Below are 112,236 nucleotides of genomic sequence, written 5' to 3' on the forward strand. Positions count from 1 at the left end.
GCACGGTGACCGCGGGCATCATCTCCGCCCGGGGACGCGATATCGGTTCCGGTCCCTATGACGACTATCTGCAGGTCGACGCAGCGGTGAACCGCGGCAACTCCGGCGGCCCGACCTTCAACCTCGCAGGCGAAGTGGTCGGCATCAATACGGCCATCTTCTCGCCCTCCGGCGGCAATGTCGGCATCGCCTTCGCGATTCCCGCAACGGTCGCGAAAGACGTCGTCGACTCCTTGATGAAGGACGGCACGGTTTCGCGCGGCTGGCTGGGTGTCCAGATACAGCCGGTGACGAAGGACATCGCCGAGTCGCTCGGCCTGTCCGAAGCGAAGGGCGCCCTCGTCGTCGAACCTCAGGCAGGCTCGCCGGGTGAAAAGGCGGGCATCAAGAACGGTGACATCGTGACGGCCCTGAATGGCGAACCGGTCAAGGATCCGCGCGATCTTGCCCGTCGGGTTGCGGCATTGCGCCCCGGCTCCACCGCCGAGGTCACGCTGTGGCGTAGCGGCAAGTCGGAGACGGTCAAGCTCGAGATCGGCACGCTGCCGAGCGATTCCAAGGAAACGCCGGCGACCAGCGAAGCGCAGCCCGATGAAGGTCAGGCAGGCGAGGAGGCGCTGGCAGACCTCGGCCTGACGGTAACCCCGTCGGACGACGACAGTGGCGTCACGATCACGTCCGTCGATCCGGACTCCGCCGCTAGCGATCGCGGCCTGAAGGAAGGCGAGAAGATCGTCTCCGTCAACAATCAGGACGTGAAATCGGCGGACGACGTTCTCAAGGTCATCAACAACGCCAAGAAGGATGGGCGGACCAAGGCTCTGTTCCAGATCGAGGCTCAGGAAGGCAGCCGCTTCGTCGCACTCCCCATCGCTCAGGGCTGAGACGCCGCAGGAAGGGGCGCGGACTTTCCGAACCCCGCTCCGACTTGGAAGGCGCCGCGACATCGAAAACATGTCGCGGCGCTTGGTGTTTCAAATCCCGTCAGCCGCAGCGGGCTGAAACCGGTTGAGACGAACGGAGGTCCGGGACTATGGTCACCCGTATGAAGATTCTGATTGTTGAAGACGATCTGGAGGCCGCCGCCTATCTGGCCAAGGCATTCCGTGAGGCAGGCATCGTCTGCGATCACGCGAGCGACGGCGAGGCCGGTTTGTTCATGGCGAGCGAGAATGCCTATGACGTTCTCGTCGTGGACCGCATGCTCCCCCGCCGCGACGGTCTTTCGCTGATCACCGAACTGAGGCGCAAGGACATCCACACGCCCGTGCTCATTCTCTCCGCACTTGGGCAGGTGGACGACCGCGTCACCGGTCTGCGTGCCGGCGGCGACGATTACCTGCCGAAGCCCTACGCCTTCAGCGAGCTCCTCGCGCGTGTCGAGGTGCTCGGCCGCCGAAAGGGCGCACCCGAGCAGGACATGGTCTATCGCGTCGGCGATCTCGAACTCGACCGCCTGTCCCATTCGGTCCGGCGGCAGGGCAAGGAGATATCCTTGCAGCCGCGCGAATTCCGGCTGCTCGAATACCTCATGAAAAATGCCGGGCAGGTGGTGACGAGAACCATGCTGCTCGAAAACGTGTGGGACTACCACTTCGACCCCCAGACCAATGTGATCGACGTGCACGTCTCGCGCCTGCGCTCGAAGATCGAGAAGGATTTCGATCCTCCCCTGCTGCGGACGATCCGGGGCGCCGGATACATGATCAAGGACGACCGGACCACGGACACATGAGCAGGGTAAGCGTGCTGTTCAGGACGACCGCAGTCCGGCTTTCTGCGCTCTATCTGGTCCTCTTCTCCCTGTGTGCGGCCTTCCTCGTCTTCTACGTGACCGGCATGTCGGAGCGCCTCCTTCAGCAGCAGACGCGGGAAGCGATCGCCGCCGAAGTGGCGCAGATCGCCGGCGTATACGACCGGGCCGGCATCAACGGGCTGCTTCGCTCGCTCGAGCGCCGGGCACGTCAGCCCGGAGCCAATCTCTACGTCATTGCGGGTCCGAACGGAGAGATTCTCGCCGGAAACGTGGCCGCGCTGGAGCCGGGGCTGCTCGATGACGAAGGATGGAAATCCGAGCCGTTCCGTTATCGGCGCTTCACCGACGAGAGCCGCGCCGACAGGCATGTCGCCCTTGCCCAGGTCCTGATGCTCGACAACGGGTTGAGAGTCCTCGTCGGCCGCGACTTGCAGGAACCCGAAAAATTCCGTGCGCTCGTCCGTCAGGCGCTGATGGTCGCGCTCGGCATCATGGGGCTCGGTGCGCTGGTGATCTGGTTCGGCATCGGCCGCAATGCCCTGCGCCGGATCGACCGCATGTCGGAGGCGAGCACCAAGATCATGGCCGGTGACCTCTCGCAACGCTTGCCGACGAGCGGTTCCGGCGACGAGTTCGACCGTCTTTCGGAATCGCTGAACGCGATGCTCGAGCGCATCGAAAAGCTGAACGAAGGACTGAAGCAGGTCTCGGACAACATAGCGCACGATCTCAAGACACCGCTGACGCGCTTGCGCAACAAGGCAGAGGCGGCGCTCGCCGATACCGAAGGGGGTAACCAGAGCGGTGCGCTCGAACAGATCATCGCCGAGTCCGATCAACTGATTCGTACCTTCAACGCGCTTCTGATGATTTCCCGCGTCGAAGCCGGCTCCGCCGTCGCCGAGATGAACGAGGTCGACCTGGCGCAGATCGTGGCGGATTGCGTCGAACTCTACGAGCCGCTGGCGGAAGACAAGGAAATGCGCATCGAAGCGGAGGCGGCGGCGGGGGCGGCGATCTCCGGCAACCGCGAACTGATCAGCCAGGCGCTGGGCAACCTGATCGACAATGCGATCAAATATGCGGAAGGTGCCGAAAATCCGCTGATACGGGTTGAATTGAAGAGGAGCGCTCGTCACGTCGTGTTGACCGTCGCCGACCACGGGCCCGGCGTTCCGGAGAATATGCGCGGGGAGGTCGTCAAGCGTTTCGTTCGCCTGGACGAAAGCCGGTCGAAGCCGGGGACAGGCCTCGGCCTCTCGCTCGTCGAGGCCGTCATGGAGATGCACCGCGGCTCGCTGGAACTGTCGGCGACGGAGGAGGAAGGTCGGGGCCTGGCGGTGCGCATGGTTTTCCCGGCGGTTGCGACCTGATAAACCCATGACGGGAACCGAAGGGGGATTGTGCATGGCGGAAGCGATCGAGCGGTCTTTGTCCGATATCGATGTGGTGGCGATTCGCCCGGCGAGCCAGGCGGACGCCAAAGCCGCCCTTTCCGTACTCAAGGATGCGGCGAAAGGCAGCGAGCAGATTGCCAAGCTCATTGCCTCGGACGCGCCGCTCAAGGATTTTCTCGTTGCCGCCTTCGCGCTTTCGCCATTCCTGCGGGACACGGCGCGTAGCCACCCGGCGATCCTCGAAGCATTGCTATCCGAGGCGCTGCCGGCGTTTTTGAAGCGCAGGATCGAGGCCGCAAGGGTGTCCTGGCGGGGCGATGCGCCCGGGGCGGCGCTGCCGGATGCCGAGATCATGACGCGATTGAGACGGGCGAAGCGCGAGGTCGCCTTCGCCGTCGCGCTTGCGGACCTTTCGCGGCTTTTCGGTGGACGTGAGACGACACGGTGGCTCAGCGATTTTGCAGAGGCGGCCGTTTCGGCGGCGATCGATCATCTGCTGCTCGGTGCGCATGAAAGCGGCAAGTTCGTGTTGAAGGACAGTTCCGCGCCGTCCACCGCTTCCGGCGTCGTCGTGCTTGGAATGGGTAAGCTCGGCTCCGGAGAGCTCAACTATTCTTCCGATATCGATCTTGTCGTCTTCTACGATCCGCAGTCGGGCATCATCACCAATCGCGACGATGCTCCGGAAACCTTCGCCCGGCTGTTGCGGCGCCTGATTCGCATCCTGCAGGAGAGAACTGGCGACGGCTATGTCTTCCGCACGGATCTGCGGCTCAGGCCAGACCCAGGCTCCACGCCGCTTGCCATCCCGGTCGAGGCGGCAATGCTCTATTACGAGAGCAGGGGGCAGAACTGGGAACGCGCCGCCTTCATCAAGGCGCGGCCGATCGCGGGCGATCTGGAGGCGGGCGAACGCTTCCTCAAGGAACTGACGCCCTTCGTCTTCCGCAAGTACCTCGACTATGCGGCAATTGCCGACATTCACTCGATCAAGCGGCAGATCCATGCCCATAAGGGGCACGGAGAAATCGCCGTGAAGGGACACAACATCAAGCTTGGGCGCGGCGGCATCCGGGAGATCGAGTTCTTCGTTCAGACCCAGCAGCTGATCGCCGGCGGCCGCACGCCCGCGCTGCGTCTGCGCGAAACGGAAGCGATGCTGCGGATGCTCGCCGAGAGCGGCTGGATCGACGCGGCGACGGCCGAGGAGCTTACCGATGCCTATTGGTTCCTGCGCGACGTCGAGCACCGCATCCAGATGGTGCATGACGAGCAAACCCACCTCCTTCCGGAAACCGAGCCGGAGCTCAGGCGGATCGCCTATATGCTGGGCTTCGAGGATACGGCTTCCTTTTCGGATGCGCTGTCGCGCGTGCTGCGCGCGGTCGAGCGGCGCTATGCGCAGCTTTTCGAGCAGGAGGCGAAGCTATCCACCGAAACCGGAAACCTGGTCTTCACCGGTCAGCAGGACGATCCGGATACGCTCGAAACGCTGAAGAAGATCGGTTTCCAGCGGCCGTCCGACATAGCGAATATCATTCGCACCTGGCACTACGGGCGCTATCGGGCAACGCAATCGGTCGAGGCGCGCGAGCGGCTGACGGAACTGACGCCGGAGCTCCTGCGCGTCTTCGGCGAAAGCAGGCGGGCCGACGAAGCGTTTCTGCGTTTTGACCACTTCCTCTCCGGTCTGCCCGCGGGGATCCAGCTCTTCTCGCTGCTCGGCAACAATCCCGGCCTCCTGTCGCTGATCGTCAATATCATGTCGTCGGCACCGCGCCTGGCGGACATCATCGCCGCCAAACCGCATGTCTTCGACGGCATGCTGGAGCCGGGGCTGCTTGCCGAACTGCCCACCAGGGATTATCTGGCGCCGCGCATCGCGACCTTCGTCGGCGCCGGCCGGCACTATGAGGAGGTGCTGGACCGCCTGCGCATCATCGCCGCCGAGCAGCGCTTCCTGATCGGTATCCGGCTGCTCACAGGCGCGATCACCGGCCTTCAGGCGGGGCGCGCTCTCACCGACCTTGCCGATCTGATCATTGCCGCCGCGCTCGATGCGGTTCTGGAGGAGGTCCGGTCGGCGCATGGACGTTTCCCCGGCGGGCGGGTCGCAATCGTCGGAATGGGCAAGCTCGGCAGTCACGAATTGACCGCCGGCTCCGATATCGACCTCATCCTGCTCTACGATTACGACGACGAAGTGCTCGAGTCCGACGGCGCCAAGCCGCTCGATCCGGTGCGTTATTTTACGCGGGTCACGCAGCGGCTGATCGCCGCGCTTTCCGCCCCGACCGCCGAGGGCATCCTCTACGACGTGGACATGAGGCTGCGACCCTCCGGGAACAAGGGGCCGGTTGCCACCCGCATAACCGCCTTCGCCAAGTACCAGCGAACGGAAGCCTGGACCTGGGAGCATCTGGCGCTGACGCGGGCGCGCTGCATCTGCGGCGACGAGAGCCTCGTCGGCGAAGCGGAGGCGATCTTTGCCGAGATACTCACTGAAAAGCGCGACATCGCGAAGATCCGCAAGGACGTCGAGGAGATGCGCGGCCTGATCGACAAGGAGAAGCCGCCGAAGGACATCTGGGATTTCAAACTCATTCCCGGCGGATTGGTCGACATCGAGTTCATCGCCCAGTACCTCGCCCTGATCGCGCCGGCGAGGGGAGTGACGTCCCCTCCTGCCGGCACGCATACGCTCGAGGCGCTGAAGGCGCTCGGTACCGGGATGATGAATGCGAACGATCTCGATACGGCCGCCGAAGCGCTCGTACTCTTCACCGAGCTGTCGCAGCTCGTGCGCCTCTGCATCGATGGCGACTTCGATCCGAACGAAGCGCCGGCCGGTCTCGTGGATCTCGTCTGCCGTGCCGGAGACTATCCGGATCTGACGCATCTCGAAGCCGACATTCGCCGTTACTCGAAGGCCGTGCGCCGGATCTTCCAGGGGATCGTCGCTGCAGCGTAAGCGGGCGTAGTCAGCCGCGGTCGGGAATCCTGACCGATATGATGGTGCCGACATTCTCTGCCGAATGGATCTTCATCGTCCCGCCGTGAAGCCGCGTCAGCGAACGAGATATGGCGAGCCCGAGCCCGGAGCCGCCCTTGCTCTTGGCATATTGGCTCTGCACCTGCTCGAAGGGCTGGCCGATCTTCTGCAACGCGCCCTTGGGAATGCCGATGCCGGAATCGGCGATCGTCAGCGTGACGGCGCCCCTCACCTTGCGCGCCCGCAAGGAGATGCGGCCGCCTTCATTGGTGAACTTGACCGCATTGGAGAGGAGATTGAGCAGGACCTGCTTCATCGCCCGGCGGTCGGCGAACATCGTCAGGCCGGAGGATATTTGCTGGACCACGCGGATGTTCTTTCGCTCTGCCGGAATCGCCGTGAAACGAAGGGTCTCCTCGATGAGTGGCGCGAGATCGATCCGCTCGCGCGTGATGCGCATATGGCCTGCCTCGATCTTCGACATGTCTAGTATGTCGTTGATGACGTTGAGCAGATGCTTGCCGCTCTCGAATATGTCGCGCGAATACTCGTGGTATTTCTCCGAGCCGAGGGGGCCGAACATCTGGTCCTGCAGGATTTCCGAGAAGCCGAGAATGGCGTTCAGCGGGGTGCGCAGCTCGTGCGACATGTTGGCGAGGAATTCGGACTTTGCCCGGTTCGCGGCCTCGGCGCGCTCTTTCTCCGCCTGATAGTTCGCGTTGGCGACGGAAAGTTCGGCCTTCTGCTGCTCGAGCGTTACGCGGGAGGCGGAGAGATCGCCGATGGTTGCCATCAGCCGCCGCTCGGATTCGCGCAGGCGAACTTGATGCCGCTTGAGGAGCGTGATGTCCGTGCCCACCGAGACGAGCCCGCCGTCGCGCGTGCGCCGCTCATTGATCTGCAGCCAGCGTTCGTCGGCAAGCTGAACCTCGCTCGTCTGCGAGTGATTGCTCCGGTCCGGATCGGCGACGCGCCTTTCGACAACGGGCCTTGCCGCCGCCGCATGGACGATCGTGCGTTCGGTGCCGGGCACCAGCACGTGGTCGGGCAACTGCCAGGCTTGCTGGTAATGGGTGTTGCACATCACCAGGCGATCGTGCTTGTCCCAGAGCACGAAGGCCTCCGAGGTGCACTCGATCGCGTCCGCCAGGCGCTGATCGGCCTCGGCGTAACGCTGCGCAAGCCTGTGTTGCTCGGTCACGTCCATCGCAATGCCGATCAGATGCGTCCGGCCCGACACGGTGCGGATCACCTGGGCACGCGCTCGAAGCCATACATAGTGGCCATCCGCATGGCGCATCCGGAACACCTGATCGATCTGGCGTTCGTTGCCTTTCGCGATCGCCCGAGCGACCCGGTATATGCCCCGGTCTTCGACATGCATGAGACGGGCGGCATCGCCGAACGACAGCACGCTCGCGTCGCCCGGCATTCCGAGCATCTCGTACATCGAGCGGGACCAGAAGAGGCGCCGGTTGTCCAGATCGAAGTCCCAGAGGCCGCAGCGTCCGCGGGAGAGCGCCGTTTCGACGCGCAGGTTCGATTCGGCAAAGACCGCATCGGCATCTCGGGCGCGCTTTGCCTGGATGTAATAGGCATAGAGGACGACCATCAGGATCGCCGAAACGCCGGCAAACAGCGTGACGTTGAGTGAAATTTCGTCGCGCCAGGCCGCTTCGAATCTGGCGATCGACGTTGCCGCCAGAACCGCGCCGCCGGAATCCGGCAATTGCCGGAGCGCGATGAAATGCTCGATGCCGTCGATCGACGCTCTTACGACACCGGCACCCTCGCCATAATATTGCAGCGTCGCGACCTCGGGAGCGATTGCGGAGAGCGTGCGCCCGATGAGATGGACGCCATCCTGCGTCCCGGCAAAGACGCGTCCGTCCCTGCGGACCGTCAGCAGGAAAATTCCGGCGTCCAGGATTTCGGCAGGCAGAAGTTCGGCGAGCCGCCGTTCGACCTCCCAGCGGCGGCCATCGGCGAAGAGTTCCGATCCGCCGGTCTGGAAAACACCGGCTGCCGCTGCGGCCGCGAGGCTGACCGTCCGGCGGGAAGAGGCTTCCATGCGGGCATGCTCGTCCATGATGCCCGACATCCGTGAGATCGCCACGATGAGAAGAAAAGCGATAATGAGGACCGGGATGGACCGCTTGAGCATCGGCTCGGCCATTGCGAGCTTCTGCGAGGCCGGTTCGGCAAATATCTTTGCCTGCTCGATGAACTCCCGTTCGAGGCTCGAAAAGCCCGGAAACTTGAGTCGCAACCGCCCTTCGGCTGCGCTTCCCCGTCGCGCGTCCGCCATCTTATCCAATTTGTCGTCCTCGAAAAGCGATCCGCCCGCGACCATGCCGCAAGGAACGCTTGATTCTTATCAGTCCGAAACGTCGATCCCGTCTTTATCGGTTTCCCGGAAGCGGGCGTTTCAGTGATTCGGCGCGCCGCTCGCCCGAATCTGACTCAATGAATCACAGGGCGATTCGCCTTGTCCAGAGGCAACGGTAAAGATTTGTTAACCATATTTCATCGTTGGGAAATGATAGCCGGACTGCCAGAGCCGATTTCAGGCCAGATCCACGACGGTTTCAGGTCGATCCGAACTGAAACCGTCGTGTTCGGCGGTCTGGTCAGCGCTTGTCTTTGAGCATGCGGTCGACGATGTCGCTGACATCGGCGGAAAGATTGGAGGCACGCGCGATATCCTCGAGCGCGCTGCGGGCGTGGCCGGCCCGGATCTTTTCGAGCGACCACCAGGAGCGCATCGACGTCAGAATACGCGCCGCAAGTTGCGGGTTGCGCGCATCGATGTCCAGAATCTGCCGGGCAAGGAAACGATAGCCTTCACCGTCGATGCGGTTGAAGCCGGTGGCATTCGCGAAGGCGAATGTGCCGACCAGTGAGCGAACGCGGTTCGGATTGCTGGCATTGAAGAGCGGATCCGACATCAGCGCCCGAACGCGGTCGAGCGTCGATGCTCCGGGAATCGTCGCCTGAATGGCGAACCACTTGTCGATGACCAGTGCGTTGTCGGCAAAGCGCTTCTTGAACGCGGCCAGGGCGTCCGCCGTCTCTTCGGCGCCCGGAAACCGATGCGCAAGAAGCGTCAGCGCCTGGCTGAGGTCGGTCATGTTGTTGGCGGATCGAAACGCATCAGCGGCTTTCTCAGGTCTTCCGTCGGCATAGACGAGATAGGTGAGCCCGGAATTGCGCAGCGCCCGCCGCCCGGCGCTCTCGGCATCGGGACGGAACGGGCCGGACAGAGACATTTCGTTCACCAGTCGCGCAAAGGTGTCTTTGCCGGCCGTGGCGATGGCGCCCAGAATAGCCTGGCGGCCGGCGTGAATGGCATCCGGGTCGTTATTGCCGCCGATTTCGCGGCCTATGTCGGTTTCGCTCGGCAGGGACAGCACTTGCGATCGGAACGCCGGCTCCAGTCGGTCGTCGCCGGCTGCTGCGAGCAGGGCGTCGACGAGCGCATCGTCACAGGCAACCGGCTGGCCGGCACGCGCTTCCGCTGCCGCCTTGACGAGATTGTCGAGGGCCATCGCGTTCAGCGCCTGCCAGCGTGCGAAGAGGTCGGTCTCGTGGCGTGCGATCAGCGCACGCTGCTCGGCGCTTTGCGCCAGGTGCAGATTGACGGGCGCGGAGAAGCCGCGATTGAAGGAGGGGACCGGCTCGGATGGGATGCCGGAAAAGGTGATCGTCTGTTTGCGCTCGGTCAGGTGCAGTACGTCGTCGGTGATCTCGGCGCCGGAGACGGCCGAGGGCCTTGCCTCGCTTCCGTCCGGAAGCAGCAATCCGAAGCGGAGCGGGATATGCATCGGTGCCTTGCTGCTCTGCCCGGGCGTCGGCGGAACGGTCTGCTCCAACGATAGCGTGTATGTCTGGCTGGAGGCGTCATAGGTGCCCGAAGCGGTGACGAGCGGCGTTCCGGCCTGATGGTACCATAGCGAGAACTGCTTGAGGTCGCGGCCGCTCGCAGCCTCGAAGCAGGCGACGAAATCCTCGATCGTTACCGCCTGGCCGTCGTGACGCTCGAAGTAGAGGTCCATTCCCCTCTTGAAGTGGTCGCGGCCGAGGATCGTCGCGATCATCCGCGTGACCTCGGATCCCTTCTCGTAAACCGTCGTCGTGTAGAAATTATTGATTTCGCGGTATTGCGTCGGGCGCACCGGATGCGCGAGGGGGCCGGCATCCTCTGGGAACTGCTCGGATTTCAAGTGCCGCACTTCGGCGATCCGCTTCACGGCGCGCGAACGCATGTCGGCGGAAAACTCGTGGTCGCGATAGACGGTCAGGCCTTCCTTCAGGCAGAGCTGAAACCAGTCGCGGCAGGTGATGCGGTTGCCGGTCCAGTTGTGGAAATATTCGTGGGCGATGATCGCCTCGATATTGGCATAGTCCGCATCGGTCGCCGTCTCGGGATCGGCGAGCACGTATTTGTCGTTGAAGATGTTGAGCCCCTTGTTCTCCATGGCGCCCATGTTGAAATCGGAAACGGCAACGATCATGAAGATGTCGAGATCGTATTCGCGGCCGAAGACTTCCTCATCCCATTTCATCGACCGCTTCAGCGCATCCATGGCGTAGGCGGCACGCGGCTCCTTGCCGTGCTCGACATAGATCTTGAGCGCGACGTCGCGGCCGGAAGCGGTGGTGAAGGTGCCCTCGACGACGCCCAGATCGCCGGCGACGAGCGCGAACAGATAGCTCGGCTTCGGATGCGGATCGAACCAGGAGGCAAAATGACGGCCGTCGCCCATGTCGGCGCCGCCGAGATAGTTGCCGTTCGAAAGCAGGAGCGGTGCGGAAGCCTTGTCCGCGATGATGTTGACGGTATAGACCGCCAGCACGTCGGGGCGATCCGGGAAGTAGGTGATGCGGCGGAAGCCTTCGGCTTCGCACTGGGTGCAATAGACGTCGCTCGTGCGGTAGAGGCCCATCAGCTTGGTGTTCGTCTCAGGCGACAAAGCCGTCGTGACGGTGATCTCGAAGGGCGCCGCTTCCGGCAGGCCACGAATGGTAAGCGTGTCGTCCGTCGCTTCATAGAGCGTGCCGGGAATCGCTTCCTGATCGAGCAGCAGGCCGGTCATGGTGAGCTCGTCGCCGTCGAGAACGAGCGGTGCAGAGGGGCTGACGCCTTCGCGGCGATGGAAGATCATGCGCGCCTCGACCTTCGTTTCCCTCGGGTCGAGTTCGAAAGTCAGGTCCACCCTCTCGAGTACGAAATCGGTCGGCCGGTAGTTTTCCAGATGAACGATCTGGCCAGTGTTTGTCCGCATGGTCAGTCCTGCTTGCGCCTTCTTGCTCTTTTGATTTGTAGAGGGCGCTCGTGATGGTGAAAAGCCAAGATCCGAGATTTACGCACGAATGTGGTGCCGGCGACAGTACATTCGGCAGCAAAAACGCAGGGCCACTCCCGCCTCTTATTGACCGAAGGTTTATCGGAGCGGCACTAACAAGAACTAAATCCGTGACGATTTTTTCGGGCTTGCTAAATAACCTGCAGACCCATCTTTCTTGGCAACAAGCTTTGCATATGCGGGCGAATTCATCACGAAAAAACCAGCTCCATCACGAAATTTGATCCAACATGCTGCGCAAGCACGGCTAAGGTGGCGTGGTCCTTTCGCGGCCTTGCCGCCGCGTCCTCCCGTTTCTGTTGGCCTTCCGACCGGTTCGCCGATGTCAGTTTGAAAAGTTGCGTTTCATGGATGCGGACGATGTGAGCCCGATGAAGGGGATTGTGCTCAAGGTGCTCTCCGTCGTCGTCTTCGTGTGCATGTCGACCTGCATCAAGGCTGCGGGCGACGATATCCCCACCGGCCAGATCACCTTCTATCGCTCGGCTTTTGCGATGGTGCCGATCCTTGGATTTCTGGCATGCCGTGGCGCATTGCGGGACGCGTTCAGGACCACTGATATCACCGGACACCTAGTGCGCGGCTTTGTCGGCATTCTCGCCATGAGTTGCGGCTTTTACGGCCTCGTCCATCTGCCGCTGCCGGAGGCGATTGCGATCGGCTATGCCATGCCGCTGCTCGCTGTCGCTTTCGCGGCAATTTTTCTGGGCGAGATCGTGCGGCTCTATCGCTGGTCTGCGGTGTTTGTCGGGCTCGTCGGGGTGTTTATCATCTCCTGGCCGCGGCTTACGCTGTTCAACGAAGGCGGCTTCGGGTCGGCCGAGGCCAAGGGTGCGGTCGCCGTACTGCTTTCGGCAGCGCTCGGGGCAACGGCGATGGTGCTCGTGCGCAAGCTCGTGCAGAAGGAGCGCACGCACACCATCGTCCTCTACTTCTCCCTTTCGGCCGCGGTGTTCTCGCTCGCGACGCTGCCTTTCGGCTGGTCCGAGCTTTCCTGGCAGGCCTTCGTTCTCCTGACGATCGCCGGCTTTTGCGGCGGCGTCGGGCAGATCCTGCTGACGGAGAGCTATCGCCACGCCGATATGTCGACGATCGCTCCCTTCGAATACACGTCGATCGTGCTCGGCATAGTCATCGGCTACTTCCTCTTCGGCGACGTGCCGACCTTGACCATGCTTGCCGGGACGGCAATCGTCGTCGGCGCGGGCATCTTCATCATCTACCGGGAACATCGGCTGGGACTGGAACGCAAGGGCGCGCGCAAGCACGTGACGCCGCAGGGATAAAGGGATGGGCTACTCGGCGCGTTGCTCCCAGACAGGAACGGTGTCGTCCTCGATGAGGTCGCCTGCGTCCTGCTGTGCGAGCGGACCGGTGACGTCGGGACCGGGGGTCGGCAGCACCGTGGTCGCCTGAAAATCGGTCTTCGCGACGAGGCCGTCATGCTGCTCGCGCTGAAGGATGCGCCATGCGGCATAGCCGCTGTAGAGTGCAAAATACACGGCAAGCGCGATGAACAGTGCGACGGGGCCAAACCGGTCCATGACCGGACCGACCATCAGCGGACCGGAGATCGTGCCGAGGCCGTAGGTGATCATCAGCCCGGATGAAATCTCCACATATTCGTCGGGGCGGGCAAGGTCGTTGGCATGCGCGACGTTCAGCGCGTAGATCGGGAAGAGGACCGTGCCGATGCAGGCGGCGAGCGCATAGAGAACCGGGGGACTGCTCGCAATCGAAACGGACATGGCAAGGCACGACACGACGCCGGCGATGCCGCAGGCAACCATGACGATGCGCCGGTCCATCCGGTCCGAGGCGCGGCCGATCGGGACCTGAGAGATCGCGCTGCCGGCCAGAAGCGACGCGAGTAGCGTCGCTCCCTCGCCGGTCGAAAGGCCGATCTTCTGGGTGAAGACGCCGCCGAGATTGAGCCACGCGCCCGAGAGCGCACCGGCGAGAAAGCCGCCGACGACAGCGACCGGCGAGCGGCGATAGAGTGCGGGGATATCGAAATTTGCCCGTGCCGGGGGGGCCGGCATCGGCGAGGAGGAAAGGGCGGTCGGCAGCAGGGCGAGCGAGAACAGCACGCCGCAAAGGATGAAAAGGGAGGTGTTGCTCGGATCGCCGAGCGGCACTAGGTACTGTCCGCCGATCGTGCCGACCATGCTGGTGATGAGATAGAGCGAGAAGAGCAGGCCGCGATTGTCGTTCGTCACCCGCTCGTTCAGCCAACTCTCGATGACGAGATAGCTTCCGGCAATCGCAAAGCCCGACACGGCACGGAAGCCGATCCAGGCGCGCCAATCGACGACGAGCCCGCACATCAGGATCGCGATGGAAAGGAGCGTTATCAGGGCGGTGAAGACGCGGACATGGCCGACGCGCAGGACGAATTTAGGCGTGACGATGCAGGAAAGGGTGAACCCCAGCGTGTAGCCGGTCGCGAATATCGAGATGGTGAGGGTCGACCAGCTCTCCGCCACGGAGCGTACAGGGATGACATAGCTCTGCAGCCCGAAGGCGACCATCATCAGGAAGGTCGAGAGCATCAGGCTGAAAACGGAAGCGAAGTTCGCCAGCATCGGCGCTCCTGGAGAGGGGATTAAGGAGCGGCTTCGTTTCGGCTCGGCCGATGAACTTCGTCACTCCGTCAAAACGAATCGAGAGTGGCTGTAACGAAGTTCCGGGGCGCTGTCGATTGCGACAGGGAATGGCGAAATGGCGCAGCCGGAAAGGCAGGAGCGTGATGAGGAAAGTGTGTGCGGATTTCCGCCCGCATCCCGCGTTCGACCAATGGGAAGCGATCACGTTGGTTTTCAGGTCGGTCCGGACCCAAACGTGACCTATCTCGGCAGCAACTGGCTCGCCGCGCCGTGATCGGCGCGCCGTCCGTCGCTGGCGAGGCTCAGGCGGCTGTACTCGCGAGATGCGCGGACGGCGGTGCGAATGTCGGAGATCGTGTCGACGAGACCGCGAATGCTGTCGAGCGGCTTGGACATGATCGTTCTCTCCTGCAGTCTTTCCGGCACAGAGCGTTCAGCGCTGGATGAATTCGGCGAAGATCTGAGCCGGGCGGGTCGTCCGCGCGAGACCGATTGCTGTCAGCTGCTCGTTGGCAGCCGACCCGAAGCTGTTGGACGGCGCGCGCGAGGAGGCACCGGCGTAGCGGAGCGTCTCGAAGCTGCTGTGAATCGGGCGATAGCGGGCAGTCATGGTTCAAATCCTTATCCATTCCTCCCGTCGTGCTATATTGCGGTGCAGCATTGGTTTTGCAATGCGCTAAAACGCCGCTCAGACATGCGCAAATCGCATGGCTTTTTTCACACCTTGTTCATAAATCGAGCAGTTGTATCAGCCGAGGCGCGACTTGAACGCCAGCAGGTCCAGCCAGGCGAAGCGCTTGTTGACGGGAGCGGCGACAAGGTCCTGCGGATGCAAGGTGGCGAGCGTTGGAATGCGGGTGCCGCCAAAGGTGAGCTCTCGCCATTCGCCGCGCAGTTGATGGATCGTTTCGCCGCCGAAGAAGAAGCGGGCGGTGAAGTTGCCGAGCAGAAGCAACTGCTTGGGTTCGGCCAGCGCGATCTGACGCTCGATGAACGGTCGGCAGATATCCGCCTCGCGAGCGCTCGGAACGCGGTTTCCCGGTGGCCGCCAGGGCACGGCATTGGCAAGAAGTACGTCCTCGCGCGAAAGGCCGATGCCGGACAGCATGCGTTCGAGCATCTCGCCGTGCCGTCCCGCAAAGGGGCGGCCGTCGCGGTCGTCATCCGCATAGGGCATCGGACCGATGATCATGACTCCCGAAGCAGCACTGCCTTCGGCAAAGACGAGGTTGCGTGCGCTGTTCCTGAGGTTGCAGCCGGCAAAGGCCTCCATGGCCGTACGCAGCTCTCCCAGCGATCGCGCGGCATCGGCGACGAACTGCGCCTCCTTGATGGCCTGCTCGTCCGGTATCGCAACCGCCGGAGGGGATGCCGGAGGCGCGGGGCGACGCTCGCGCGAGGGGGCGGCAAGGGGAGCAGGCTGCTGCGGTTCGACTGCGGTCGCGCTGGTTTGCGGCACGGCGCGGCTTTGCGCGCGCCTGATTCTCATCGCCTCGAATTCAGCGAGCCGATCGACCGGTTCGTCTTCGAGGAGCCACTCGACACCCGCCTCCGCATGGAAGGCGAGAAGGGCAGCGAGTTCGGAGCGGGAGAGGTCGTTGGCCGAGATCATGGGGCGAATGTAACAGATCGGTGGGCGTGGTCCACTGCACGTTCCTCAAATCTGTGGTGGCAGGGACTGCCTTCAGGCCGCTGCTGTCCAGGCCGCGATGTCGTCGCGCTCGCCGATGAGCGCCAGGCCATGGGCGATCGACAGGAGCTCGCCGCCGCTCTCGATGCGCTCTTTGCCGAAGCGGTTCTCGAAGAGACGGCGAACCGCCGGCACGAAGGACGTCCCGCCGGTGAGAAACACCTTGTCGATCCCGTCCGGTTTTGTCGCAGACGTTGAAAGGACCACGTCAAGCGCCTCCTCGATGCGGGCAAGGTCAGGCGCAATCCAGGCTTCGAACTCGTCCCGGTGAACGGTACGGCGTGCGCGCTCGCCCAGCGGCGCAAAGGCGAATTCGGTCTCCTCAGCCTGCGAGAGCCGCATCTTGGTGGCCGAGACCGCCTGATAGAGTGGATAGCCTTCGTCATGCTCGATGAGCTCCACGAAGGACTCCAGCTTCTCCGGCTCCAGGCTTGCGCGCACCAGCTTTTTCAATTCGGTGAAATCTCTCAACGTCTTGAAGATCGAAAGCTGGTTCCAGCGGCCGAAATTCGCGTAGTAGCTCGACGGCACCTCAAGCAGCTTGTCGAAGCTCTTGAACAGACTCCCCTTTCCGATGAGCGGCGAGACGATGTTGTCGATAATCCGGAAGTCGAAATGGTCTCCCGCGATGCCGACGCCGGAATGTCCGATCGGCGTTGCCGTCAGTCGACCGGCCTGGCTCTCGAACCGGATGATCGAGTAGTCGGTAGTGCCGCCGCCGAAGTCGGCGACGAGCACCGTCGCGTCCCGATCGAGGTTGCGCGCGAAATAGAAGGCGGCCGCGACCGGTTCGTACACGTAATGGACTTCGGGAAAACCCATGCGGGTAAGCGCGCGATTGTAGCGTTCGAGGGCCAGTTTCTCGTTCGGATTGGCGCCCGCAAACTGCACGGGACGGCCGATGACGACACGCCTGAAGGTGGGTTCCCAGTTACTGCCGGCATAGTCCCTGAGCCGCGTCAGGAAACGCTGCATCAGGTCCTCGAACTCGTAGCGCTTCCCGAAGATCAGCGTGCCCTGGAAGAGCGCGCTCGCGGCAAAGGTTTTGATCGACTGAAGGAAGCGGCATTCGCCCGGATTGTCGATGAATTCGCGGATTGCCGCCTGTCCTGCTTCGACTTTCAGGGGCGAGGGACCGGCATCCTTCAGGAAAGAGAGCGCCGTGCGCGTCGTGTCCGATCTCCCGACCGGGCTTTCCACGACGATGGAGCGCGTCGAGGCGCCTTCGGCCTGAGCCAGTACCGAATTGGTCGTGCCGAAGTCGAGGCCTAGGGCGAACGCCATGATCGTCTCCGTCTTGTCGGTGATGCGGCTTGCGGGGTGGGGCGGGCCTCCTCGCATGCGAGCGCTGCAAAAGCAAGCTGTCGATCGGCCAGATCCGCCCAAATGCATTTACGTTTACGTTCAAGTAACATAGTAATCTCATGAACTCATGCGCAAATGCAGAGACAGTCTGTCGCATCCCGGCTCGACAAGGTTTACGGCATTTGTCATGACGGGATGATTTGGCCGGGAACGGAGCCGGCAGAAGACCGGCAGAACTGGAGAGTGTAATGACCGAGCAACAAGAACTCCCCGAACGCGAGAGCATGGAATTCGACGTCGTGATCGTCGGGGCGGGACCGGCTGGTCTTGCGGCGGCGATCCGGCTGAAGCAGGTCAATCCGGAACTCTCGGTCGTGGTTCTGGAGAAGGGCGCCGAAGTGGGCGCGCATATCCTCTCCGGCGCCGTGGTCGACCCGATCGGCATCGACCGGCTCTTGCCCGGCTGGCGCGACGAACCGGACCACCCGTTCAAGACGGAAGTCACCGACGACCAGTTTCTCTTTCTCGGCCCCGCCGGCTCGGTCCGCCTTCCCAATTTCCTGATGCCGCCGCTGATGAACAATCACGGCAACTACGTCGTCTCCCTCGGCAATGTCTGTCGCTGGCTCGCCACCCAGGCGGAAGCGCTCGGCGTCGAAATCTATCCGGGCTTTGCCGCGACCGAGGTCCTCTACAATGACGAGGGCGCGGTGATCGGCGTTGCCACCGGCGACATGGGCATCGAGCGCAACGGCGAGCCGGGGCCGAACTTCGCCCGCGGCATGGAGCTGCTCGGAAAGTACACCCTCATCGGCGAGGGCGTGCGCGGCTCGCTCGCCAAGCAGCTGATCGCCAGATACAAGCTCGACGAGGGGCGCGACGTGCCGAAATTCGGCATCGGCCTAAAGGAACTCTGGGAGGTGAAGCCGGAAAATCACAGGCCCGGCCTCGTGCAGCATTCCTTCGGTTGGCCGCTCGGCATGAAGACCGGCGGCGGATCCTTCCTCTATCACCTCGAGGACAATCTGGTCGCCGTCGGTTTCGTCGTCCATCTCAACTACAAGAACCCGTATCTCTATCCGTTCGAGGAGTTCCAGCGCTTCAAGACGCATCCGGCGATCCGCGGCACCTTCGAGGGCGGCAAGCGGCTCTCCTATGGCGCGCGCGCCATTACCGAGGGCGGCTACCAGTCGGTGCCGAAGCTTTCCTTCCCCGGCGGGGCTCTGATCGGCTGCTCGGCCGGTTTCGTCAACGTGCCGCGCATCAAGGGCAGCCACAATGCGGTGCTGTCGGGCATTCTCGCGGCGGAGAAACTCGCCGAGGCGATCGCCCACGGCCGCGCCAATGACGAGCCGATCGAGATCGAGCGCGGCTGGCGCGAGAGCGCCATCGGCCAGGACCTGAAACGGGTCCGCAACGTCAAGCCGCTGTGGTCGAAGTTCGGCACCGCTGTCGGCGTGGCGCTCGGCGGTCTCGACATGTGGACCAACCAGCTCTTCGGCTTTTCCTTCTTCGGGACGCTGAAGCACGGCAAGACCGATGCGCAATCGCTCGAGCCGGCCGCCAAGCACGAGAAGATCGACTATCCGAAGCCGGATGGCGTGCTGACCTTCGACCGGCTCTCCTCGGTGTTCCTGTCGAACACCAATCACGAGGAGGACCAGCCGGTGCATCTTCAGGTGAAGGATTGGGATCTGCAGAAACGCTCGGAATACGAGGTCTATGCCGGCCCATCTTCGCGCTACTGTCCGGCCGGCGTCTATGAATGGGTGGAGAAGGACGGCGAGCCCACCTTCGTCATCAACGCCCAGAACTGCGTCCACTGCAAGACCTGCGATATCAAGGACCCGAACCAGAACATCAACTGGGTGCCGCCACAAGGGGGCGAAGGGCCGGTCTATCCGAACATGTGATGTTCGGAGAAGGCGGGCCCGCACGGACTCCCGTGGGGAGAAGGGGGCGAAGGGCCGGTCTATCCGAACATGTGATGTTCGGAGACGCAGGTCGAACGCCCCCTGTCCGAACACGCAATTGCACTTCCCGAAAGGCCGGCGAGCGTTCGCCGGCCTTTTCGCATGTCCTTATAAGTCGTCCAGCTTCCGACGTGGATGATGGGGGTCGCCGGCAAATGAATTTAAAAAAGGGGGTTAAACCCATCAATTATTTGTGTAGTTTGACAAACGGCAGGAATGTCAGCCGCTGACGCAAATGGGAAAGTGTTCGCCGGAAAGACACGATAGCAATGTGGGCGGTACCGGTCCGAACAGGTATCGGTTGACCCGCGAGTTGTCGCGCCCCGGCATCGGATCGGGGCGAGTGCTTGTTCCGTTCACTGTCAGCAGCTGCGGTGAGGCTGGCAGTCCGCCATAGAGACACCGCCAAAACAGAGGGAGCCGAAATGAAAAAACTTCTTGCAACGACATGCCTGGCCGCCGGTCTTTTGGGACTCGGCAGCGCGGCATCGGCGGCGGAATGCGGCGATGTGACGATTGCCAACATGAACTGGCAGAGCGCCGAAGTCCTGGCGAGTGTGGACAAGTTCATTCTGACCGAAGGCTACGGCTGCAGTGCGGAGCTCGTCGTCGGCGACACGGTGCCGACCATCACGTCGATGATCGAGAAGGGCGAGCCGGACATCGCGCCGGAGGGCTGGGTCGACCTGCTGCCGGACGTGGTGAACCGCGGCCTCGAAGAAGGCAAGCTCGTAGGCGCCGCAGTCGCGCTTTCGGATGGCGCCGTACAGGGCTGGTGGGTTCCGAAATACATCGTCGATGCCAACCCGGACATCAAGACGATCGACGACGTCCTGAAGCATAAGGAACTCTTCCCCGATCCGGAGGATCCGAGCAAGGGCGCGATTTTCAACGGTCCTCAAGGGTGGGGCGGCACGGTCGTGACGACGCAGCTTTACAAGGCCTATGGTGCCGAGGCGGCGGGCTTCACGCTGGTCGATACCGGCTCGGCGGCCGGCCTCGACGGCTCGATTGCCAAGGCCTATGAGCGCAAGCAGGGCTGGGTCGGCTACTACTGGGCTCCGACGGCGCTGCTCGGCAAGTACGAGATGGTCAAGCTCGAGCATGGCGTCCCCAACGACATGGCCGAATGGAAGCGCTGCAATACGGTTGCGGATTGCCCGGATCCGAAGAAGAACGATTGGCCGAAGGACAAGGTCCAGACACTGGTAACCAAGGAATTCGCCGACCGCGCCGGCCCGGCCATGGAGTATCTCAACACCCGCGCCTGGACGAACGACACGGTCAACAAGCTCATGGCCTGGATGACCGACAATCAGGCGAGCGGCGAGGAAGGCGCGAAGCACTTCCTCGAGGAAAACCCGGACCTCTGGACCAAGTGGGTCTCGCCCGAAGTCGCCGAGAAGATCAAGGCTGCCCTCTGATCGACTCGCCTCGAATGAACGGCGCGCGTAAAAGCGCGCCGTTTTTTGTTTTCTGCTGCGTAGTTTTCGAAGGAAGGCGCAAGATTTCGTTCACCGCATGTCGGTTTGAGAATAAGATTGCGCGGCTTCATCGTTTACACCGCGCGTTAGCGTTAAAAGGCAGGCGGCAAAGCAATAACAACCATAAGCCGCCCAAAAGAGTGCGAAGGGGAATCGACACATGGAATGGCTGACCAAATTTCCGCACATGGACGACGATCGGCTTCGGCAGTTGAAGAAGATAATCGACGAAGGGTTCCGTAGCTTCACACGCGCCTATGGCGACGCGATCGAATCGTTCTTCGACCCGCTCCAGTTCTTCCTGATCCACGCCGAACGGTTCATGACACGAACGCCGTGGCCGATCATTCTCATACTGATTGCCGTGATCGCCTGGTTTGCCAGCCGCAACTGGAAGATCGTTGCCGGCGCCGTCGGCACCCTGCTCCTCATCGGCTATCTCGACATGTGGGACGACACGATGAAGACGATCTCGATGATCTTCGTCTGTACGGTCCTGTCGATAGCGATCGGCATACCGATGGGCATCATCATGTCACGTTCCGATCGTTTCCAGAACATCGTCAATCCGGTGCTCGACGTGATGCAGACGATGCCGAGCTTCGTCTATCTCATTCCCGTCGTGATGCTTCTCGGCATCGGCAAGGTTCCGGGGCTTATAGCCGTCGTCATCTATGCGATCCCGCCGATGATCCGCCTCACCAATCTCGGAATTCGGCTGGTCGACAAGGATGTGCTGGAGGCGGCGGACGCCTTCGGCTCGTCGAATTGGCAGAAGCTGAAGAACGTCCAGATGCCGCTCGCGCTGCCGACGATCATGGCCGGGATCAACCAGACCATCATGATGGCGCTCGCCATGGTCGTCATCGCCTCGATGATCGGCGTTCAGGGGCTGGGTCAGCCGGTCTTGAAGGCGATCGCCAACCAGTATTTCACGCTCGGCATCTTCAACGGCCTCGCCATCGTCGGAATCGCGATCATTTTCGACCGGGTGAGCCAGGCTTACGGGCGCCGGCTCCAGCGCCACCGCGAAATCATTCACGGATAGAAGCTCCAAAACTTCCCCTCCCCAACCCCTCCCACTGTGGCACTTGTGGGGGGGTGGGGAGGGCCTTGCAGACGGCCCACGAAGCCGTTCGAGTCACGCTCGCTTGATCGCTTCGTTGAAACTTCCGTACGCCGAAGCGGCCGGCGATAAGGCCGCCTGCACTTTTCGTCGCACAGCTCTGGAAACCCCCGCTGCCGCTCTTATCTGAGAAGCTGAACGCACTCGCATGACGGAGGCAGCAGCCCTTGAAAGTCAAAGCCATCTTCAATCGAGATGGGGGAACTTTCCGTACGACGGACATGGATGCCTACAGCAGGAAGGTCGAGGAGGACTTTCGGGCGGCCGGCCACGAGATCGAGATCGCAGTGGTCGCAGCGGATGAGATGCGGGACGCGTTGGAGACGGCTTGCGGACGGGACGATCTCGACGCGATCGTCGCCGGCGGCGGCGACGGCACGATTTCGGCGGCGGCAGGCGTGGCCTGGAAAACCGGCATGCCGCTGGGCATCGTTCCCGCAGGGACGATGAATCTCGTCGCGCGCTCCCTGAAGCTGCCGCTCGATATCTGGAAGGTCCCGGAGGTGCTGGCCAATGGCCGAATCATCGATGCCGACATAGGCAGCGCTGACGGCCGCGCATTCGTGCATCAGTTCTCGATGGGGCTTCACGCCCGCATGGTGCGCTACCGTCAGTCCTATCGGTTCGCGTCGCGACTCGGGAAGATCAGCGCCAGCGTACGTGCCGCCATCGGGGTAATCTTCAACCCGCCGGATTTCGAGATTGAATTCGACGCGGACGGGCACCGCGAGCGCCGGCATGTTTCGGCGATTTCCGTTTCGAACAACCATTTCGGCCACGACACGCTGATGTATGCGGAAGACCTGACGAGCGGCCACCTTGGCTTCTACACGGCGCCGCCGCTAAGCCCTGCGGGCGTGGCGAAGCTCTCTTTCGATATCCTGCGCGGAAAGTTCAGGAGCAGCACGCTGATCAGCGAGATGAGCGCTCTGACGGTCGACCTGCACTTTCCGAAGGTGGATCGGAAGATCAACTGCGTCATCGACGGCGAGCTTATCCCGATCAGAAGCGGCAAGGTCGCTTTGCGCGTTCACCCCGGTGAATTGAAGCTGCTGGTCGGCTCGCAGGAGAGCAATTTCGGGAACTCCGTGTAGCGGCTTTCCGCGCGTCTATTCCGCGACCCAGATATAGCTGAAGCTGTAGCGGTCCTCGCCGGTCCCGTAGAGATAGGGCAGCGCGAGGTGGCGCGGTGCCGCGGCCGCGTCGGGAATGCCAAGTACGGAGAGAGCGTTCCGCAACAGGTCGGGAACGGGTGCTTCCGGCTGTGCGTCGTCATGCCAGACCGCGAGAAGGGGCCTTTTCGACATATCGACCGGAAGCGCATTCGAGGGGCTCGGCATCGTGACCTGTGCTCCGCTGAACTGCATTCGGAGATTTCCCGCGATCTGCTTGTCATTGGCCAGGATAAGCGCCGGCTGGCCTTCTGCCTGTGCCACCGCTTCGGCCAATGCGGCGTAGGGTATGTTCAGCCTCGAATAGTCACCAAACCACGGCCGCACGACGGCTCGCGCCGACACGAGCACGAGTGCGCCCAGCGCGATGACTAAGACCAGCAGCAAGAAGCGCCTGAGGCTGTCTGTAAGGTCGATATTCGCCGCCTCGATCTTCAGACAGAGATAAAGCGGAATGAGAACGAGGAAGAGGACCAGCCATTTTTCGCGCACATGCGTGGCGGCCACACCGAGTACGACCAGCAGGACCGCGATCAGGCAAAGGGCGAGCATCCGCCCTACGATCCTGCTCCACTGGCTTTCCGCCTGCCAGATCGCGCGGAACTTGCCGCGGAAGACGAGGCCGAATACGAGCAGCGGCACCAGGCTGCCGCCGATGATGGCGGAGCCGAGCGAGTAGACACCGTAAAAGGCCTGAAGCAGAAATCCCTCCGCCTCGCGCTCCCGCATCTCGTTCAAGGTTCCACCCGAGGCGAAACCGAAATTCTGCAGCATCCAGTAGGCGTGGGGCAGAACGATGAGCGTTGCTACCGCAATCGACGGCAGAATGCGCCAGTCGAGTATCCGCGCGCGCAGCTCCCGTTCCGGCAGAACGGCGACGATCGCCGCGACCGGCACGAGGACGAAGTTGTACTTCGACATCAGGCCGATACCCACCGCAATGCCGGTGAGAATATAGGAAAAAAGGCTGGGCCGCTTCAGCGTCTTCAGGAAGCTGTAGAGAAACAGCGAGACGGCGAAGAGGGCTGCGACCGTGTGGGAAAGATCGCGCTGTGCGAGTAGAAAGATCGGGGGCAGCGTAAGAACGCCGAGCATTGCGATCGGGGGCAGACGGCGGTCGGCCAGTACCAGCCGTGCCGCAAGGCCGTAGAACAGACAGCAGAGAAATAGGAGCCCGTTCTTGAGGATGGTCATCGTCGCCAGCGAGGTCCCGATCACCTCTGCCAGTCCATATTGCAGCCAGTTGTAGAAGGGCGGCTGCGGTCCGTATCCGAGGGCGAGGAACTGAGACAGAAATGCCTGTTCCGCCTCGTCGATTTCCAGTGAGCTCGAGACGGAGACCCGCAGGATGATGCACAGCAGGAAATAGCCGGCAACCGCCAGGACGACCGCTCCAGGCCGTCGATTGACCGCTTCAAGCATGCGGCTGCTCCCGCTCGAAAGTCTGGCGCACGATGTAACTCGTCATTTCATCGTCGCGGAAATAGGCGCGCGCCATCATCTCCGAGAGAATGCCGGTGGTGATCAGCTGGACCGAAGAGAGGAACAGCATGACGCCGACGATCAGCATCGGACGGGTGCCGATGTCGTTGCCGAAGATGAACTTGTCTATTGCAAGATAGAGAAGGATCAGCACACTGAGACCGCCGGCGGCCAGGCCGATGGAGCCGAAAAAGTGCCCCGGCCGCGCCTTGTAGCGCATGAAGAACAAGACCGCGAGCAGATCGAGAATAACCCGGAACGTGCGCGAGATCCCGTATTTCGAGCTGCCGTAATGCCGCGGGTGATGGGTCACCGGCATCTCGCCGATCCGACTGCTCGGCACGACACCCGCCACCCAGGCCGGAATGAAGCGGTGCATTTCCCCCATCAGCTTCACCTGCTTGATGATGGAACCGCGGTAGATCTTCAGGCTGCAGCCATAGTCGTGCAATCTCACGCCCGTGATCTTGCCGATCAGAACGTTGGCGCACCAGGAAGGAATCTTCCTCAGAATCAGTGCATCGCGTCGGTTTTGCCGCCAGCCGACAAGGAGATCGAGCCCGCGCTCTTCTATCGCCGCGACCATGTTGGGAATGTCCGCCGGATCGTTCTGAAGGTCGCCGTCGAGCGTCGCGATCAGCCGGCCGGAGGCCGCGTCGATCCCCGCCTGCATTGCGGCCGTCTGGCCGAAATTCTTCTGGAGCTCGATGATCTTCAGCTGCAGGTCGGGGTGTGAAAGCTCCTTGCGCGCGTTCGGCAGGGTTCGGTCCGTGCTGCCGTCATCGACGAGGATGAGCTCCCATGACTTCAGGAACCCGGCCATTGCCGCCCGGATGCGCGTGACGAGCGGTCCGACGCTCTCCTCCTCGTTGAACACCGGCACGACTATGGAGAGCTCGACACCCTCCAGGACTTCGGTCATCGGCTTCACGGGTTCTTCGATGCGATTCAAGAGGGCAGTCTCCGGTGGGCTGGCAGGTTTTCTTGCATACTTCTGAGGTTATAACCAATGTCGAATCGCATTGCTGATACAGGAAAACGGTCTCGATGAATACGAACTGGGAGCGCAGCCGGCAGTCGTGGCTCGCGCGCAACCGTCTGGCACTGATTTCCGCTGCGGCAATCGCGGCTTATGCCGTCTTCGTGGAGTGGGTCTGGGGCTGGCCGGTATTGCTGCGGCAATGGGCCGAAATCGGCGTCGTGCCGGTGCTCTCGGCGCTAGCGCTTCTCGTCGCCACCTATTTCATCCGTTGCTATCGGATCCACGACTACTTCCCGGGCGAAACCAGGGGCCGGTTTCTGTCTCTCTTCCGGGTGACCCAGGTTCACAATCTGCTCAACATCATGCTGCCGTTCAGAGCCGGCGAAACGAGCTTTCCCTTGCTCATGCGCAGCGAATTCGGTGTGCCGCTGGTGCGTGGTACCGCGGCGCTCTTCGTCATGCGGCTTCTGGACCTGCACGCCCTGCTGACCGTCGCTGCGGTGGGTCTGGTGGTGGGGCGGGGCCCAGGGGCGATCGGCTGGGTTCTCTGGCTTATCGCTTTTCTGTCGCCTCTCGCCTTCTTTCTCATGAAGGAGAGAGCTCTCACCACGGTGCGCCGTTTCGCGCCGGCGAAGGTCGGTCCGCATCTGGACGAGATGGAGGCGGGCCTGCCGATCGGCATTCCCGCTTTCCTGCGGGCCTGGGCGATGACGATGCTGAACTGGGCGGTAAAAGTCGTCGTTCTCGCCTGGGTGCTCGCGATCATGGGGGTCGCTCCGCTCGCCGCCTCCTTCGGCGGGGCGCTCGGTGGCGAACTGTCTTCCGTCCTGCCGGTGCACGCGCCGGCGGGTGTGGGAACCTACGCAGCGGCGATCGTCGCCGGTGCGGTTTCCTTCGGAGCGCCGGCGGATCAGGCGACGCTCGAGACGCTCGGCCGCGCCAGTGTCAATGCCCACCTCATGGTCATCGTGTCGGCGGTGGTCGGCACGCTGCTGTCGCTCCTCCTGCGGCCGAAAGCGTGAAACGCTTCTGAGCGACAGGATGCGGGCTCTACTGGAACGAGGTCTCGTAGAAGCTTCTGAGCTTGCGTGAATGGAGCTTCTCGGAAGGCATCGCCGCCAGCTTCTGCAGGGCCAGAATACCGATTTTCAGGTGCTGGCTCACCTGGGTTCGGTAAAAGGCGCTCGCCATGCCGGGCAGCTTCAGTTCGCCGTGCAACGGCTTGTCGGACACGCAGAGCAACGTCCCGTAGGGAACGCGGAAGCGGAACCCGTTGGCGGCGATGGTAGCCGATTCCATGTCGAGCGCGATGGCTCGGGCCTGCGAGAGTCGTTTGACCGGCCCGCGCTGGTCGCGCAGTTCCCAGTTGCGGTTGTCGATCGTCGCGACCGTACCCGTGCGCATGATCTGTTTGAGGTCGTAGCCCTTGTAGCCCGTCACTTCGGCGACGGCGTCCTGCAGGGCAACCTGCACCTCGGCCAGTGCGGGTAAGGGAATCCAGACCGGCAGATCGTCATCGAGCACGTGATCCTCGCGCATATAGGCATGCGCCAGCACGTAATCGCCGAGCCGCTGGCTGTTGCGCAGGCCCGCGCAATGGCCGAGCATCAGCCAGACATGCGGCCTCAACACGGCGATATGGTCGGTGATCGTCTTGGCATTGGATGGGCCGACCCCGATATTGACGAGAGTGATGCCGCCGTGCCCCTTCTTCTTCAGATGATAGGCGGGCATCTGCGGCAGGCGGGCGAGCGAATAATCGGCATCCGGCCGGTCGGCACCCGCGGGGGTGGTGATGTTGCCGGGTTCGATGAAGGCGGTGTAACCGTTGCCGCCCTCCGCCATCTGCTGGCGCGCCCAGGCGCAGAACTCGTCGACATAGAACTGATAGTTCGTGAAAAGCACGAAGTTCTGGAAGTGCCTGGCGCTGGTCGCGGTATAGTGGCTGAGGCGCGCGAGCGAATAGTCGATGCGCTGCGCCGTGAAGGGCGCGAGCGGCGACGGCTCTCCCGGACCTGGCTCGTAGGAGCCGTTGGCGATCTCGTCGTCGGTGGTCGTAAGATCCGGCGCGTCGAAAAGGTCGCGCAGCGGAATGTCGATGCTGTCGGCCGCAGACGCTTCGACATGCGCCCCTTCGCCAAAGGCGAAATGGAGGGGGATCGGTGTCGAGGATTCCGACACCGTGACGCCGACGCCGTGGTTGCGCATGAGATGGCCGAGCTGTTCTTTCAAATAGTGCCGGAACAGTTTGGGCCGGGTGATGGTCGTCGTGTAGACGCCGGGCGCGCTGACATAGCCGAAGGAAAGCCTCGAATCGACATGTCCGAAGCTGCTCGTCTCGATGCTGACCTGCGGATAGCAGGCGCGGAAACGAGTGAGGGGCCTGCCGCTTTTCCCGAGACCTTCGAAGGCTTCGCAGAGGAAGCGGGTGTTGCGTTCGTAGAGCGCTTCCAGACAATCGACGGCCTCGGTCGCATCGTCGAAGAGCTGCGGCTCGAAGGGTTCAGGGGTGGCGACGGAGAGGACGGAGTGTGAAGAGATTCGCTTGTTCATGTCGCATTATATGCAGCACCTTCCGACAAGCAAACGACAAGAGTGCTGTTTTTTGTTCTACAGCGCCGCACTTTGTACTTCAGCGAGGCCCCGCGAGAATGATCGCGCTGCCGGCGAGCGCCACGGCGGCGCCCGTCATGTCCCAGTGATCCGGCCGGACGCCTTCGGCAAGCCAGAGCCAAGAGAGCGACGCGACGATGTAGACGCCGCCATAGGCGGCATAGGTACGGCCCGCCGCTGCCGCGTCCACCATCGTCAGCAGCCAGGCGAAAAGCGCAAGCGAAGCCATGCCGGGAATGAGCCACAGGGTGGATTTGCCAAGTCTCAGCCAGGACCAGAAGGCAAAGCATCCGGCGATTTCGGCAAGAGCTGCAGCAAAATAGATAGCGTATGCGGGCATGGTTTGCAGGTCCTCCCGATCAGGAGAGGAGCGCACTTTCAACCGATATGCAAGGACCGAAGGCGGCGTCTCGAAATCAGCTCATTGCCTGGCGCTGGAGGGTGACGAAAAGAACGAAGCCGGCACCGTTCTTGCCGATGCCGTAGCCGGCGGCTTTGCTGTAAGCGACCGCTCCGATGGGAGCGATCAGCAGGCCCGCGAGTATCAGGAGCCTGAGCGAGAGAATGGCAGAGGAGACGAGCGCGGCCATTCCACAGTTTCCTTCAGAGTTTGGCTTGGCAGTATTGCGCCGTGTGAGCGGTGCAATCCGTGAGCGAACCGATATAGGTGTTCTGGCGGCGGCGTTCCGTGTCGGCGCCGACTGCGGCGGCAAGCGTCATCGCGAAGACGACCATGAGCAGGCTGATAATGGTGAGGCGGCGAGCGAGAATGTCCATGGTTCCGTCCGTTGAAGCGAGACACGTTCAAATCGATTGATCGTCTTTTCGCACAACCAAACTGAACTCTGGCTGAGACGTCCGTTCATCTGGCGTTCATCTAAGCAGCGCCGAAGATGTGCAGCGGTTTAGGGAGAACGATCATGCACTTAAACAAATGCGCGCCGGACTGCGGCCTTGCCGTTGAGCCGTCGTGTTCCTAAGTCTGTCCTTCCGACAAATCAGGAGAGACGCGATGACCGCTCCGATCGAGCTTTATTATTGGCCCACGCCGAACGGCTGGAAGATCACCATAATGCTGGAGGAGCTCGGCGTTCCCTACGTCGTCAAGTATATAAATATCGGCCGGGGCGATCAGTTCCAGCCGGACTTCCTGAAGATCTCGCCGAACAACCGGATGCCGGCGATCGTCGATCCGGACGGTCCGGGCGGCGAGCCCATCTCCGTATTCGAATCAGGAGCGATCCTGCAGTATCTCGGCCGCAAATACGGCAAGTTCTATCCGTCCGACGAGCGCGCCCGCGTCGAGGTAGAGGAGTGGCTTTTCTGGCAGGTGGGCGGCCTCGGCCCGATGGCGGGGCAGGCACATCATTTCCGCCAATATGCCCCGGAAAGAATCGCCTACGGCATCGACCGCTATACCAATGAAGTGAACCGCCTCTACGGCGTGATGAACAAGAGGCTCGCCGACCGGCCGTTCCTCGCCGGCGACTACTCGATCGCAGACATGGCCGCGATCGGCTGGGTGATTCCGCACGAGAACCAGGGCCAGGACCTCAACGAATTCCCTAACCTGAAGCGCTGGTTCGACGCCGTGCTTGCGCGCCCGGCGGTGAAGAAGGCCATCGAAGTGGGCAAGGAAGAGCGGGCTCGCCAGAAAAGCCTCGCCGAGGACGAAGAGGCGCAGAAGGTTCTGTTCGGCCAACGCGCCCGCTAAGACGGGGCGGGGGAGGGGCGAACAATGCCCCTCCATAGGCGTATCTGGTGCAGCGCCGCCCGTGTTCTTGCTGCGGAGGCTTAAAGACGCGTCCAGGTTTGCGACTTGCAAAGCACCTTCAGCACGCAGCCCCGCATCTTCAGCAGATTGCCGTCCACCGACCCCGTTCCGCTATAGGTTTTGTCGCTTTCGGGATCGGTGACCACGCCGCTATAGCTGCCGCCGGTTCCGGACAGCGAACCGACACGCTTGCCCGCGTGCTTGCCCGTCTTCAGCGTGACGCAGAAAGCTGTGCCGCAAGCGGCGATTTCCGCGGTGGAGCCGCTCGCCGTCTTCCACTTGCCGAGGATCGGTTCGGCAGCGTGGACCGGGGCGGCTGCGGCAAAGCCAAGCGCTGCTGCGACGAGCAATGTGCGAATCATGCAATTTCCTCCGAAGTCGGCAGGCTCTTCGGTCCTGCCGCGTGCTTGTTCCCTGTGGAGCGCGATCGCCTGCTGCGACGGACGGGTCAGGCGGATGAAGATCACTCCGGCACAGACAGTATATTACGCGTACGTAAAGGTAAATATTCGGGCGTTGCCTTTCAGGGGCATGCTGCGTGCCTTGCAGGGGGCATGCTGCGCGCGGCGCCCCCCGTCCTTGAAAGAGCAGTTGTTCTCATGGTTAGCGTTCAGTTGAAATCCGAACGTGAAATTTTCGTAAAATTCGAGGCGAATGCGTGCCTTTGCAGGGCCTGCGATGCTTAACGAAAACCCAAGTTTACCAAGCATTTGGACTTTGTTTGCGTCAAATTAAGCATGGATTTTAAGCGGCCATTGAAGGCCGTCGGGCATATTCACATCCATAAGACGAGCGGCGAAACAAGCCGCCGACCAACCGGAAAGCGACGCTGCAGAAGACGGCGCGATTTCCCGGAAAGCCCGCCAAGAGGCTCGATGAAACAGGGACCAGGAATACCAGCTGAAGCCGGGCTCGCCCCTACGGGCGGGCCGCTTCGCTCAAACGAAGAAAAGACAGGGACAAGAAAAATGGCACTCTTTAACATTGAGATCGTTTCGGATGACGCCATCGGCGGCGGCAACCGCCCCGACGTTCTGTGCGAGATGGGCCTCGCCTATGCGACGGGCCGCGGCAGGCCCGTGGATCTGGTAGCCGCGCACAAGTGGCTGAACATCGCCGCGATCAGGGGCTCGGACCGTGCGGCCGACCTGCGAGCCGACCTCGCGGCGACGATGAGCAAGGCGGATCTCGCCGCTGCGCTGCGCGCAGCACGCGAATGGATGACGATGCACTGATGCGTGGCGGTTGCCGCCGGTTCAGGTGGCAGCCAAACTCCTGATCACCTCCGGAAGCGCGGCCGCAAGGAGATCGAGTTCGGTTTCGGGCGCAGTGCTGATGCGGATGCAGCGGTTGAGTGGCGCGACCCCGGGCATGCGGATGAAAATGCCATGATTGCTCATCAGCCGATCGACGATCGCCCGCGCATAGGCCGCATCCTTTCCACAGTCGACAGCCACGAAATTCGTGGCTGAGGGAAGAGGGACGAGGCCATTGTCGGTAGCGATCCGGCCGATCCTCTCCCGTGACTTCGCGATCTTGCGCGTGACTTCCTTCAAGTATTCCTTGTCGGCCAGTGCGGCAATTGCTGCCGACACGCTGATTCGGCTCATTCCGAAATGATTGCGGATCTTGTCGAAGGCCTGAGCCGTCCCGGGCGTCGACAGCGCGTAACCGACGCGGGCCCCGGCCAGTCCGTAGGCCTTCGAAAAGGTTCGCGTGCGTATGACGTTAGGCCTGTCGATCAGGCTCTCGATCGAAGGAATTGCCTCCCGCGGCGCCGTTTCACAATAGGCTTCGTCCAGCACGAGGAGTGTCGTTTCCGGCAGAGCGTCCGCAAAGGCGATCACGCGTTCGGCGGGCCACCAGCTGCCCATCGGATTATCGGGATTGGCGAGATAGACGAGCGCCGCATTCTCGCGCTTCGCGGCGGCGAGCAATCCATCGATATCTTCCCGATCGCCGGCATAGGGGACCGTGACCAGCCGTCCGCCATGTCCTGCGACATGATAGTTGAAGGTTGGATAGCCTCCGAGTGAGGTCACGACCGGCATGCCCGGTTCCACGACGAGGCGCACGATCTGCCCGAGCAGGCCGTCGACTCCCTCTCCGATCGCGATATTGGCGGCCGGGACACGAAGATGGCCGGCGAGCGCCTGCTTCAGATCGTGATTCTCGGGATCGGAATATTTCCAGGTCTCATCGGCCGCCTGACGAATGGCCAGCAACACGGATGGTGCCGGGCCGAACCCGCTCTCATTGGCGCCGATGCGCGCCGCGACCTCGCGGCCGTGCTGACGCTCGAGCGCCTCAGGGCCAACGAAGGGGACGGTAGCCGGCAGGGATTGGACGAGTGGCGTGAAGCGTGAGAATGCGGACATGTTGGTAAAACGTACTCCGTTCGGAAATGCCGGCGGAACTTATCGCATAAGAAGGCGAAGCGGAATCGATGCGATGAAGAATCGGCAGAAGAACAGCCGCCGCGAAGGGGCTTCTCCCAACGCTTAGTCCCAGGCAACACGATTTCACTATATTCCGATCGGGTGTAACCGCGCCGAAGCGGATGAAAATGGGATGATTTCCCGAAATTCGACAAAAAAATCTTGCATTGGAAACGCGGTGACACTAGTCAGGCGCTAACGGAGAGGTGGCCGAGTGGTCGAAGGCGCTCCCCTGCTAAGGGAGTATACCGGAAACGGTATCGAGGGTTCGAATCCCTTCTTCTCCGCCATACACCGCCGATTGCCCGCTATAGCGCGACATTGCCGCCGATCACCACACACCCGCCAATTGGCACGCAAGACCGCCGCTTCTACGCTACAACTCGATATACTTTGAAGCCGTGACGACAGCTTCCGTCTGCCGGTCGCAGCAATCGGCTCGGAACTTGTGCAAGCATCGGGACCGGGAACGTTCCCGCTCATGCCGGTATCTTCAGGAAATCCAGCGCGGAGACAGTGCGCTTCGGGTCGATCTCGTAGGTTTCAGCAGTCACGATCCCCTCAATGACGAAGGGGTCAGCGGCAATACGCGCATCGTGATCGGCCCGGCTTTCCCCATTGGCGAGGATCGCGCCCCCGGCGGCGGGCCGGATCGAGCCGACGCAGAGGAACGCGCCATCGGCAAAACCCTGCGCGATCCATTCGTTATGCGCTACCATGAAGGTGGGCGCGGCGGCGCGGTTCTCAGCAAACTTGAGGAAGGTGATAAACATCGGTGCTCCTTGGTCAATTGGCTCGGGATATGTCCGGCAATGTCGCCAGCCAGTGTTCGATGCTGGCAACCTCGCTGCGGATGAACGTTTCGTCGCGGAACGCCGTCGCCATCACCGCCACCCCTTGCGACCATGACAGGAGATGCAGCGCCAGCGGCTCATCGCGGTCGCCTGCGCCAAGCTCCCGGAACTGCCCGGCGAGCCAATCGCGGAACAGCCCTAAGATTTCGGCCGCACGGCCTTGGGCGACATGATCGAGCTTGGCGAGTTCGGAACAAAGCGTGCCGACCGGGCAGCCGAAGGCCATGATCTTCGCCTGGTTGCCAATCAGCATTTGAATGAAGGACAGGATGCGCTCGCGCGGGCCGTCGCCTTCCGCCTGCCAGCCGTCGAGCATCGCGCTGGTCCGTTCCATGCGGCGCGCGATCACGGCATCCAGAATGTCATCCTTGGTTTTGAAGTGGTGGTAGAAATTGCCGCGCGAGATGCCGACGGCCGCCGCGATCTCGGCAAAGGACGTGGCCTCATATCCCCCTTCGTAAAAGAGGATATCAGCCTTTTCGACAATCAGTTCACGAGTGGATGATACCGGCATGTTTGGTCATTTGTCCTAGTATTGGGAAATCACTAGGACATATGACCTAATCTGTCAAAACCATACTCTCTCTGCGCCCCGGCGTCGGGGATGCGACATGCAGCGCTCGGCGGGCACTCACCGTCATGGCCAATCAGCTCATTTTTAAACACCGGGTAAAGAGTGGAGCCGGCGCAGCCATTCCGACTGCGCTCGTGAGTGCTTCTCGATTCGCGAATCCCCGTGCGCTGATTCTTCCGTGAATCGGCCGGGAGGCGACCCGATTTCGATGCGCGGGACCGGGATCGACGCGTCAATGGCTCCGGAAAGGATAGGACTTGGGCAGGGCGTTTGCCCGGTTTCGACCCCCTTTCCGGCTATTTTTTGCCCCTTTCCGACACAGATCACAGTCCGACATCCTGCGCTAACCCCTCGTCGCTAAAGGATTTTCTTAACGCTCTGTTAATTTCCTCGGGCCGTCTGGGGCGATTTTGTGTCGTTTCAGCAACAGGGATCAGGGAAGGGCAGGGCAAAGGAGTCGATCTGGTAAGTTGGTCGTTGCGCGCCCCACCCGGTTTTGTATTTTCAACTCCGGAAGCAAGGGCGGTTGATCGTCCGACTTCTTGAACATTGGGGATGGGGCAGGGAACGCTGTCCTTCAGCAAAAAACCCAGACCCGTTTTAAACTTTTGACTGGAGGTCAGAAATGAACATCAAGAGCCTTCTTCTCGGCTCCGCTGCTGCTCTCGCAGCAGTCTCCGGCGCCCAGGCTGCCGACGCGATCGTCGCTGCCGAGCCGGAGCCCATGGAATACGTTCGCGTCTGCGACGCTTTCGGCACCGGCTACTTCTACATCCCCGGCACGGAAACCTGCCTCAAGATCAGCGGCTTCATCCGCGTTCAGGGCGAATTCGGTCGTGACGAAGTCAACGATCGTCAGGGTTGGGGCGATGCAGGTACGTCGGACTGGGATATGTTCTCCCGCGCTTACATCGCGTTCGACGCGAAGAGCGACACCGAATACGGCACGCTCACCGGCTTCTTCGCCGCTGAATTCAACGCCGACAACGACACCGACGACGGCGACAGCCTGATCGACGTCGACGAAGCCTACATCCAGCTCGGCGGCTTCAAGGCCGGCTTCTTCTACAGCTGGTGGGATAAGGGTCTGAACGGCGAAACCGACTCGCTCGGCAACTTCACCGAGTTCAACTCGCTCGCCTACATCTATGACGGCGGCACCTTCCAGGCCGGTATCTCGGTCGACGAACTCGAAGGCGCGAGCACCAAGCCGAACGGCGTTGGTATCACCGGTATCGTCTCCGCTACGCTCGGCGGCGTTGCTTTCGACTTGCTCGGCAGCTACGACACCGAATGGGAAGAAGGCGCTGTCCGCGGCTTGCTCTCGGCAGACCTCGGTCCGGGCACTTTCCAGATCGCCGGCATCTGGGCGTCCAACCCGAACGCTTACTGGGAAGACTCCGAGTGGACCGTTGCTGCGTCTTACCGCTTCAACGCTACCGACAAGTTCGCGATCACCCCGGCTGCTCAGTACTGGGGTAGCCTGCAAGACTCGAACACCAGCTTCGGCAACGACGATCAGTGGCGCGTTGGTATCACGACCGACTACGACATCACGGAAGGTCTCGCTACCCGCTTCACGATCAACTACACCGATGCGGACAACGACGAGGACTACGTCAGCGGCTTCCTCCGCCTGCAGCGTGACTTCTAATCTGACCTGACCTCGGTCAGTGGAAGGAAAGCCCGGCTCAAAGCCGGGCTTTCTCTTTTAAGGAATAGTATTGTGAGTGCCGCGCTACTGCGGCGCGTCCCGCGATTTACTTGAGGTGCCGTTCCAGGACGGGCACGCACATATCGAGGTCGTGGGAGGCGAGATGGGCGTAGCGCATCGTCATCTCGAGCGTCTGGTGGCCAAGCCACATCTGAACCCGTCTAAGGTCGATCCCGCCTCTGACCAAGCGTGAGGCGCAGGTATGCCGCAGGATGTGCGGAACGACGTCTTCTTCGTCGCCGAGGCGCGCATCCACCTTTGCAGCGTTCCAGACGGCGCGATACTTTTGCTGATCAATTCTCGAAAAGGGCCCCGGAGCCCTGTCGGCGCATTTCTTCAGGGCGTCCTTTGCCCTCAAGGTGAGCGGGACCGTGCGGCTGCGGCCCGATTTGGTGACCCAGAATGTCGCCCGGCCCTCGTGGATGTCGTTCCATTTGAGAGCAATGGCCTCGCCCAGGCGCGCACCCGTATCCACCAGGAATATCGAGAGATAAAGGTACAGTTCAGACCGGCTCGCAATCTCCCGGAAGAGCAGTTCCTCCTCGTCGGCTTCCAGAAAGCGTAGGCGCCCCGCCTTCTCCTTCTGGCGCTTGAACTCCGGTAGATTGTGTACATCCCCCATCTTGTACGCTTTCCGCAGCAGCTTTCGCAGCGCCGCCATCTTCCGGTTGATGGTCGCGTTGCTGTTGCCGCGCTTGCGCAGCGCACCGATGAGGCCGTCGAGCATCTCCTGCGAGAAGACGGAGAAACGCTTGCCGAGCAGAATCTCGTCCAGCTCTCCGACGAAAGCCTTCACATTGTATTTGTGCTTGCCTTCGTCCCACAGGATGTCGGCATAGCGCTGAAGCAATTCGGCGAGCGTGGCTTCCTTCACCACTCCCATGGGACCTTGCCGGCCGAAGCTATAATTGACCTCGTATCCGGACCCCATTCCAGGGAATCCGAGGTCACTCGCTCGTTTTTCAGCGTCCGACGTCACGTTTGCCGTTTCCTCCCCATTCTCCGTGAACGAGCCAAGAAACCACTGACCATCAAGTCAGTGCTTATAGTCAAACAATCTCAACGCCTTGGCGGCGCACATTCGTTGCAGAACAGCAACAGCCCGCAACTCAATGTTGGGTTGCGGGCTTTTTTGAACCTGACTAGGTCAGATTAGAAGTCCCGCTGCAGGCGGAGGAAGCCGCTGACAGCGTCGGGCTTGTTGCTTGCATCCGTGTAGTTGATGGCAAAGCGCGAGGCGAGACCATCGGTGATCTGATAGTCGGCAGTGACACCGACGCGCCACTGTTCTTCGCTCGAGTCGAAGCCACCGGCACCGTTGTTCAGAGCGTCCCAATATTGCGCGCCGGGGGTGATTGCGAGCTTTTCGGAAGCGTTGAAGCGGTACGACGCAGCAACGGTCCACTCGGAAGCTTTCCAATAGGCATTCGGGTCGGATGCCCATACGCCCGCGAGCTGGAAGGTGCCCGGACCAGCATCTGCGGACAGCAATGCGCGAACCGCGCCCTCTTCAGCCTCGGTGTCGAAGCCGCCGAGCAGATCGAAGCTTACGCCGCCGAGCGAAGCCGAAACGATACCTTCAACACCGATGCCGTTGGCCTTGGTGGTCGTTGCCTCGAGTTCATCGACTGCAATGCCAGCCTGGAAGGTGCCGCCGTCATACATGTAGGCGAGCGAGTTGAATTCCGTGTTCTCGCCGATCGAGTCGGTTTCGCCGTTCAGGCCCTTATCCCACCAGCTGTAGAAGAAGCCGGCCTTCAAGCCGCCGAGCTGGATGTAGGCTTCATCGACGTCGATCAGGCTGTCGCCGTCGTCGGAGTCGTTGTCGGCGTTGAATTCAGCGGCGAAGAAGCCGGTGAGCGTGCCGTATTCCGTGTCGCTCTTTGCGTCAAAGGAGATGTAGGCGCGGGAGAACATGTCCCAATCCGACGTGGACTGTTTCGGGTTCTTCCAGCGGTCGTTGGCTTCGTCACGGCCGAATTCACCCTGAACGCGGATGAAGCCGCCGATCTTGAGGCAGGTTTCCGTGCCGGGAATGTAGAAGTAGCCGGTGCCGAAAGCGTCGCAGACGCGAACGTATTCCATGGGCTCCGGCTCGGCAGCGACGATCGCGTCGGCAGCCTGGGCGCCGGAGACTGCTGCGAGAGCAGCAGCGGAGCCGAGAAGAAGGCTCTTGATGTTCATTTCTGACCTCCAGTCAGTCGTGGGAAAGAAATCCTATCGCTGGGCGGTCGGCGAGGCTTCGTACAGGCCGCCGAAGATCGTTTCGAACGCGTGGGAGCGGTCGCCAGGGCGCATGGGCTAGACCGCGGCGCTGACGAGTAGGAGGGAAGCGCCAGCACTGCCTTCCCTCAAATAGGGAGAAGGTGAGGGGAGGCGCGTCGCGTTCAAATAGAACTTCATGCCACGCGCTTTCGGGCCTGTTGAGATTTCGCCCTGTGCTCATTACAGGGATGAGAGCAGCGCCGCGTCTGCGGCGCGGAAGAGCCTTCCAGCCCAAGGACTTGGTTTGGCTGTATTCCTGTGACAAGCACAGGAATGAGGGACCGAGATGAAAGGTTACGCCTACATTCTCGCGTCGAAGCGAAGCGGGATGCTGTATACGGGCGTGAACCGCGACCTTCCGCCTCGCTTCACGGTTTATCAAACGCGCCGGGGCGTCACACCCTCTCTACCTTCATCCCTGTGACGAGCACAGGAATGAGGCGATCAAACAAGCCGCAGCGAGCGGCCCGAATCACAACAGGCCTTAATTTGTCCGCGCAGTGACGTCACCTATAGGGTGAATAGCACTGGCGCCGCGGACCGTTATAGGGCTGGAATGTATTATCCCAGGCTCTATACGAGCGATAGCGCGAGTAGCACCATTCCACATGTGCATTGCCGCCGCCGTAATACCTCGGAGCCGCATATCTCGGCTGGCTCAACACGCCACCGACGATCGCGCCGGCGGCCAGGCCGCCAAAGAAAGCTCCGAGATCATCATCGTCGTCGCGGTAGTAGCGGCGATGATGGTAGCGGTTGCTGTAATGGCGGTTTCCGCGATAACCGCGCCAGTTGCCCATCCGCCGGCAGTCCCGGTCGCGGCAGCGGCCCTTGCGCGCTTCCCCGCGCTCGTACGGAAACTGCGCCAACTGCACGTCGGCAGCCTGCGGCTTCGGTGCCGGAACGATCGGAAATGCCTCTGCGGGCGGAACGCTGCTGATGGCCGTGGCCAGCGACAGGGCAACAATTGCTAAGGTCTTCATTGGCCTCACCATTTCCTCTCAGGAGAAAGTAATCCCTTCAAAGGGAAAATGGCCGAAATCGTATTTTGTGCCGGACGCCGCCAAAGGATCACGATGATGTGATCCTCTCTCGGCAGAGCTGCCGCGGGACCGTTGCAGTCGGGCGCGACCGTCCGGTTCGCCCCCGCAGCTCCGGCTCAAGGCAAACGGCGTCCCAACCTCAAATCCGCAACGATGTCCGTATCCTGTCCCAGCCGCGACTTATAAACCTGGTAGTTCTCCATCACCCGCTGGACATAGTTGCGCGTCTCCTCGAAGGGGATGCGCTCGATCCAGTCCACGACCTCGTCGATGGGCTTTCCGCGTGGATCGCCATAGCGGGCGAGCCACTCAGGAACACGACGCGGGCCGGCATTATAGGCGATGAAGGTGAGGATGTAGGAACCGCCGAAGCTGTCGATCTGTTCGCCGAGGTAATGGGCCCCAAGCGTCGCATTATAGCCGGCGTCGCTCGTCAGGCGGTCCTTCGAATAGGCGAGGCCATAGCGGCTGGCGACTGCCTTGGCCGTGCCGGGAAGGAGTTGCAGGAGCCCCCGGGCATTCGCCACAGAAACAGCGGCCGGGTTGAAAGCGCTTTCCTGCCGGGCGATGGCATAGGCGAGCGCCTTGCCGGCCCCGTCGATATCGGCGCTCGGCGGAATGACTCCGATAGGAAAGGCAAGGGCAGCCACCTCGATGCCGCGGCCGAAGGCGATTTTGCCGATCTGTAACGAGAGTTGGTGATTGCCCGACTTCTCGGCCCGCTCCGCCAGGATCGCAAGTTCGCCGGGGCTGGTCAGTTCCTCGGCAAGCGCCCGATAAAGACTGTCGGCGCGCCAGCCGTGGCCGGCTGCTTCGAGCCGGCCGATCGCCGTAACGGCTTCGCGCCCCTCCAGCCGGATGCGGTCTTGCTCCGTCGGCGAGGGATAGCTCATATCGAGTTTCGCCTGGCCGAGGCGTGCGGCGGCGAGTTGCCCGTAGAAGGTGGCCGGGTAGCGCGCGGCATTGGTGAAATACGCGCGCGCGTCGCCGGGGGCGCCCGCTTCGGCGGCGCGGCCCAGCCAATACCAGGCGCGCGAGGCGGAGATCGGCCGGCTCGATGCCTCGAGGATCCTGCGAAAGTGACGCGCCGCCGTCTCGGGTTCCTCGAGGCCGCGAAGCGCATACCAGCCCGCATGGAATTCCGCGTCGACGCGGTCCGTGGCGCGCCTTGCCGCATGGTTGGCGGCGATGCGATAGGCGCCGCGGAAGTCGCCGGCGTCGAGCAAGCCGCGGCTGACGATACGTTGCTCGACCCACCATTCTCCGGGATTGACGAGGGCGCCGTCGTCCTTCGGCATCTGGTCGAGAAGCCGGGCCGCCTCGGCGTATTTCTGCTGCTTGCGTAAATGCTCGATGCGGATGAAGAGGTAGGAAGGCCTGCTGCGCCAGGAAGCGTCCACCGCTTCGATGAGCGAGGCAGCGTTGCTGCCGCCGCGGGTCACTGCGGCCCAGGCGCGGAACAGCGATTGCGCCTTGCCGAGATCGCTGAACCGCTCGGCCTGGTCTATGCGGGCGCGGTAGAGAAGCATTTCCATCCGCTGCCTGTGGTCTTCCGTCGTCAACAGACCGGAAAACTCGGAAAGGATCTTCGTTTCAGTGTCCTTGTCCAGGGCTTCGCTGAGCCAGAATGCGCGCAGGTGCGTGGCGGCCGCCGAGCTCTGCCCTTGCGCTGCAAGTGCGCGTGCAAGGATGATCGCCCCTTCAGCGGTCTCGGGCCGGGTGGTGCCGAAGGCGGCGACCACATCGGCGGCGGGAGCGTTCTCGCGGTAAAGCGCCCGTTCCGAATGCGAGCGCAGCGACTTCAGGCCCGGCCAGCCCTGGAGTTCCCGCTGCGCCTCGGCAATGTCATAGGAGGGAATGCCCCTCTGTCCGGACACCGCGATCGCCCAGGCCAGGATATGGCGGTCGAGCGTTCCTGCCGGCATGCGGTCGCGAACGGCGATCGCCTTTTCCGGCTGCCGATCGGAGAGGGCATCGAGACCGCTTTTCAGATTGGCGCCGAGGATAGTCGAGAGTTCGCCGGTTGCGCGGCTGCCGATCTTGCCGGCAGCATCCGGCTTGCTCGTCGGTACCGGGATCCGGCCCTCGGCTGCCTCGGCCGAAAAAGCCAGCATCCCCGCACCGATCATGGCGGCGGCCGGCAGAAAAATTGTTCGCCGCATCACGAGCCCCGTGGTCCCCCATCCCTCGACTTCATTGCCGCTCCATTACAGCCGATCGGTCGGCGAAAACCCAGCCACATCTGTCGGACTGCTGACCGGCCGGCGCATGCGTGTTCCCCGAAACCCGGCGCCCCATTGCGGTCCCGCCTACGGGCGGCGTTTGCGCGGAAACGAAAGCGAAATGCATCCTCTCAGCGCTTGCCGCAGACACGTCACATGATTATGGTGCGGCAGTTTTTTAACCGTCGATTGCGGCCAAAGCGTGAGCGTATTCTGCGCCCTCGGTCGTCAGGAGTTGTGCATGTTCAAGGGTTCCATTCCCGCACTCGTAACGCCGTTCACCGCCGCCGGCTCGGTTGATGCGGATAGTTTCGTCGCGCATGTGGAGTGGCAGATAAAAGAGGGCAGCCACGGCCTCGTGCCGGTGGGCACCACGGGTGAATCTCCGACGCTTTCCCACGACGAGCATAAGAAGGTCGTGGAACTGTGCGTAGAGGCGTCGGCGCGGCGGGTACCGGTCATCGCCGGTGCTGGGTCCAACAACACGATCGAAGCGATCGAGCTTGCGCAGCATGCGGAAAAGGCCGGCGCGGACGCGATCCTCGTTGTCACGCCCTATTACAACAAGCCGACGCAGAAGGGCCTTTTCGCCCACTACGCGGCGATCGCCGAAAGCGTGAAGCTGCCGATCGTGATTTATAACATTCCCGGCCGTTCCGTCGTGGACATGAGCGTCGAGACCATGGCGGCGCTGGCGAAGGCCCATCCCACGATCATCGGCGTGAAGGATGCGACTGGAAAGATCGAGAGGGTTTCCGAGCAGCGCATAGGCTGCGGCAAGGCTTTCGTGCAGCTTTCGGGAGAGGATGCGACCGCCCTCGGCTTCAATGCGCATGGCGGCGTCGGCTGCATCTCCGTCACCGCCAATGTCGCTCCGCGCCTGTGCGCCGAATTCCAGGAGGCAACCCTTGCCGGCAACTATGCCAAGGCCTTGGAACTTCAAGACAAATTGATGCCGCTGCACAAGGCCATCTTCCTTGAGCCGGGCGTCTGCGGCGCCAAATACGCGTTGAACCGTCTCGGGCGGATGAGCTTTACTGTCCGCTCGCCGCTGCTGTCGGCGCTTGAGCCGGCCACGGCGTCGGCCATCGACGCGGCGCTCAGGCATGCAGGGCTGATGAACTGATGGCACCGAAAGGCAGCGAACGCACGGTCAAGAAGGTTGTCGCGGAAAATCGCAAGGCCCGCTTCAACTACGAGATCGTCGACACCTACGAGGCCGGTCTGGTTCTGACCGGCACGGAGGTCAAGTCGTTGCGCGAGGGAAAGGCCAATATCGCGGAATCATACGCGACCGACGAAGGCGGCGAGATCTGGCTCATCAACTCCTACCTGCCCGAATATCTGCAGGCCAACCGCTTCAATCACGAGACGCGCCGCCGCCGCAAATTGCTCCTGTCGAAGAGGGAAGTGAACCGTCTGCAGGGTGCGGTCAACCGCGAGGGGATGTCGCTGATACCGCTCCGAATATACTTCAATGAGCGAGGCAGGGCGAAGCTGGAACTGGCGCTCGGCAAGGGCAAGAAGCTGCACGACAAGCGAGAGACCTCCAAGGAACGCGACTGGAACCGGCAGAAGAACAGGCTCCTCAAGGAGCGGGGCTGAGTCCCGTCGATCTCTGGGGTATTGTTTTTCATCGGCAGACGAGATCACAATGATCTCAGGTCGGGTCGACCTGAACCACGAAGGCGATCGATTCCAATGCGTTGGAGCGGGATGCGGGCGGAAACCGCGTCTGCGGCGCGGAAAAGCCATTTTCAGCCAAGGCTTGGTCTGGCCTCCGTCCCTGTGACAAGCACAGGGACGAGGAAAAATCCCGACAGGCTTTAAAGCTCGACGTCGTCGGCGACCGGCTCGACAGGGCGCTGAACGCGTTCGGACGGTTCGCGGCCGATCTCTCCTCTGAGCGTCGCGAGATCGATGAAGTGGTCGGCCTGACGGCGCAGGTCGTCGGCAATCATCGGCGGCTGCGTCGACATGGTCGAAACCACGGAAACCTTTCGGCCCTTGCGCTGTAACGCTTCGACCAGGGTCGTGAAATCACCGTCTCCGGAGAAGATCACCAGGTGGTCGACCGATTCGGACTGCTCCATGGCGTCTATCGCCAGCTCGATGTCCATATTCCCTTTGATCTTGCGGCGTCCAAGGGAATCGGTGAATTCTTTGGCGGGCTTCGTCACGACCTTATAGCCGTTATAGTCCAGCCAATCGATCAGCGGACGGATCGACGAATATTCCTGGTCCTCGATGAGTGCGGTGTAGTAGTAGGCCCTGAGCAGGTAGCCGCGCTTCTGGAAGGCCTTGAGCAGCTTGCGGTAATCGATGTCGAAGCCGAGGCTCTTCGACGCGGCGTAGAGGTTGGCGCCATCGATGAAAAGAGCGATTTTCTCGCGAGGATCGAACATCGTTACTTCCTTTTTCCGTACCCTGCACAGTGACCGGACCAACCCCGCGGAGCGTCACGCTTACAATTGGCGGATTAAATTAAAGCTCACTTATCTGCAAATAATGTGGTCATGCCAACGCATTATTCCAACTAGGGCGCGGCGCCTATAGCTAGTTTTAGCAGTTGCTGCAGTTCGTCCACATTTTCAATCTATAATTGTTGCTGGATACGTACTCGAAATTATCACGAAATACAGGCAATGTCTGTGACCCTCTGGAGCGTTCCGCAGACGCGGCATTTTATCATGCTCCGGGCCATGACGTGAGCCGGATGCAGGAAAAACTTGAACTTATGCCGTTTTGATTGTATCGGACGCCTAATTCCAGAAATCGGAGCTGATGGAGCCGCATGTCAGCGGACGTTCCGGTTTCGCGTCGTTAAACCTGCCGCGGCAATGCCGCCGCATCTCTTGAGTCGTAAAGGACAGGCTATGGCCCGCGTCACCGTCGAAGACTGCATCGACAAGGTCGAAAACCGTTTCGAACTCGTCCTTCTTGCCAGCCACCGCGCACGCCTGGTTTCCCAGGGTGCTCCGATTACGGTCGACCGCGACAACGACAAGAATCCGGTCGTTGCACTGCGCGAGATCGCCGATGAAACCCTGTCGCCCGGCGACCTGAAGGAGGACTTGATCCACTCGCTGCAGAAGCATGTGGAAGTGGACGAGCCGGAACCCGATCCGGCATCGCTCGCCCAGACGGAAGCAGCGCCTGCCTTCGCTGAGGCAGCCGAAGAGGAAGACCAGCCGGAAGCGCTGACCTTCGACCGCATGTCCGAAGAGGAACTGCTGGCCGGCATCGAAGGCCTCGTTCCTCCGGAAAAGAGCGACGACTACTGAGATTCGTTCCGGAACAACGTTCCGACGTGTTATCGAAGCAGTGCGCCACTCATATGATTGGCGCACTTTTTTATTTGCCTGATTTCACGGAGCCGCTAGCGGATGATGCGCCAATACGAGCTCGTTGAGCGCGTGCAAAAATACAAGCCCGACGTCAACGAGGCGCTGCTGAACAAGGCCTATGTCTACGCCATGCAGAAGCACGGGCAGCAGAAGCGGGCAAGCGGCGATCCTTACATCTCCCATCCCCTGGAAGTGGCGGCGATCCTGACCGAGATGCATCTGGACGAATCCACGATCGCCGTCGCGCTGCTGCACGACACGATCGAGGATACGACCGCGACGCGGCAGGAGATCGACGATCTCTTCGGCGAGGATATCGGCGCCTTGGTCGAAGGCCTCACCAAGATCAAGAAGCTCGACCTCGTGACCAAGAAGGCCAAGCAGGCGGAAAATCTTCGGAAGCTGCTGCTCGCCATTTCGGACGACGTTCGCGTGCTCCTGGTCAAGCTTGCCGATCGCCTCCACAATATGCGCACCCTCGACCACATGTCGGCCGAAAAGCGCGCGCGCATCTCCGAGGAGACGATGGACATCTATGCGCCCCTGGCAGGGCGCATGGGCATGCAGGACATGCGCGAGGAGCTCGAGAACCTGTCCTTCCGCCACATCAATCCGGAGGCTTACGAGACCGTTACCAGGCGCCTCCAGGAGCTCTCCGAGCGCAATGAGGGGCTGATCAAGAAGATCGAGGAGGAACTGAGCGAGCTCCTTCAGGCCGAGGGGCTTACGGAATCACAGGTCAGGGGACGCCAGAAGAAGCCCTATTCGGTTTTCCGCAAGATGCAGTCGAAATCGCTTTCCTTCGAGCAGCTCTCGGATGTCTGGGGCTTCCGCATCATCGTCAACGACATTCCGTCCTGCTATCGCGCGCTCGGTATCGTGCACACCCGCTGGCGTGTCGTGCCGGGACGCTTCAAGGACTACATCTCGACCCCGAAACAGAACGACTATCAATCGATTCACACGACGATCATCGGCCCGTCGCGCCAGCGCATCGAACTGCAGATCCGCACGAAGCGCATGCATGAGATTGCCGAATACGGTATCGCGGCCCACGCACTCTACAAGGATCGCGACACCGTTTCCGGCGACCTGACGCGCACTCCGACATCGAATGCCTATTCCTGGCTGCGCCGCACGATCGAATCGCTCGCCGAGGGCGACAATCCGGAGGAGTTTCTCGAGCACACCAAGCTCGAACTCTTCCAGGATCAGGTCTTCTGCTTCACACCGAAGGGGCAATTGATAGCGCTGCCGCGCGGCGCTACCCCGATCGACTTTGCCTATGCCGTGCATACGAATATCGGCGACACCTGCGTCGGGGCCAAGATCAACGGTCGCATCATGCCGCTGGTGACGCGGCTCAACAACGGTGACGAGGTGGAGATCATCCGCTCGGGTATTCAGGTGCCGCCGCCGGCCTGGGAAGAGATCGTCGTCACGGGCAAGGCGCGGGCCGCCATCCGCCGCGCGACCCGCGCCGCCATCCGCAAGCAATATGCCGGCCTCGGTTATCGCATCCTCGAGCGCACCTTCGAACGGGCGGGCAAGACCTTCTCGCGCGAGGCTTTGAAGCCGGTGCTGCATCGGCTCGGGCAGAAGGACGTCGAGGACGCCATCGCAGCGGTCGGGCGCGGCGAACTCTCCTCGCTCGACGTGCTGCGCGCGGTGTTTCCCGATCATCAGGACGAGCGCGTGACCGTGAAGCCCAGCGCCGACGACGGCTGGTTCAACATGCGCAGCGCCGCGGGCATGATCTTCAAGCTGCCGGAGCGGTCGAAGGAAATGGCCGCCGCCGAGCAGGCGGAGGGGCCGGAAGCCCTGCCGATCCGTGGCCTCTCCGGCAATGCCGAGGTCCATTTCAGTCCTGCCGGCGCCGTTCCCGGCGATCGCATCGTCGGCATCATGGACAAGGACAAAGGCATCACCATCTATCCGATCCAGTCGCCGATCCTGCAGAAGTTCGATGAAGAGCCCGAGCGCTGGATCGACGTTCGTTGGGATCTCGACGAGGCGAACAACAGCCGTTTCATGGCGAGGATCGCGGTCAGCGCCCTGAACGAGCCCGGCACGCTGGCAGAGGTCGCACAGGCCATCGCGACCACCGACGTCAATATCCGTTCGCTTTCCATGGGGCGCGTCGCCGCGGACTTCAGCGAATTGCAGTTCGATCTCGAGGTCTGGGATTTGCGTCAGCTCAACCATCTGATGGCGCAGCTTAAGGAGCTGCCGAGCATATCCATGGTCAAGCGCCTCTTCGAGTAGCCGGTTTCCGTGCAATCTGCCTCAGAAATAAGCATCTCGTAACAATGATGAGCCGCGCCATGCATTCATTGCATGGCTGCCGACGCTTCGCGGGACTGGTGATGGTTCGGCTGGTGAACTATCTTTCGCATCGGGAGGTGAACGAAAGGGGTTTGCCATGTTCAAGCAGTTGAAGAAAATCACCCGTGCCCTGCACATTCCGAGCATCGAAGAGCGTGAGACCGCCTATCTGAATGGCTCCGTCGACCGGATCGACCTGGAATACCGTCAGCGTCAGATCGACCGCGGCCTTTTCCGGAAGGGCTTCTGATCGCGAATGCGGCGCGCCCGAAAGGCGCGCCACGGCTGCTGCGCCCGGCGGTAGCCTGAGCTATGCGTTTTACGAATGGCTCTCTTGCCTTATCTGTCAGTCTGACGCCTTACGACGCTGCGTGTCCTGCGGCTGTAACGCTTTGATCTGCCGCACGCCTCGGTCTTCAAGGATTGAAGGAAACAGGCAGCAGCTTGCACATGGCGTGTGCGGCGCCTATCTTGCGCCCATCGTAAGGCGGGCGGTCCGTCTTGCGCCGGCGGCGGTTTCGAATGCGATCATGACGGCATAATGTTATTCAGGCGCAGAAAACCGGTCACACTATCCGAGAGGCTTCGCGCTTTCTTCTGGCCGCGCAAGGGGCTGACGCGCGCTCCGCGCTACATTGCCCTTCGAATTCTCCGGCTTAACTCGTCTCCGCACTCGATCGCCGTCGGGGTGGCGGTGGGTGTCGCGTCGTCCTTGACGCCGTTCTTCGGCCTGCATATCGTTCTCGCCGTCCTTCTGGCGTCGGCGTTTTCCGGAAATCTCATCGCGGCCGCGATCACGACGCTGCTCGCCAATCCCATCACGATACCCGTCATCCTGACGGCTTCCTACGAGGTCGGCACGATGCTCACGCAGCCGCAAGCCGCTCAGGTGATCGGCGGCCAAGAGATCATGCGGATGATCGAACATCTCGATTTTGCAAGCCTGTGGGGCCCGGTCTTCAAGCCGATGCTCATTGGCTCGCTCCCTCTTTCAGCGGCGGGCGCCTTGATATTCTACCCGTTTGCCTTTCAGACGGCCCGCCTCTTTCAGAAGCGGCGCCGGCAGGCCCGCGCGCACAAATTCGGACATCCGACATGATCATCGGCATCGGCAGCGATCTCATCGATATCAGGCGCATCGAAAACTCGCTCCAACGCTTCGGCGAGCGTTTCGTCAACCGGTGCTTCACCGATATCGAGATCGCCAAATCCGAAGGCCGCAAAAACCGTGCGGCCTCCTATGCCAAGCGATTCGCCGCAAAGGAGGCCTGTTCCAAGGCACTGGGCACCGGCCTGGCTCAAGGCGTGTTCTGGAAAGATATGGGCGTCGTGAACCTGCCCGGCGGGAAGCCGACGATGCAGCTGACCGGCGGCGCGGCCGCGCGCCTTCAGGAATTGCTGCCGGTCGGCCACCGCGCCGCAATCCATCTGACCATCACCGACGACTTCCCGCTTGCTCAAGCTTTCGTGATTATCGAAGCGCTCCCGGTTGCCCCCGCCGAGGGAACGGTTTAGAGCACTTGCCGAAGACCGGCCCGCGGTCGCTTGAAGCACGGCATTCCCGCGACATATAGCATCGAGTTGCGGGGCGGCGTGCGCTTGAGTTCGGGCGCAGACGAACGTTGAAGCGTTAGGCCCGGTGCCCCGGGCAGGATGACAAGGAAGACTGAGCGTGGCAGAAAAGACAGAAGCGAAGCAGAGCGGTCTCTGGGAGAACGTCAAGGTCATCATCCAGGCGCTGCTCCTCGCCGTGGTCATCCGCACCGTCTTCTTTCAGCCCTTTACGATCCCTTCCGGCTCGATGATGCCGACGCTCCTTGTCGGCGACTATATCTTCGTCAACAAGTTCGCCTACGGCTATTCGAAATACTCGCTGCCCTTTTCGCCGGATCTGTTCAGCGGCAGGATCTTTGCGAGCGAACCGAACCGGGGCGACATCGTGGTCTTCCGGTTCCCGCCCAATCCCGACATCGACTATATCAAGCGCCTCGTCGGCCTGCCGGGCGACCGCATCCAAGTCAGGAACAGCATTCTCTACGTCAACGACAAGCCGGTCGAAAGGGTGCCGGACGGCACGTTCCGCGCTGACGATCAGTACGACACGGGCGGCGATGTTCCTGTCTATCGCGAGACGATGGACAACGGCATGACCTACGACACGCTCGACCAGTTCCCCGATTCGCGCGGCGACAACACCCGTGAATTCATCGTCCCGGCAGGTCATTATTTCATGATGGGCGACAACCGGGATAACTCCGCCGACAGCCGTTTCGACGTCGGCTTCGTGCCGGCCGAAAACCTTGTCGGCCGGGCCAGCCTGATCTTCTTCTCGCTCGGCAACGACACCTCGTTCCGGCAGATCTGGAAATGGCCGGCGAACCTGCGTTACGATCGTTTATTCAAGGTCGTCCACTGATGAAGGGCCGCTCGTTGAACGGGGAGGACCGGGCGCGGCTCGAGGCCGCGATCGGTTACCGGTTCGCCGAGAAGGAACGTCTCGACCGGGCGCTGACGCATTCGAGCGCTCGCAGCGGCCGCGCGATCAACTATCAGCGGCTCGAATTCCTGGGTGACCGGGTGCTTGGGCTCTGCGTCGCGGAACTCCTGTTCCAGACCTTCACCGATGCCAACGAAGGCGAGCTCTCGGTGCGTCTGAACCAGCTCGTCAGCGCGGAGAGCTGCGCGAAGGTGGCGGATGAGCTCTCGCTGCACGAATTCATCCGGACCGGCTCGGATGTGAAGAAAATCACGGGCAAGCACATGATGAATGTGCGCGCCGATGTGGTAGAGTCGCTGATCGCCGCGATTTATCTCGATGGCGGCCTCGACGCGGCGCGACGTTTCGTGCTCGAGCATTGGACGCATAGGGCCGCAAGCGCAGACGGCGCCAGGCGGGACGCCAAGACGGAACTGCAGGAATGGGCGCATGCCAGATTCGGTGTCGCGCCGAAATACAGGACGGATGACCGTTCCGGGCCTGATCACGATCCGCGCTTTACCGTGACGGTGGAGGTCGACGGGATCGCGCCGGAGACGGGGGTCGATCGTTCCAAGCGCGGGGCCGAGCAGGTCGCCGCGATGAAATTGCTGGAACGCGAAGGTGTGTGGCAGAAGCGCTCTGCCGGAAATTGACGGATATCATGACGGATACTCAAAAGGATACGGCCGCCGGCGCAGTGCCGACGCGCTCGGGCTTCGTGGCGCTGATCGGGGCGACGAATGCCGGCAAGTCGACATTGGTCAATCGCCTGGTCGGCGCGAAAGTGTCGATCGTCAGCCACAAGGTGCAGACGACGCGGGCCATCATCCGCGGCATTGCGATCCACGGCAGCGCGCAGATCGTCTTCATGGACACGCCCGGCATCTTCAAGCCGCGGCGTCGGCTCGACCGCGCCATGGTGACCACGGCCTGGGGCGGAGCCAAGGACGCCGATCTGATCATGCTGCTGATCGACAGCGAGCGCGGGATCAAGGGTGACGCGGAGGCGATCCTCGAGGGCCTGAAGGAGGTACATCAGCCGAAGGTCCTCGTCCTCAACAAGGTCGATCAGGTTCGCCGCGAGGATTTGCTGAAGCTTGCGGCCGCTGCGAACGAAGTGGTCGCATTCGAGCGCACCTTCATGATCTCCGCGCTGACGGGTTCCGGCTGCGAAGACGTGATGGATTATCTCGCCGAGACGCTGCCGGAAGGTCCGTGGTACTATCCCGAGGATCAGATCTCCGATCTGCCGATGCGCCAGCTGGCCGCCGAGATCACCCGCGAGAAGCTCTTCCTTCGTCTGCATCAGGAGCTTCCCTATGCATCTCACGTGGAAACGGAGAAATGGGAGGAGCGCAAGGACGGTTCCGTGCGCATCGAACAGGTGATCTACGTGGAGCGGGACAGCCAGAAGAAGATCGCCCTCGGCAAGGGCGGCGAGGCGATCAAAGCGATCTCGACCGCCGCACGCAAGGAAATCTCCGAAATTCTCGAGCAGCCGGTGCACCTCTTCCTGTTCGTCAAGGTGCGCGAGAACTGGGGCGACGATCCGGAACGCTTCCGCGAAATGGGGCTCGACTTTCCGAAATAGCGGGAAGGACCGTCAGACGCTCTTCAACCTCATGCGGCGTTCGAGCTCCGCAGCCGGTTCACCAGCCTTCCTGGAACGCCTTGGCGACGGATGACTGACGCGGAACCGTGATCATGCGCCGCGAATGTAGCGAGAGCAGCAAAGGCGGCGGCCGCGAGAATCCATATGTCGACATAGTTTGACCCTTTGCACGAGGAAGGTTGCGCGGTTCGGCTACTGTCGATTGGCCTGGTCGGTCGCTGCGCCGGGGCGCTTTCCGAGAAGGGGAGCGATCGTTTCCGCCCTGTTGGTCCAGACGTAGCCGGAGAAGCGCTCGGGAACGAAAGCGAGATCATCGGTGCTGTCGATGCCGGAGGTGAAATCTCCTCCGCTGTAAGGGCCAAGCAGGATGATTTCGCTGCCGGCGGCCTGCATGCGGGCCGCGAACCGGTGGGGCCAGCCCCACAAAAAAGGTGCATAATTACTCGGCACGATGATCAGCGTATCGCGACAGGCATCCGGTACGATGCCGGTCCAGCCATAGGCGGCATAGCGGCCAAGGCAGGCGATCGTGGATTGTCGATCATAGCCTCTGAGCCCCGGAACCAGCCGGAGCGTTTCCTGCGTCGGAGCGGTGCCGCCATAGACGCCGAACACCTGTTTGCGCCACTCCGGGTGGAACCGGAGGAGGACCGCGAGGGTCGCTCCTTCCTCCCGCCGCTCGCTCTTGAAATTGATAAGGAAGCGGCCCTCGGGCAGGGCCTTGAAAACTTCCGTCAGCGTCGGCATCTGGCCGGCCCCCTGGCCGCGGAAGGGGAAGGACTTGCCGCCGTCGGCCGTATAGCCGTAGCCGATGTCCAGTGTCTTCAGCTCGGACATCGGAGTGTCCTGGGTGACGCCGCTCCCATCCGTCCGACAATCGAGCGTCCAGTCGTGAAACACGGCAAACTGGCGATCCGGTGTCAGGTGGACGTCGAGTTCGACGACGTCGGCGCCGCTCTCCATCGCCGCGCGCATCGAGGCAATCGTGTTTTCGAGATAGCTGTGGCGCGGCGTTTCGATGCGCTCGGCGGTGCAGGTGTCGTTGTCGAGACCTTCCGAGGAAAAAACCTGGTGGATGCCGCGATGAGCGAGGATCTTTGCATTGCCGGAGGGGGGCGGCGCCAGAAGCGACGTGTTGAGAAGCCAGACGATGGCGACGACGACGAGCGCAACCGCGGCGATCTTCTTCATCGTGTATCCTCCTCTCGCGACGGGCTTGCCGCGACAATGTGGCGTGACGATGTTACCGGTTGGTATACGCGTGTTACAAGGACCGGCACCACTCTGTTACCGGGTCCATGACGGGTCGGCCACCACTAAGCGCAGGTAGGCGCTCGGAAGCGGCCCCGCAACATCCGAGGAGAGCCCGTTTCCAGTGCTTTCGAATTTGCTAAGCAAACAAATCTTTGAGGGGCCACAAAAAAGCCCCATTGAATAACCGCCGAACACAGCTAAGTTAATGGAAGTTCTGATGGATAGGAGCCCGATGGGCTGGCCTGACGAATTCCCGCAGCTGGTCCTTGCCTTGCTTCGCGAGGACTCGCCGGAAACCGTGAGGTCGCGCTCGAGCCGGTTTCTCGCCGCTTCCGGATGTGGCCGCCCGCTTCCAAGCTGCCGCATGTCTGCCCTGAAGCCGACCAGCCGCTCACCCGCTCCCCCTGTGAAGGAACCGATGGTCCGTTTAGGTCTGAGCTGAGGTAGGATATGAATGCGGGATTGTTGAATCTACTTCGCCGGCTTGTCGAGAAAGGCAAGCTGACGGTCGTTTTCTCGTCGGGTGAAAAGGTGGTTCTGGGCGATGGTACGGGCAAGCCGGCGGCCATCCGTTTCGCTGATGCCGGAGCGGAAAAAGCCGTTCTTCACGATCCAGGGCTGAAATTCGGCGAAATGTACATGGACGGTCGCGTTCTCGTGGAGGAGGGCGATATTTTCGACGTGCTGGCCATCGTCAAGAGCAATGATCTCGACAAGGCGGCAACCTTCACCAATTCGATCGTCGCGCTGGGACACATCTTTCGCCAGCAGATGAAGAGCCGGCTGCCGGTAAACCGCAACCGCTACAACGTCGCCCACCATTACGATCTGGACGGCAAGCTCTTCAACCTCTTCCTCGACGAGGACTGGCAATATTCCTGTGCCTATTTCCATCCGCCGGGCATCTCGCTCGACGAGGCGCAACGCGCCAAGAAGCGGCACATAGCGGCAAAGCTGCTGCTAGAGCCTGGCCAGAAGGTACTGGAAGTGGGTTCCGGCTGGGGCGGCATGGCGATGTACCTCGCCGAGTCGTCGGGGGTCGAAGTCACGGGCATCACGCTCAGCGAAGAGCAGTTGAAGGTCTCGCGCGAGCGCGCCGCAAGGCGCGGGCTTTCGGACCGGGTGCGCTTCGAACTGCAGGACTATCGCACCATGCAGGGAAGGCAATTCGACCGCATCGTCTCCGTCGGCATGTTCGAACATGTGGGCATCGGAAATTACGGCAATTTCTTCCGCAAGATGAAAGAACTGCTGAAGCCGGACGGCGTGATGCTGCTGCATTCGATCGGTCAGATCTACAAACCCTGGGCGACCAACCCGTGGATCGAGAAGTATATCTTCCCCGGCGGCTACATTCCCGCCCTGTCGGAGGTATTGCCACGGGTCGAAAGCAACCGCCTGCTCGTCAAAGACATCGAGATTCTGCCGCTGCATTACGCCTGGACGCTCAGGGCCTGGCGCGAGCGTTTCCTGGCGCAGCGGGAGGAGGCGGTCAGGCTCTATGACGAGCGCTTTTTCCGGATGTGGGAGTTCTATCTCGCCGCCTCGGAAACGGCCTTCCTCTACGACAAGCATTTCGTCTTCCAGCTCCAGCTCTCGCCGTCACTCGCGACGGTGCCGGTGTCGCGCGACTACATCGCCATCAAGGAGCGCGAATTGCTGGAATTCGAGAAGACCCGCGAACGGCTGGAACTCGTCGCGGTCTGAGGGGGCGGGCGAATGCCCCCTCATCCGCCCACGCGACGGCACCGTCTCCTGATCTTCTGTGGAGTTCGCCCGGGCGGCCATCGGCCTTCACTTGGCCTTGATGGTCTGCGCCGGTATGGTCCGGCCGAAACAGGAAACGGAACGAGAGAATGGTCACGACCGCAAAGCCCATCGCCGCCATCATCGCCAGCGAAATCAAGGCGACCGCCGCCCAGGTCACAGCGGCAGTCGAATTGCTGGACGGCGGAGCGACGGTGCCTTTCATCGCCCGCTATCGCAAGGAGGTCACCGGCGGTCTCGACGACACGCAACTGCGCGTCCTGTCGGAGCGGCTTACCTATCTGCGCGAGCTTGAAGCGCGGCGGGCGTCGATTGTCGATTCGATCCGCGGCCAGGGCAAGATGACCGACGAGCTCGAAGGCAAAATCGCCGGCGCGGTTACCAAGGCGGAACTCGAAGACATTTACCTGCCCTATAAGCCGAAGCGCCGCACCAAGGCGGAAATCGCGCGCGAACGTGGGCTGGGCGCACTGGCCGAAGCAATTCTTTCCGACCGCTCGATCGCGCCGGCCGAACGCGCGGCCGCCTTCCTCACCGCCGATGTGCCGGACGTCAAGACCGCACTCGACGGCGCCCGCGATATCATCGCCGAGGCCATGACCGAGAACGCCGACCTTCTCGGGCGGTTGCGGAACTATATGCGGGAGGCAGCCTTCCTGCGCGCTCGGGTCGTGGACGGCAAGCAGGAGTCCGGCGCCAAATTCTCGGACTATTTCGACCACTCCGAGCGCTGGGCGACGGTGGCCGGGCACCGCGCATTGGCGATGTTGCGCGGCTGGAACGAAGAGGTTCTCTCGGTCGATATCGTGGTCGATCAGGAGGCCGCGCCTTCGCACAGGCCGACCGAGCGGATGATCGCGGCGGCCTACGGTGTCGGCGATCGGTTGCCCGGCGACAGATGGCTGCTGGAGGTCATCGGCTGGACATGGCGCGTCAAGCTTTCGCTTTCGCTGTCGCTGGACCTGATGCGCGAGCTGCGCGAGCGGGCCGAAGAAGAGGCAATCCGCGTCTTCGCACGCAATCTCAAGGACCTGCTGCTCGCGGCACCCGCGGGCTCGCGCGCGACCATGGGCCTCGATCCCGGGATCCGCACCGGCGTCAAGGTCGCGGTGGTCGACGGCACAGGCAAGCTGCTCGACACCGCCACGGTCTATCCCTTTCCGCCGAAGAACGACATTCGCGGCGCCCAGGCAGAGCTTGCGGCGCTCGTGCGCAAGCATAAGGTGGAACTGATTGCGATCGGCAACGGCACCGGTAGCCGTGAAACGGAGAAACTCGTCGCAGACATGCTCGCTGCCACGCCGGCGCCGAAGCCTACCAAGGTGATCGTGTCCGAAGCGGGTGCATCGGTCTATTCCGCTTCGGAGACGGCGGCTGCCGAGTTTCCGGGCCTCGACGTTTCCCTGCGGGGCGCCGTCTCGATCGCCCGCAGGCTGCAGGATCCGCTGGCCGAGCTCGTCAAGATCGAACCGAAATCGATCGGCGTCGGCCAGTACCAGCACGACGTCGATCAGTCGAAGCTGAGCCGCTCGCTCGACGCCGTCGTCGAGGATGCGGTAAACGCCGTCGGGGTCGATCTCAACACCGCCTCGGCGCCGCTCCTGGCGCGTGTCTCCGGACTGGGCAAGTCCTCGGCCGAGGCAATCGTCGCGCACCGCGATGCGATGGGGGCCTTCGCCAGCCGCCAGGAGCTTTTGAAAGTGCCGCGTCTCGGCGCCCGCACCTTCGAGCAGTGCGCCGGCTTTCTGCGGATACCGAACGGTTCCGAGCCGCTCGACGCGTCTGCGGTGCATCCGGAGGCCTATGGCGTTGCCAAGAAGATCGTTGCAGCCTGCGGGCGGGACGTGCGCTCGCTGATGGCAGACAGCGCCGAGCTGAAAAAACTCGATCCGCGCATTTTCGTCGACGAGCGCTTCGGCCTGCCGACGGTCAAGGACATCCTGGCCGAACTCGAGAAACCGGGTCGCGATCCGCGCCCGAGCTTCAAGACGGCCACCTTCGCGGAAGGCGTGGACGACATCAAGGATCTGAAAGTCGGGATGCGGCTCGAGGGCACAGTGACCAATGTCGCAGCGTTCGGCGCCTTCGTCGATATCGGCGTGCACCAGGATGGCCTCGTCCACGTGTCGCAATTGGCCGACCGCTTCGTCAAGGATCCGCATGAGGTCGTCAAGGCGGGTGACGTCGTGCAGGTCCGCGTCACGGAGGTCGACGTCGCCCGCAAGCGCATCGGGCTCTCCATGCGCAAGGAAGGTAGCGCCGACACGCCCCGTGAGTCGAGGGGGGCGACACCGAAGGGCGCGAACCGGGGCGGGTCGGCTCGGTCGCAAACACCGCAGGAGCCGGCGCAGGGCGCGTTCGGCGCGGCGCTGATGGCGGCGATGAAGAAAAAATGAGAGCGTTTGATGGAACGGCACGCATGGAAGGATCGTTACCCGGGCATCGATGCTCGTGTGATGGCTCAGGTTGCGCTCTATAATTCAGCCAACTGAGATGTAACCCGCCTCAGTCACACTTTTCGGATGGCGACATCGCTCCGTCTCGTGAATGTGTCGACCATCGAATGCCGGTATACGGCGGAACAGGTCAGCGGAAATCCTCTTCCGCCGGGACTTCCCGGCTAAAGGAGGTGCGTCATGGTACGCAATGTGGTCCGCGGCTTCTCTCTTGCCGTCCTTCTGACGGCCGCAGTGACGGCCTACCCCAATTCGGCAGATTCACAGGCCGTTGTGAATTGCGCCGAGCGTTCGCAGGTTGTCGAGCTGCTTGCTCGACAATATCAAGAAAAGCAGGCCGCGTTCGGGCAGATCAATCCGCAAGCGGTCATGGAACTCTATGCGGCCGACGGCGGCAGTTGGACTTTGATCGTAACCGATGTTTCCGGCCGAAGCTGCGTCTTCCTTGCCGGAAAAAGCTGGGAACAGGTCATCCAGGTCGGCCCGAGGGCCTGACCTTCAGCCCTTCTGCGCGAGGCGCGCAGAGGGAAGCCCGTGCAGCTTCCCTCCGCTTACCATTGAATGCGACGGTGCGTTGCCGGTCAGTCCGGCCTGCCGATGCTCGCATAGCGGAAGCCGTGCCTTGCGACCTCGTCCTTGCGATAGATGTTGCGCAAGTCGACGAGCAGGGGCGTCTTCATGGCGGATTTCAAACGGTCGAAATCCAGCGCCCGGAATTCGTTCCATTCCGTTATGATCACCAGAGCATCCGCCTCGGCCGCCGCTTCATAGGGGTCGCTCGCGCAGTCCAGGCCCTCTATCAGCTTGCGCGCGTTTTCCATTCCTTCGGGGTCGTAACCGGTAACGCGGGCGCCTGCGTCCTGCAACGCCTGAACCACCGCGATTGCAGGGCTGTCGCGCATGTCGTCGGTGTTCGGCTTGAAGGTCAGGCCGAGGACTGCGATCTTGGAGCCGCGGATATCGCCGCCGGCCGCCGCAATCACCTTGCGTCCCATTGCCCGCTTGCGGTTGTCGTTGACGGCGACCGTGGTTTCGACGAGCCGCACGGGGGTGTCGTGGTCCTGGGCGGTTTTAACCAGCGCCAATGTGTCCTTGGGGAAGCAGGAGCCGCCATATCCCGGCCCGGCATGCAGGAACTTCGACCCGATGCGGCCGTCCAGCCCGATGCCGCGGGCGACGTCCTGCACATTGGCACCGACTTTCTCGCAGAGATCGGCAATCTCGTTGATGAAGGTAATCTTCATCGCCAGGAAGGCGTTGCCGGCATATTTGATCAGTTCCGACGTGCGGCGTGTCGTGAATACCAGCGGCGACTGGTTGAGATAGAGCGGCCGATAGACCTCCGTCATCACCTCTCGCGCGCGACCGTCACTGCCGTCGACCCCGATGACGATCCTGTCGGGCCGTTTGAAATCCTCGATCGCGGCGCCTTCCCGCAGGAATTCCGGGTTGGAGACGACGGTGACGTCAGCCGCAGGGTTGGTTTCGCGGATGATGCGCTCGACCTCGTCTCCGGTGCCGACCGGAACCGTGGACTTGGTCACCACGACGGTAAAGCCCTGAAGGTTGGCAGCGATTTCGCGTGCAGCTGCGTAAACATAGGAAAGATCCGCATGTCCGTCACCGCGCCGCGACGGCGTTCCGACGGCAATGAAAACGACGTCGCTGGCGGCCACGGCGGTCTTGAGATCATCGGTGAAATTCAGGCGCCCGGACGCGACGTTGCTGGCGACGAGATGGTCCAGCCCGGGTTCGAAGATGGGAATCTGCCCCTTCTTCAGCGCCGAGATCTTGCCTTCGTCCTTGTCGACGCAGACGACGTCATGGCCGAAATCCGCAAAGCAAACACCCGAAACAAGGCCGACATAGCCGGCACCGATCATCGTGATTTTCATCCGCTTTTCCTTTGATTGTTCTTGAGAACGCTGATCAATTAAGTTTTATCTAATAAAAGGATGTCATCGATAAAAAAGTAAAGAAAAACCAAATTGCAACTGCGTGCGGAAGCACGCGCTTCGCACAAATATCGCTTGTTTTACCATCAGACGGTCGTGGGTGCACGGCGATAATTCTGTTCATACCACTCGACGAAGCGCGCAACGCCTTCCTCGACCGAAACGGACGGCTTGAATCCGGTCAGGGCTTCGAGCAGGTCCGGCGAAGCGAAGGTGCGCGGTACGTCGCCCTGCTGCATCGGCAGCATGTTGCGGATCGCCGGACGCCCCATCGCCTTCTCGACCGTTTCGACGAAGGTCATCAATTCTACCGGCTGGCCACCGCCGGTATTGACGACGCGGAACGGCGCATGGCGCGAAAGCGTATCCGTGGCCTTTTCCGGTGCCACCCGGTTCTCCTCGGAGGGCGCAATATGCGACAGCCGCACGATGCTTTCGACGAGATCGTCGATATAGGTGAAGTCCCGGCTCATCCGACCCTCGCCATAAATGTCGATCGGGCGGCCGTTGTCTATGGCGTCGACGAATTTGAAGAGCGCCATGTCCGGCCGCCCCCAGGGGCCGTAAACGGTGAAGAAGCGGAAGGCGGTGGTCGGCACCTTGTAGAGATGCGCATAGCTGTGCGCCATCAACTCCATCGACTTCTTCGTCGCGGCATAGAGCGTCATGGGTTCGTCGGCCCGGTCCGCTTCGGCGAACGGGATCTTCTCGTTGGCGCCGTAGATCGAGGAGGTGGAGGCGAGCATCAGGTGCTTCGGTGCGATCGCCTTGGCGAGCTCGAGCATGTTCCACGACCCGACGAGATTTGCGTCCACATAGGCTTTCGGGTTTTCGAGGCTGTAGCGGACGCCTGCCTGGGCGGCGAGGTGGATAATGACTTCCGGCTCGGCAAGCTCCGCCGCCCGGTCCAGCGCGGCCTTGTCCTCGAGCATGGCCGTCACCGCCTTGAAGCCGTTGGAGCGCTGAAGGATCGCGTGTCGGCGCTCTTTCAGCGTCACGTCGTAATAGGGCGTCATGCCGTCGAATCCGACGACGAAATGCCCCTCGTCGATCAGTCGTTTTGCAACATGAAAACCGATGAACCCTGCAGTGCCGGTGATGAGGTAACGCATGACGATTTCCCCCAGTTTGCCCCACTCCACAGTTCATACGCAGAAAGGCGGCCGATGAAAAGTCAATTCCGTCACTCGCGGGGCTCGTCGAGCTCACGTTGGAGGGCTGTCAGAACGGACATTGCGTGGCCGGCATACTGACTGATCCAACGATCGTGGATGGCACGGATGGGCAAGGCGTTCAGGTGGTTCCACCGCTCCCGGCCCTCGCGCCTGGCGAGAACGAGATCGGCCTCCTCAAGAACCTTCAGGTGCTGCATCACCGTGCAGCGATCCAGGTTCGGGAAGAGCTCGCAGAGCATGCCCGTCGTTTGCGGTTTCTCCTTCAGCGCGTCGAGCATCCGTCGCCGCAGGCCGTTCGCCAGCGCTTTGAAAACCGCATCGTCTTTCGAATCGTTTGACATGTTATGTTTTTATAACATATTATCCACCGATACAATCGTGAGGAGGACGTCATGGCATTCGAATTTCGTGTGAATGGACGTATTGCCCGTCCCGTCGAGCAGGTCTTCGACGCGGTGGTAAACCCGGATCAGCTCAGCCGCTATTTCGTAACGCTCGGCGGCATCAGCGGACCGCTGGTTGCCGGCACCACCGTGACGTGGTGGGGCGAAGTTCCCATCAAGGTCGAGGCCGTGGAGCCCAACGAGCGGATCGTCTTTTGCTGGGATGCCATGACCGGTGAGGGCGAGTCCCCCTACCAGACGCGGGTTGAGATGCGCTTTCAGTCGCTCGACGACGGCGCCACCATGGTGACGATCGCCGAGAGCGGCTGGCGGGAAAACGAACAGGGGCAGAAGAGCTCCTATCTCAATTGCGAGGGCTGGTCGCAGATGCTCGCCTGCATGAAGGCCTGGGTCGAATACGGCATCAATTTGCGGGAGGGCTATTATGTGAGCGAACTCTCCGGCAAGCCGGCGCTCGAACCGCAACTGTAGGAGGGGGCGATGTCCACCGAAATCAAGGGCGGTATCAACATCGCCATGAAAGTTCCGAGCCATCAATACGAAGCGGTGATCGCCTTCTACCGCGACGTCGTCGGTCTCGCGCCTTTCGACGAAAAGGCACCGGCGAAAGGCTTCATTCTCGGCCCCAATCGTTTGTGGATAGACGAAGCGCCGCATTACAGCCAGGCGGAAATATGGCTGGAACTCTTTACCGAAGATCACGAGGCAGCCCTCGATCGTCTCGCAGCGCACCAGGTCGTGCGCTGCGATCAGATCGAGAAACTGGGCGAGGGCTTCCGCGGCGGATGGATCATGAACCCCGCCAATATCGTGCACCTCGTGCGCGAGCCGGATGCCTGGTAAGGGAGCGAGAGCATTTCAAGGTTTCATAGAAACACTGAAATGCTCTAACCATTTAATCCAACGCAATTCCGGGCGGAAAACCGTTTACACACTTTCCCTGGATGTACTCTAGAACGAAAGCGTTCCGCTGCCATCGGCGGCGGTCGACATCGGTGCATCCATCGGCTGGCTCATCGGCGGTTCCGCCTGGAGCACGACAACGCGCGAGCCTTCCGGCACGCGGCTGTAAAGGTCGATGATATCCGGGTTGAACAGGCGGATGCAGCCGCTCGAGACCGCCTTGCCGATCGACCAGGCCTCCGTGGTGCCGTGGATGCGGAACAGCGTGTCGCGGTTTCCCTGGTAGAGATAGAGCGCGCGCGGTCCGAGGGGATTGCGCAGGCCGGGGTCCATGCCTCCCGCGAGCGGTCCGTAGCGCTCGGGTTCGCGCGCGACCATGTCGGATGTCGGCGTCCAGCGCGGCCATTCCGCCTTGCGGCCGACGCGCGCCTCGCCCTCGAATTCCAGCCCGGCCTTGCCGACGCCGATGCCGTAACGAAGCGCCATGCCTCCGCCCTGCACGAGATAGAGAAAGCGGTTTTCCGTGTCGATCACGACAGTACCCGGCGGCTCATGCGTGACGTAAGGCACCTGTTGCCGCAGAAAACGCGGTTCGACCTTGCTGATGTCGGTGGCCGGAAGCGGAAACTTCTCATCCGGCTTCGCCCCATACATTGCTACGAAATAGGGATCCGGCCCCTTCGGCCGGACCGGCTGGTTGCTGCTCACGCAACCCGCCAGCGCGGCGGAGAGGGCCAAAGCGGCGCAAAGCTGCATCAGACGGCTGGCGCGATTCCCGGACACACACATAGTCGAATTGTTCCTGCTGACTGTCATTCTTGAGGAGGCACGTCTAAGGCCTCGCAACCCGCATTGAAAGGCGTCGCAATGCGGCAAAAACGACAATAGATTTGCGGCGCACGGCAAGTGTAGCGGAAAGGCTACAGTTTGTTTCCGCCGCACCGGACAAGGCTCGAAACCGGGCGCGTTTCTTCGCTTGCTCCGGTTTCGGCGGCGGGTGTATGCCTTTTTCATGCAATGGAGCGATGAAGCCATAATTCTCGGCATCCGGCGGCATGGCGAGAGCTCTGTCATCGCGGAGGTGATGACGCCCGGGCACGGGCGGCATCTCGGGCTCGTGCGCTCGGGCCGCTCGCGTGCGATGCAGCCGGTGCTGCAGCCGGGCAATTCCGTGGAGGTGAACTGGCGGGCGAGGCTGGACGAGCATCTCGGCGAATTCCGCGTCGAGCCGCTGCAATTGCGCGCCGCGAGGCTGATCGAGACGGCGACTTCCGTCTACGGAATTCAGGCGATCGGCGCACTCTTGCGGCTCCTGCCGGAGCGCGACCCGCATCCCCATCTCTACGAGGCGCTCGCCGTCATAGTCGATCACCTCCAGGACCCGGCAGACGCCGGCGAATTGTTCGTGCGCTTCGAACTCGCGGTGCTGAACGATCTCGGCTTCGGTCTGGATCTTTCCCGATGTGGTGCGACGGGTGCGCGCAGCGACCTTGTCTTCGTATCGCCGAAATCGGGCCGCGCGATCTGCCGCGAAGCGGGTGCCCCTTACGCCGATCGCATGCTCGCCCTCCCGGACTTCCTATCGGGAGGAACCAGAGCTGCCGATCACGAAAGCCTTGCCGCCGCCTTCCGCCTTACCGCCTATTTCCTCAACCGCCATGTTTACGAGCCGCGGGGCGTCGACGCCGCGTCGGCGCGGGACGGGTTCGTCCATGCGACGCTGAAGGCGCTGAAGGCCGCATCGTCGGAGGCTTAAGCGTTTCTGAGAAGGCGACCGCGGTGGCGACGGGTGGCGGATGGCTTTTCTCCCACCCCTGTGACGGACACAGGGATGGGAGGTCGCAGAGGGTGTGGCGCTCCGAAACGCTTCAGCCGATCTTGCCGCCACCCTGCTTGGTGACGGCGACGACGGCCGGGCGCACCGGCATGTCGTCGCGGAAATCCGGCCAGCGCGTCGCCGGCTTCTCGTAGGTTGCGAGACCGGCATCGCCCGGGTGCTGAACCGCGAGGAAGAAGGTGTCGCTCGTCGGGTTGAAGCTCGGCCCGCACATTTCGGCACCGACCGGCACCCGGAAGAACAGCTTCGAGGTGCCGCGGCCTTCGCCTTCCGTCTCCACGGCCCAGACACCGTCCGTGCGCCCCGTGTCCTTTTCGTTGTTGCCATCGGTCGACACCCAAAGACGGCCATCGGCGTCGATGGCGCAATTGTCCGGCATGCCGAACCAGCCGTTCCTGGTCGTCGCGGTGGAGAAGGAGGCACCGACCTCGGCGACGCTCGGATCGCCGCACTTCAGGAGGACGTCCCAGCGGGATTTCGTCGAGGCGAAATCGCCGTCGGTTTCCGAAATTTCGACGATGTGGCCGAAGGCATTCTTGGCGCGCGGATTGGCGGCGTCGATCTCGTCCTCCTTGCGCTTCGTGTTGTTGGTCAGCATCACATAGACCTTGCCGGTCTTCGGATTGGGCTGAACGTCTTCCGGCCGGTCCATCTTGGTCGCGCCGAGCGCATCGGCGGCAAAACGGGTGTCGATCAGCACGTCGGCCTGGGAGGCGAAGCCGTTCTCGGCCGTCAGCGGCCCTTCGCCGTGGACGAGAGGCATCCAGGTGACCGTGCCGTCCTCGTCGAACTTCGCCACGTAGAGCGTGCCTTCGTCGAAGAGATCCATATTCGCCGCCCGGTCGTCCGGGTTGTAAGTGCCTTTCGTCACGAACTTGTAGACATAATCGTAGCGTTCGTCGTCGCCGCTATAGAGGACGACGCGGCCATCCCTGTTGACGATCGACTCGCAGCCCTCGTGCTTGAAGCGTCCGATCGCGGTGCGCTTCTTCGGGACGGAGGTGGGGTCCAGCGGGTCGACCTCGACCACCCAGCCGAAGCGGTTGGCTTCGTTCGGCTCCTTGGATACGTCGAAGCGGTCGTAGAATTTCGACCATTCATACTGCCCGCCCGGCGCGCCGACACGCTTCATCTGCTTGAATTCCGGATGATCCTCGGCGAGTTCGCCGCCGAAATAGCCGTTGAAGTTTTCTTCGGCCATCATGTAGGTGCCCCAGGCGGTGACGCCGCCGGCACAATTGTTGAGGGTACCGAAGACCTTCCTGCCGGTCGGATCCGACGGGGTCTTGACCCGCTCGTGGCCGGCAACAGGGCCGGAAAGCTGCATCTCGGTCGTGGCCGTGATGCGGCGGTTGTACTTGCCGTCGAGGACCGGCTGCCATTTCCCGTCGATCTTGCGGATTTCGATGACGGTGCCGCCATGGGCGGCCATTTCGATATCGACGAGGTCCTTGGTGTACTCGCCGAGCACGACCTTGTCCTCCTCCTTGCCGTCCTCCGTCACCTTTTCGACGCGGGCGAAGTTCGGGAACATGATCTCCGCATTAGTGTATTCGTGGTTGACGACCAGCAGGCCGTGGTCCGGATTGCCTTCGAGCGGAATGAAGCCGACATAGTCGTTGTTGTAGCCGAACTGCCGGCTCTGGGCCTCGGCTGTCTGGTTCAGCGGGTCGAATTCCGGGCTATCGGCAAAGACCTTGTCGCCCCAGCGCAGCAGGATGTCGGCGTCGTAACCCTCGGCTACATGATGGGTCTCGTCGACACCGGCTTCGATCTCCTTGAAGGCGAATCGCGACGCTTCGCCGTTTGCCCGTGCTTCGTCAGCCGTCAGCAGGGCGAGGGGGCTGACCGTCGTGGATATGGCAGCCACGGCCAGAGAACCGCCGATGAACGACCGGCGCGAGAAGCGGCGATTGATGATGTCGCCCATGGTCGGGTTGGTGGAACAGTTATGGCCGACGTCTTCCAGTTCTTCCCTGCGCTCCGTCAGCGTCTTGAATTCGGTTTCTTCGGTAAGGCCGAGATACTTGTCCATGGCAATTCTCCCCATTGAGACGGTAGACGCGCCCGATCTCCCGGGCGTCCCGGTCTCGCTTTACCAGTGAGTTCATGACAGTCCTGCGACAATTGGATGAAGAGATTACTGCAGAGGGTCGCGATGCCGCGATGCTCCTCACGGCTCCACAAATCCGCGGATATCTGCCGCAGGATATTTTCGGCGCCCGTTTCGCGCTAACGTTGTCCGAATCGATCCTGATCGTGGTGATGCCGGGGGAACTGATGCTCGAGGCCATAGCTCTTCTAGCCTTCGTGATGGCGCTCGTTGCTTTCCTCGGCGGCCGGAGGACGGCCGAGCGCCTCGACCGTGAAATCGAGAGCCTGAAGGCGGAGATCGCGCGGCTCGGGAGAGAGTCGACGGAACAGCGCTCCCCGGATATCGAAGCTGCGAGGACGGAGGCTGACGTTGCGAAGGCTGCCGAGCCCGAGGCGATGGCCGACGGTCCATGGGCGCGGGCGCGGCAGGACGCTCACGCCGTTGCTGACGAAACCAGGGGTGCTGCCGAAAGCCTCGACGAGGAGGCCGCGCCACCGGCGATACCCTCGGCTGCGGCAGCGCGGACCGAGAGCCTGGAGAGCCGGATCGGCGGGAGGTGGCCGGTCTGGGTCGGGGGGCTCGCCTTGGCGCTCGGCGGCTATTTCCTCGTGCAGTATTCGATCGATGCCGGCTTGCTGAGCCCCCCGGTCCGCTTGACCCTCGCCGCCCTCTTCGGGCTCGCGCTCGGAGCAGCCGGCGAGGTGATCCGCCGGCGCGCCGTGCCTGCTGTCGCGGACCGCTTCCGCAACGCGATGATACCGGGCGTTCTGACCGCTGCCGGTGCCGTCACCCTGTTTGGCGTCGTCTATGCCGCCTATGGCATCTACGGCTTCATCGGCACTGCAGCCGCTTTCATTCTGCTGGCGGTGATTTCGCTTGCGACGGTGGGGCTGTCACTGCTGCACGGTCAGGCGTTTGCCGGCCTCGGTCTTCTCGCATCGCTTCTGACGCCCCTGTTCGTCTCCAGCGGAGAGCCGCGCCCCTGGGTGTTGTTCGGCTTCCTTGCGGCCGCATGGCTCGCCACGCTTGCCGCGTCGCGTCTGCGCCGCTGGTCGGTCGTTCCGACGCTTGCCAATGCCGGCCTCGGGCTCTGGGGCCTTGCCTATGTAGCGCTCGCGACGCCTTTCGAGGCGCCTCCGGTGACCTTCGCGCTCCTGGTGATGATCGCCGGTGTCGCACTGATCTGGCCGGGCCTCGGCGAGCGGGACGCGGAGCCGAGCGGAGCGCCGGCGGCGGGCGCCTGGGAGCGGCTCTTCAAGCCGCCCCGACTTGCCATCTCCATCTCGGCGGCGATCGTCGCAGCCGTTCTCGCGCTGCTGTTCATCAGCCCGACCGTCGACGCCCAGCGTTTCCCGGTGACCGAATTCGTGGTCGTCGTCGCGGCGCTTGCCGCTGCAGGCTCCTTGCGTCCAAATGCGGTCTATGGGGCACTGCTCGCCGCCTTCGGTGCCATCGCAGGTACCTGGAGCTTGACTGCGCTCAGTGGTGTTCTGTCCTATCTCGATCCGTCTTTGGCCGATTTGCCGCCCGAGATCGTCGTCCCTGGCCGCACGGCCATGCTGAGCGCCATGATACTTTCGGCGCTCTTCGTCCTCTTCGGCGCCCTCGTGCTTGCCCGGCGCCCGGCGGGGAATCGGCCATTCGTCGTTCTTTGGGCAGGTCTCGCCGCCGCAGTGCCAAATGCGCTTCTGGCCATGTCGTTCCTGATGACGGGCAATTTCACCTTCGACCTGCCGCATGGCCTCGTCGCCTTGGCCGGCGGGCTGTTCCTTCTCGGGCTAGTCGAATGGCTCTATCGCCGGGGCACAGAGGCGGGGGAAGTCGACGTTCCCGGCGGTCTGCTGGCGCTCGGCTCCTTCGGTCTTCTCGTCATCGGGCTTCACGCCTGGACCGACGGCCTGGTGACGACACTGGCGATCGCTTTCCTCGGGGCCGCATACAGCTTCGCGACGCGTCTTCGCTCCTGGCCGGTTCTTCCCTGGGTGACGGTCGCCGGCGCGGTCGTCGTTCTCGCGCGGATTGCCTGGGAGCCGACGATCGTCGGGCCGGGCAGCCTCGGAACGGTGCCGGTCTTCAATGCGCTGCTCCCGGGCTACGGCATCCCGGCGTTGTTGCTCGTCGCCTCCGCCTATTTCCTGAGGACCTTGCCGGATGTGCGGGTGCGCAACCTGCTGCAGGCGCTGGCGAGCCTTTTCGTGCTTCTGACGGTCGCGATCCTCGTTCGCCACGCGATGAACCGCGGCGTGCTCGACAGTTCCGTCCCGACACTCGGTGAGCAGGCGATCTACACGCTTCTCGCGATCGGCGCCTCCGGGATATTCATGACACTAGACGGGAGGTCGCCGAGTCCGGTGTTCCGGTATGGCGGCATGGCGCTCGGGGTCCTGTCGATGCTTTCCGTGCTTGCCGCCCACCTCGTCGGTTTGAACCCGTATTTCAGCGGCGAACTGCTCGGAAGGGTTCCCTTCTTCGACCTGCTCCTCATCGGGTATCTGCTCCCCGCCATCGGCTATGCGGGGCTTGCCCGGTATGCGCGGGGCCGTCGCCCGCTGCCCTATGTGGCGGCGCTCGCCGTCAGTGGCGCCGTTCTCGCCTTCGCCTGGGCGAGCCTCAGCGTGCGCCGTTTCTGGCAAGGGCAGAACGTCGCCGATTGGAAGGGCTTCCTGCAGGGTGAGACCTACACCTATTCGGTGGTCTGGCTGGTTCTCGGCGTGCTGCTTCTCGTGGTCGGCTCGCGCATGAATGCCAAGAGCATCCGTATCGCCTCGGCGGTGCTGGTCTTCATCGCCGTGCTCAAGGTATTCCTGGTCGACATGTCCAATCTCGAAGGCTTTCTGCGGGCGCTGTCCTTCATCGGCCTGGGGGCGGTACTGATCGGTATCGGGCTCTTCTACCAGAAGATATTGTCGGGCAGCGCTGGCAACGGGGCTCACCGCGCATGAGCCGACTTCCTGCACTCGCGGCCGCCTTCGCACCCCATGACCGGCTCGCCGGCGAACTCCTCCCGCATGCCTTCGCCGCGGACGATGGTTCCCATGACGCCTCGCATCTCATCCGAGTCTGGAAAAACGCTCTCCGCATCCAGTCGGAGGAGGGTGGCAACACCCGCCTGCTGGCCGCCGCCGTGCTGCTGCACGACTGCGTGTCGGTCGAGAAAAATTCCCCACAGCGTGCAGCGGCTTCTCGGCTGGCGGCCGAAAAGGCGTCCGAAATCCTCGAGAGGCTCGGCTGGAGTGCGGCCGATATCACATCCGTCGCCCACGCCGTTCTGACACACAGCTTTTCGGCCAATCTGCCGCCGGAAACGCTGGAGGCGCAGATTCTGCAGGATGCCGATCGGCTCGATGCCATCGGCATGGTCGGCGCTGCCCGCTGCTTTTACATCGCCGGGCGCATGAACAGCGCGCTTTATGATCCCCTCGATCCCCTGGCCGAAGCCCGCCCGCTCGACGACAAGGCTTTCGCGATCGACCATTTCGAGGCGAAGCTCTTCCGCCTGGCGAAGGATTTCCAGACCGCGGCGGGGCGGCGGCTGGCTGTCGAGCGGCAGGAGCGGCTTCGCGGCGTGCTTGCCATGATGCTGGATGAAATCTAAAAGCTTCAATGGGTTGGCACGTCCCGGTGAATCAGATTGGCAACGGCCTGACTCGATTTCTGAATTCGGAAAATTGACATGCAAGTGACCGGCCTGAACATCCATCCCCTGAAGAGCGGCCGCGCGGTGCCGCAAACGGCCGTCACCGTCAATCTCGATGGGCTCGCCGGCGACCGGCGCTTCATGCTGGTCGCGCCCGACGGACATTTCATCACGCAGCGCGAGCTGCAGGCGCTTGCGCAGGTGGAGGCGGAGCATGTCGCCGGCGGTGTGCGTCTGCGGATGAACGGCAAGGAGCTTTCCGTTCGCTTCGACCCGAATGACCGCCTCGATGTCCGGGTCTGGTCGAGCGACGTCAATGCGGCGGTCGCCGGGGGTGCTGCAAACGACACGCTGTCCGGCTGGTTCGGCCGCCCCGTCAAGCTCGTCCGCATGGACGATGAGGCCGAGCGCTTCGTCGGCGCCGAATGGGCGGGAGCGGCGGCGCCCGTCGCATTCGCCGACGGCTTCCCGGTTCTGGTTACGACAACGGGCTCGCTCGCCGACCTCAACCGCACCCTGATGGAAAAGGGGCAGGAGCCGGTCGGCATGGAGCGCTTCCGCACCAATATCGTCATCGATTGCGACGAGGCCTGGGCCGAGGACTTCTGGGAGAGCCTGGAGATTGCCGGGATTACCTTCGATCTCGTAAAGCCCTGCGCCCGGTGCATCATGACGACGCAGGATCAGACGACCGGCGAACGCGTCGGCGGTAACCCGATCCAGGGTCTTTCGGTAAAGCGCATGTCTGCGGACCGGCGCGTGCCCGGCGTGCTCTTCGGCTGGAACGCCGTGCCGCGGGGGGAGGGCATTGTCAGGCTCGGCGACGCGGTCGAGGTCCTCCGCCGTCGCGAGGAGCGCTGGCCGATGAAGGTGCGCTGAGGCGGCTTAAAACGCGGCCGTGCGAAAAGGTGCGAGCGGCCGGCGCATCAATTCCTGTGATGCCACGCTCAATATTATTGGTTTCCCCCGGGCTCGCCGCCACCATAGAATGGCCCCTCATCATCAGGAGCTTGCCCATGTCTGCCATTTCTCCCGCAGTCACCCGTCCGGCGGACCGCAGCGGTCTGCCCTGGCTCATCATCTTCGCCGGCTCCATCATCGCGATGCTGACCTTCGGTCCGCGCTCCGCCATGGGGTTCTTCCAGCTGCCGATGCTTGCCGAGAAGGGTTGGGACCGGACGACCTTCGGCCTGGCAATGGCGTTTCAAAATCTCTGTTGGGGTCTTGGCCAACCGTTCTTCGGCGCGATCGCCGACAAGTTCGGCACCTGGCGCGTGCTCGCCCTCTCCGGCCTCGTCTATGCCGCGGGACTGATCCTGATGGCCTTCGCGGATGCGCCGATCTGGCTGCATATCGGCGGCGGCGTACTGGTCGGGCTGGGCGTTGCGTCGGGTTCCTTCGGCATCGTGCTTTCCGCCTTTGCCCGCAACGTCGCGCCCGAGCAGCGCTCGCTCGCCTTCGGCATAGGCACCGCCGCCGGCTCGGCCGGCATGTTCCTCTTCGCGCCGCTGAGCCAAGGCCTCATCTCCGCCTATGGCTGGTCCGACAGCCTCGTCTATCTCGGCCTCATGATGCTGCTCGTTCCGCTCTTTGCGGTTCCGCTGCGCGGCAATGCCTCTTCCGGGCGCCAGTCCGAGGCATTGTTCAAGCAGACAGTCGGGGAAGCGCTCAAGGAAGCGCTCGGGCACAAGAGCTATCTTCTGCTCGTCTCGGGTTTCTTCGTCTGCGGCTATCAGGTCGCTTTCATCACCGCGCATTTTCCGGCCTATATCGGCGATATCGGAATCGACGCCCGCTATGCGGTAATCGCGCTGGCGTTGATCGGCTTCTTCAACATCATCGGCTCTTTCTCGGCGGGCATCATCGGCCAGCGTTATTCGAAGCCCTATTTCCTGGCGCTGATCTATCTGGCCCGTTCAGTCGTCGTCTCGGCCTTCCTGTTGCTGCCGCAAACGCCGACATCGGTCATCGTCTTCGCGGTCGCCATGGGCCTCCTGTGGCTCTCGACGGTGCCGCCGACCAACGGGCTGGTGGCGATCATGTTCGGCACGCGGCATCTCGGCCTGCTCGGCGGCATCGTGTTCCTGTCGCACCAGATCGGTTCATTTCTCGGCGTATGGATGGGCGGCTATCTCTACGACCAATTCGGATCCTACGATCCGGTCTGGTGGGTGGGCGTCGCGCTCGGAGTGTTCGCGGCCATCGTGCACTGGCCGATCGAGGAGCGTGCCGTCGCCCGCCCGGCAATGGCCTGATCACCAAAATGTCGCGATGCGCCCGTGCGATATGCGGGCGTGTCGTTTCCACCCTGCGCGCTTGAAATCTGTCACAAAACTTTCTAAATCAGTTCCGGCGGCTCAGCCGCTTTTGTTTTGATCTAATTATGCTCATTTTGAGCATAATTAGAAATTGCCGGAAACGGCGAGAGAGGAGAGCCCGATGACCACTCTTGACCTTCGCAAGGAAGCGGCGCCCGCTCCGGCCTTTGCAAGCGCTGCGGCACGCTTCGGTGTCATCGAAAAGCCGGATCTCGCCTTCACCCCGGCTGTCGCGCGCGAGACCGAGCACCTTTACGAAAAGGTCAAGGACTTCATTCCTGCGTTCGAGTGGGCGGCATATGCGCCTTACGTTCATGCGATCAACCGGTTGAAGAAGGAACGCAACGCGGTCATCCTGGCCCACAATTACCAGACGCCGGACATTTTTCACTGCGTGGCGGACATCGTCGGCGATTCGCTCCAGCTTGCGCGCGACGCTACCAAGGTCGACGCGGAGATCATCATCCAGTGCGGCGTGCACTTCATGGCCGAGACGTCGAAGCTGCTCAATCCGGAAAAAACGGTGCTCATTCCCGATGCGAGAGCAGGTTGCTCGCTTTCGGACTCGATCACCGGAGCGGATGTGCGGCTCCTCAGGGAACGCTATCCGGGCGTGCCGGTCGTCACCTATGTCAACACCTCGGCCGACGTGAAGGCGGAGACCGACATCTGCTGCACCTCCTCCAACGTGCTGGCAGTAGTCGAAAGCCTGGAGTCCGACACCGTGCTCTGCATCCCGGACGAGTATCTGGCGATGAACGTGGCGCGCCAGACGAATAAGAAGATCCTGACCTGGAAAGGTCATTGCGAGGTGCACGAGCGCTTCACGGCAGCCGAACTCCTGGCTTACAAGGAAGCCAATCCCGGCATCGAGATCGTCGGCCATCCGGAATGCCACCCCGATGTCATCGCCGTCTGCGATTTCTCCGGTTCCACATCGGGCATGATCAATTACGTCAAGGACAGGCGGCCGCAACGGGTGCTGCTGGTGACGGAATGCTCGATGGCCTCGAATATCCAGTCGGAAGTCAAGGGCGTCGATTTCGTCAAGCCGTGCAACCTGTGTCCGCACATGAAGCGCATCACGCTGCCGAAGATCCTCGACAGCCTGCTCGACATGACGGAAGAGGTTCTGGTCGATCCGGCGATCGCCGACCGCGCGCGGCTGGCGGTCGAGCGCATGGTGAACCTCAAGCAGTGATCAATGCCGGGGCAAACCCGGCGCAGGCCCGTGGAGGAGTTATCGAGCCATGCTGACCGACCATTTCCGCCCGCAGTCCTTCAACGGGATCGATGACATCGTCATCGTCGGCGGCGGCCTTGCCGGGCTTTTCTGCGCGCTGAAACTGGCGCCGCGTCCCGTTACGATCCTTGCCGCCGCACCGATCGGCTACGGCGCTTCCTCGGCCTGGGCGCAAGGCGGCATAGCCGCCGCGATGAGCAGGGGCGATACATTCGAGAAGCATGTCGCCGACACGGTTGCGGCCGGTGCCGGTATCGTCGACGAGAAGATGACGCGCATGATGGTCGCAGAGGGCCCGGCCCGCATCCACGATCTGCTCGAATTCGGGGTGCCCTTCGACCGCGACCTGGAGGGAAAGCTCCTGCTTTCGCGGGAAGCCGCGCATTCCGAGCGGCGCATCGTCCGCGTCAAGGGCGACATGGCCGGCAAGTCGATCATGGAGGCGCTCATTGCCGCGGTGCGCAATACCCCGTCGATCCGGGTGATCGAGGGCTACGTGGTCGAGGAACTGGTGCGCGAGGGCCGGTTCATCTCCGGCGTGATCGCGCGGCCGGATGCCGGCCAGTCGAAGAGCCGCGTTTCCTTCCCGGCGCGCGCCGTCGTTCTTTGCTCGGGCGGTGTCGGCCATCTCTATGCGGTCACCACCAATCCATGGGAAGCATGCGGCCAGGGCGTCGGCATGGCGGCGCGGGCGGGCGCCATCATTGCCGATCCCGAGTTCGTCCAGTTTCATCCGACCGCGATAGACATCGGCAAGGACCCGGCGCCGCTTGCCACCGAGGCGTTGCGCGGAGATGGCGCCACCCTGGTGAACTCGCAAGGCCGCCGTTTCATGCTCGACATCCATCCCGATGGAGAGCTCGCGCCGCGCGATATCGTCTCGCGTGGGGTCTTTGCGGAAGTCCAGGCCGGACGCGGCGCCTTCCTCGATTGCACAAAGGCCGTCGGCAGGCATTTTCCTGAGATGTTCCCGACCGTCTACGCCTCATGCATGGCAGCGGGCATCGATCCGGTCAGGCAACCGATCCCCGTCACGCCTGCCGTGCACTACCACATGGGCGGCGTGCTGACGGACGGGGAGGGGCGTACCTCCATCGACGGCCTCTGGGCGGCGGGCGAAGTGACATCGACCGGCGTTCACGGCGCGAACCGTCTTGCCTCGAATTCGCTGCTGGAGGCGGTCGTCTTCGCGGCGCGGATCGCGGAGAATATCAAGGGCAGCCTGCCGGCCCCGAAGCTGACTGCCTGGGGCGACAATGCCGGCGAGAACGACGATCCGGTGACGGTCGAGGACAGCCCGCCTTTCAAGGTGCTGCGGCAATTGATGAGCGATTGCGTCGGGGTCGTGCGTACGCGCGAAAGCCTGACCCGGGCGATCCGGGGGATTGCGGAACTCGAGAGGACGAACAAGCGCCTGCGCTTCGCCAATATCGTTACCACGGCCAAGCTCATCGCGATCGCCGCCCTGCAGCGGACGGAAAGCCGCGGCGGTCATTTTCGGGCCGATTGCCCGGACGAGCGACCGGAATGGCGGCGCCGGACCTATCTGACGCTTGCCCAGGCGGAGCGTCTGGCCGCGGACGTGGCCGAGAGCGAGCCGGCATGACGGCGGCAAACGCGAAATTAGAAGCTACTCCAATCGCAGGAACGACATAATGATCGCCCTTCGCCCGGAACTGCCCGCTCTCATGGTCGAGGAGCAGGTGAAAGCGGCCCTTTTGGAAGATCTCGGCCGGGCCGGTGACATCACCACCCTTTCGACGATCGGGCCGGAGCGGACAGCCGCCGCGAATATGAGCGTGCGCGAAGCGGGCGTGATTGCGGGGCTGGAACTGGCGCGAACCGCCTTCCGCCTGATCGACCCGTCGATCCGCTTCGAGGCGCTCGCTGCGGACGGCGACCGGGTGGCGCCAGGTACGACGATTGCGCGAATTTCCGGCCGTGCCCGAGGACTCCTTTCGGCCGAGCGGGTGGCGCTCAACTTTCTCATGCATCTCTCGGGGGTCGCGACCTACACGGCGACGTTCGCCGACGAGATCGCCCATACGGGCGCCAAGGTCTGCTGCACGCGCAAGACGATCCCCGGCCTTCGCGCTCTCGAAAAATACGCCGTTCGCCTCGGCGGCGGCTCCAATCATCGTTACGGCCTCGACGACGCGGTGCTGATCAAGGATAACCACATCGCCGTTTCCGGCGGTGTTGCCGGCGCCGTCCGCGCCGCGCGGGCCTATTGCGGCCATCTTGTCAAGGTCGAGGTCGAAGTCGACGGCCTCGCCCAGTTGCGCGAGGCACTGACCGCCTCGCCGGACGTGGTCCTGCTCGACAATATGGGGCCGGAACTGCTGCGCGAGGCCGTCGCAATCAACGCGGCACATTGGGGACTGTCCGCCGCTTCCTATCCCGGTGACCTGCGCCGCACCAGGCTGGAGGCGTCGGGAAACGTTAAGATCGAAACCATTCGGGCAATCGCCGAAACGGGCGTCGACTACATCTCGACTTCGAAGATCACGATGGCCGCACCGACGCTCGACATCGGTCTGGACGTGTCGATTTAGCTCAATTCGCCGGATGACTGCAACTCAGCCGCGTTTTTGCGGAACGACCTCGGCAGCCGCGCGTTGTCTTCTATCGACCCGCGAGTGAGAGGGAGAACTCCGATGATGAGAACGATGATCGCGATCGCCTGTGCGGCAGGCTTGGCGGGTGCCGCTTCGGCACAACAATCCTCGCAAACGGCAACGGCCGAGTTCGTGGGCAAGGACGGTACCGACATCGGGCGGGCCACTTTGACGGCAGGTGGCAAGGGCGTGCTGATCGAGATGGAGATAAGCGGCCTGCCGAAGGATACCTGGGTCGCTTTTCATGCTCACGAAATGGGGCGCTGCGATCCCAAGGACGGGTTCGAGTCGGCGGGAAAGCATTTTGCCGGCGAGGATGAAAATTCCGAGCACGGCTTCCTCGCTTCCAATGGCCCGCATGCCGGCGACATGCCCAACCAGTATGTCGGCGCCGATGGCATCCTGCGCGCCCAGGTCTTCAACAGCTTCGTGTCTCTCGACGACAAGGCCACCGCCCTTCGCGGCCGGGCCCTGGTGATCCATATGCATTCGGACGACAACCGCAGCCAGCCCTCCGGCGATGCCGGCGACCGGCTGGCCTGCGCGGTGGTGAAATAGTGCATCTCGCCCGGTGCGCAGCGGTTTTGGCAAAACGCGGCGCGCTTTAAGGTTCAGCGGCCGCCGACCTTGAGGCCGGGCGCTGGCCGCTCGTCCAGGATTTGGCGGCGGAAGCGGAAGAGTGCGGCCGGACGGCCACCGGTGGATGCCAGGGTCTCTCCCGTCGGCTCGACGAGCTCCGCTCCTTCGACCAGCCGGCGGAAGTTCTGCTTGTGGAGATGGCGGCCTGAAATCGCCTCGACGGTGGCCTGCAGATCGGTAAGGGTGAATGCCGGCGGCATCAGCTCGAAGACCACCGGCCGGTATTTGAGCTTGCCGCGCAGTCTCGCGACAGCGGTCGCGACGATCCGGCGATGGTCGTGGCGCATCGCCAGTCCTGCCGCGGGATTTTCCGGATCGCGGCAATGGCCGTCGATCACGGCCTCGCGCACCAAACCCGCCTCATAGAGCAATTCGTAGCGCTCCAGCACGCGCTCTTCGTCCCAGGGAAAATCGTCAAGGCCGAAGGCGAGGCGTACTCGTGAACGACGCTGCGCCGAGGCCGGCTTTTCGTCGCCGGACTCCCAGCGAACAAGCGCCGGCAGGATGGTCTGGTCGAGTATCGCGGGACGTCCGAGACGCCAGTCTTCCCAGGGCAGATAGCCGTACCAGTCGCGCCAATGGGCGCCCGCCTCGGCCAGCCTCTCGTTGTTCTCGGCGTCAGTGCGCGTCAGCGCCAGGTAGCCGACGGACACCATGTGCTTGCCTTCCTCGCCGGGCAGACGCTGGCGCCCGCGGTCGCCGAAGGTGTAGAGCTGCTCGATATAGCCGAGCTTGAGCGCCGTACGCTTTTCGACGCGGGCCCGCAGGCTGGCCTCGAAAGTGCGGTGGCGGGCCGGATCGAAGGGGCCGAAGGGCAGGCTGTCGCGAGCGTCCCCGTCCGCCTCGCTGACCGCGAGGATGCGCGGGCTGCGACTGACGACCGCGACGATCACGGCATTGAGCCCGATCTCGACCGTGACCGGCTGCGCTTCACCCGGCATGCTGCACGTCTTGCAGGGGCAGGATGAACGGAGCATTGCCGTCGGCATCCGCGCCGCGGCCGATGGCTCGCACTGCGGCGACGAGCGCACCCTTGCGGGACAACGCCCGGTCGCCGATTTCCACGAGCCGCGCATTCGGCGTCGCATAGGGCGAGGCAAGCCGGAGGCGCTTCGCGAGCGCGTGGTCGTCCTGGTCCGGTTCGACGGCGAGTGCGGCGATCAGCGCGGCCGCAGGCGAGCGGGAGACGCCCATCCAGCAATGTATGAGCATCGGCCGCGTCCGGTCCCATTGGCGGGCGAAATCGATGATTCGCTGAACGTGTTCTTCCTGGGGCGCAATCAGGTCGCCCGTTCCGGCGAAGCTGATGTCGTTGACGCCGATCGTCAGATGCTTCGCATGATCGATGACGGCTGGGCGATGAAAGTTCTGATCCTTCGCAAGCAGGCTCAGCATTTCGCGGCAGCCGTGCCGGACGGCCATTTCCGCGATACGCTGAAGCGGCGAGACGACGATTGCCGTCATGGTCACGCCTCCTGTCTCGCCCTGGCGCGTTCGGACTCCAGCGCATTGAAGCGCGTGGCGAAGAGCCGCTGCGCCTCGACCGCGGGCAGAGGGTCGATCAGCAACGCCTCGCGGGTGATGCCGCGCGGCTGACCGAAGAACTTTCGGGCCTCCTCTGCGGAAAAGCCGGCAAGTTCCGTCGCTTCGAAATAGGCCGCGATACGGTCGGCCTTCTTGATCCGCTCCTTGAGCTCCCTGGGCGTATGTGCCGGAAGCCCGAAGCGCAGGTGGACCGCATTCTCCAGGCGCTTCTCCACGGTCTTGTAACCGCCGCCGACGACGGCCTTGAACGGCGAGATCATGTCGCCGATGACGTATTCCGGCGCGTCGTGAAGCAGGGCCATCAGGCAATCCTGGGCATCGCAGCGATTGGTGCGGCGGAAAATCTCCTCGACAACGAGGCTGTGCTGGGCAACGGAGAAGGCGTGGTCGCCGGAAGTCTGCCCGTTCCAACGCGCTACGCGGGCAAGTCCGTGGGCGATGTCGGAAAGCTCGACGTCGAGCGGTGAGGGGTCGAGAAGATCGAGCCGCCGCCCGGAAAGCATACGCTGCCACGCACGCGCACTCATCATGCGCTCGCCTCGCCTGTCTCGTTCGGAAAGACGAGTCCCGTCCAGGCGGGCAGCGTGAGGGTAAGGCGCACGTCGCCTGCAAGAATGGCCTCACCCTTGGCGATCGCTTCGCCTGCCTTGTCGATCCTGACGATAGCCAGGCCGTCCCGATCCAGTACGGTGCCGAGAGAACCGATCGGCCGTCCGTTGACGGAAATGTTGGTCCCGCTCGGCGGCAGCGTCGCCTCGCCGGCGACGATGACAAGGCGGCGTCGCGCAGTGCCGCGGTGCTGCATGCGCGAAACGACTTCCTGCCCGACATAGCAGCCCTTGCGGAAGGAAAGGCCGCCGTTCATGTCCATGAGCACGTCATGCGGAAAGGCATCTTGCAGGTCGTAATCGCGCCCGGCAACGGCGATGCCCGCCGCGATTCTGAGCCGGTCCAGATCGGCGACGCCCGCTTCCGCTGCAGGCATGTCGCGATAGAGGCGGAAAGCGGACATGCCCGCCTTCTCGAACCGATGATCGCGATAGCTCTCGGCAGGCGCATCTTCTCCGAACACGACCGTCACCGGCGCCGGCGAATTGAGCGACAGCTCCACTGCCGATCGCAACTTGTACATCGTCAGGCGCTTGACGAGCGCTTCGGCTTGATCCTCCGTCGTCTCCAGACGCAACGCTTCGCCGTCGCGGGAGATCAGGAAATCGAAAAGGATCTTGCCCTGCGGCGTCAGCAGCGCGCCGGGCCTGACCTCGTCCGGGGTCAATGAGGCGATATCCGTTGTGATAAGCGTCTGAAGAAGGGTCTCCGCGTCCTTTCCGGAGACACGAATGATTGCGCGGCCGTCGAGGCAAACCATTGGCATATGTCGAGTCCTATTCTCTATTCCGAAGAGGTAGGATGTCTGCCGGGGAAGGGCAAGCATGCCGAGCGGGAACCGCCAGCATTTCCGTCTCTCCGGCACGAGACGCGCTCAATCGCCCGCGACGAAGAACTTCCACTTTCCATCCGGCGTGATGCCGACGCGGTAGAAATTGTAGGTGCCGAACTCTTCCATCCCGGCGAAATCGCCGGCGGTCACCAGTCGGAAGAGGTCGACCTTTTCCGGGGCGGTCAGCGACGAGAGCGGCTTCTCGGCGAAATAGGGCCAGACATAGGCCTCCTCGGGAGTACCCTTGTCCGCAAGCACGAAGCCCGTCGACATGACGTCGAGGAGGATGGCCAGAATTTCGATGCCGTCCTGGTCGCCGGAAAGACTTTTGAGTGCGGCAATCGGGTCGTCTTCCCCGGCGGTGGCGGTAACCTGGGTCTGGGTGGGGCCCTTGCCGAGCAGCGGGCGCAACCGCTCGATGTCACCCGAAGCCGCGGCCTCGACGATCAGTTCGCGCATGCGTGCGACCGGCACCGGGATCTTCGAAACATCCGTCAGCACCTCGACAGGCTCCACAACGTCAGGCGCGGCGATCTCATCGTCCTTCGACTCGACGGCCGTCCTGTCGACGAGAGGGTCTGGCATCGGAATTTCGAGGGGGGCCCGTTCTTCCGGCGTGGACTCTTCGGCCTCGTCGCCTGGGGCTGCGTTCTGTTCGCCGGCAGGGGCAGGGGCGCCCTGAAACTCACTGAGCGCGAACGCGGGCGCAGGGGGCATGGTCGCGCTCGCCAGCAGCAACACGACAAGACCAACCGGGAGGGCCCGGTTTGCAGGGTTCCGGTTCATCGGGCAGTCCTGATGTTACTGAATCGTCCGCTCTGGCGAGAATTCTCCGGCGAGCATGCGCTCGCGAAGCGAATTAAGCATTGCCTCGGCACCTTCTTCGCCATGAAGCCGGACGGTTTCGCGCATGGCCAGCGCAATCGCCGCATCGGCGATGATTTCGGGCTCGATGCCGTCGGCCATGCCATCCGCCCAAGCCTCGTTCTGGTGCTCGAGCGCCGCCTGCATCTTCTCGTGGACGATCATGTCGTCGATGTCTGTCAGGCTTGGTTCCATCATTCGTTCCATGCGGCTTCCATTACGTGCACTGGCTAACCTAACGCCTATCCGCTGAACCGCAACTGAACGGGCAGACAGGCCGGCTACTTCTTATCACTCTCTTAACAAACTTAGCAGCCTTTTCCCGAAACGACACGGGGTCAGGGAAAAAGAGGTTAATATCTTCCTAATTTCCAAAGCGGGCGACGATTTCCGAAACGAGTGTTGCACCTTCGGCACGGTAGCGTTCTTCCGCGAGCGTCGCGGGCTCCGTACACCTGGTATAGACCGAGGCGAAGGTCCGATAGCCCCGGTTGAAAGCGGCGGTTATGCGCTCGCGCCGTTTCGGCTCTCCGGCCGCCTCCTTGTCGATCAGTTCCTGGGTGGAGCGGCGCCAGCCGTCCTCGGATTGGTCGAGACAGAGATTGCGCAGATAATGCACCGAGCCGAGAATTTCGGCGAGGCGGATCAACCGCCGGTCGTAGGGGGTCGGCTTTTCCTCCTGCGCCGGGGAAGGAGCGGCCGTCTGCTGGGCAGGCTGCTTTTCCTGAGCCGCCACGCCCGCGGCGGTCGCAAGGAGAATGCCTGTCAGCAGCAACAGTCTGAACGGGAGCCGTTTATCGGTCATGCGCCCCTCAAATCCGAACTGACGCCGGTCGTCGCCTCAGGAATACGCCTTGGCCCGCCGGCAGCCAGCTTTTCCACGCAGTCGCGCACGCTTTCCGGAATGGGCAAGGTGAAAATCTCCTCCGGTGTGAACCAGCCAACGCCGGCGGCATCATCGCAGGCGATCGCGACCAAATCAGGATCGGCTTGGACGGTGAAGACCGAAAGCAGGAAGTGACGCTCCTGCGGGCCTATACCGGGCAGGTCATAGATTTCGAAGAGCACGGGATCGCGGGCGCTGATGCCCGTTTCCTCGGCGAGTTCGCGCAATGCCGTCTGCGCAGGCGTCTCCCCGGGCTCCGCCCTGCCGCCGGGAAACGCGTACATGTCGGCTGACGGCGGATTGGCCCGCCGGACAAGAAGATAGCGGCCGTTCCGTTCGAGAATGGCGGAGGAGGCGCGCTCGGGTTGCTTCGTTATCATGGAATCGAAAATCACCTTGGTCGTTGACCCATACTACGTGAAGTGCCACATCGATGTCATGTGCGGACGTTTTGCGCTTACGGCCACGCCGGAGGAATTGCTGGAACTGTTTGGCCTGCTTGAAGCGGAGGGCTTTCCTGCGCGCTTCAACATCGCGCCGACGCAGCCGATAGTCGTTATCGTGGCCTCCGATCGGCCGGAACCGGGCAGCAACCTGCCGGAACGCAAGGCTGTCCTCGTCCGTTGGGGTTTCACGCCAGGCTGGGTAAAGGACCCGCGCAAGTTTCCGCTGCTCATCAACGCTCGGGCCGAAACCGCGATCGGCAAGGCCGCCTTCCGCGCCGCAATGCGCCATCGCCGCGTGCTGGTGCCGGCGTCCGGTTTCTACGAATGGCGCCGCCCCGTCAAGGGCAGCCGGGAGGCGTCGCAAGCCTTTTGGGTCCGGCCGAAAAAGGGCGGTATCGTGGCCTTTGCCGGGCTCATGGAGACCTGGTCTTCCGCCGACGGTTCGGAGGTCGACACCGCGGCGATCCTCACCACCGATGCGAACGGCGCCGTCAGTCACATCCATGACCGCATGCCGGTCGTGATCCAGCCCGAAGACTTTTCCCGTTGGCTCGATTGCAAGAGCCAGGAACCTCGCGAGGTGGCCGACCTCATGGTGCCGGCGGCGGAGGATTATTTCGAAGCAATTCCCGTGTCGGACAAGGTCAACAAGGTCGCCAACACCGGCCCTGAGCTTCAGGACGAGGTCACGCCCATAGCGCCGATCCCGAAGAGGGGGCGCTCTGACGATCGGGATGATGGCGGGCAGATGTCGCTGTTTTGAGCCAAGGACCGCCCCTCATCCGGCCTGCCGGCCACCTTCTCCCCGGCAAGCGGGGCGAAGGGGACGCGCGGCGCTGCTCCCAGATCGGAACTAAGCCGAACGCTTCGCGATCTTCTTGTCAGCCGGTTTAGCCCTGACTTGCAGCGCGGCTGCGAGGACGGCCCTCAGGCCAAGTGGGCGGTATTTCGTCAGCAGATCGGATGGCGGCGGGTTGCGTTCGGCAATTTTGGCGGCCTTCATTGCATGTCTTCCTTGGTGTTTTCCCTATCGGGAGCATTAGCCCTCGTGAATTTTCAACGAAAACCATGTCCCTGTTGTTCCTCGGGAAACAGGACCTGAAGCAGTGCCGGGCCGCATTGGCGAATCTCCTCCCCCTCTGACGATTTCCAGATAAGCCAAATCGTAACGAATCCATGGCTGTCATTTGCGGAATGACGACTTTCGCTTGCACGTGGCTCGCCTCTTGACCGGCGCCGGGTGACGCGCGATAAGGGTCGCCATGAAAACGGTTATCTGCATTATTTGCCGGAAGATTATTCGCTAGCGAACCGCTGGCCTGGCCGTTTTCGTCTCCAGAAATCCAAGATGACAAACGCGCGGGGCCACCCGGCGATTATATTGCGACGGCTGCATGCAGACTTGGAGATCTGGGATGGGCGGAATGCCGATTTTGAAACTGTACAACACGCTGACGCGGGAAAAAGCCGAATTCCGGCCGATCGATCCTCAGAACGTCCGCATGTATGTCTGCGGCCCGACGGTCTACGACTATGCCCATATCGGCAATGCACGGCCGATCATCGTATTCGACGTCCTGTTCCGGCTGCTTCGTCACGTCTATGGCGCGGATCACGTCATTTATGCTCGCAACATCACCGATGTGGACGACAAGATCAACGCGCGGGCATTGCGCGACTATCCCGGGCTGCCGCTGAACGAGGCGATCCGGCATGTGACCGAGAAGACCGAGACGCAGTTCCTCGAAGATGCGGCGGTGCTCGGCTGCCTCGAGCCCACCGTGCAACCGCGCGCTACCGAAAACATCGCCGGGATGATCGAAATCATCGAAAAGCTGATCGCCAAGGGCCATGCCTACGAGGCCGAGGGAGAGGTGCTCTTCGATACACGGTCGATGGACGATTACGGCCAGCTTTCCAAGCGCAATCTCGACGAGCAGCAGGCCGGTGCCCGTGTCGCCGTCGAGGCGCACAAGAAAAACCCGGGCGATTTCGTGCTCTGGAAGCTTTCCGCCGAGCACGAGCCGGGCTGGGACAGCCCCTGGGGCCGCGGGCGGCCGGGCTGGCACATCGAATGCTCGGCGATGAGCGGGCGCTATCTCGGCGACGTGTTCGACATCCACGGCGGCGGCATCGACCTGATCTTCCCGCATCACGAAAACGAGCTCGCCCAGTCGCGTTGTGCCCACGGCACCGAGATGATGGCGAATGTCTGGATGCACAACGGCTTCCTGCAGGTCGAAGGCCGCAAGATGTCGAAGTCCGAGGGCAATTTCATCACTATCTACGAGCTTCTTCACACGGAAAAATTCGGCGGCCGCAAATGGCCAGGCGAGGTACTTCGGCTGGCAATGCTGATGACCCATTACCGCGAACCGATCGACTTCTCGATCAAGCGGCTGGAGGAGGCCGAGCATCTGCTGTCGAAATGGCCGGTCTACGGCGACGCTGCAGGCGAGGCGGACCCGGCCGTCGTCACCGCCCTGGCCGACGACCTCAACACCGTGGCGGCCATTCAGGCGCTGCATGCATTGGCGCAAAAGGCTTCCGCCGATACGCGCCATCTCGGGGCCTTCGCCGCGAGCGCGGCGCTTCTCGGGGTGGTGCCGAAGGAGGTCGAACTCGACGAGGCGGTCGTTCACGAGATCGATGGCCGTGTACGTGAGCGTCTGGAGCTTCTGAAGGCCAAGAACTACGCGCAGGCCGACGGCATCCGCGCCGATCTCCTGGCGAGAGGCATCCAGCTCAAGGACGGCAAGGATCCCGAGACCGGCGAAAGAGTGACCACCTGGGAGGTGAAGCGGTCTCAGGTCTAGTTTCAGGATGTTGGCGCTGCCGGCACGCCGGAGGAAAGAGGAGGGCGAGATGGCTGACGAGATCCATATGGGCGGATGCCAGTGTGGCGCGGTCCGCTTCCGCGTCGAGGGAAAACTCGGCGATGCTTCCGTCTGCCATTGCCGCATGTGCCAGAAGGCGAGCGGCAATTTCTACCTCCCGCTCGTTTCCGTACGCGGCGCGAAGCTCGTATGGACCCGCGGCGAGCGCAAGCGCTTCCGGTCTTCGAATGTGGTTTGGCGCGGCTTCTGCGGCGACTGCGGAACACCGCTGACCTACGAGGCGCCGGACGGCATGGCGCTCGCGATCGCTGCATTCGACAGACCGGAAGGCATCGTGCCGACCATCCAATGGGGCGTCGAAGGAAAACTGCCCTATGTCGATCATGTATCCGAGCTGCCCGGCGAAGAGACCATGGCCGACGCCGAGGCTGTCGCCTTTCTTGCCGATCTCGTTTCTTATCAGCACCCCGACCACGACACCGAAACCTGGCCACCGGAGGAAAAAGGATGAGCAATACCGTCAGGACTGGAGGCTGCCAGTGCGGGGCCGTTCGCTTCCGCATCCACGGAGAGCTCGGGCGCCCCTCGATCTGCCATTGCCGCATGTGCCAGAAACAGTTCGGCTCGTTCTTCTCCGCCTTGGTGACCGCGCCGAAGGACGGGGTCGAGTGGATCCGTGACGAGCCGAGCTACTTCCAGTCATCGGTCAATATCGATCGCGGCTTCTGCCGGAAATGCGGTACGCCGATGACCTATCGGCATCCCGGCGGCCTCGAAATCGCCATAGGCGCATTCGACGACCGCTCCGATCTCGCGCCGAAAATTCAGGTCAATTACCAGTCCCGGCTTCCCTGGGTCGAATCGATCTTCGAGCAGCCGGTTCACGACGATGCCGATTATTATGGGCGGCAGGAGCAGATCATCTCGTTTCAGCATCCGGACCATGAGACGGAGCAGTGGCCTCCCGGCGGAGTCTGGGCACGATGATCCGACGCATCTTCACCGGCGGCTGCCAGTGCGGCGCGGTGCGCTACCGCGCCGAGGGCACGCTGGACGATCCGCATATCTGTCATTGCCGCATGTGCCAGAAGGCGGCGGGCAACTACTTTCTGCCGCTCGCCAATATCGCGCGCGAAGATTTCCGCATCGTGCGCGGCCAGCCCGCCTGGTATCGTTCGTCCGATCTCGTGCGCCGCGGCTTTTGCCGCGATTGCGGGACGCCGCTCTTCTATGACATGCCGCATGCGAGCTTTCTGAACATCGCGCTTGGTTCGCTCGACGATCCGGATGACGTCCAGCCGGTCTACCAGTCCGGCGTCGAGTCGCGGATGTTCTGGTTTTCGCATCTGCCGCAGCTTCCCGAAACAGAGACCGACGACGGCAGCGAAGCGGCCGCCGAGCGCCATCTCATAGTCCTGGAATCCAACCGCCAGCACCCCGATTACGACACGGTGCACTGGCCGCCCGAGGAAGATCTATCGTGAGTTCTCCATTGCGTACCCTCTATCCCGAAATCGAACCCTATGCATCCGGGCACCTCGATGTGGGCGACCGCCATTCGATCTATTGGGAACGGGCGGGCACGCCCGGCGCCAAGCCGGCGGTCTTCCTACACGGCGGCCCGGGCGGTACGATTTCGCCGAACCACCGCCGGCTCTTCGACCCGTCGCTCTACGATGTGATGCTGTTCGACCAGCGCGGCTGCGGCAGGTCGACGCCGCATGCAGAGATCGAGGCCAACACGACCTGGCACCTCGTGGCCGATATCGAACGGCTGCGGGAATTTTGCGGGGTTGGCAAGTGGCTCGTCTTTGGCGGCTCCTGGGGCTCGACGCTGGCCTTGGCCTATGCCGAGACCTATCCTGAGCGGGTAAGCGAGCTCGTCGTCAGGGGCATTTACACCCTGACCAAGGCCGAGCTCGACTGGTACTATCAGTTCGGCGTCTCGGAAATGTTCCCCGACAAGTGGGAACGCTTCATCGCGCCGATCCCGCCGGAAGAACGCCACGAGATGATGCGGGCCTATCACCGCCGCCTGACAAGCGAGGACCGCGCGACGCGGCTTGCCGCGGCCAAGGCCTGGAGCATCTGGGAGGGGGAGACCATTACGCTTCTGCCGGAGCCGGACACCAGCACGCCCTTCGAGGAGGACGAATACGCTCATGCGTTCGCCCGCATCGAAAACCATTTCTTCGTCAATGCCGGCTGGCTGGAAGACGGGCAATTGCTGCGCGATGCCTATAAGCTCCACGGAATTCCGGGCGTGATCGTGCATGGCCGCTACGACATGCCTTGCCCGGCAAAATATGCCTGGCAGCTGCACAAGGCCTGGCCGCAAGCCGAATTCCACCTCATCGAGGGGGCGGGACATGCCTATTCGGAGCCGGGCATTCTCGACCGGCTCATCCGGGCGACCGATAAATTTGCCGGCAAGACCGAATAGAGCGGGTGCGAAGAACCCGCAATCGATCAGTGATTTGTACGTTGGAATCGAGACATGACCAGGGAACGCATCTATCTCTTCGACACGACGCTTCGGGACGGGCAGCAGACGCCGGGCATCGACTTTTCCGTCGAGGATAAGATCGCGATTGCGGCGCTGCTCGATCAATTCGGCATGGACTATGTCGAGGGCGGATATCCCGGCGCCAACCCCACGGACACGGAGTTCTTCAAGTGCCGGCGTACCGACAAGGCCTCCTTCGTCGCCTTCGGCATGACCAAGCGCGCCGGCGTCTCCGCGTCCAACGACCCGGGACTGAGCGCGCTGCTGAGCGCCAAGAGCGATGCGATCTGTCTTGTCGCCAAGAGCTGGGATTATCATGTCGAGGTGGCGCTCGGCTGCACGAACGAGGAAAATCTCGACAATATCCGCGCATCCGTGAAGGCGGTCGTCGAGTCCGGGCGCGGGGCGATGGTCGATTGCGAGCATTTCTTCGACGGCTACAAAGCGAATCCCGCCTATGCGCTCGCCTGCACGAAAACGGCTTTCGAGGCGGGCGCGCGCTGGGTCGTGCTTTGCGACACCAATGGCGGCACGCAGCCGGGCGAGATCCGCGAGATCGTCTCGGCCGTGATTGCGGCGGGAGTGCCCGGTGCAAATCTCGGCATCCATGCGCATAACGATACGGGGCAGGCGGTGGCCAACTCGCTGGCTGCGGTCGAAGCCGGCGTTCGTCAGATCCAGGGCACGCTCAACGGCATCGGGGAACGCTGCGGCAACGCCAATCTCGTGACGCTGATTGCGACGCTTGCCCTGAAGGAAACCTATTCGAACCGCTTCGAGACGGGAATCGATGCCGAGAGGCTCCAGGAGCTGACCAAGCTCGCCCATGCCTTCGACGAGTTGCTCAACCGCTCTCCCGATCCCCAGGCCCCCTATGTCGGCGCTTCGGCTTTTGCCACCAAGGCCGGCATTCACGCCTCCGCCTTGCTCAAGGACCCGAGGACCTACGAGCATGTCGCACCGGAAAGCGTCGGCAACCTGCGCAAGGTCATGGTCTCCGATCAGGGAGGCAAGGCCAATTTCATCAATGCCCTCAAGCGGCGCGGCATCACGGTCTCCAAGGACGATCCGCGGCTCGACAAGCTGATCTCGATCGTCAAGGAACGCGAGGCGACGGGCTATGCCTATGAAGGTGCGGATGCGAGCTTCACGCTGCTCGCGAGCCGTATTCTCGGCACCGTGCCCGACTTCTTCCGGGTGGAGAGCTTCCGCGTCATGGTCGAGCGCCGCTTCGACGCGAACGGCAAGCTGAAGACGGTATCGGAGGCCGTGGTCAGGGTGATCGTCGACGGCGAAACGATGATGTCGGTCGCCGAGGGGCATGGCCCGGTCAACGCGCTCGACCTCGCGCTTCGCAAGGATCTCGGCAAGTATCAGTCCGAGATCGCCGATCTGGAACTTGCCGATTACAAGGTGCGCATCCTCAACGGCGGCACCGAGGCCGTCACCCGCGTTCTGATCGAATCGACGGATCGCTCAGGGGCGCGCTGGTGGACGGTCGGCGTGTCCGACAACATCATCGACGCCTCATTTCAGGCATTGATGGACAGTATCGTCTACAAGCTGCTCAAAAACCGCGATCAGGTCGGATCGATCGCGGCCGAGTAGTTGGATCACGATGATTTCGGCTTGCGCGGGATATCCGCTTCCGTCGTATCAACGCCGTTCATCCATCGGTTCACGGAAATGAATTGGTGCATCACCGTCGGTTGGAGTAGGACGCAGGAGGACTGACGGCAATTGCTCCCGAGAGGGTTGGCCGTCGATTGCGACCGGAGCGCTTCCCGCTCGGCTCCGGTGGAATTTCAGGATCAAAATCATGGCCGAGCCGAACGCGAATTTGCCCGCAGAGAATGTCGATTCCCCGAAAGGTTTCGCCTTCGCGCTGGCAGCCTACCTGTTGTGGGGTTTCCTGCCTTTCTTCATGAAGGCGGTGTCGCATATCCCTGCGGCGGAAGTGGTGGCGCATCGTATCGTCTGGTCGGTACCGCTCGCAGGCCTCGTGCTCGTCTGGCTCGGCCGCACGCAGGACGTGAAGGTAGCGCTGCGCTCTCCACGCGTGCTGATGATGGCCACGATCACGGCGGCTCTCATCACGGTCAACTGGGGCATCTATGTCTGGGCGATCGGGGTGGGGCGGGCCATCGAGACGGCGCTCGGCTACTATATCAACCCTCTGTTCTCCATCTTCCTCGGTGCGCTGCTGCTGAAGGAGAGGCCGAATCCGGCGCAGATGGTGGCGATCGGCCTCGCCGCGCTCGCCGTGGGCGTGCTTGCCTTCGACGCGGGCGGTCTTCCCTGGGTTTCGATCGGGCTGTGCTTTTCCTGGGGTTTCTATGCGTTCTTCCGGAAGACGCTGCCGGTCGGGCCGAACCAGGGCTTCTTCCTCGAAGTCTTGCTGCTCAGCATCCCGGCCGCAGGCTACGTCATCTGGCTCGAGGCGACGGGGCAGGGCCACTTCCTCGGCGACGCCAACATGACGGATGTCCTGCTGCTCCTCGCCTGCGGGATCGTCACCGCCGTGCCGCTGATGATCTATGCCAATGGCGCGAAGCTGCTCCGGCTTTCGACGATTGGGATCATGCAATACATCGCTCCGACGATGATCTTCCTGATCGCGGTCTTCGTTTTCCACGAACCCTTTGGAACGGCAAAGCTCGTCGCCTTCGCCCTGATCTGGGCCGCGCTCTTCATCTATTCGGGAGCGATGCTTGCGGAGAGCAGGGCGCGGCGGGCGGCTCAACCGACGCCGGCCGAATAATCGGCAGAGTCAGATCACGATGACTTCAGGTCGGATCCACCTGAAGCCATGAACGTGATCGATTCTAAGAAGTTAGAGCGGGGATGCGGGCGGAAAACCGCACACACTTCTCCTCGTCCCGCTCTGGATCAGAGCCTGGCGATGATCTCGGCTTCGCCTTCGCGCCCGTTGGCGCGGACCGAGGCAAGGATGCCGGGGATGATGTCTTCCGCACGGTCGATCACCAGCGGCTGCACGAGATGCGCGGTGTGAACGAATCCCTGGCCGCGCATGTGGTCGATCAGCTGCAGCATCGGATCCCAGAAGCCATTGACATTGCCGAAGACCATCGGCTTCCTGTGGCGGCCGAGCTGCGCCCAGGTCATGATTTCGACGATCTCCTCGAGCGTGCCGATCCCGCCCGGAAGGGCGACGAAGGCGTCGGCGCGCTCGAACATCTTGTGCTTGCGCTCATGCATGTCGGCGGTAACGATCAATTCGTTCAGCTGGCCTAGCGAGTGACGCGTCGCTTCCTTGTCCATCAGGAATTCGGGAATGATGCCGGTCACGTGTCCGCCGGATGAGAGCACGCCGCTCGCCACGGCGCCCATGATCCCGCGCGTGCCGCCGCCATAGACGAGGCGCAGGCCATGATCGGCGATCGATCTGCCGAGGGTGCGGCCGGCCTGCATGTGGGCTTCGTCACGCCCGGGCTGAGAACCGCAATAAACGCAAACGGATAGAATCGGCGTGGTTTCCTCGTTCATGGTCCCACCAGAAATTGCAGTGCAGCACGGGTCGAGGAAAATGGACGAAAAATCTCCGGCTGTCGAGCGCCGGAATCATAGTGAGCGCTTGTATAGAACTATAAGAAACGTTAGCAATTTCAGTAATACATTGAAGAATTCGGACAGTGTGCTGCGGTTGCGCTATAATGCACCGGGCGTCGCAGCGCCGGCCGATGGGGCATGCGGGGAGCATCAAGGCGCTCCGCCCTGTGGAGAGTGGCATGATTAAGAATAAGGCCAGCTGGGTGGCGCTTGGCGTCCTGGCAATCGCGACCGCATTGATGATCTTTGTGGTTCAGCCGAATCTGCGTGACAGCGACAAGGGGGCGGTGGCCCAATCGGGCGCAGGCGAGCAGCCCGGCCAAACGGCGGCGGCGACGAAGACCGATCCGTCCGCCCCGCAAGGCAACGCAGCACAACAAGCGACAGCGGCCTCCGGCAGCAATGCGGCCGCATCCGACCCGGTGGCGAACTGGACGGTTCCGGGATTTGACGTCCTGCGCGTCGAACCGGACGGCTCGACGGTCGTCGCGGGCAGAGCCCAGCCCGGCACGAAGCTCGAGATCCTGAGCGGCGACACGGTCGTCGGTACCGCCAATGTCGGCGCGGGCGGCGATTTTGCCGCCGTCTTCGACAAGCCGCTCTCGGCAGGCGACCACCAGCTGACGCTCAGAAGCGTCGGCTCAGGCGGACACAGCAAGACGTCGGAGGAGGTTGCAACTGTTTCGGTACCGAAGGATTCGAGTGGGCAGCTGCTGGCGATGGTATCCAAGGCGGGCAAGGCGAGCCGGCTGATCACGACGCCGGAAGCCGAGCCGAAGCCGATGCAGGCAGCCGCCGATCCGGGCACGGTACCGGCCGGCGAGCCCGGCGGCGCTTCCGCTTCTCCCGCCGCACCGGCAACCATTCCCGGGCTGCAGGTAACTGCGGTCGAGATCGAAGGCGGCATGATGTATGTCGCAGGCAACGCCAAGCCCGGTGCCCTTGTCCGCATTTACGCGGACGACGAGCTGCTGGGTGAGGTGAAAGCCGATGACAAGGGACATTTCGTCGTCGACGGTTCGATCGAGCTCTCGGTCGGCAGCCATATCATCCGCGCCGACATGATGAACGAAGATGCAAGCAAGGTGGCGATGCGCGCCTCCGTTCCCTTCGACAGGCCGGCGGGCGCTCAGGTTGCCGCCATCGCCGGTTCGACGCTTGCGGCACCCACGACGGGTCTCGACCGTTTGAAGGCGGAAGCGGGCAAGGCGCTTACCCTCTTGAAAGCGCTTTTTGCCGACGGGAAGCAGCCCTCCGTGGAGCAGCTCGCCGCGGCCCGCTCGGCAACCGAATTCGCCCTCCAGTCGCTGGCCGAATTCAAGCCGGCCGACGGCTCCGATGCCGATTTGGCGGCAGCCGCCGCTGAAGCGTCCAAGGCGGCGACAACGGCGCTGGACGCGCTCAAGGCTGCGCCGCAGGACCCGTCAAGCGTCGCAGCGGCGGTGGAGAAGGTCGATGGCGCTCTTGGGAACGCATTGACGCGCCAGAATGTCGGCACCTCGGTGGCATCCGCCGAACCCTTGGCGGTGCAGGCGAGCGATGCCTCGAAGCAGCCGGAGCCTTCGGCAGCGGGCGAGACAAATGCAACCGTGGCCGAACAGGCGGCGGCGCCGGCTTCGGATGCGGCGAAAGAACAGCCGGCCACCATCGAGCAGGCACCTCTCAAGGAAAGCAAGACGTCGGTGATCATCCGCCGCGGCGATACGCTGTGGCAGATCTCGCGCCGCGTCTACGGTGCCGGTCTGCGCTACACCACCATCTATCTCGCCAACCGCGAACAGATCGAAAATCCGGATCTGATCCGACCGGGCCAGGTTTTCGGGGTTCCGGACGAGATGCTGTCGGAGGAAGAATCGCGGGAAATCCACCGCAAGCATATGCGACACTAGATCACGATGCTTTTGAGGTCGGTTCGACCTCAAAGCATTGACGTGATCGTTCCCAAGAGCGGGATGCGGGCGGAAAACCGCACATAGTTTTCCTCATCCCGCTCTAAGTTTGTCTTTTGCCGGCACTTCCATTGCGTTGGCGGGGAGGTGGACCTATCTGTCAGGAAAAGCGGCGTCCTCCAAAAAGGCGCCGCTTTTCATTGAAGCTGGTGCGGGATGAAGGCGCGCGACGTAGCGGTTCGCCCGCATGTCTTCGTCAATCAAATCATGAAGCGGACTGAGACGTGCCCCAGAAGAAGACGGTTTCCGCCGACAGCGCCAATCCCATCGAAACCATAGCGAATCTGTGGCCATACATGTGGCCGGCGGACCGGATCGATCTGAAGCTGAGGGTCGTCTGGGCGACGGTGATCCTGGTGATCGCCAAGATGGTGCTCATCCTTGTCCCCTATTTCTTCAAATGGGCGACAGATGCGCTCAACAACAAGCCCGACGCGCTCGGTTTCCTGCCGCAGTTCCTGACCGGCGCCGTCATGCTGGTACTCGCCTATAATCTCGCGCGTTTGCTGCAGGCGGGCCTGAACCAGCTGCGCGACGCGCTTTTCGCCAGTGTCGGCCAGCATGCCGTCAGGCAGCTTGCCTACAAGACCTTCGTTCACATGCACCAGCTCTCGCTGCGCTTCCATCTCGAGCGGCGCACGGGCGGGCTTTCGCGCATCATCGAGCGCGGCACCAAGGGCATCGAGACGATCGTCCGCTTCACGATCCTCAACAGCGTGCCGACACTCATAGAGTTTCTGCTGACGGCGGTGATCTTCTGGTGGGGCTACGGCTTCACCTATCTCCTGGTGACCGCTGTCACGGTATGGCTCTACATCTGGTTTACGGTGCGTGCGAGCGACTGGCGCATCGCCATTCGACGCTCGATGAACGACAGCGACACCGATGCGAACACCAAGGCGATCGATTCGCTCCTGAATTTCGAGACCGTGAAATATTTCGGCAACGAGGAGATGGAGGCGAAGCGCTTCGACAAGTCTATGGAGCGTTACGAGCGGGCCGCCACGCAGGTCTGGACGTCGCTCGGCTGGCTGAACTTCGGCCAGGCGCTGATTTTCGGTGCCGGCACGGCGGTGATGATGACGATATCGGCGCTCGCCGTGCAGCGCGGCGAACAGACCATCGGCGACTTCGTCTTCATCAACGCGATGCTGATTCAGCTCGCGATCCCGCTGAATTTCATCGGTTTCGTCTATCGCGAAATCCGCCAGGGCCTGACCGATATCGAGCACATGTTCGATCTGCTCGACGTTCGGGCGGAGGTCGTGGACCGGCCGAACGCGAAGGAGCTCGAGATCGAAAAAGGCGCAATTTCCTTCAGGAACGTCCAATTCGCCTATGATCCGGCACGGCCGATCCTGAAAGGGATCAGCTTCGATGTGCCCGCCGGAAAGACGGTCGCAGTCGTCGGCCCCTCAGGAGCCGGCAAGTCGACATTGTCGCGGCTGCTCTACCGCTTTTACGATGTCCAGGAAGGCTCGATCACCATCGACGGTCAGGACGTGCGTGACGTCACCCAGAAGAGCCTGCGCTCCGTGATCGGCATGGTGCCGCAGGACACTGTGCTTTTCAACGATACGATCGCCTACAATATCCGTTACGGCCGGGTGACGGCGAGCGATACGGAGGTCGAGGCAGCCGCCGAGGCGGCGCAGATCGCCGATTTCATCCGTGACCTGCCGGAAGGCTTCCGCGCCATGGTGGGCGAGCGCGGCCTGAAACTTTCGGGCGGCGAAAAGCAGCGCGTCGCGATCGCGCGAACCATCCTGAAGGCGCCGCCGATTCTGATCCTCGACGAGGCGACTTCGGCTCTGGACACGAAGACGGAACAGGAAATCCAGGCTGCGCTCGATATCGTGTCGCGCAATCGCACCACGCTCGTCATCGCCCATCGCCTATCCACGGTCATCAACGCCGACGAGATCATCGTCCTCAAGGACGGCGTGATTGCCGAACGCGGCACCCATGGCGAACTGATCGACCGCGGCGGTCTTTATGCTTCCATGTGGAGCCGCCAGCGCGAGGCAACGCAGGCCGAAGAACAATTGAAACGCGTGCGTGAGAGCGACGATCTCGGCATCGTCGACCGGGGAATGCCGGCGCTCTGACCGCACTGAGGTTACCGCGAGTCCTCTATCTCTCGGCCTCGACATTGCCGGGCTGTCTGATTCGCGCTAGTTCACGTCGCAAAGCAAATATGGAGAGTAGAGTTCATGAGTTTGATCGACACAGTGCGCAACACGCTCGTACCGGTCCACAGGGAAGGCTACCGCTTCATTGCGATTTTCTTTGTCGTTTCGCTGGCGCTCGGCTTCCTCTGGGAGCCGCTGATGTGGATCGGCTTCGTTCTGACCGCCTGGTGCGCCTATTTCTTCCGCGATCCGGAGCGCATGACGCCGATCGACGACGATCTCGTCATCAGCCCGGCGGACGGCACCGTATCGTCGGTCGCCACCGTGACGCCGCCTGAGGAACTGGGCCTCGGATCGGAGCCGATGCTGCGCATTTCGGTCTTCATGAACGTCTTCAACTGCCACGTGAACCGTGCGCCGATGAGCGGCACGGTACGCCGGATCGCCTACCGTGCCGGGAAGTTCGTGAACGCCGAGCTGGACAAGGCAAGTCAGGAAAACGAGCGCAACGGCCTCGTCATCGAAACGAAACACGGCCAGATCGGCGTGGTCCAGATTGCCGGTCTCGTGGCCCGCCGCATCCTCTGCTGGACGCGGGAGAGCGCGTCGCTCGAGGCGGGCGAGCGTTTCGGCCTCATCCGCTTCGGCTCGCGCCTCGACGTGTTCCTGCCTGCCGGTGCGGAACCGCGCGTAACGGTCGGTCAGACGGCCACCGGCGGCGAGACGGTGCTCGCCGAATTCGGATCGGCGAAGGGCCCGGTCATCAGCCGGCGCGCGTGAGGACAGGTCATGGAAGAACCCCGCCACGAACAATCCGCAGGAAGCCCGGAACAGCCCGCCGCTGAGCACGTGGACGCCACCGGCACCCACGACAAGGCCCGCGGGCCCCGGTTGCGGGAGATTCCGCTACGGCTGATGGTCCCGAACATGATCACGGTCCTGGCGATCTGCGCCGGCCTCTCGGGCGTCCGGCTGGCATTCGAGAATCGGTTCGAGCTCGCGGTTGCGATGGTTCTCCTTGCCGCTTTCCTCGACGGCATCGACGGGCGCATCGCGCGTCTTCTAAAGGCGACCTCGAGTTTCGGGGTCCAGATGGACTCGCTTGCCGACATCATCAATTTCGGGGTCGCGCCCGCCCTCGTCCTCTACGTCTTTCTGCTCGATCAGGCGCGTTCCCTCGGCTGGATTGCGGCCCTGATCTACGCCATTGCCGTCGGTCTGAGGCTGGCGCGCTTCAACGTGATGGCGGAGCGCCAGGTCAAGGCGTCCTGGCAGTCGGAATATTTCGTCGGCGTTCCCGCGCCGGCCGGTGCGATGCTGGTTTTGCTGCCCGTCTATCTTGGCCTGCTCGGCCTTGCGCCGGAAAGGACGTTTGCGCTGATCGCGTCGCTCTATACCGTCCTGATCGCCTTCCTTATGGTCAGCCGTCTTCCTGTCTGGTCCGGCAAGTCGGAGAACCGCGTCCGCCGGGATCTGGTCCTTCCCGTCATTCTGGTCGTCGTCTTCTACGTGGCGACGCTGATGACCTATACCTGGGAGACGATGGTGGTGACTGCGGTGGCCTATCTGGTGAGCCTGCCCTTCGGTGCCCGATCCTGGCAGCGCAAATACGGCGACTGGCCGGGCGGCCACGGGAACGACGGTTTGCCGGGGGATAGCGAATAGCTGAAAGGTTACCGCGAGCGGATGCCCGCCGGGGGCGGAGCACCAGTCGCCAATCACCTTCGCCCCGCTTGCGGGGAGAAGGTGGCCGGCAGGCCGGATGCGGGGAAGCGCCGCCGGCCTATTCCGGCATGCGGTAGTCGACGATCTTCTTTTCCCGAACGATGAAGAGCTTTCCCGTCTCGGTCTGCTCGGGGCCGAGCAGCGGCAACAGCGCCTGAGCCACCTCGGAGGGATGCGGAAGGGTCTCGGGATCTTCGCCGGGCACGGCCTGCGCCCGCATGGCGGTGCGCGTGGCGCCCGGATCGACGCTGAGGATGCGCAGCGGCAGGCGCTGCGTCTCGTAGGCCCAGGTGCGTGCCAGCGCCTCGACCGCAGCCTTGGAGGCGGAGTAGGGCCCCCAGAAGGGCTTGCACTTGTGCGCCGCGCTCGAGGAGAGGATGAGGGCGCGGCCGGCATCCGAACGGACGAGCAACGGTTCGAGCGAGCGGATCAGGCGCCAGGTCGCGGTGACATTGATCGCCATCACCTTTTCGAAGACCTTGGCTTCCACATGCCCGATCGGCGAGATCGTGCCGAGGACGCCCGCATTGGCGACCATGATGTCGAGCTTGCCCCAGCGCTCGTTTATGGCACCGCCGAGCTTGTCGATGGCGGCCATGTCCGACAGATCGAAGGGGACGAGCGTTGCCGACCCGCCGAAAGCCTTGATCGCGTCGTCCAGTTCTTCGAGGCCGCCGAGGGTGCGGGCGCAGGCGACGACGTGGGCGCCGGCCTTGGCGAGTTCAAGAGCAGTGAAATAGCCGATCCCGCGCGATGCGCCGGTGACGACGGCGATCCGGTCTTTCAGATTGGGCGTCATGTTGTTGTTCGTTATCCGTTGCTTGCGAGAACCGAGAGTTTGCGAACGTTGCTCGCTGCCCCCTGGTCGAGAAGGCGGGTCGGGTAGTCTCCGGTGAAATAGTGATCGGTGAACTGCGGCGCCTGGGGGTTGCGCGTCTCGCCGCCGACGGCACGATAAAGCCCGTCGATGGAGAGGAATTCGAGCGAATCGGCGCCGATGAAGCGACACATGGAGGCGAGGTCGGCATGCTGGTTGGCGAGCAGCTTGTCACGGTCCGGCGTATCGATGCCGTAGAAATCCGGGTGGAAGATCATCGGGCTTGCGACGCGCACATGCACCTCGCGCGCGCCTGCGTCACGCATCATCTGGACGATCTTGACCGAAGTGGTGCCACGGACGATGGAATCGTCGACGAGCACGACGCGCTTGCCGGCGATCATCGCCCGGTTCGCAGAATGCTTGAGCTTGACGCCGAAGGCGCGGATCTGCTGCGTCGGCTCGATGAAGGTCCGCCCGACATAGTGATTGCGGATGATCCCGAGTTCGAAGGGGATACCGCTTTCCTGCGCGTAGCCGATTGCAGCCGGAGTACCGCCATCCGGAACGGGCACCACGACATCCGCCTCGACGGGGGCTTCGATGGCGAGGTTCTTGCCCATGTTCTTGCGGGCGACATAGACGTTACGGCCGCCGACGACGGAATCCGGCCGGGCGAAATAGACGTATTCGAAAAGGCAAAGGCGTTCCGGCAGCGGATTCTGCGGCTTGCGGGCATCGATGGTGATCGACCCGTCCGCCTGAATCTCGCAGATGACGATTTCGCCGTTCTCGATATCGCGAACGAACTTGGCGCCGATGATATCCAGCGCGCAGGTCTCCGAGCAGAAGATCGGCTTGCCGTCGAGTTCGCCCATGACGAGCGGGCGAATGCCGTTCGGGTCGCGGGCGGCGATGAGCTTGGTGCGCGTCAGAGCCAGCATCGAATAGCCGCCTTCGACCTGGGCGATCGCGTCGGCGAAGCGGTCGCTGGAGGAGACGTGTTTCGACCGCGCGATCAGGTGCAGCACCACTTCGGTGTCGGATGTCGACTGACAGATGGCACCGTCTGCAATGATCTGGCGCCGGAGCGTCAGCCCGTTCGTAAAGTTGCCGTTGTGCGCAATTGCGATTCCGCCTTCCTGCAGCTCGGCAAACAGCGGCTGGACGTTGCGCAGGACCGTCTCACCGGTGGTGGAGTAGCGTACATGGCCGATCGACATCGAACCGGGCAGCTTCGCGAGCGTCGTCGGATCGGTATAGTGGTCGCCGACGAGACCCATCCGGCGCTCCGAATAGAACTGCCGCCCGTCGAAGGTGACGATGCCGGCGGCTTCCTGCCCTCGATGCTGGAGAGCATGCAGGCCGAGCGCCGTCAGCGCGGCGGCGTCCGGATGCCCGAGAATGCCGAAAACGCCGCACTCCTCATGGAGGGTGTCGCCGTCGAGTTCGTCATGAATTTCGCTGGATCTGAGATCGGTCATCGCAATTCGCCTTTGCTACGTGCCGGTGCGCATATCGTGATCGGGCCGCCAGTCTTCAAGCGATCTTACCCGAAAACACTGACAAGCGTCATTCCAAATGGATAAAGCCCGCACAGCGGGCTTTGTCGCAAACTTTCCTGTCGATCTCAGCCGTTCGTCGCCGGTGCTTCCTCGCCGGGCGCCTGTTCCGTCTGAGCCGGCGGCGTCTCGCCTTCGCCTTCGCCGGTCGTATCCTTTCCGCGCAAGCGGTCGAGAATGGTGGCGTCGGCCTCTTCCGGCAGCAGCGCCACCAACTGATTGCCGAGATTGTCGAGCAGCGGCTTCGACTTCGCGTGGGTCACCCAGACGGGCTGCTGCTGCGGCGCCACCAGCCAGTTGAAGAACAGCATGGCGACGACGACGAGCAGAATGCCGCGAGCGGCTCCGAACAGGAAGCCGAGCGTGCGGTCGAGCGCGCCGATGCGGCTGTCGATGATGAAGTCGGCCACCCGCATCGTGATGAAGGAGATGATGATCAGTGCGATCAGGAAGATCACGGCCGCCGAGCCGATCATCGCGACCGTTCCGCTGGTCGTGTACTGGCTGGCGTAGGGCAGAAGATGCGGATAGAGGAAATAGGCCGCGGCGGCTGCGCCGACCCAGCTCGCCACCGACAGAACCTCGCGCGAGAAGCCGCGAACCATCGCGAGGATGGCCGAAAACAGCGCGACGCCGAGAACGATACCGTCGAGAATTGTGATGGGCATGTTGTCCTTACTCCGACTTCACCGCCAATCGCCAGGCGGCACATCCTGTTGATGCTCCAGGGCGCGGCTATTCCGTCAGTCCTCGTCATTCGTCTGCTGCAGGGCACGCCGCGATCCCGCGATACGCGCCACCAGATCCGGCAGGCTTTCCATCTCGCTCCAGCGGCCGTTGCCGTTCTTCGGCAGCTCGGTCGATGCAGATGGCAGGACGGCCTGGGAGAAACCGAGCTTCTCGGCTTCCTTGAGACGTTGGGCGGTATGCGCAACCGGCCGGACTGCACCCGACAAGCTGACTTCGCCGAAATAGACGCAATCGGCCGGCAGGGCAAGCCCGGCAAGCGACGAAACCAGTGCGGAAGCCACAGCGAGATCGGCCGCCGGTTCGGAAATGCGATAGCCACCCGCGACATTGAGATAGACGTCGTGCTGACCGAGGCGAATGCCGCAATGGGCTTCCAGCACGGCGAGGATCATCGAAAGGCGGGCCGAATCCCAGCCGACCACCGCGCGGCGGGGCGTTCCGAGCGATGTCGGCGCGACCAGCGCCTGTACCTCGACAAGCACGGGCCGCGTGCCCTCCATGCCGGCGAAGACCGCGGCACCCGGGGATTTCGCGTTGCGTTCGCCGAGAAACAGCTCCGACGGGTTGGCGACCTCGCGCAGGCCCTTGTCCGACATTTCGAAAACGCCGATCTCGTCGGTCGGTCCGAAGCGGTTCTTCACCGTCCTGAGGATGCGGTAATGATGGCCGCGGTCGCCCTCGAAATAAAGGACGGCATCGACCATGTGCTCGACGACGCGCGGGCCGGCGATCTGGCCCTCCTTCGTCACGTGGCCGACCAGCACGACCGCCGTGCCCGTCTGCTTGGCGAAGCGGATCATCGCCTGCACGCCGGTGCGGACCTGCGTCACCGTGCCCGGTGCGGAGTCGACGATGTCGCTCCAAAGCGTCTGGATCGAATCGATGATGACGAGGTCCGGGCGCTTGCCCTCGGAAAGCGTCGCGAGGATATCTTCGACATTCGTCTCGGCCGCAAGAAGCACGTCGCTGTCGGCGGCGCCAAGCCGCTGAGCACGCAGGCGGACCTGGGCGATCGCTTCTTCGCCCGAGACATAGATTACCCGATGCTTCCGGCGGGCAAGTGCCGCGGCCGCCTGCATCAGTACGGTCGACTTGCCGATGCCGGGATCTCCGCCGACGAGCAGTGCGGATCCGCGAACGAAGCCGCCGCCGGTCACGCGATCGAGTTCCGAAATGCCGGTGTGGATGCGCGGCGCGTCTTCGATCTCTCCGGACAGCGTGGTAAGTGCGACGGGACGCCCCTTCTTCGGCGTGCGCATGGGACCGCCGCCGATCCCTCCCGTCGGGTCATCCTCGATGATCGTGTTCCACTCGCCGCAACCGTCGCACTTGCCCACCCAGCGGGAATGGACAGTGCCGCAATTCTGGCAGACGAACTGGGTGCGGGCTTTCGCCATGGATGTCGGCTTTCGGATGTTTGCGGGCAGATGGCGGAATTGCCGCCGCCCGAGAATCACTCTTGGCGGTCACATAATGCCGCGAATTCCCGATTGAAAGGACGATATTCCTTTGCGCCTTGTTCAAGCGCCTCCGACATAGGTCCGATGATACCGGCGGCCGAGACTCGTCAGCAGCTCGTAGCCGATGGTGCCGCCGGCGCGCGCGACGTCGTCGATGGCGACATTGCGTCCGAAGACCTCGATGTAATCGCCGGCACGCACGGCCGTTTCCGGCAGGTCCGTGACGTCGAACAGGCTCAGATCCATAGTCACCCGCCCGACATGCGGCACCTTCATACCATGCAGGAAACCGAAGGCGCCCGAGGGCATCGCCTGTCTGAGGGTGACGCCGCCGCCCGAAACCGAACGGTGGTAGCCGTCGGCATAACCGATCGCGACCGTCGCAATGCGGCTGTCGCGGCCGAAGCGGACCGAGGCGCCGTAGCTTGCGGTTTCGCCGGAGGGAACCGTCCTGACCTGCACGATGCGCGCTTCGGCGGTGACGACCGCTTTCATCGGATTGACGGCGCCATCTACCGCTTCGCCGCCATAGACCGCGATACCGGGCCGGGTGAGATCGAAGTGGTAGTCCGCGCCGAGGAACACGCCGCCGGAATTTGCGAGGCTTGCCGGCACGCCCTCGAAGGCGGCCGTAACCTCGCGGAAACGCTGAAGCTGATAGCGGTTCATCGGGTGTCCAGGATCGTCGGCGCAGGCCAGATGGCTCATGACGAGGACCGGCGAGAAACTCGCAGGCCGCGCAGGGTCGTGGGCGAGGGCAACGGCCTCCTCAGGCGACAGGCCGAGCCGGTTCATGCCCGTGTCGACGTGGAGAACGCAGGGGTGGTCGCCCCGTTCGGAAAGCGCTGCCATGAAGACCGCCAGCTGCTCCTCCGAGTTGATGATCGGCACGAGATCGTTCTCGAAGAACAGTTCCTCGTTGCCGGGCCACATTCCCGCGAGAATGTAGATTCGTCCATCCGGAACAAGCGGGCGAAGCTCGGCCCCTTCTTCGACACTGGCCACGAAGAAATCTCGCGCGCCGGCGGCATAGAGAGCCGGTGCGGCATGCACGACGCCGAGGCCGTAGGCATCGGCCTTCAGAACGGCGGCGGTGCGGGCGTTTCCGGACCGCTCGTTCATCGCCCGCCAATTGTCGGCAAGCGCGGTGAGGTCGACGGTGAGCCTGCTGGAGGCGGAAAGAAACTCGGGGCTTTGCATACTGGAACTCTGCGTGGGTGATACCCGCAGCAATACATCCAAGTGCTCCGTGCCGCAAACCGCCGACGCAATGCTCCGGCCGAAAGCACTTTTATGCAAGACGAGCCTTTCCTCGCCCGATAAGATCGGCCGATGGAAACGATCTCACAGGAAAAGGCCATCGAGGCCATGCCGCTCGAGGGAGCCGAGCGGACTCGTTTCTGGCGCGACCCCCGCTTCAAGGGCATGGAGTGCCTCAGCGCGACCTTCATCACACACGAATTCGCCCCCCACGCGCACGACACCTTCAGCATAGGTGCGATCGAAGCGGGTTCCCAGATCAGCACGATCAAGGGGGAACGATCGCAGACGGGCCCGGGAGATCTCTATCTCATCAACCCGGATGAAATCCACGACGGGCATCCGGGTCATGAAGGCTACCGCTACCGGATGATCTATCCATCCACGGACCTGCTGGTGGAGATTCTCGAGGATGTGACCGGCCGCTCCTTCAAGGGAACGCCGTCCTTCTCGCGGCTGCTTCTCACCGATAGAGAGCTTGCGATCGGCTTTCATCGTGCGCACCGCGCATTGGAAGGCAAGGTCGGTACGCTCGAAGCGGACGAAAGCATGTTCGGGTTCCTGGCCAGGCTCTTCGAGCGCCACGGCAACGCTATCATCGTCCCTCTGCAGACGCGCGAGAGTTCAGCCGTGCACCGGGCACGCGACTATCTTGTTGAAAACTACACGCACGATATCGGGCTGGAGGAACTTGCGAAGCTGGCGGGGCTCAGCCGCGCCCATCTGATCCGCGCCTTCCGAAAGGAATTTCACATCACCCCGCATGCTTTTCTCACCGACAAGCGGGTGCGGGAAGCCAAGGCCCTTCTGCGCAAGGGCTGGTCTGCGGCGGACACCGCCTATCACTGCGGTTTTGCCGATCAGGCGCATTTCAGCCGCCATTTCAAGGCTCGGACCGGCGTGACGCCGGGCACCTATCGCTCAGGCTGATCACTTTCGTTCAAGACGGCCGTCCTCTGCCGGGCTACCTGCTGGCGCACTTCCAGGAAAAGCGCGTAACGGTTTTTCCGTCCCGGAAGTGCGCAATTTCAGAAGATTGGTGTTGCAGGTACGGGAGACCCCTGGCGTGAAAAAGGTGCGGGCAGTCGAGGAATTCTGGGGCGGTTTCAGGGCGATGGCACCGCTTATCGTGGCGGTGATGCCGATCGGGCTCGTCTTCGGGGCCGTCGCCGCAACCAAGGGCCTGTCGACCCTCGAAGTCGTGATGATGAGCGCTCTGGTCTTCGCCGGCGGTTCGCAATTCGTCGCGCTCGACATCTGGACTCATCCGGCCTCCTGGGCGGTCCTCGGATTTTCGGCTCTGCTCGTCAATATCCGCCATCTTCTGATGAGCGCGTCGATCGGCACGAAGATGCCGGCCTTCTCGGGGCCGGCGAGATATGCCGCGATGCTTCTCCTTGCCGACGAGATATGGGCCATGGCCGAGGTCCGGGCCGGTGAGTCGCGGCTCATGCCTGCCTGGTATGCGGGCCTCGCGGTGCCGTTCTATTTGGTCTGGGTGCTTGCCGGCCTTGCCGGCTCGCTCGCCGGCGCGTTCCTCGGAGACCCGAAAGCGCTCGGTCTCGATTTTGCGTTTCCCGCGGTCTTCATCGTCCTGGTCATGGGTTTCTGGAAGGGACGAGAGACCGGCGCGGTTCTCGCTGCGAGCGCTGCGGCCGCGGTCCTCGCGCACCAACTCCTCCCCGGAGTCTGGTACATCGCAGCCGGCGCGGGGGCGGGCGTCATTGCGGCGCTCTTTACCGGGGAACGTCAGGAGGCCCGCGCATGACGCTCGATCCGCACACGCTTCTTGCGATCCTCGCGATGGCCGTTGCGACGGTGCTGACCCGGATCGGCGGTCTCGTCCTCATCCGTTTCGTAACGATAGGTCCTAAGCAGAAGCGGGCGCTGGAGGCGATTCCGCCGGCGGTATTGATGGCCGTCATCGCGCCGACGGCGCTGGTCACCGGGCCGGCCGAAACGCTCGCAACCCTCGCGACAGCGCTTGTCGCCACGAGGCTTCCGCTGCTGGCCGCCGTGGCGGCCGGCGTGATCGTCGTGGCGGTTGCGAGGGTGTTCGTGGGGTAGAGTGCGCCCCTCAGTGCTCGTACTGCGTAAACGACGGATCGGCGAGATCCGAGAAGCGCGTGAATTCCGACTGGAAGGCGAGCTTCACGGTACCGGTCGGTCCGTGGCGCTGCTTGGCGATGATCACGTCGGCCGTGCCCTTCACTTTCTCCATCTGCATCTTCCACTCTTCGTATTTCGGATCGAACTCGTCGCGCGGTTCCATGTTCTTCACGTAATATTCCTCGCGGAACACGAAGAGAACCACGTCGGCGTCCTGTTCGATCGAGCCCGATTCACGCAGGTCGGAGAGCTGCGGCCGCTTGTCCTCGCGGCTTTCCACCGCGCGCGAAAGCTGCGACAGCGCGATGATCGGCACGTTGAGTTCCTTGCCGAGCGCCTTGAGGCCGGTGGTGATCTCGGTGATTTCCTGTACGCGATTTTCGCCCGACTTCTTCGAACCGGTCATGAGCTGGATGTAGTCGACCACGAGCACGTCCAGGCCGCGCTGCCGCTTCAACCGGCGCGCGCGTGCGGCAAGCTGGGCGATCGAGATACCGCCGGTCTGGTCGATATAAAGCGGCACTTTCTGCATCATCTGCGAGCAGGCGACGAGCTTCTCGAAATCCGCTTCCGAAATGTCACCGCGGCGGATCTTCGAGGAGGAGACTTCGGTCTGCTCGGAGATGATACGGGTAGCGAGCTGTTCGGACGACATTTCGAGCGAATAGAAGCCGACCACGCCGCCGTTCTTGGCCTTGAAGGAGCCGTCGGGCTGTACTTCCGGCTCGTAGGCGGCGGCGATGTTGTATGCGATGTTCGTCGCGAGGGAGGTCTTGCCCATGCCCGGACGGCCGGCGAGGATGATCAGGTCCGAACGCTGCAGTCCGCCCATCTTCCCGTCGAGGGAATGGATGCCGGTGGAAATGCCGGAGAGGTGACCGTCCCGCTCGAACGCCTGTCCGGCCATGTCGATCGCGAGCGCGACCGCGTCGTTGAACGATTGGAAGCCGCCATCGTAGCGCCCAGTCTCGGCGAGTTCGAACAGGCGCCGTTCGGCATCCTCGATCTGGCTCTGCGGCGGCATGTCGAGCGGTGCGTCATAGGCGATGTTCACCATGTCTTCACCGATGGTGATCAGCGACCGGCGGAGCGCCAGGTCGTAGATCGCGCGGCCGTAGTCCTCCGCATTGATGATGGACACGGCTTCGGCGGCGAGGCGCGCGAGATATTGCGCAACGGTCAGGTCGCCGACCTTCTCGTCGGCCTTGAGAAAGGTCTTGACCGTCACCGGGTTGGCAGTCTTGCCCATGCGGATGATTTCGCCGGCGATCTCGAAGATCCTGCGATGCAACGGCTCATACAGGTGTACGGGTTTGAGGAAGTCCGACACCCGGTAGAAGGCGTCGTTATTGACGAGAATGGCGCCGAGCAGGGCCTGTTCCGCTTCCAGATTGTTCGGCGCCTCGCGATAATGCTGTTCCGCCTGATCCTTGGCCAAAGGGGCGAGCTTTCGCGCTGCGTCGTTCATCGTTTTCCGTTTCCGCTTATGATCCCGTGAGGCACCGGTTTGCTGACTGTTGCCCGCCGCGTCTAGTGCAGGCACGCAACAGTGGCGTGCCATACAACCCCGCCTGTCGCCTTTGCCCGTTGTTCGACTGATCCACAGGGAGGCAAGGGAGAAGTTGTAAAAAAATACATTCTCACGCGATGCTGGTTGACGCAGCGGCCATGGGTAAAAACTACCTGATTCGCGTCCCCGCGTCCTCGATGGGCATCTTGAAAAATGCCCATGGCCGGATTAAATAGTGTCAGATAGTTAGCATGCTAGTAATATGGAAAAGACACTAAATGCCGAATCCAAGCGACAATCGTGAACTGTTCGACGCACTTGCGACCGTCAATCGCAAACTGCGGTCGGTGTTCGACGCGCGGGTGAAGGAGCGCGGCCTGACGCTGCCGCGTGCGCGGATGCTGTTCGCGCTCGCCAGGAAAGAAGGTCTGAACCAGCGCGAGTTGGCCGAAGAGCTCGATATCGAGACGCCGACGATCGTTCGCCTTCTCGACGGCATGGAAAAGCAGGGGTTCATCGAGCGCCGGGTCGAGATTTCCGATCGTCGTGCGAAGCAGATCCATATGACGGACATTGGCCGCTCCGTGGCGGATGAGATTCAGAAGCTCGCGAGCGACATCCGCGAGGAGGTCCTGGGCGGGCTGCAGCCACAGGAAATCGCCGTGGCGCTGAAGGTCGTCTGCAAGATCGCGACGAACATCCAGTCGATCGGGCGGAGTGGCGACCGATGAATGCCGTTGCCGCTCCCGACTCGATGCGCATCGGTAGATCGGCTCTCTATATCGCCGGCTCCGCTCTCCTCTTTCTGACGCAGGGCCTCGGCATGAATCTCGCCTCGGCCAATCTTGCGCAGGTCCAGGGGTCGCTTTCGGCCACGTCGGTGGAGGCTGCCTGGCTTGCCGCTGCCTACATGGCGCCCAATGTCAGCCTTTCGGCCGCTCTCGTGAAGATCCGCGCCCAATACGGTCTTCGCCGCTTCGCTGAGATCGGCATAGTCGGCTTCGTCATCGCTTCACTGATGAACGTCTTCGTCTCGGACCTTCATTCGGCGGTCGTCGTCCGCTTCATCAGCGGCATTGCGGCCGCGCCGATGTCGAGCCTCGGCTTTCTCTATATGCTGGAAGCCTTTCCACCGGCGCGCAAGCTGACGGTGGGCCTCGCACTCGCACTGACATGCACGACCTTGGCCGCTCCGATCACGCGGCTGATTTCGCCGCGGCTCATCGAGATCGGACAATGGCACGGGCTGTACACGCTCGAGATGGCGCTCGCGCTGATCGCGCTGCCGATCATCTATCTGCTGCCGCTGACGCCGGTGCCTCATGCCAAAGTCATCCAGCGTACCGACATCCTCAGCTACCTGCTGCTCGCCGTCGGCTTCGGCTGCGTTGCCGTCGTCCTCGTAATGGGGAGGCTCTATTGGTGGTTCGAGGCACCCTGGCTCGGCATGCTGCTCGCCTTGGCGGTCGTTACCCTCACGGCCGTCGTACTGATCGAGCTCAATCGCGAGCAGCCCTTGATCGACATACGCTGGTTGGCCTCGCGCGAGATCGTGCATTTTGCTGCCGTACTGTTGATCTTCCGCCTCGTCGCCTCGGAGCAGTCGGCGATCGCCACCAACTTCTACCAATTGCTCGGCCTGCAGTATGACCAGCTCGCGACACTTTACTGGATCATTCTGGCCGCATCGCTCGGGGGCGGTCTGCTCTGTGCGGCGCTGATGAAGCCGGGGCACGCGGACGTCATCCACGTGTTCGCCCTCGGCATGCTCGCTGGCGGCGCCTTTATGGACAGCCATGCGACGAGCCTCACGCGTCCGGAACAAATGTATGTGAGCCAGGCGCTGGTCGCCGCCGGCACGGCCCTTTTTCTGCCGCCGGCCATGGCCCGCGGTTTCACGGCGGCACTCGCGAAAGGCCCGAGCTACATCCTGAGCTTCATCGTCGTCTTTCTGTTCACGCAGAGCATCGGCGGCCTGATGGGCTCTGCCGCCTTCGGAACCTTCGTGACACTGCGGGAGAAGTTCCACGCCAACATTCTGGCCGAGCAGATCGTTCTGACCAATCCTCTGGTCGCGCAGCGCATCGGGCAGTTGTCGGGCGCCTACGCCAAGGCAATCGGCGACAGGGCGTTGCTGAACGGGGAGGGCGTTGCCCTGCTCGGACAGACGATCACCCGCGAGGCCAACATCCTCGCCTACAACGATGCCTTCCTGCTGGCGGCGATCATAGCGCTTTTCGCGCTCGCGGTGCTGCTCATCCAAATTGCTGTCAAACGGCTTGCCGGGCGCGATCCCGACACCATGCAGGCGGCCATATCTTGAACAATGAAGTCGTTATCATGCTGAAAAACTTCCGCTCTCCTACCACGCTCATCGTGCTTCTTGCCGGCCTCGCCGGTCTTTCACTCGTCCTCTACGCCTGGCGTTTGCCGCCCTTCGCGAGCTCCGTCGAAACCACGGAGAACGCCTATGTCCGCGGCTATGTCACGACCATCAGCCCGCAACTTTCCGGCTACGTCGCGGAGGTGCCGGTGCGCGACTACGAGGAGGTGAAGGCTGGTCAGCTCCTCGTCAGGATCGATGACCGGATTTACGTCCAGAAGCTTGCGCAGGCAAAAGCGACGCTTGCGACACAACGGTCGGCACTGGCCAACTCGTTCGAACAGGAGCTATCGGCAAAGGCCGGAATCGCCGCGAGCAAGGCCCAGCTCGACGGGGCCAAAGCGGCTCTGGCAACGGCGAGAGCAACCTGGGACCGCATTCGCCCGCTCGCCGACAAAGGTGTCGCGACGCGGAGCGACGCCGACCAGGCCCGGGCTGCGTTCGAGCAGGCGGACGCGGGCGTCAAACAGGCGATCGCAAATCTCGAGGTTTCGCGCCAGTCGCTTGCGACGACGCTCGGCGCCCGCGCCGGCCTCGAGGGTGCGGTAGCCGGCGCCGAGGCGGCCGTGGAACTCGCCGAGATCGACCTCGACAACACCAGGATTGTTGCGCCGCGTGCCGGCAGGCTGGGCGAGATCGGTGCCCGTGTCGGGCAATATGTCACCGCCGGCACACAGCTGCTCTCGGTGGTGCCGCACGACGTCTGGATCGTCGCCAACTTCAAGGAGACGCAGCTTGACGGAATGCGGGTTGGTCAGCCCGTCACCATTTCGGTAGACGCCCTGAACCGGCAGGTGCTGAGAGGCCACATCGAGCGCTTCTCTCCCGCTGCCGGATCGGAATTCAGCATCATACGGCCCGATAACGCCACCGGCAATTTTACCAAGGTGGCGCAACGTCTCGGCGTGCGCATCGCCGTCGATCCCGAACAGCCAATGGCCGACCGCCTTGCTCCCGGGCTTTCGGTGGTGGTGAGGGTCGACAAGGCGGCCGAACCTCAGGCGGCGATCGCGTCCGCCGGGTAGGGCAATTCCAGGTTCCGCGAGGAATCGCCCGCAAACAAAAAGCCCGGATCCGATCAGATCCGGGCTTTTTTCCTTGAGGTCCGCTCGGGACTTATTCCTCTTCGGACTCGATCTCGGCTTCCGGGTTGAAGAAGTCTTCCGGCTTCAGGGCGTCTTCGTCCACGCCGTAGATGGCATCGGCCGAGGTCAGGCTTTCGCCCTTGGCCTGGCGCTCGGCTTCTTCGGCCGAACGGGCGACGTTGATTTCGATCGCCACGTCGACTTCCCCGTGCAGGTGCAGCGTGACCTTGTGCAGGCCGATAGCCTTGATCGGCTGGTTGAGGTCGACCTGGTTCCGGTTGATGTTGAAGCCTTCGGCAGCCAGTGTCTCGACGATGTCGCGGGCGGCAACCGAGCCGTAAAGCTGCCCGGTCTCGCCAGCGGAACGGACGATGATGAAGGACTTGCCGTCAAGCGAATCGGCAACCTTCTGGGCTTCCGACTTACGCTCGAGGTTACGGGCTTCGAGCGTCGAGCGCTCGGATTCGAAACGGGCCTTGTTGGCGGCATTGGCGCGGAGCGCCTTGCCGAGCGGCAGCAGGTAGTTGCGCGCGAAGCCGTCGCGAACCTTCACGGTTTCGCCCATCTGGCCGAGCTTGGCGATGCGTTCGAGGAGAATGACTTCCATTTTGATTTCCTTTCAGTTTTGTTCGTTTCGTTGGTCAGTTTTTTCCCGTGGGCGTGAGTGCGATGGCGCGGCGCGTATCGATCAAGCCGGACAGGAGGAAGAAGAAAGCCGGAATCGTAAAGACGAACACCGACAGGTATGCGATCCACAGCACGGGAAGCCGCCAGGACTTGCCGCGCGTGCGAAAATGAAAAGAGGCGAAGCCCGACAGCAGGAAGCCGGCGCCGAAGGTACCGCAGACGAGCGCACCGATCACAGCCGGCGCCCCGCCGAAGAAGGTGAGGGCCAGGCCGCCGAGAAAAACGAAGATGGCGTTGCGGTGCATCCTGAGCGACGAGGGAACGTCCTCCCGCGGCCGAAGCGCCTTTCCGGACAGCTGTACGATGCGGGTCGCGAGATAGTAGGCGGCGAACAGCATCAATACCCAGATGGCACCCTGCACCAGCGGCAGCGCCAGCGTGAATATCGACTTGAGCTGAGCGATCGCCGCGGCATCCGGATTGTAGAGCGGTTCCTGCGCCTTTACCGCCTCGACCACCATGTCGACCATGATGTCGGAGACGCTCGAGTCGTATCCGACGATATAGCCGACGATGATCATGCCGACCGTCACCAGTCCGGCAAGATGCACGAGGATGTCGGAGAGCGGATACCAGGCGAGTGAACCCTCGGGACCGCCGAGTTCGGAAGCCGGGCGCGCAAGATTGGAGAGGTGGCTGAGCCAGCCGGCCGGGACGAGCGTCACGACGACGATCAGCAGTGCGAAATAGGGTGACACGAGTGCCACTGCTGCCCCGCCCGCGACCACGATGGCAGCGATGGCGGCGGCGTTTCCCCAACCGAGACCCGCAATCAGGATCGGCAGCGCGGAGGCGGCGTAGAGAACGATCGCAAGAGACGACTGCGTATTCGCGCCCATCGACAAGAGGGCGGCGGTAATGCCGGCGAGAACGCCGGTCAGCAGCGATGTCCTGTTCCAGTTCTTCACGTTCGCTGTCCTGCTTGAGAGGCAGTTAGGGGCGGCCATCCGGCCATTGCCCCAACATGGGATTTGCGCGCCGTTCCGGCGCGTTTCCGATCCGCGCCCACCGCGGAAGGGAGGGATCGAGGCACACTTGAGAGCGCGCCTCGATCGGAACTGGTTTCCGTTGAGTCAACCGATCAACGGAGCGCCGGCCGCCTTACGATACGATGTAGGGCAGCAGGCCGAGGAAGCGGGCGCGCTTGATCGCCTGGGCGAGTTCACGCTGCTTCTTCTGGGAAACGGCCGTGATGCGCGACGGCACGATCTTGCCGCGCTCGGAAATGTAGCGCTGCAGGAGACGGACGTCCTTGTAGTCGATCCGAGGAGCGTTTGCGCCCGAGAAGGGGCAGGTCTTGCGGCGACGGTGGAACGGACGGCGTACCGGAGCGGAAGAAACTTCAGCCATTGTCTTTATCTCCTAAAGCTTCTTGTTAAGCGCGGTCTTCGCGCGGGCGGCGCGGACGGTCATCGCGGTCGCCACGGTCCGGACGCGGACCACGGTCGCCAAACCCGCCACGGTCCGGGCGGTCGCCGTCGCGGCGCGGGCGATCGTCGCGGTCGCGCTTCTGCATCATCGCGGACGGGCCTTCCTCGTGCTTGCTGACGGCGATCGTCATGTAGCGCAGGATGTCTTCGTTGATGCGCATCTGACGCTCGACTTCGTGCACGGCCGGTGCCGGGGCATCGATGTCCATGAGGACGTAGTGAGCCTTGCGGTTCTTCTTGATGCGGTAGGTGAGGGACTTCAGGCCCCAGTTCTCGACCCGACCGACCTTGCCGCCGTTCGATTCGATGACACCCTTGTACTGCTCGACCAGAGCGTCGACCTGCTGCGGCGTGATGTCCTGCCGAGCGAGGAATACGTGTTCATAAAGAGCCATTGTGGCTTGCCTTTCTTGCGTTAATCAGCCCGGACCTCGGCGGCTAAGCCTCAACGACTGTTCTTAAAGGCTATGAGAGCCGGCAAGAAAGTGTTGTATCGAGACGGTCGAGAGCGGAGACACGGGAGGCCGGAATGCCTTACATTCCTCGCGGTTTCCGAATGGAAACCGGCCCTCCGTTCAGCCACCAGCCAGAAGACCGGGCGTTTCGAACAGCGCGCTTATACGGGTTTTCACCCGAAATGCAAGCGCTCTCGTCGGATTGGCCTCCCGGCTGCGCTCATCCGGAACAAAAGCGCCCTTGCGCTGTTGAGTGGGCTTCCACCCCATCCGGGAGAAGAAAATGGCCCCCTTCGATCCGAAGATGCAGGAATGCATCGAGAATTGTCTTGCCTGCTATCGCGTCTGCCTTTCTACGGCGATGACGCATTGCCTCGAGACCGGCGGCGAGCATACCAAGCCGCCGCACTTCCGGCTGATGATGGCCTGCGCGGAAATTTGCAGGGACGCGGCGCATTTCATGCTGCTGGGTACGCCGCACCACAAGCACCTGTGCGGCGAATGTGCCGAGATCTGCGCGGAGTGCGCGGACGACTGCGAGCGCATCGGCGACATGGGCGATTGCGTCGACGCCTGCAGGCGCTGTGCCGAGAGCTGCCGCCAGATGGCGGCATGAAGCCGCCGCTCCGGCGGGAGAGTGTTTCAGATCGGCGCCGGATAGAGCCGGTGCAGCCGCCGGATGCCGTTCATCACGTCCTGGGAGAGAGTGACGTCGGCGGCGCCGAGGTCATTCTTCAGTTGCTCCATGGACGTGGCGCCGATGATGGCCGAGGCCATGAAGGGGCGCGTGAGACAGAACGCGATCGCCATTTGAGCGGGGTCAAGACCGTGTTCGCGGGCGAGTGCGGCATAGGCGGCGACGGCGGGCTCCTGATGCGGCGTGTAGCGGCCGCCGAGGTCGCCGTTGATCGACAGGCGCGACCCGGCCGGCCTGGCCCCGTCCAGATATTTTCCGCTCAACAGCCCGGCCGCCAGCGGCGAATAGGCGACCAGGCCGATATCTTCGTGGTGCGACACTTCCGCCAGGTCGAGATCGTAGCTGCGGTAGAGCAGACTGTATTCGTTCTGGATCGTTGCGACGCGCGGGAAGCCGTATCGGTTGGCGAGGTCGATCATCTTCATCGCGCCCCAGGCCGTATCGTTCGAAAGACCGACCGCGCGGATCTTGCCCGCTTTGACGAGTTCGCCGAGCTTGTCCAGAATGGCCTTGAGATCAGCCGCAACCTCCTCCCTGTTCTGGTGGGAAGGATCATAGGACCAGGCGTTTCGGAAGTGGTAATGGCCGCGGTTGGGCCAGTGCAACTGATAAAGGTCGATATAGTCGGTTCTGAGCCGCGCGAGGCTCGCATCGACCGCCTCGCCGATCCCTTGCGGGGTGACCGGGCCGCCATTGCGGATGTAGGCACGGCCGGAGCCGGCGACCTTGGTTGCAACCACCACGTCGTCACGGCGGCCGCGCGCGGCCAGCCAATCGCCGATGATGCGCTCGGTGTTGCCGTAGGTCTCGGCTGAAAGCGGCGTGGTCGGATAGAGTTCGGCCGTATCGATGAAGTTGACGCCATGATCGAAGGCATAGTCGAGCTGTTCATGGGCCTCGGCCGGCGTGTTCTGCGAGCCCCACGTCATCGTTCCGAGACAGATGGACGAAACCTTGATGCCGGTGCGGCCGAGTTTGTTGTAGCGCATGACGTTCCTTGTGGGGCGGGTTCGCGCCCAGGGAGGAAGGCGCTCCGCCTTGGAAATGACGGTTGGCCGCAGCCCGGGAAGTTCCGGAACGGCGCGGCGGCAAAGCGGGGCAAACTTAAGCCTTGATTGGCGAAGATCAAGGGCAAAAGACCGTAACCAACCGGCGAAGCGCGGCTTCCGCGCTTGACTTGCGGTTCAGGAATGTGAATGGAGAGGAAAATGCGGGGCGGCGCCAACGGTCCGGGCGGT

At 62.6% G+C, this 112,236-nt stretch carries 105 protein-coding genes and 1 tRNA gene (1 of these 106 running past the window's edge); 57 read left to right on the forward strand and 49 right to left on the reverse strand.

What is annotated here, in order from left to right; translation table 11 throughout:
• The 4 genes from CN933_RS08395 to CN933_RS08410 form a co-directional block, all read left to right on the forward strand.
• Positions 1 to 884 carry the 3' portion of a Do family serine endopeptidase gene (locus CN933_RS08395; protein ID WP_018094560.1) on the forward strand. The gene continues 667 nt to the left of window position 1, outside the view, so the window shows 884 of its 1,551 coding nt (coding positions 668-1,551); its start codon lies beyond the left edge, outside the window; it ends in the stop codon at positions 882 to 884.
• A 149-nt stretch (positions 885 to 1,033) separates the two neighbouring features.
• Positions 1,034 to 1,735, forward strand: coding sequence for a response regulator transcription factor (locus tag CN933_RS08400; protein ID WP_018094561.1), 702 nt, complete (start codon positions 1,034 to 1,036; stop codon positions 1,733 to 1,735).
• Positions 1,732 to 3,129: a sensor histidine kinase gene (locus CN933_RS08405; RefSeq protein WP_018094562.1), complete on the forward strand. Its 1,398-nt coding sequence runs from the start codon at positions 1,732 to 1,734 to the stop codon at positions 3,127 to 3,129. The genes CN933_RS08400 and CN933_RS08405 overlap by 4 nt, the downstream gene beginning before the upstream one ends.
• 34 nt (positions 3,130 to 3,163) lie before the next feature.
• Positions 3,164 to 6,124 carry a bifunctional [glutamine synthetase] adenylyltransferase/[glutamine synthetase]-adenylyl-L-tyrosine phosphorylase gene (locus CN933_RS08410; RefSeq protein WP_102761402.1) on the forward strand — a complete coding sequence of 987 codons (2,961 nt, stop codon included), beginning with the start codon at positions 3,164 to 3,166 and terminating at the stop codon, positions 6,122 to 6,124.
• A 10-nt stretch (positions 6,125 to 6,134) separates the two neighbouring features.
• Here the strand turns inward: CN933_RS08410 and CN933_RS08415 are convergent, their stop codons facing one another.
• Complete coding sequence (locus CN933_RS08415; protein WP_026168566.1) at positions 6,135 to 8,462, reverse strand: PAS domain-containing sensor histidine kinase; 2,328 nt, start codon at positions 8,460 to 8,462, stop codon at positions 6,135 to 6,137.
• A gap of 313 nt (positions 8,463 to 8,775) precedes the next feature.
• A complete protein-coding gene (pepN, locus tag CN933_RS08420) occupies positions 8,776 to 11,430 on the reverse strand; it encodes an aminopeptidase N (protein ID WP_102761403.1) in 2,655 nt (884 codons plus the stop codon).
• A 428-nt stretch (positions 11,431 to 11,858) separates the two neighbouring features.
• Here pepN and CN933_RS08425 point away from each other — a divergent pair, with 428 nt between their 5' ends.
• On the forward strand, positions 11,859 to 12,797 hold the full coding sequence (locus CN933_RS08425; RefSeq protein WP_018094566.1) for a DMT family transporter: 939 nt from the start codon (positions 11,859 to 11,861) through the stop codon (positions 12,795 to 12,797).
• Positions 12,798 to 12,806: 9 nt separating this feature from the next.
• On the opposite strand, the gene CN933_RS08430 is transcribed toward CN933_RS08425, so the two are convergent.
• The 5 genes from CN933_RS08430 to CN933_RS08450 form a co-directional block, all read right to left on the reverse strand.
• Complete coding sequence (locus tag CN933_RS08430; protein WP_018094567.1) at positions 12,807 to 14,096, reverse strand: MFS transporter; 1,290 nt, start codon at positions 14,094 to 14,096, stop codon at positions 12,807 to 12,809.
• A gap of 261 nt (positions 14,097 to 14,357) precedes the next feature.
• Positions 14,358 to 14,513: a hypothetical protein gene (locus CN933_RS08435; protein ID WP_018094568.1), complete on the reverse strand. Its 156-nt coding sequence runs from the start codon at positions 14,511 to 14,513 to the stop codon at positions 14,358 to 14,360.
• Between the two features lie 37 nt (positions 14,514 to 14,550).
• Positions 14,551 to 14,727 carry a hypothetical protein gene (locus CN933_RS08440; RefSeq protein WP_018094569.1) on the reverse strand — a complete coding sequence of 59 codons (177 nt, stop codon included), beginning with the start codon at positions 14,725 to 14,727 and terminating at the stop codon, positions 14,551 to 14,553.
• Between the two features lie 138 nt (positions 14,728 to 14,865).
• Entirely contained in the window at positions 14,866 to 15,729 is an 864-nt protein-coding gene (locus CN933_RS08445; protein WP_018094570.1) for a uracil-DNA glycosylase, read from the reverse strand.
• 72 nt (positions 15,730 to 15,801) lie between these two features.
• Positions 15,802 to 17,091 carry an Hsp70 family protein gene (locus tag CN933_RS08450; RefSeq protein ID WP_102761404.1) on the reverse strand — a complete coding sequence of 430 codons (1,290 nt, stop codon included), beginning with the start codon at positions 17,089 to 17,091 and terminating at the stop codon, positions 15,802 to 15,804.
• 269 nt (positions 17,092 to 17,360) lie between these two features.
• On the opposite strand from CN933_RS08450, the gene CN933_RS08460 reads away from it, so the two are divergent.
• The 4 genes from CN933_RS08460 (at position 17,361) to CN933_RS08475 (ending at position 22,789) form a co-directional block, all read left to right on the forward strand.
• Positions 17,361 to 19,025, forward strand: a complete 1,665-nt coding sequence (locus CN933_RS08460) for an electron transfer flavoprotein-ubiquinone oxidoreductase (protein ID WP_018094572.1) — start codon at positions 17,361 to 17,363, stop codon at positions 19,023 to 19,025.
• Positions 19,026 to 19,510: 485 nt separating this feature from the next.
• Entirely contained in the window at positions 19,511 to 20,509 is a 999-nt protein-coding gene (locus CN933_RS08465) for an ABC transporter substrate-binding protein (protein ID WP_018094573.1), read from the forward strand.
• 220 nt (positions 20,510 to 20,729) lie between these two features.
• A complete protein-coding gene (locus tag CN933_RS08470; RefSeq protein WP_018094574.1) occupies positions 20,730 to 21,617 on the forward strand; it encodes an ABC transporter permease in 888 nt (295 codons plus the stop codon).
• A 245-nt stretch (positions 21,618 to 21,862) separates the two neighbouring features.
• Positions 21,863 to 22,789, forward strand: a complete 927-nt coding sequence (locus CN933_RS08475; protein WP_018094575.1) for a diacylglycerol/lipid kinase family protein — start codon at positions 21,863 to 21,865, stop codon at positions 22,787 to 22,789.
• Between the two features lie 15 nt (positions 22,790 to 22,804).
• Here CN933_RS08475 and CN933_RS08480 read toward each other — a convergent pair whose 3' ends face one another.
• Both CN933_RS08480 and CN933_RS08485 read right to left on the reverse strand, forming a co-directional pair.
• Positions 22,805 to 24,289: an ArnT family glycosyltransferase gene (locus CN933_RS08480; RefSeq protein ID WP_018094576.1), complete on the reverse strand. Its 1,485-nt coding sequence runs from the start codon at positions 24,287 to 24,289 to the stop codon at positions 22,805 to 22,807.
• Positions 24,282 to 25,301 carry a glycosyltransferase family 2 protein gene (locus CN933_RS08485; RefSeq protein ID WP_018094577.1) on the reverse strand — a complete coding sequence of 340 codons (1,020 nt, stop codon included), beginning with the start codon at positions 25,299 to 25,301 and terminating at the stop codon, positions 24,282 to 24,284. Before CN933_RS08485 ends, CN933_RS08480 begins: the two co-directional genes overlap by 8 nt.
• Before the next feature lie 95 nt (positions 25,302 to 25,396).
• Here CN933_RS08485 and CN933_RS08490 point away from each other — a divergent pair, with 95 nt between their 5' ends.
• Entirely contained in the window at positions 25,397 to 26,353 is a 957-nt protein-coding gene (locus CN933_RS08490; RefSeq protein WP_018094578.1) for a lysylphosphatidylglycerol synthase domain-containing protein, read from the forward strand.
• 28 nt (positions 26,354 to 26,381) lie between these two features.
• Here the strand turns inward: CN933_RS08490 and CN933_RS08495 are convergent, their stop codons facing one another.
• The 4 genes from CN933_RS08495 to CN933_RS08510 form a co-directional block, all read right to left on the reverse strand.
• Complete coding sequence (locus CN933_RS08495; protein ID WP_018094579.1) at positions 26,382 to 27,884, reverse strand: AMP nucleosidase; 1,503 nt, start codon at positions 27,882 to 27,884, stop codon at positions 26,382 to 26,384.
• Between the two features lie 79 nt (positions 27,885 to 27,963).
• On the reverse strand, positions 27,964 to 28,284 hold the full coding sequence (locus CN933_RS08500; RefSeq protein WP_018094580.1) for a YnfA family protein: 321 nt from the start codon (positions 28,282 to 28,284) through the stop codon (positions 27,964 to 27,966).
• A 76-nt stretch (positions 28,285 to 28,360) separates the two neighbouring features.
• Positions 28,361 to 28,534 (reverse strand): hypothetical protein, encoded by a 174-nt coding sequence (locus tag CN933_RS08505; protein ID WP_003527319.1) that lies wholly within the window; start codon positions 28,532 to 28,534, stop codon positions 28,361 to 28,363.
• 13 nt (positions 28,535 to 28,547) lie between these two features.
• A complete protein-coding gene (locus tag CN933_RS08510) occupies positions 28,548 to 28,721 on the reverse strand; it encodes a hypothetical protein (RefSeq protein ID WP_003527318.1) in 174 nt (57 codons plus the stop codon).
• 235 nt (positions 28,722 to 28,956) lie between these two features.
• Between CN933_RS08510 and CN933_RS08515 the strand changes: the two genes are divergently transcribed.
• Positions 28,957 to 29,658: a glutathione S-transferase family protein gene (locus tag CN933_RS08515; RefSeq protein ID WP_018094581.1), complete on the forward strand. Its 702-nt coding sequence runs from the start codon at positions 28,957 to 28,959 to the stop codon at positions 29,656 to 29,658.
• Positions 29,659 to 29,738: 80 nt separating this feature from the next.
• Here the strand turns inward: CN933_RS08515 and CN933_RS08520 are convergent, their stop codons facing one another.
• The gene (locus tag CN933_RS08520) at positions 29,739 to 30,080 is read right to left on the reverse strand and encodes a DUF2147 domain-containing protein (protein ID WP_018094582.1); all 342 of its coding nucleotides are present in this window, start codon (positions 30,078 to 30,080) and stop codon (positions 29,739 to 29,741) included.
• 606 nt (positions 30,081 to 30,686) lie between these two features.
• On the opposite strand from CN933_RS08520, the gene CN933_RS08530 reads away from it, so the two are divergent.
• Complete coding sequence (locus CN933_RS08530; protein ID WP_018094584.1) at positions 30,687 to 30,953, forward strand: sel1 repeat family protein; 267 nt, start codon at positions 30,687 to 30,689, stop codon at positions 30,951 to 30,953.
• Between the two features lie 21 nt (positions 30,954 to 30,974).
• Here CN933_RS08530 and CN933_RS08535 read toward each other — a convergent pair whose 3' ends face one another.
• Complete coding sequence (locus tag CN933_RS08535) at positions 30,975 to 32,096, reverse strand: pyridoxal phosphate-dependent aminotransferase (protein WP_018094585.1); 1,122 nt, start codon at positions 32,094 to 32,096, stop codon at positions 30,975 to 30,977.
• Positions 32,097 to 32,356: 260 nt separating this feature from the next.
• On the opposite strand from CN933_RS08535, the gene CN933_RS08540 reads away from it, so the two are divergent.
• Positions 32,357 to 32,446 (forward strand) — tRNA-Ser (locus CN933_RS08540).
• A gap of 189 nt (positions 32,447 to 32,635) precedes the next feature.
• Here CN933_RS08540 and CN933_RS08545 read toward each other — a convergent pair.
• Both CN933_RS08545 and CN933_RS08550 read right to left on the reverse strand, forming a co-directional pair.
• Positions 32,636 to 32,929 (reverse strand): YciI family protein, encoded by a 294-nt coding sequence (locus CN933_RS08545; protein WP_018094586.1) that lies wholly within the window; start codon positions 32,927 to 32,929, stop codon positions 32,636 to 32,638.
• Positions 32,930 to 32,942: 13 nt separating this feature from the next.
• Positions 32,943 to 33,524, reverse strand: a complete 582-nt coding sequence (locus tag CN933_RS08550) for a TetR/AcrR family transcriptional regulator (protein WP_018094587.1) — start codon at positions 33,522 to 33,524, stop codon at positions 32,943 to 32,945.
• A gap of 685 nt (positions 33,525 to 34,209) precedes the next feature.
• On the opposite strand from CN933_RS08550, the gene CN933_RS08555 reads away from it, so the two are divergent.
• The gene (locus CN933_RS08555) at positions 34,210 to 35,238 is read left to right on the forward strand and encodes a porin (RefSeq protein WP_018094588.1); all 1,029 of its coding nucleotides are present in this window, start codon (positions 34,210 to 34,212) and stop codon (positions 35,236 to 35,238) included.
• Positions 35,239 to 35,344: 106 nt separating this feature from the next.
• On the opposite strand, the gene CN933_RS08560 is transcribed toward CN933_RS08555, so the two are convergent.
• The 4 genes from CN933_RS08560 to CN933_RS08580 all read right to left on the reverse strand — a co-directional run bounded on the left by CN933_RS08560 (position 35,345) and on the right by CN933_RS08580 (position 40,768).
• Positions 35,345 to 36,277: a tyrosine-type recombinase/integrase gene (locus CN933_RS08560; RefSeq protein WP_026168567.1), complete on the reverse strand. Its 933-nt coding sequence runs from the start codon at positions 36,275 to 36,277 to the stop codon at positions 35,345 to 35,347.
• A 173-nt stretch (positions 36,278 to 36,450) separates the two neighbouring features.
• On the reverse strand, positions 36,451 to 37,482 hold the full coding sequence (locus tag CN933_RS08565) for a porin (RefSeq protein ID WP_018094589.1): 1,032 nt from the start codon (positions 37,480 to 37,482) through the stop codon (positions 36,451 to 36,453).
• Between the two features lie 587 nt (positions 37,483 to 38,069).
• On the reverse strand, positions 38,070 to 38,558 hold the full coding sequence (locus tag CN933_RS08575) for a BA14K family protein (RefSeq protein WP_018094590.1): 489 nt from the start codon (positions 38,556 to 38,558) through the stop codon (positions 38,070 to 38,072).
• A gap of 164 nt (positions 38,559 to 38,722) precedes the next feature.
• Positions 38,723 to 40,768 carry a lytic transglycosylase domain-containing protein gene (locus CN933_RS08580; protein WP_018094591.1) on the reverse strand — a complete coding sequence of 682 codons (2,046 nt, stop codon included), beginning with the start codon at positions 40,766 to 40,768 and terminating at the stop codon, positions 38,723 to 38,725.
• 301 nt (positions 40,769 to 41,069) lie between these two features.
• Here CN933_RS08580 and dapA point away from each other — a divergent pair, with 301 nt between their 5' ends.
• Positions 41,070 to 41,954: a 4-hydroxy-tetrahydrodipicolinate synthase gene (gene dapA, locus CN933_RS08585; protein WP_018094592.1), complete on the forward strand. Its 885-nt coding sequence runs from the start codon at positions 41,070 to 41,072 to the stop codon at positions 41,952 to 41,954.
• Positions 41,954 to 42,433 (forward strand): SsrA-binding protein SmpB, encoded by a 480-nt coding sequence (smpB, locus tag CN933_RS08590; RefSeq protein WP_003527297.1) that lies wholly within the window; start codon positions 41,954 to 41,956, stop codon positions 42,431 to 42,433. Before dapA ends, smpB begins: the two co-directional genes overlap by 1 nt.
• Before the next feature lie 221 nt (positions 42,434 to 42,654).
• On the opposite strand, the gene CN933_RS08595 is transcribed toward smpB, so the two are convergent.
• Positions 42,655 to 43,233, reverse strand: coding sequence for a LabA-like NYN domain-containing protein (locus tag CN933_RS08595; RefSeq protein ID WP_003527296.1), 579 nt, complete (start codon positions 43,231 to 43,233; stop codon positions 42,655 to 42,657).
• 471 nt (positions 43,234 to 43,704) lie between these two features.
• Here CN933_RS08595 and rpoZ point away from each other — a divergent pair, with 471 nt between their 5' ends.
• From rpoZ to era, 8 genes are all read left to right on the forward strand, one after another.
• Positions 43,705 to 44,112 carry a DNA-directed RNA polymerase subunit omega gene (gene rpoZ, locus CN933_RS08600; protein ID WP_018094594.1) on the forward strand — a complete coding sequence of 136 codons (408 nt, stop codon included), beginning with the start codon at positions 43,705 to 43,707 and terminating at the stop codon, positions 44,110 to 44,112.
• Between the two features lie 102 nt (positions 44,113 to 44,214).
• Positions 44,215 to 46,440 carry a RelA/SpoT family protein gene (locus CN933_RS08605; RefSeq protein ID WP_018094595.1) on the forward strand — a complete coding sequence of 742 codons (2,226 nt, stop codon included), beginning with the start codon at positions 44,215 to 44,217 and terminating at the stop codon, positions 46,438 to 46,440.
• Between the two features lie 157 nt (positions 46,441 to 46,597).
• Entirely contained in the window at positions 46,598 to 46,750 is a 153-nt protein-coding gene (locus CN933_RS08610; RefSeq protein ID WP_018094596.1) for a DUF3563 family protein, read from the forward strand.
• A gap of 291 nt (positions 46,751 to 47,041) precedes the next feature.
• On the forward strand, positions 47,042 to 47,599 hold the full coding sequence (locus tag CN933_RS08615; RefSeq protein WP_026168569.1) for a DUF2062 domain-containing protein: 558 nt from the start codon (positions 47,042 to 47,044) through the stop codon (positions 47,597 to 47,599).
• Positions 47,596 to 48,015, forward strand: a complete 420-nt coding sequence (gene acpS, locus CN933_RS08620) for a holo-ACP synthase (RefSeq protein ID WP_018094597.1) — start codon at positions 47,596 to 47,598, stop codon at positions 48,013 to 48,015. Before CN933_RS08615 ends, acpS begins: the two co-directional genes overlap by 4 nt.
• Before the next feature lie 157 nt (positions 48,016 to 48,172).
• Positions 48,173 to 48,916: a signal peptidase I gene (gene lepB, locus CN933_RS08625; protein ID WP_018094598.1), complete on the forward strand. Its 744-nt coding sequence runs from the start codon at positions 48,173 to 48,175 to the stop codon at positions 48,914 to 48,916.
• Complete coding sequence (gene rnc, locus CN933_RS08630) at positions 48,916 to 49,632, forward strand: ribonuclease III (protein WP_018094599.1); 717 nt, start codon at positions 48,916 to 48,918, stop codon at positions 49,630 to 49,632. Before lepB ends, rnc begins: the two co-directional genes overlap by 1 nt.
• 8 nt (positions 49,633 to 49,640) lie before the next feature.
• Positions 49,641 to 50,570, forward strand: coding sequence for a GTPase Era (gene era / locus CN933_RS08635; protein ID WP_026168570.1), 930 nt, complete (start codon positions 49,641 to 49,643; stop codon positions 50,568 to 50,570).
• 213 nt (positions 50,571 to 50,783) lie between these two features.
• Here the strand turns inward: era and CN933_RS08640 are convergent, their stop codons facing one another.
• Entirely contained in the window at positions 50,784 to 51,782 is a 999-nt protein-coding gene (locus CN933_RS08640; RefSeq protein WP_018094602.1) for a glycerophosphodiester phosphodiesterase family protein, read from the reverse strand.
• A 513-nt stretch (positions 51,783 to 52,295) separates the two neighbouring features.
• On the opposite strand from CN933_RS08640, the gene cfa2 reads away from it, so the two are divergent.
• The 3 genes from cfa2 (at position 52,296) to CN933_RS08660 (ending at position 56,563) form a co-directional block, all read left to right on the forward strand.
• Positions 52,296 to 53,552 (forward strand): cyclopropane-fatty-acyl-phospholipid synthase, encoded by a 1,257-nt coding sequence (gene cfa2, locus CN933_RS08650; RefSeq protein WP_018094603.1) that lies wholly within the window; start codon positions 52,296 to 52,298, stop codon positions 53,550 to 53,552.
• A 149-nt stretch (positions 53,553 to 53,701) separates the two neighbouring features.
• A complete protein-coding gene (locus tag CN933_RS08655; protein ID WP_018094604.1) occupies positions 53,702 to 56,008 on the forward strand; it encodes a Tex family protein in 2,307 nt (768 codons plus the stop codon).
• Between the two features lie 240 nt (positions 56,009 to 56,248).
• A complete protein-coding gene (locus CN933_RS08660) occupies positions 56,249 to 56,563 on the forward strand; it encodes a hypothetical protein (RefSeq protein ID WP_018094606.1) in 315 nt (104 codons plus the stop codon).
• Between the two features lie 86 nt (positions 56,564 to 56,649).
• On the opposite strand, the gene rkpK is transcribed toward CN933_RS08660, so the two are convergent.
• The 3 genes from rkpK to CN933_RS08675 form a co-directional block, all read right to left on the reverse strand.
• Positions 56,650 to 57,963, reverse strand: a complete 1,314-nt coding sequence (gene rkpK / locus CN933_RS08665; RefSeq protein WP_018094607.1) for a UDP-glucose 6-dehydrogenase — start codon at positions 57,961 to 57,963, stop codon at positions 56,650 to 56,652.
• A 146-nt stretch (positions 57,964 to 58,109) separates the two neighbouring features.
• Positions 58,110 to 59,135, reverse strand: a complete 1,026-nt coding sequence (locus CN933_RS08670) for an NAD-dependent epimerase (protein ID WP_018094608.1) — start codon at positions 59,133 to 59,135, stop codon at positions 58,110 to 58,112.
• Positions 59,136 to 59,206: 71 nt separating this feature from the next.
• A complete protein-coding gene (locus tag CN933_RS08675) occupies positions 59,207 to 59,539 on the reverse strand; it encodes an ArsR/SmtB family transcription factor (RefSeq protein WP_018094609.1) in 333 nt (110 codons plus the stop codon).
• 51 nt (positions 59,540 to 59,590) lie between these two features.
• On the opposite strand from CN933_RS08675, the gene CN933_RS08680 reads away from it, so the two are divergent.
• Both CN933_RS08680 and CN933_RS08685 read left to right on the forward strand, forming a co-directional pair.
• On the forward strand, positions 59,591 to 60,073 hold the full coding sequence (locus tag CN933_RS08680) for an SRPBCC domain-containing protein (protein WP_018094610.1): 483 nt from the start codon (positions 59,591 to 59,593) through the stop codon (positions 60,071 to 60,073).
• A 9-nt stretch (positions 60,074 to 60,082) separates the two neighbouring features.
• Positions 60,083 to 60,445 carry a glyoxalase/bleomycin resistance/dioxygenase family protein gene (locus CN933_RS08685; RefSeq protein ID WP_018094611.1) on the forward strand — a complete coding sequence of 121 codons (363 nt, stop codon included), beginning with the start codon at positions 60,083 to 60,085 and terminating at the stop codon, positions 60,443 to 60,445.
• Between the two features lie 108 nt (positions 60,446 to 60,553).
• On the opposite strand, the gene CN933_RS08690 is transcribed toward CN933_RS08685, so the two are convergent.
• Positions 60,554 to 61,294, reverse strand: a complete 741-nt coding sequence (locus CN933_RS08690; protein ID WP_018094612.1) for a L,D-transpeptidase — start codon at positions 61,292 to 61,294, stop codon at positions 60,554 to 60,556.
• Positions 61,295 to 61,517: 223 nt separating this feature from the next.
• Between CN933_RS08690 and recO the strand changes: the two genes are divergently transcribed.
• The gene (gene recO / locus CN933_RS08695; RefSeq protein ID WP_086017456.1) at positions 61,518 to 62,261 is read left to right on the forward strand and encodes a DNA repair protein RecO; all 744 of its coding nucleotides are present in this window, start codon (positions 61,518 to 61,520) and stop codon (positions 62,259 to 62,261) included.
• A 112-nt stretch (positions 62,262 to 62,373) separates the two neighbouring features.
• Here recO and CN933_RS08700 read toward each other — a convergent pair whose 3' ends face one another.
• Positions 62,374 to 64,377 (reverse strand): PhoX family protein, encoded by a 2,004-nt coding sequence (locus tag CN933_RS08700; RefSeq protein WP_018094614.1) that lies wholly within the window; start codon positions 64,375 to 64,377, stop codon positions 62,374 to 62,376.
• Positions 64,378 to 64,622: 245 nt separating this feature from the next.
• On the opposite strand from CN933_RS08700, the gene CN933_RS08705 reads away from it, so the two are divergent.
• The 8 genes from CN933_RS08705 (at position 64,623) to CN933_RS08740 (ending at position 74,811) form a co-directional block, all read left to right on the forward strand.
• Positions 64,623 to 67,379: a DUF2339 domain-containing protein gene (locus CN933_RS08705; RefSeq protein ID WP_026168571.1), complete on the forward strand. Its 2,757-nt coding sequence runs from the start codon at positions 64,623 to 64,625 to the stop codon at positions 67,377 to 67,379.
• Positions 67,376 to 68,032 (forward strand): HD domain-containing protein, encoded by a 657-nt coding sequence (locus tag CN933_RS08710; RefSeq protein ID WP_018094615.1) that lies wholly within the window; start codon positions 67,376 to 67,378, stop codon positions 68,030 to 68,032. The genes CN933_RS08705 and CN933_RS08710 overlap by 4 nt, the downstream gene beginning before the upstream one ends.
• A gap of 78 nt (positions 68,033 to 68,110) precedes the next feature.
• On the forward strand, positions 68,111 to 68,953 hold the full coding sequence (locus tag CN933_RS08715) for an MOSC domain-containing protein (protein WP_018094616.1): 843 nt from the start codon (positions 68,111 to 68,113) through the stop codon (positions 68,951 to 68,953).
• Positions 68,954 to 69,090: 137 nt separating this feature from the next.
• Positions 69,091 to 70,329 carry an MFS transporter gene (locus CN933_RS08720; protein ID WP_018094617.1) on the forward strand — a complete coding sequence of 413 codons (1,239 nt, stop codon included), beginning with the start codon at positions 69,091 to 69,093 and terminating at the stop codon, positions 70,327 to 70,329.
• A 184-nt stretch (positions 70,330 to 70,513) separates the two neighbouring features.
• Positions 70,514 to 71,593: a quinolinate synthase NadA gene (gene nadA / locus CN933_RS08725; protein ID WP_102761405.1), complete on the forward strand. Its 1,080-nt coding sequence runs from the start codon at positions 70,514 to 70,516 to the stop codon at positions 71,591 to 71,593.
• 49 nt (positions 71,594 to 71,642) lie between these two features.
• Positions 71,643 to 73,241: an L-aspartate oxidase gene (locus CN933_RS08730; protein ID WP_018094619.1), complete on the forward strand. Its 1,599-nt coding sequence runs from the start codon at positions 71,643 to 71,645 to the stop codon at positions 73,239 to 73,241.
• Between the two features lie 49 nt (positions 73,242 to 73,290).
• Entirely contained in the window at positions 73,291 to 74,190 is a 900-nt protein-coding gene (nadC, locus tag CN933_RS08735; RefSeq protein ID WP_018094620.1) for a carboxylating nicotinate-nucleotide diphosphorylase, read from the forward strand.
• Positions 74,191 to 74,292: 102 nt separating this feature from the next.
• On the forward strand, positions 74,293 to 74,811 hold the full coding sequence (locus CN933_RS08740; protein WP_018094621.1) for a superoxide dismutase family protein: 519 nt from the start codon (positions 74,293 to 74,295) through the stop codon (positions 74,809 to 74,811).
• Positions 74,812 to 74,864: 53 nt separating this feature from the next.
• On the opposite strand, the gene CN933_RS08745 is transcribed toward CN933_RS08740, so the two are convergent.
• From CN933_RS08745 to CN933_RS08780, 8 genes are all read right to left on the reverse strand, one after another.
• The gene (locus CN933_RS08745) at positions 74,865 to 75,869 is read right to left on the reverse strand and encodes an NUDIX hydrolase (RefSeq protein ID WP_018094622.1); all 1,005 of its coding nucleotides are present in this window, start codon (positions 75,867 to 75,869) and stop codon (positions 74,865 to 74,867) included.
• Positions 75,823 to 76,356: a tyrosine phosphatase family protein gene (locus CN933_RS08750; protein WP_018094623.1), complete on the reverse strand. Its 534-nt coding sequence runs from the start codon at positions 76,354 to 76,356 to the stop codon at positions 75,823 to 75,825. Before CN933_RS08750 ends, CN933_RS08745 begins: the two co-directional genes overlap by 47 nt.
• Before the next feature lie 2 nt (positions 76,357 to 76,358).
• Complete coding sequence (locus tag CN933_RS08755; protein ID WP_018094624.1) at positions 76,359 to 76,967, reverse strand: YfbR-like 5'-deoxynucleotidase; 609 nt, start codon at positions 76,965 to 76,967, stop codon at positions 76,359 to 76,361.
• Positions 76,964 to 77,812, reverse strand: coding sequence for a CAF17-like 4Fe-4S cluster assembly/insertion protein YgfZ (ygfZ, locus tag CN933_RS08760; protein WP_018094625.1), 849 nt, complete (start codon positions 77,810 to 77,812; stop codon positions 76,964 to 76,966). Before ygfZ ends, CN933_RS08755 begins: the two co-directional genes overlap by 4 nt.
• Before the next feature lie 108 nt (positions 77,813 to 77,920).
• A complete protein-coding gene (locus tag CN933_RS08765; RefSeq protein WP_018094626.1) occupies positions 77,921 to 78,664 on the reverse strand; it encodes a hypothetical protein in 744 nt (247 codons plus the stop codon).
• A 15-nt stretch (positions 78,665 to 78,679) separates the two neighbouring features.
• Positions 78,680 to 78,949, reverse strand: a complete 270-nt coding sequence (locus CN933_RS08770) for a hypothetical protein (protein ID WP_010969047.1) — start codon at positions 78,947 to 78,949, stop codon at positions 78,680 to 78,682.
• A 157-nt stretch (positions 78,950 to 79,106) separates the two neighbouring features.
• Entirely contained in the window at positions 79,107 to 79,547 is a 441-nt protein-coding gene (locus CN933_RS08775; protein WP_018094627.1) for a TIGR02301 family protein, read from the reverse strand.
• Positions 79,544 to 80,008 (reverse strand): NUDIX hydrolase, encoded by a 465-nt coding sequence (locus tag CN933_RS08780; RefSeq protein WP_018094628.1) that lies wholly within the window; start codon positions 80,006 to 80,008, stop codon positions 79,544 to 79,546. The genes CN933_RS08775 and CN933_RS08780 overlap by 4 nt, the downstream gene beginning before the upstream one ends.
• Between CN933_RS08780 and CN933_RS08785 the strand changes: the two genes are divergently transcribed.
• Complete coding sequence (locus CN933_RS08785; RefSeq protein WP_018094629.1) at positions 80,007 to 80,837, forward strand: SOS response-associated peptidase; 831 nt, start codon at positions 80,007 to 80,009, stop codon at positions 80,835 to 80,837. The genes CN933_RS08780 and CN933_RS08785 overlap by 2 nt on opposite strands.
• Before the next feature lie 90 nt (positions 80,838 to 80,927).
• Here CN933_RS08785 and CN933_RS08790 read toward each other — a convergent pair whose 3' ends face one another.
• Positions 80,928 to 81,077, reverse strand: coding sequence for a hypothetical protein (locus tag CN933_RS08790; RefSeq protein WP_018094630.1), 150 nt, complete (start codon positions 81,075 to 81,077; stop codon positions 80,928 to 80,930).
• Between the two features lie 412 nt (positions 81,078 to 81,489).
• Here CN933_RS08790 and cysS point away from each other — a divergent pair, with 412 nt between their 5' ends.
• The 7 genes from cysS (at position 81,490) to rarD (ending at position 88,178) form a co-directional block, all read left to right on the forward strand.
• Positions 81,490 to 82,890 (forward strand): cysteine--tRNA ligase, encoded by a 1,401-nt coding sequence (gene cysS / locus CN933_RS08800; protein ID WP_018094631.1) that lies wholly within the window; start codon positions 81,490 to 81,492, stop codon positions 82,888 to 82,890.
• A 49-nt stretch (positions 82,891 to 82,939) separates the two neighbouring features.
• On the forward strand, positions 82,940 to 83,422 hold the full coding sequence (locus CN933_RS08805) for a GFA family protein (protein WP_018094632.1): 483 nt from the start codon (positions 82,940 to 82,942) through the stop codon (positions 83,420 to 83,422).
• Positions 83,419 to 83,898 (forward strand): GFA family protein, encoded by a 480-nt coding sequence (locus CN933_RS08810; protein WP_102761406.1) that lies wholly within the window; start codon positions 83,419 to 83,421, stop codon positions 83,896 to 83,898. The genes CN933_RS08805 and CN933_RS08810 overlap by 4 nt, the downstream gene beginning before the upstream one ends.
• Positions 83,895 to 84,395, forward strand: coding sequence for a GFA family protein (locus CN933_RS08815; protein WP_018094634.1), 501 nt, complete (start codon positions 83,895 to 83,897; stop codon positions 84,393 to 84,395). Before CN933_RS08810 ends, CN933_RS08815 begins: the two co-directional genes overlap by 4 nt.
• Positions 84,392 to 85,354, forward strand: coding sequence for a prolyl aminopeptidase (gene pip, locus CN933_RS08820; protein ID WP_102761407.1), 963 nt, complete (start codon positions 84,392 to 84,394; stop codon positions 85,352 to 85,354). Before CN933_RS08815 ends, pip begins: the two co-directional genes overlap by 4 nt.
• Positions 85,355 to 85,408: 54 nt before the next feature.
• Entirely contained in the window at positions 85,409 to 87,025 is a 1,617-nt protein-coding gene (gene cimA, locus CN933_RS08825; RefSeq protein ID WP_018094636.1) for a citramalate synthase, read from the forward strand.
• Between the two features lie 211 nt (positions 87,026 to 87,236).
• Positions 87,237 to 88,178 (forward strand): EamA family transporter RarD, encoded by a 942-nt coding sequence (gene rarD, locus CN933_RS08830; protein ID WP_018094637.1) that lies wholly within the window; start codon positions 87,237 to 87,239, stop codon positions 88,176 to 88,178.
• Positions 88,179 to 88,306: 128 nt separating this feature from the next.
• Here the strand turns inward: rarD and CN933_RS08835 are convergent, their stop codons facing one another.
• Positions 88,307 to 88,924: an LOG family protein gene (locus CN933_RS08835; RefSeq protein WP_018094638.1), complete on the reverse strand. Its 618-nt coding sequence runs from the start codon at positions 88,922 to 88,924 to the stop codon at positions 88,307 to 88,309.
• A 242-nt stretch (positions 88,925 to 89,166) separates the two neighbouring features.
• Here CN933_RS08835 and CN933_RS08840 point away from each other — a divergent pair, with 242 nt between their 5' ends.
• The 4 genes from CN933_RS08840 to pssA all read left to right on the forward strand — a co-directional run bounded on the left by CN933_RS08840 (position 89,167) and on the right by pssA (position 94,733).
• Positions 89,167 to 90,876: a LysM peptidoglycan-binding domain-containing protein gene (locus tag CN933_RS08840; protein ID WP_018094639.1), complete on the forward strand. Its 1,710-nt coding sequence runs from the start codon at positions 89,167 to 89,169 to the stop codon at positions 90,874 to 90,876.
• A 284-nt stretch (positions 90,877 to 91,160) separates the two neighbouring features.
• The gene (locus CN933_RS08845; protein WP_018094640.1) at positions 91,161 to 93,044 is read left to right on the forward strand and encodes an ABCB family ABC transporter ATP-binding protein/permease; all 1,884 of its coding nucleotides are present in this window, start codon (positions 91,161 to 91,163) and stop codon (positions 93,042 to 93,044) included.
• Between the two features lie 105 nt (positions 93,045 to 93,149).
• On the forward strand, positions 93,150 to 93,848 hold the full coding sequence (locus CN933_RS08850) for a phosphatidylserine decarboxylase (protein WP_018094641.1): 699 nt from the start codon (positions 93,150 to 93,152) through the stop codon (positions 93,846 to 93,848).
• A gap of 9 nt (positions 93,849 to 93,857) precedes the next feature.
• Positions 93,858 to 94,733 carry a CDP-diacylglycerol--serine O-phosphatidyltransferase gene (pssA, locus tag CN933_RS08855; RefSeq protein ID WP_018094642.1) on the forward strand — a complete coding sequence of 292 codons (876 nt, stop codon included), beginning with the start codon at positions 93,858 to 93,860 and terminating at the stop codon, positions 94,731 to 94,733.
• A 118-nt stretch (positions 94,734 to 94,851) separates the two neighbouring features.
• On the opposite strand, the gene CN933_RS08860 is transcribed toward pssA, so the two are convergent.
• The 5 genes from CN933_RS08860 to alr form a co-directional block, all read right to left on the reverse strand.
• On the reverse strand, positions 94,852 to 95,592 hold the full coding sequence (locus CN933_RS08860) for an SDR family NAD(P)-dependent oxidoreductase (RefSeq protein WP_018094643.1): 741 nt from the start codon (positions 95,590 to 95,592) through the stop codon (positions 94,852 to 94,854).
• Between the two features lie 11 nt (positions 95,593 to 95,603).
• Positions 95,604 to 97,094, reverse strand: coding sequence for an amidophosphoribosyltransferase (gene purF, locus CN933_RS08865; RefSeq protein WP_018094644.1), 1,491 nt, complete (start codon positions 97,092 to 97,094; stop codon positions 95,604 to 95,606).
• A 146-nt stretch (positions 97,095 to 97,240) separates the two neighbouring features.
• Complete coding sequence (locus CN933_RS08870; RefSeq protein ID WP_018094645.1) at positions 97,241 to 97,840, reverse strand: CvpA family protein; 600 nt, start codon at positions 97,838 to 97,840, stop codon at positions 97,241 to 97,243.
• Between the two features lie 75 nt (positions 97,841 to 97,915).
• A complete protein-coding gene (gene radA / locus CN933_RS08875) occupies positions 97,916 to 99,319 on the reverse strand; it encodes a DNA repair protein RadA (protein WP_018094646.1) in 1,404 nt (467 codons plus the stop codon).
• A gap of 123 nt (positions 99,320 to 99,442) precedes the next feature.
• Positions 99,443 to 100,582: an alanine racemase gene (gene alr, locus CN933_RS08880; protein WP_018094647.1), complete on the reverse strand. Its 1,140-nt coding sequence runs from the start codon at positions 100,580 to 100,582 to the stop codon at positions 99,443 to 99,445.
• A 132-nt stretch (positions 100,583 to 100,714) separates the two neighbouring features.
• Here alr and CN933_RS08885 point away from each other — a divergent pair, with 132 nt between their 5' ends.
• The 3 genes from CN933_RS08885 (at position 100,715) to CN933_RS08895 (ending at position 102,709) form a co-directional block, all read left to right on the forward strand.
• Positions 100,715 to 101,572 carry an AraC family transcriptional regulator gene (locus tag CN933_RS08885; protein ID WP_100672099.1) on the forward strand — a complete coding sequence of 286 codons (858 nt, stop codon included), beginning with the start codon at positions 100,715 to 100,717 and terminating at the stop codon, positions 101,570 to 101,572.
• A 184-nt stretch (positions 101,573 to 101,756) separates the two neighbouring features.
• On the forward strand, positions 101,757 to 102,410 hold the full coding sequence (locus CN933_RS08890; protein ID WP_086017457.1) for an AzlC family ABC transporter permease: 654 nt from the start codon (positions 101,757 to 101,759) through the stop codon (positions 102,408 to 102,410).
• On the forward strand, positions 102,407 to 102,709 hold the full coding sequence (locus tag CN933_RS08895) for a branched-chain amino acid transport AzlD family protein (RefSeq protein ID WP_018094650.1): 303 nt from the start codon (positions 102,407 to 102,409) through the stop codon (positions 102,707 to 102,709). The genes CN933_RS08890 and CN933_RS08895 overlap by 4 nt, the downstream gene beginning before the upstream one ends.
• Positions 102,710 to 102,719: 10 nt before the next feature.
• Here CN933_RS08895 and CN933_RS08900 read toward each other — a convergent pair whose 3' ends face one another.
• Positions 102,720 to 104,219 (reverse strand): replicative DNA helicase, encoded by a 1,500-nt coding sequence (locus tag CN933_RS08900; protein WP_003531702.1) that lies wholly within the window; start codon positions 104,217 to 104,219, stop codon positions 102,720 to 102,722.
• Positions 104,220 to 104,539: 320 nt separating this feature from the next.
• Here CN933_RS08900 and CN933_RS08905 point away from each other — a divergent pair, with 320 nt between their 5' ends.
• Genes CN933_RS08905 through CN933_RS08915 form a run of 3 tightly spaced genes read left to right on the forward strand, consistent with a single transcriptional unit; the run spans position 104,540 to position 107,669 of the window.
• Positions 104,540 to 104,992 carry a MarR family winged helix-turn-helix transcriptional regulator gene (locus CN933_RS08905; protein ID WP_018094652.1) on the forward strand — a complete coding sequence of 151 codons (453 nt, stop codon included), beginning with the start codon at positions 104,540 to 104,542 and terminating at the stop codon, positions 104,990 to 104,992.
• A complete protein-coding gene (locus tag CN933_RS08910; RefSeq protein WP_018094653.1) occupies positions 104,989 to 106,584 on the forward strand; it encodes an MFS transporter in 1,596 nt (531 codons plus the stop codon). The genes CN933_RS08905 and CN933_RS08910 overlap by 4 nt, the downstream gene beginning before the upstream one ends.
• Before the next feature lie 17 nt (positions 106,585 to 106,601).
• Positions 106,602 to 107,669 (forward strand): HlyD family secretion protein, encoded by a 1,068-nt coding sequence (locus CN933_RS08915; RefSeq protein ID WP_033047218.1) that lies wholly within the window; start codon positions 106,602 to 106,604, stop codon positions 107,667 to 107,669.
• A gap of 91 nt (positions 107,670 to 107,760) precedes the next feature.
• Here CN933_RS08915 and rplI read toward each other — a convergent pair whose 3' ends face one another.
• From rplI to rpsF, 4 genes are all read right to left on the reverse strand, one after another.
• On the reverse strand, positions 107,761 to 108,336 hold the full coding sequence (rplI, locus tag CN933_RS08920) for a 50S ribosomal protein L9 (protein ID WP_018094655.1): 576 nt from the start codon (positions 108,334 to 108,336) through the stop codon (positions 107,761 to 107,763).
• Between the two features lie 34 nt (positions 108,337 to 108,370).
• Positions 108,371 to 109,324 (reverse strand): YybS family protein, encoded by a 954-nt coding sequence (locus tag CN933_RS08925; protein WP_018094656.1) that lies wholly within the window; start codon positions 109,322 to 109,324, stop codon positions 108,371 to 108,373.
• 193 nt (positions 109,325 to 109,517) lie between these two features.
• The gene (rpsR, locus tag CN933_RS08930) at positions 109,518 to 109,766 is read right to left on the reverse strand and encodes a 30S ribosomal protein S18 (protein ID WP_003531693.1); all 249 of its coding nucleotides are present in this window, start codon (positions 109,764 to 109,766) and stop codon (positions 109,518 to 109,520) included.
• A 25-nt stretch (positions 109,767 to 109,791) separates the two neighbouring features.
• The gene (rpsF, locus tag CN933_RS08935; RefSeq protein ID WP_018094657.1) at positions 109,792 to 110,241 is read right to left on the reverse strand and encodes a 30S ribosomal protein S6; all 450 of its coding nucleotides are present in this window, start codon (positions 110,239 to 110,241) and stop codon (positions 109,792 to 109,794) included.
• Between the two features lie 343 nt (positions 110,242 to 110,584).
• On the opposite strand from rpsF, the gene CN933_RS08940 reads away from it, so the two are divergent.
• On the forward strand, positions 110,585 to 110,917 hold the full coding sequence (locus tag CN933_RS08940; protein ID WP_018094658.1) for a four-helix bundle copper-binding protein: 333 nt from the start codon (positions 110,585 to 110,587) through the stop codon (positions 110,915 to 110,917).
• Between the two features lie 26 nt (positions 110,918 to 110,943).
• On the opposite strand, the gene CN933_RS08945 is transcribed toward CN933_RS08940, so the two are convergent.
• A complete protein-coding gene (locus CN933_RS08945) occupies positions 110,944 to 111,987 on the reverse strand; it encodes an aldo/keto reductase (protein WP_018094659.1) in 1,044 nt (347 codons plus the stop codon).
• Positions 111,988 to 112,236 lie beyond the last annotated feature (249 nt).

The organism is Sinorhizobium sp. M4_45 (assembly GCF_002885915.1).
Lineage (GTDB): Bacteria > Pseudomonadota > Alphaproteobacteria > Rhizobiales > Rhizobiaceae > Sinorhizobium > Sinorhizobium meliloti_A.

Excerpts from the sequence above, each read along its gene's own strand:
- CN933_RS08400 (WP_018094561.1), top strand. The coding sequence starts at position 1,034 with ATGGTCACCCGTATGAAGATTCTGATTGTTGAAGACGATCTGGAGGCC.
- CN933_RS08405 (WP_018094562.1), top strand. The coding sequence starts at position 1,732 with ATGAGCAGGGTAAGCGTGCTGTTCAGGACGACCGCAGTCCGGCTTTCT.
- CN933_RS08410 (WP_102761402.1), top strand. The coding sequence starts at position 3,164 with ATGGCGGAAGCGATCGAGCGGTCTTTGTCCGATATCGATGTGGTGGCG.
- pepN (WP_102761403.1), bottom strand. The coding sequence starts at position 11,430 with ATGCGGACAAACACTGGCCAGATCGTTCATCTGGAAAACTACCGGCCG.
- CN933_RS08425 (WP_018094566.1), top strand. The coding sequence starts at position 11,859 with ATGGATGCGGACGATGTGAGCCCGATGAAGGGGATTGTGCTCAAGGTG.
- CN933_RS08430 (WP_018094567.1), bottom strand. The coding sequence starts at position 14,096 with ATGCTGGCGAACTTCGCTTCCGTTTTCAGCCTGATGCTCTCGACCTTC.
- CN933_RS08435 (WP_018094568.1), bottom strand. The coding sequence starts at position 14,513 with ATGTCCAAGCCGCTCGACAGCATTCGCGGTCTCGTCGACACGATCTCC.
- CN933_RS08440 (WP_018094569.1), bottom strand. The coding sequence starts at position 14,727 with ATGACTGCCCGCTATCGCCCGATTCACAGCAGCTTCGAGACGCTCCGC.
- CN933_RS08445 (WP_018094570.1), bottom strand. The coding sequence starts at position 15,729 with ATGATCTCGGCCAACGACCTCTCCCGCTCCGAACTCGCTGCCCTTCTC.
- CN933_RS08450 (WP_102761404.1), bottom strand. The coding sequence starts at position 17,091 with ATGGCGTTCGCCCTAGGCCTCGACTTCGGCACGACCAATTCGGTACTG.
- CN933_RS08460 (WP_018094572.1), top strand. The coding sequence starts at position 17,361 with ATGACCGAGCAACAAGAACTCCCCGAACGCGAGAGCATGGAATTCGAC.
- CN933_RS08465 (WP_018094573.1), top strand. The coding sequence starts at position 19,511 with ATGAAAAAACTTCTTGCAACGACATGCCTGGCCGCCGGTCTTTTGGGA.
- CN933_RS08470 (WP_018094574.1), top strand. The coding sequence starts at position 20,730 with ATGGAATGGCTGACCAAATTTCCGCACATGGACGACGATCGGCTTCGG.
- CN933_RS08480 (WP_018094576.1), bottom strand. The coding sequence starts at position 24,289 with ATGCTTGAAGCGGTCAATCGACGGCCTGGAGCGGTCGTCCTGGCGGTT.
- CN933_RS08490 (WP_018094578.1), top strand. The coding sequence starts at position 25,397 with ATGAATACGAACTGGGAGCGCAGCCGGCAGTCGTGGCTCGCGCGCAAC.
- CN933_RS08495 (WP_018094579.1), bottom strand. The coding sequence starts at position 27,884 with ATGAACAAGCGAATCTCTTCACACTCCGTCCTCTCCGTCGCCACCCCT.
- CN933_RS08500 (WP_018094580.1), bottom strand. The coding sequence starts at position 28,284 with ATGCCCGCATACGCTATCTATTTTGCTGCAGCTCTTGCCGAAATCGCC.
- CN933_RS08505 (WP_003527319.1), bottom strand. The coding sequence starts at position 28,534 with ATGGCCGCGCTCGTCTCCTCTGCCATTCTCTCGCTCAGGCTCCTGATA.
- CN933_RS08510 (WP_003527318.1), bottom strand. The coding sequence starts at position 28,721 with ATGGACATTCTCGCTCGCCGCCTCACCATTATCAGCCTGCTCATGGTC.
- CN933_RS08515 (WP_018094581.1), top strand. The coding sequence starts at position 28,957 with ATGACCGCTCCGATCGAGCTTTATTATTGGCCCACGCCGAACGGCTGG.
- CN933_RS08520 (WP_018094582.1), bottom strand. The coding sequence starts at position 30,080 with ATGATTCGCACATTGCTCGTCGCAGCAGCGCTTGGCTTTGCCGCAGCC.
- CN933_RS08530 (WP_018094584.1), top strand. The coding sequence starts at position 30,687 with ATGGCACTCTTTAACATTGAGATCGTTTCGGATGACGCCATCGGCGGC.
- CN933_RS08535 (WP_018094585.1), bottom strand. The coding sequence starts at position 32,096 with ATGTCCGCATTCTCACGCTTCACGCCACTCGTCCAATCCCTGCCGGCT.
- CN933_RS08545 (WP_018094586.1), bottom strand. The coding sequence starts at position 32,929 with ATGTTTATCACCTTCCTCAAGTTTGCTGAGAACCGCGCCGCCGCGCCC.
- CN933_RS08550 (WP_018094587.1), bottom strand. The coding sequence starts at position 33,524 with ATGCCGGTATCATCCACTCGTGAACTGATTGTCGAAAAGGCTGATATC.
- CN933_RS08555 (WP_018094588.1), top strand. The coding sequence starts at position 34,210 with ATGAACATCAAGAGCCTTCTTCTCGGCTCCGCTGCTGCTCTCGCAGCA.
- CN933_RS08565 (WP_018094589.1), bottom strand. The coding sequence starts at position 37,482 with ATGAACATCAAGAGCCTTCTTCTCGGCTCCGCTGCTGCTCTCGCAGCA.
- CN933_RS08575 (WP_018094590.1), bottom strand. The coding sequence starts at position 38,558 with ATGGTGAGGCCAATGAAGACCTTAGCAATTGTTGCCCTGTCGCTGGCC.
- CN933_RS08580 (WP_018094591.1), bottom strand. The coding sequence starts at position 40,768 with ATGCGGCGAACAATTTTTCTGCCGGCCGCCGCCATGATCGGTGCGGGG.
- dapA (WP_018094592.1), top strand. The coding sequence starts at position 41,070 with ATGTTCAAGGGTTCCATTCCCGCACTCGTAACGCCGTTCACCGCCGCC.
- smpB (WP_003527297.1), top strand. The coding sequence starts at position 41,954 with ATGGCACCGAAAGGCAGCGAACGCACGGTCAAGAAGGTTGTCGCGGAA.
- CN933_RS08595 (WP_003527296.1), bottom strand. The coding sequence starts at position 43,233 with ATGTTCGATCCTCGCGAGAAAATCGCTCTTTTCATCGATGGCGCCAAC.
- rpoZ (WP_018094594.1), top strand. The coding sequence starts at position 43,705 with ATGGCCCGCGTCACCGTCGAAGACTGCATCGACAAGGTCGAAAACCGT.
- CN933_RS08605 (WP_018094595.1), top strand. The coding sequence starts at position 44,215 with ATGATGCGCCAATACGAGCTCGTTGAGCGCGTGCAAAAATACAAGCCC.
- CN933_RS08610 (WP_018094596.1), top strand. The coding sequence starts at position 46,598 with ATGTTCAAGCAGTTGAAGAAAATCACCCGTGCCCTGCACATTCCGAGC.
- CN933_RS08615 (WP_026168569.1), top strand. The coding sequence starts at position 47,042 with ATGTTATTCAGGCGCAGAAAACCGGTCACACTATCCGAGAGGCTTCGC.
- acpS (WP_018094597.1), top strand. The coding sequence starts at position 47,596 with ATGATCATCGGCATCGGCAGCGATCTCATCGATATCAGGCGCATCGAA.
- rnc (WP_018094599.1), top strand. The coding sequence starts at position 48,916 with ATGAAGGGCCGCTCGTTGAACGGGGAGGACCGGGCGCGGCTCGAGGCC.
- era (WP_026168570.1), top strand. The coding sequence starts at position 49,641 with ATGACGGATACTCAAAAGGATACGGCCGCCGGCGCAGTGCCGACGCGC.
- CN933_RS08640 (WP_018094602.1), bottom strand. The coding sequence starts at position 51,782 with ATGAAGAAGATCGCCGCGGTTGCGCTCGTCGTCGTCGCCATCGTCTGG.
- cfa2 (WP_018094603.1), top strand. The coding sequence starts at position 52,296 with ATGAATGCGGGATTGTTGAATCTACTTCGCCGGCTTGTCGAGAAAGGC.
- CN933_RS08655 (WP_018094604.1), top strand. The coding sequence starts at position 53,702 with ATGGTCACGACCGCAAAGCCCATCGCCGCCATCATCGCCAGCGAAATC.
- CN933_RS08660 (WP_018094606.1), top strand. The coding sequence starts at position 56,249 with ATGGTACGCAATGTGGTCCGCGGCTTCTCTCTTGCCGTCCTTCTGACG.
- rkpK (WP_018094607.1), bottom strand. The coding sequence starts at position 57,963 with ATGAAAATCACGATGATCGGTGCCGGCTATGTCGGCCTTGTTTCGGGT.
- CN933_RS08670 (WP_018094608.1), bottom strand. The coding sequence starts at position 59,135 with ATGCGTTACCTCATCACCGGCACTGCAGGGTTCATCGGTTTTCATGTT.
- CN933_RS08675 (WP_018094609.1), bottom strand. The coding sequence starts at position 59,539 with ATGTCAAACGATTCGAAAGACGATGCGGTTTTCAAAGCGCTGGCGAAC.
- CN933_RS08680 (WP_018094610.1), top strand. The coding sequence starts at position 59,591 with ATGGCATTCGAATTTCGTGTGAATGGACGTATTGCCCGTCCCGTCGAG.
- CN933_RS08685 (WP_018094611.1), top strand. The coding sequence starts at position 60,083 with ATGTCCACCGAAATCAAGGGCGGTATCAACATCGCCATGAAAGTTCCG.
- CN933_RS08690 (WP_018094612.1), bottom strand. The coding sequence starts at position 61,294 with ATGTGTGTGTCCGGGAATCGCGCCAGCCGTCTGATGCAGCTTTGCGCC.
- recO (WP_086017456.1), top strand. The coding sequence starts at position 61,518 with ATGCAATGGAGCGATGAAGCCATAATTCTCGGCATCCGGCGGCATGGC.
- CN933_RS08700 (WP_018094614.1), bottom strand. The coding sequence starts at position 64,377 with ATGGACAAGTATCTCGGCCTTACCGAAGAAACCGAATTCAAGACGCTG.
- CN933_RS08705 (WP_026168571.1), top strand. The coding sequence starts at position 64,623 with ATGCTCGAGGCCATAGCTCTTCTAGCCTTCGTGATGGCGCTCGTTGCT.
- CN933_RS08710 (WP_018094615.1), top strand. The coding sequence starts at position 67,376 with ATGAGCCGACTTCCTGCACTCGCGGCCGCCTTCGCACCCCATGACCGG.
- CN933_RS08715 (WP_018094616.1), top strand. The coding sequence starts at position 68,111 with ATGCAAGTGACCGGCCTGAACATCCATCCCCTGAAGAGCGGCCGCGCG.
- CN933_RS08720 (WP_018094617.1), top strand. The coding sequence starts at position 69,091 with ATGTCTGCCATTTCTCCCGCAGTCACCCGTCCGGCGGACCGCAGCGGT.
- nadA (WP_102761405.1), top strand. The coding sequence starts at position 70,514 with ATGACCACTCTTGACCTTCGCAAGGAAGCGGCGCCCGCTCCGGCCTTT.
- CN933_RS08730 (WP_018094619.1), top strand. The coding sequence starts at position 71,643 with ATGCTGACCGACCATTTCCGCCCGCAGTCCTTCAACGGGATCGATGAC.
- nadC (WP_018094620.1), top strand. The coding sequence starts at position 73,291 with ATGATCGCCCTTCGCCCGGAACTGCCCGCTCTCATGGTCGAGGAGCAG.
- CN933_RS08740 (WP_018094621.1), top strand. The coding sequence starts at position 74,293 with ATGATGAGAACGATGATCGCGATCGCCTGTGCGGCAGGCTTGGCGGGT.
- CN933_RS08745 (WP_018094622.1), bottom strand. The coding sequence starts at position 75,869 with ATGCTCCGTTCATCCTGCCCCTGCAAGACGTGCAGCATGCCGGGTGAA.
- CN933_RS08750 (WP_018094623.1), bottom strand. The coding sequence starts at position 76,356 with ATGACGGCAATCGTCGTCTCGCCGCTTCAGCGTATCGCGGAAATGGCC.
- CN933_RS08755 (WP_018094624.1), bottom strand. The coding sequence starts at position 76,967 with ATGATGAGTGCGCGTGCGTGGCAGCGTATGCTTTCCGGGCGGCGGCTC.
- ygfZ (WP_018094625.1), bottom strand. The coding sequence starts at position 77,812 with ATGCCAATGGTTTGCCTCGACGGCCGCGCAATCATTCGTGTCTCCGGA.
- CN933_RS08765 (WP_018094626.1), bottom strand. The coding sequence starts at position 78,664 with ATGAACCGGAACCCTGCAAACCGGGCCCTCCCGGTTGGTCTTGTCGTG.
- CN933_RS08770 (WP_010969047.1), bottom strand. The coding sequence starts at position 78,949 with ATGGAACGAATGATGGAACCAAGCCTGACAGACATCGACGACATGATC.
- CN933_RS08775 (WP_018094627.1), bottom strand. The coding sequence starts at position 79,547 with ATGACCGATAAACGGCTCCCGTTCAGACTGTTGCTGCTGACAGGCATT.
- CN933_RS08785 (WP_018094629.1), top strand. The coding sequence starts at position 80,007 with ATGGAATCGAAAATCACCTTGGTCGTTGACCCATACTACGTGAAGTGC.
- CN933_RS08780 (WP_018094628.1), bottom strand. The coding sequence starts at position 80,008 with ATGATAACGAAGCAACCCGAGCGCGCCTCCTCCGCCATTCTCGAACGG.
- CN933_RS08790 (WP_018094630.1), bottom strand. The coding sequence starts at position 81,077 with ATGAAGGCCGCCAAAATTGCCGAACGCAACCCGCCGCCATCCGATCTG.
- cysS (WP_018094631.1), top strand. The coding sequence starts at position 81,490 with ATGGGCGGAATGCCGATTTTGAAACTGTACAACACGCTGACGCGGGAA.
- CN933_RS08805 (WP_018094632.1), top strand. The coding sequence starts at position 82,940 with ATGGCTGACGAGATCCATATGGGCGGATGCCAGTGTGGCGCGGTCCGC.
- CN933_RS08810 (WP_102761406.1), top strand. The coding sequence starts at position 83,419 with ATGAGCAATACCGTCAGGACTGGAGGCTGCCAGTGCGGGGCCGTTCGC.
- CN933_RS08815 (WP_018094634.1), top strand. The coding sequence starts at position 83,895 with ATGATCCGACGCATCTTCACCGGCGGCTGCCAGTGCGGCGCGGTGCGC.
- cimA (WP_018094636.1), top strand. The coding sequence starts at position 85,409 with ATGACCAGGGAACGCATCTATCTCTTCGACACGACGCTTCGGGACGGG.
- rarD (WP_018094637.1), top strand. The coding sequence starts at position 87,237 with ATGGCCGAGCCGAACGCGAATTTGCCCGCAGAGAATGTCGATTCCCCG.
- CN933_RS08835 (WP_018094638.1), bottom strand. The coding sequence starts at position 88,924 with ATGAACGAGGAAACCACGCCGATTCTATCCGTTTGCGTTTATTGCGGT.
- CN933_RS08840 (WP_018094639.1), top strand. The coding sequence starts at position 89,167 with ATGATTAAGAATAAGGCCAGCTGGGTGGCGCTTGGCGTCCTGGCAATC.
- CN933_RS08850 (WP_018094641.1), top strand. The coding sequence starts at position 93,150 with ATGAGTTTGATCGACACAGTGCGCAACACGCTCGTACCGGTCCACAGG.
- pssA (WP_018094642.1), top strand. The coding sequence starts at position 93,858 with ATGGAAGAACCCCGCCACGAACAATCCGCAGGAAGCCCGGAACAGCCC.
- CN933_RS08860 (WP_018094643.1), bottom strand. The coding sequence starts at position 95,592 with ATGACGCCCAATCTGAAAGACCGGATCGCCGTCGTCACCGGCGCATCG.
- purF (WP_018094644.1), bottom strand. The coding sequence starts at position 97,094 with ATGACCGATCTCAGATCCAGCGAAATTCATGACGAACTCGACGGCGAC.
- CN933_RS08870 (WP_018094645.1), bottom strand. The coding sequence starts at position 97,840 with ATGCCCATCACAATTCTCGACGGTATCGTTCTCGGCGTCGCGCTGTTT.
- radA (WP_018094646.1), bottom strand. The coding sequence starts at position 99,319 with ATGGCGAAAGCCCGCACCCAGTTCGTCTGCCAGAATTGCGGCACTGTC.
- alr (WP_018094647.1), bottom strand. The coding sequence starts at position 100,582 with ATGCAAAGCCCCGAGTTTCTTTCCGCCTCCAGCAGGCTCACCGTCGAC.
- CN933_RS08885 (WP_100672099.1), top strand. The coding sequence starts at position 100,715 with ATGGAAACGATCTCACAGGAAAAGGCCATCGAGGCCATGCCGCTCGAG.
- CN933_RS08890 (WP_086017457.1), top strand. The coding sequence starts at position 101,757 with ATGGCACCGCTTATCGTGGCGGTGATGCCGATCGGGCTCGTCTTCGGG.
- CN933_RS08895 (WP_018094650.1), top strand. The coding sequence starts at position 102,407 with ATGACGCTCGATCCGCACACGCTTCTTGCGATCCTCGCGATGGCCGTT.
- CN933_RS08900 (WP_003531702.1), bottom strand. The coding sequence starts at position 104,219 with ATGAACGACGCAGCGCGAAAGCTCGCCCCTTTGGCCAAGGATCAGGCG.
- CN933_RS08905 (WP_018094652.1), top strand. The coding sequence starts at position 104,540 with ATGCCGAATCCAAGCGACAATCGTGAACTGTTCGACGCACTTGCGACC.
- CN933_RS08910 (WP_018094653.1), top strand. The coding sequence starts at position 104,989 with ATGAATGCCGTTGCCGCTCCCGACTCGATGCGCATCGGTAGATCGGCT.
- CN933_RS08915 (WP_033047218.1), top strand. The coding sequence starts at position 106,602 with ATGCTGAAAAACTTCCGCTCTCCTACCACGCTCATCGTGCTTCTTGCC.
- rplI (WP_018094655.1), bottom strand. The coding sequence starts at position 108,336 with ATGGAAGTCATTCTCCTCGAACGCATCGCCAAGCTCGGCCAGATGGGC.
- rpsR (WP_003531693.1), bottom strand. The coding sequence starts at position 109,766 with ATGGCTGAAGTTTCTTCCGCTCCGGTACGCCGTCCGTTCCACCGTCGC.
- rpsF (WP_018094657.1), bottom strand. The coding sequence starts at position 110,241 with ATGGCTCTTTATGAACACGTATTCCTCGCTCGGCAGGACATCACGCCG.
- CN933_RS08940 (WP_018094658.1), top strand. The coding sequence starts at position 110,585 with ATGGCCCCCTTCGATCCGAAGATGCAGGAATGCATCGAGAATTGTCTT.
- CN933_RS08945 (WP_018094659.1), bottom strand. The coding sequence starts at position 111,987 with ATGCGCTACAACAAACTCGGCCGCACCGGCATCAAGGTTTCGTCCATC.